At 60.6% G+C, this 114,994-nt stretch carries 113 protein-coding genes, 5 tRNA genes and 1 riboswitch (1 of these 119 cut by a window edge); of the genes, 94 read left to right on the top strand and 24 right to left on the bottom strand.

Annotated features, from left to right (window positions below; genetic code table 11):
• Nucleotides 1–259, bottom strand: the beginning of a protein-coding gene (locus VVR12_RS04880; protein WP_368550051.1) for a DUF6882 domain-containing protein. The gene continues 1,184 nt to the left of window position 1, outside the view; the window shows 259 of its 1,443 coding nt (coding positions 1–259); the start codon lies at nucleotides 257–259; the stop codon falls past the left edge of the window.
• Nucleotides 260–494: 235 nt separating this feature from the next.
• On the opposite strand from VVR12_RS04880, the gene VVR12_RS04875 reads away from it, so the two are divergent.
• On the top strand, nucleotides 495–1,838 hold the full coding sequence (locus tag VVR12_RS04875; protein WP_368550050.1) for an SseB family protein: 1,344 nt from the start codon (nucleotides 495–497) through the stop codon (nucleotides 1,836–1,838).
• Nucleotides 1,839–1,956: 118 nt separating this feature from the next.
• On the opposite strand, the gene VVR12_RS04870 is transcribed toward VVR12_RS04875, so the two are convergent.
• Entirely contained in the window at nucleotides 1,957–3,441 is a 1,485-nt protein-coding gene (locus VVR12_RS04870; RefSeq protein WP_368550049.1) for a catalase, read from the bottom strand.
• A 56-nt stretch (nucleotides 3,442–3,497) separates the two neighbouring features.
• Entirely contained in the window at nucleotides 3,498–4,040 is a 543-nt protein-coding gene (locus VVR12_RS04865; protein WP_368550048.1) for a Fur family transcriptional regulator, read from the bottom strand.
• Here VVR12_RS04865 and VVR12_RS04860 point away from each other — a divergent pair.
• The 4 genes from VVR12_RS04860 to htpX all read left to right on the top strand — a co-directional run bounded on the left by VVR12_RS04860 (nucleotide 4,039) and on the right by htpX (nucleotide 8,084).
• Nucleotides 4,039–4,335 carry a hypothetical protein gene (locus tag VVR12_RS04860; protein WP_368550047.1) on the top strand — a complete coding sequence of 99 codons (297 nt, stop codon included), beginning with the start codon at nucleotides 4,039–4,041 and terminating at the stop codon, nucleotides 4,333–4,335. The genes VVR12_RS04865 and VVR12_RS04860 overlap by 2 nt on opposite strands.
• A 555-nt stretch (nucleotides 4,336–4,890) precedes the next feature.
• Nucleotides 4,891–6,903, top strand: a complete 2,013-nt coding sequence (locus VVR12_RS04855; RefSeq protein ID WP_368550046.1) for a sigma-70 family RNA polymerase sigma factor — start codon at nucleotides 4,891–4,893, stop codon at nucleotides 6,901–6,903.
• Nucleotides 6,904–6,986: 83 nt separating this feature from the next.
• Entirely contained in the window at nucleotides 6,987–7,190 is a 204-nt protein-coding gene (locus tag VVR12_RS04850; RefSeq protein WP_368550045.1) for a hypothetical protein, read from the top strand.
• Between the two features lie 12 nt (nucleotides 7,191–7,202).
• The gene (htpX, locus tag VVR12_RS04845) at nucleotides 7,203–8,084 is read left to right on the top strand and encodes a zinc metalloprotease HtpX (protein ID WP_368550044.1); all 882 of its coding nucleotides are present in this window, start codon (nucleotides 7,203–7,205) and stop codon (nucleotides 8,082–8,084) included.
• A 48-nt stretch (nucleotides 8,085–8,132) separates the two neighbouring features.
• On the opposite strand, the gene VVR12_RS04840 is transcribed toward htpX, so the two are convergent.
• Nucleotides 8,133–8,624 carry a YajQ family cyclic di-GMP-binding protein gene (locus VVR12_RS04840; RefSeq protein WP_368550043.1) on the bottom strand — a complete coding sequence of 164 codons (492 nt, stop codon included), beginning with the start codon at nucleotides 8,622–8,624 and terminating at the stop codon, nucleotides 8,133–8,135.
• Nucleotides 8,625–8,760: 136 nt separating this feature from the next.
• On the opposite strand from VVR12_RS04840, the gene VVR12_RS04835 reads away from it, so the two are divergent.
• From VVR12_RS04835 to trxA, 3 genes are all read left to right on the top strand, one after another.
• Entirely contained in the window at nucleotides 8,761–9,021 is a 261-nt protein-coding gene (locus tag VVR12_RS04835) for a hypothetical protein (RefSeq protein ID WP_368550042.1), read from the top strand.
• Nucleotides 9,022–9,124: 103 nt separating this feature from the next.
• A tRNA-Tyr gene (locus VVR12_RS04830) sits at nucleotides 9,125–9,209 on the top strand.
• A 115-nt stretch (nucleotides 9,210–9,324) separates the two neighbouring features.
• Nucleotides 9,325–9,726 (top strand): thioredoxin, encoded by a 402-nt coding sequence (gene trxA, locus VVR12_RS04825; RefSeq protein ID WP_368550041.1) that lies wholly within the window; start codon nucleotides 9,325–9,327, stop codon nucleotides 9,724–9,726.
• 98 nt (nucleotides 9,727–9,824) lie between these two features.
• Here the strand turns inward: trxA and VVR12_RS04820 are convergent, their stop codons facing one another.
• Nucleotides 9,825–10,823, bottom strand: a complete 999-nt coding sequence (locus VVR12_RS04820) for a DNA-3-methyladenine glycosylase (RefSeq protein WP_368550040.1) — start codon at nucleotides 10,821–10,823, stop codon at nucleotides 9,825–9,827.
• A 124-nt stretch (nucleotides 10,824–10,947) separates the two neighbouring features.
• Between VVR12_RS04820 and VVR12_RS04815 the strand changes: the two genes are divergently transcribed.
• From VVR12_RS04815 to VVR12_RS04795, 5 genes are all read left to right on the top strand, one after another.
• Nucleotides 10,948–12,552, top strand: coding sequence for a DUF2079 domain-containing protein (locus VVR12_RS04815; RefSeq protein WP_368550039.1), 1,605 nt, complete (start codon nucleotides 10,948–10,950; stop codon nucleotides 12,550–12,552).
• 398 nt (nucleotides 12,553–12,950) lie between these two features.
• Nucleotides 12,951–14,858 carry a DEAD/DEAH box helicase gene (locus VVR12_RS04810; protein ID WP_409349881.1) on the top strand — a complete coding sequence of 636 codons (1,908 nt, stop codon included), beginning with the start codon at nucleotides 12,951–12,953 and terminating at the stop codon, nucleotides 14,856–14,858.
• Nucleotides 14,859–15,038: 180 nt separating this feature from the next.
• Nucleotides 15,039–15,110 (top strand) — tRNA-Thr (locus VVR12_RS04805).
• 31 nt (nucleotides 15,111–15,141) lie between these two features.
• Nucleotides 15,142–15,215 (top strand) — tRNA-Met (locus VVR12_RS04800).
• Between the two features lies 1 nt (nucleotide 15,216).
• A tRNA-Thr gene (locus tag VVR12_RS04795) sits at nucleotides 15,217–15,288 on the top strand.
• A 65-nt stretch (nucleotides 15,289–15,353) separates the two neighbouring features.
• Here VVR12_RS04795 and VVR12_RS04790 read toward each other — a convergent pair.
• The gene (locus VVR12_RS04790; protein WP_368550038.1) at nucleotides 15,354–16,652 is read right to left on the bottom strand and encodes an Nramp family divalent metal transporter; all 1,299 of its coding nucleotides are present in this window, start codon (nucleotides 16,650–16,652) and stop codon (nucleotides 15,354–15,356) included.
• A 177-nt stretch (nucleotides 16,653–16,829) separates the two neighbouring features.
• Between VVR12_RS04790 and VVR12_RS04785 the strand changes: the two genes are divergently transcribed.
• The 5 genes from VVR12_RS04785 to VVR12_RS04765 are packed head-to-tail and all read left to right on the top strand — an operon-like array spanning nucleotide 16,830 to nucleotide 20,669.
• Nucleotides 16,830–17,288, top strand: coding sequence for a MaoC family dehydratase N-terminal domain-containing protein (locus VVR12_RS04785; RefSeq protein WP_368550037.1), 459 nt, complete (start codon nucleotides 16,830–16,832; stop codon nucleotides 17,286–17,288).
• 2 nt (nucleotides 17,289–17,290) lie between these two features.
• On the top strand, nucleotides 17,291–17,755 hold the full coding sequence (locus VVR12_RS04780) for a MaoC family dehydratase (RefSeq protein ID WP_368550036.1): 465 nt from the start codon (nucleotides 17,291–17,293) through the stop codon (nucleotides 17,753–17,755).
• 32 nt (nucleotides 17,756–17,787) lie between these two features.
• Nucleotides 17,788–19,149 (top strand): MFS transporter, encoded by a 1,362-nt coding sequence (locus VVR12_RS04775; protein WP_368550035.1) that lies wholly within the window; start codon nucleotides 17,788–17,790, stop codon nucleotides 19,147–19,149.
• A 10-nt stretch (nucleotides 19,150–19,159) separates the two neighbouring features.
• Nucleotides 19,160–20,251 carry a UDP-N-acetylmuramate dehydrogenase gene (locus VVR12_RS04770; RefSeq protein ID WP_368550034.1) on the top strand — a complete coding sequence of 364 codons (1,092 nt, stop codon included), beginning with the start codon at nucleotides 19,160–19,162 and terminating at the stop codon, nucleotides 20,249–20,251.
• 19 nt (nucleotides 20,252–20,270) lie between these two features.
• A complete protein-coding gene (locus VVR12_RS04765; protein WP_368550033.1) occupies nucleotides 20,271–20,669 on the top strand; it encodes a TIGR02611 family protein in 399 nt (132 codons plus the stop codon).
• Nucleotides 20,670–20,693: 24 nt separating this feature from the next.
• Here VVR12_RS04765 and VVR12_RS04760 read toward each other — a convergent pair whose 3' ends face one another.
• From VVR12_RS04760 to VVR12_RS04725, 8 genes are all read right to left on the bottom strand, one after another.
• Nucleotides 20,694–21,128, bottom strand: a complete 435-nt coding sequence (locus tag VVR12_RS04760) for a GntR family transcriptional regulator (protein WP_368550032.1) — start codon at nucleotides 21,126–21,128, stop codon at nucleotides 20,694–20,696.
• A gap of 33 nt (nucleotides 21,129–21,161) precedes the next feature.
• Nucleotides 21,162–22,301 carry an aspartate-semialdehyde dehydrogenase gene (asd, locus tag VVR12_RS04755; protein WP_368550031.1) on the bottom strand — a complete coding sequence of 380 codons (1,140 nt, stop codon included), beginning with the start codon at nucleotides 22,299–22,301 and terminating at the stop codon, nucleotides 21,162–21,164.
• 87 nt (nucleotides 22,302–22,388) lie between these two features.
• Nucleotides 22,389–22,985 (bottom strand): dihydrofolate reductase, encoded by a 597-nt coding sequence (locus VVR12_RS04750; RefSeq protein WP_368550030.1) that lies wholly within the window; start codon nucleotides 22,983–22,985, stop codon nucleotides 22,389–22,391.
• A 54-nt stretch (nucleotides 22,986–23,039) separates the two neighbouring features.
• A complete protein-coding gene (locus VVR12_RS04745) occupies nucleotides 23,040–23,867 on the bottom strand; it encodes a thymidylate synthase (protein WP_368550029.1) in 828 nt (275 codons plus the stop codon).
• A gap of 19 nt (nucleotides 23,868–23,886) precedes the next feature.
• Nucleotides 23,887–24,882, bottom strand: coding sequence for an NUDIX domain-containing protein (locus VVR12_RS04740; RefSeq protein ID WP_368550028.1), 996 nt, complete (start codon nucleotides 24,880–24,882; stop codon nucleotides 23,887–23,889).
• A gap of 120 nt (nucleotides 24,883–25,002) precedes the next feature.
• Complete coding sequence (locus VVR12_RS04735; protein ID WP_409349880.1) at nucleotides 25,003–27,246, bottom strand: RNA degradosome polyphosphate kinase; 2,244 nt, start codon at nucleotides 27,244–27,246, stop codon at nucleotides 25,003–25,005.
• Nucleotides 27,247–27,292: 46 nt separating this feature from the next.
• Complete coding sequence (mshD, locus tag VVR12_RS04730) at nucleotides 27,293–28,318, bottom strand: mycothiol synthase (RefSeq protein ID WP_368550026.1); 1,026 nt, start codon at nucleotides 28,316–28,318, stop codon at nucleotides 27,293–27,295.
• Nucleotides 28,319–28,476: 158 nt separating this feature from the next.
• Nucleotides 28,477–29,148, bottom strand: coding sequence for a winged-helix domain-containing protein (locus VVR12_RS04725; protein ID WP_368550025.1), 672 nt, complete (start codon nucleotides 29,146–29,148; stop codon nucleotides 28,477–28,479).
• Between the two features lie 190 nt (nucleotides 29,149–29,338).
• On the opposite strand from VVR12_RS04725, the gene VVR12_RS04720 reads away from it, so the two are divergent.
• The 3 genes from VVR12_RS04720 to VVR12_RS04710 all read left to right on the top strand — a co-directional run bounded on the left by VVR12_RS04720 (nucleotide 29,339) and on the right by VVR12_RS04710 (nucleotide 32,143).
• Complete coding sequence (locus VVR12_RS04720; RefSeq protein ID WP_368550024.1) at nucleotides 29,339–30,085, top strand: hypothetical protein; 747 nt, start codon at nucleotides 29,339–29,341, stop codon at nucleotides 30,083–30,085.
• 218 nt (nucleotides 30,086–30,303) lie between these two features.
• On the top strand, nucleotides 30,304–30,999 hold the full coding sequence (locus tag VVR12_RS04715) for an FABP family protein (RefSeq protein ID WP_368550023.1): 696 nt from the start codon (nucleotides 30,304–30,306) through the stop codon (nucleotides 30,997–30,999).
• A 1-nt stretch (nucleotide 31,000) separates the two neighbouring features.
• Complete coding sequence (locus VVR12_RS04710) at nucleotides 31,001–32,143, top strand: folate-binding protein YgfZ (RefSeq protein ID WP_368550022.1); 1,143 nt, start codon at nucleotides 31,001–31,003, stop codon at nucleotides 32,141–32,143.
• A 78-nt stretch (nucleotides 32,144–32,221) separates the two neighbouring features.
• Here the strand turns inward: VVR12_RS04710 and VVR12_RS04705 are convergent, their stop codons facing one another.
• Both VVR12_RS04705 and VVR12_RS04700 read right to left on the bottom strand, forming a co-directional pair.
• Complete coding sequence (locus tag VVR12_RS04705) at nucleotides 32,222–33,253, bottom strand: 6-phosphofructokinase (protein ID WP_368550021.1); 1,032 nt, start codon at nucleotides 33,251–33,253, stop codon at nucleotides 32,222–32,224.
• A gap of 296 nt (nucleotides 33,254–33,549) precedes the next feature.
• Complete coding sequence (locus VVR12_RS04700; RefSeq protein ID WP_368550020.1) at nucleotides 33,550–34,755, bottom strand: pyridoxal phosphate-dependent aminotransferase; 1,206 nt, start codon at nucleotides 34,753–34,755, stop codon at nucleotides 33,550–33,552.
• 243 nt (nucleotides 34,756–34,998) lie between these two features.
• Here VVR12_RS04700 and VVR12_RS04695 point away from each other — a divergent pair.
• The 11 genes from VVR12_RS04695 to VVR12_RS04645 all read left to right on the top strand — a co-directional run bounded on the left by VVR12_RS04695 (nucleotide 34,999) and on the right by VVR12_RS04645 (nucleotide 43,087).
• Nucleotides 34,999–35,071 (top strand) — tRNA-Trp (locus tag VVR12_RS04695).
• Nucleotides 35,072–35,153: 82 nt separating this feature from the next.
• Nucleotides 35,154–35,432: a preprotein translocase subunit SecE gene (secE, locus tag VVR12_RS04690; RefSeq protein WP_368550019.1), complete on the top strand. Its 279-nt coding sequence runs from the start codon at nucleotides 35,154–35,156 to the stop codon at nucleotides 35,430–35,432.
• A gap of 67 nt (nucleotides 35,433–35,499) precedes the next feature.
• Entirely contained in the window at nucleotides 35,500–36,306 is an 807-nt protein-coding gene (gene nusG / locus VVR12_RS04685; protein WP_368550018.1) for a transcription termination/antitermination protein NusG, read from the top strand.
• Nucleotides 36,307–36,550: 244 nt separating this feature from the next.
• Nucleotides 36,551–36,979: a 50S ribosomal protein L11 gene (gene rplK / locus VVR12_RS04680; protein ID WP_368550473.1), complete on the top strand. Its 429-nt coding sequence runs from the start codon at nucleotides 36,551–36,553 to the stop codon at nucleotides 36,977–36,979.
• Nucleotides 36,980–37,104: 125 nt separating this feature from the next.
• A complete protein-coding gene (gene rplA / locus VVR12_RS04675) occupies nucleotides 37,105–37,803 on the top strand; it encodes a 50S ribosomal protein L1 (RefSeq protein WP_368550017.1) in 699 nt (232 codons plus the stop codon).
• 177 nt (nucleotides 37,804–37,980) lie between these two features.
• Nucleotides 37,981–39,054 (top strand): ABC transporter ATP-binding protein, encoded by a 1,074-nt coding sequence (locus tag VVR12_RS04670; RefSeq protein WP_368550016.1) that lies wholly within the window; start codon nucleotides 37,981–37,983, stop codon nucleotides 39,052–39,054.
• Nucleotides 39,055–39,316: 262 nt separating this feature from the next.
• Nucleotides 39,317–39,856 carry a 50S ribosomal protein L10 gene (rplJ, locus tag VVR12_RS04665; protein WP_368550015.1) on the top strand — a complete coding sequence of 180 codons (540 nt, stop codon included), beginning with the start codon at nucleotides 39,317–39,319 and terminating at the stop codon, nucleotides 39,854–39,856.
• A gap of 123 nt (nucleotides 39,857–39,979) precedes the next feature.
• Nucleotides 39,980–40,357 (top strand): 50S ribosomal protein L7/L12, encoded by a 378-nt coding sequence (gene rplL / locus VVR12_RS04660; RefSeq protein ID WP_368550014.1) that lies wholly within the window; start codon nucleotides 39,980–39,982, stop codon nucleotides 40,355–40,357.
• Between the two features lie 189 nt (nucleotides 40,358–40,546).
• Complete coding sequence (locus VVR12_RS04655) at nucleotides 40,547–42,061, top strand: glycoside hydrolase family 32 protein (protein ID WP_368550013.1); 1,515 nt, start codon at nucleotides 40,547–40,549, stop codon at nucleotides 42,059–42,061.
• Between the two features lie 42 nt (nucleotides 42,062–42,103).
• A complete protein-coding gene (locus VVR12_RS04650) occupies nucleotides 42,104–42,376 on the top strand; it encodes a glucose PTS transporter subunit EIIB (RefSeq protein ID WP_368550012.1) in 273 nt (90 codons plus the stop codon).
• Nucleotides 42,377–42,421: 45 nt separating this feature from the next.
• Entirely contained in the window at nucleotides 42,422–43,087 is a 666-nt protein-coding gene (locus tag VVR12_RS04645; protein WP_368550472.1) for a PTS transporter subunit EIIC, read from the top strand.
• On the opposite strand, the gene VVR12_RS04640 is transcribed toward VVR12_RS04645, so the two are convergent.
• Nucleotides 43,084–44,085, bottom strand: coding sequence for a LacI family DNA-binding transcriptional regulator (locus VVR12_RS04640; protein WP_368550011.1), 1,002 nt, complete (start codon nucleotides 44,083–44,085; stop codon nucleotides 43,084–43,086). The two genes, VVR12_RS04645 and VVR12_RS04640, sit on opposite strands and share 4 nt — an antisense overlap.
• 271 nt (nucleotides 44,086–44,356) lie before the next feature.
• Here VVR12_RS04640 and VVR12_RS04635 point away from each other — a divergent pair, with 271 nt between their 5' ends.
• Nucleotides 44,357–44,983 (top strand): GNAT family N-acetyltransferase, encoded by a 627-nt coding sequence (locus VVR12_RS04635; protein ID WP_368550010.1) that lies wholly within the window; start codon nucleotides 44,357–44,359, stop codon nucleotides 44,981–44,983.
• Here the strand turns inward: VVR12_RS04635 and VVR12_RS04630 are convergent.
• The 3 genes from VVR12_RS04630 to moaA are packed head-to-tail and all read right to left on the bottom strand — an operon-like array spanning nucleotide 44,980 to nucleotide 48,235.
• Entirely contained in the window at nucleotides 44,980–46,800 is a 1,821-nt protein-coding gene (locus VVR12_RS04630; protein ID WP_368550009.1) for an NTP transferase domain-containing protein, read from the bottom strand. The two genes, VVR12_RS04635 and VVR12_RS04630, sit on opposite strands and share 4 nt — an antisense overlap.
• A 3-nt stretch (nucleotides 46,801–46,803) precedes the next feature.
• The gene (locus VVR12_RS04625) at nucleotides 46,804–47,085 is read right to left on the bottom strand and encodes a MoaD/ThiS family protein (protein WP_368550008.1); all 282 of its coding nucleotides are present in this window, start codon (nucleotides 47,083–47,085) and stop codon (nucleotides 46,804–46,806) included.
• Nucleotides 47,086–47,092: 7 nt separating this feature from the next.
• Nucleotides 47,093–48,235 (bottom strand): GTP 3',8-cyclase MoaA, encoded by a 1,143-nt coding sequence (moaA, locus tag VVR12_RS04620; RefSeq protein ID WP_409349879.1) that lies wholly within the window; start codon nucleotides 48,233–48,235, stop codon nucleotides 47,093–47,095.
• Nucleotides 48,236–48,339: 104 nt separating this feature from the next.
• Between moaA and modA the strand changes: the two genes are divergently transcribed.
• From modA to VVR12_RS04535, 17 genes are all read left to right on the top strand, one after another.
• Entirely contained in the window at nucleotides 48,340–49,212 is an 873-nt protein-coding gene (gene modA, locus VVR12_RS04615) for a molybdate ABC transporter substrate-binding protein (protein WP_368550007.1), read from the top strand.
• Entirely contained in the window at nucleotides 49,209–50,045 is an 837-nt protein-coding gene (locus tag VVR12_RS04610; RefSeq protein WP_368550006.1) for an ABC transporter permease, read from the top strand. Before modA ends, VVR12_RS04610 begins: the two co-directional genes overlap by 4 nt.
• On the top strand, nucleotides 50,042–51,385 hold the full coding sequence (locus VVR12_RS04605) for a molybdopterin molybdotransferase MoeA (RefSeq protein ID WP_368550005.1): 1,344 nt from the start codon (nucleotides 50,042–50,044) through the stop codon (nucleotides 51,383–51,385). Before VVR12_RS04610 ends, VVR12_RS04605 begins: the two co-directional genes overlap by 4 nt.
• Nucleotides 51,386–51,454: 69 nt before the next feature.
• Nucleotides 51,455–51,964: a cyclic pyranopterin monophosphate synthase MoaC gene (moaC, locus tag VVR12_RS04600; protein ID WP_368550004.1), complete on the top strand. Its 510-nt coding sequence runs from the start codon at nucleotides 51,455–51,457 to the stop codon at nucleotides 51,962–51,964.
• Nucleotides 51,957–52,463: a molybdenum cofactor biosynthesis protein B gene (locus VVR12_RS04595; RefSeq protein WP_368550003.1), complete on the top strand. Its 507-nt coding sequence runs from the start codon at nucleotides 51,957–51,959 to the stop codon at nucleotides 52,461–52,463. The genes moaC and VVR12_RS04595 overlap by 8 nt, the downstream gene beginning before the upstream one ends.
• Nucleotides 52,453–52,956: a molybdenum cofactor biosynthesis protein MoaE gene (locus VVR12_RS04590; RefSeq protein WP_368550002.1), complete on the top strand. Its 504-nt coding sequence runs from the start codon at nucleotides 52,453–52,455 to the stop codon at nucleotides 52,954–52,956. The genes VVR12_RS04595 and VVR12_RS04590 overlap by 11 nt, the downstream gene beginning before the upstream one ends.
• 37 nt (nucleotides 52,957–52,993) lie before the next feature.
• The gene (locus VVR12_RS04585) at nucleotides 52,994–54,166 is read left to right on the top strand and encodes a ThiF family adenylyltransferase (RefSeq protein ID WP_368550001.1); all 1,173 of its coding nucleotides are present in this window, start codon (nucleotides 52,994–52,996) and stop codon (nucleotides 54,164–54,166) included.
• A 65-nt stretch (nucleotides 54,167–54,231) separates the two neighbouring features.
• Nucleotides 54,232–57,990, top strand: a complete 3,759-nt coding sequence (locus VVR12_RS04580; RefSeq protein WP_368550000.1) for a nitrate reductase subunit alpha — start codon at nucleotides 54,232–54,234, stop codon at nucleotides 57,988–57,990.
• Nucleotides 57,990–59,627 (top strand): nitrate reductase subunit beta, encoded by a 1,638-nt coding sequence (gene narH / locus VVR12_RS04575; protein ID WP_368549999.1) that lies wholly within the window; start codon nucleotides 57,990–57,992, stop codon nucleotides 59,625–59,627. The genes VVR12_RS04580 and narH overlap by 1 nt, the downstream gene beginning before the upstream one ends.
• On the top strand, nucleotides 59,627–60,367 hold the full coding sequence (narJ, locus tag VVR12_RS04570) for a nitrate reductase molybdenum cofactor assembly chaperone (RefSeq protein ID WP_368549998.1): 741 nt from the start codon (nucleotides 59,627–59,629) through the stop codon (nucleotides 60,365–60,367). Before narH ends, narJ begins: the two co-directional genes overlap by 1 nt.
• The gene (narI, locus tag VVR12_RS04565; RefSeq protein ID WP_368549997.1) at nucleotides 60,364–61,122 is read left to right on the top strand and encodes a respiratory nitrate reductase subunit gamma; all 759 of its coding nucleotides are present in this window, start codon (nucleotides 60,364–60,366) and stop codon (nucleotides 61,120–61,122) included. The genes narJ and narI overlap by 4 nt, the downstream gene beginning before the upstream one ends.
• A gap of 41 nt (nucleotides 61,123–61,163) precedes the next feature.
• Complete coding sequence (locus VVR12_RS04560) at nucleotides 61,164–62,384, top strand: nitrate/nitrite transporter (RefSeq protein WP_368549996.1); 1,221 nt, start codon at nucleotides 61,164–61,166, stop codon at nucleotides 62,382–62,384.
• 159 nt (nucleotides 62,385–62,543) lie between these two features.
• Nucleotides 62,544–62,652, top strand: a riboswitch (glycine riboswitch).
• Between the two features lie 166 nt (nucleotides 62,653–62,818).
• Nucleotides 62,819–65,656, top strand: a complete 2,838-nt coding sequence (gene gcvP, locus VVR12_RS04555; protein ID WP_368549995.1) for an aminomethyl-transferring glycine dehydrogenase — start codon at nucleotides 62,819–62,821, stop codon at nucleotides 65,654–65,656.
• A 72-nt stretch (nucleotides 65,657–65,728) separates the two neighbouring features.
• Nucleotides 65,729–66,844, top strand: coding sequence for a glycine cleavage system aminomethyltransferase GcvT (gene gcvT / locus VVR12_RS04550; protein ID WP_368549994.1), 1,116 nt, complete (start codon nucleotides 65,729–65,731; stop codon nucleotides 66,842–66,844).
• Between the two features lie 97 nt (nucleotides 66,845–66,941).
• On the top strand, nucleotides 66,942–68,423 hold the full coding sequence (locus tag VVR12_RS04545; RefSeq protein ID WP_368549993.1) for an L-serine ammonia-lyase: 1,482 nt from the start codon (nucleotides 66,942–66,944) through the stop codon (nucleotides 68,421–68,423).
• A 336-nt stretch (nucleotides 68,424–68,759) separates the two neighbouring features.
• Entirely contained in the window at nucleotides 68,760–72,272 is a 3,513-nt protein-coding gene (gene rpoB, locus VVR12_RS04540) for a DNA-directed RNA polymerase subunit beta (protein ID WP_368550470.1), read from the top strand.
• 77 nt (nucleotides 72,273–72,349) lie between these two features.
• Entirely contained in the window at nucleotides 72,350–76,249 is a 3,900-nt protein-coding gene (locus VVR12_RS04535; RefSeq protein WP_368549992.1) for a DNA-directed RNA polymerase subunit beta', read from the top strand.
• Between the two features lie 108 nt (nucleotides 76,250–76,357).
• On the opposite strand, the gene VVR12_RS04530 is transcribed toward VVR12_RS04535, so the two are convergent.
• Entirely contained in the window at nucleotides 76,358–77,242 is an 885-nt protein-coding gene (locus VVR12_RS04530) for a shikimate dehydrogenase (RefSeq protein ID WP_368549991.1), read from the bottom strand.
• A gap of 219 nt (nucleotides 77,243–77,461) precedes the next feature.
• On the opposite strand from VVR12_RS04530, the gene VVR12_RS04525 reads away from it, so the two are divergent.
• From VVR12_RS04525 to glmM, 41 genes are all read left to right on the top strand, one after another.
• Entirely contained in the window at nucleotides 77,462–79,588 is a 2,127-nt protein-coding gene (locus tag VVR12_RS04525) for a neutral/alkaline ceramidase (protein WP_368549990.1), read from the top strand.
• 408 nt (nucleotides 79,589–79,996) lie between these two features.
• Nucleotides 79,997–80,371, top strand: a complete 375-nt coding sequence (gene rpsL / locus VVR12_RS04520; protein ID WP_168614562.1) for a 30S ribosomal protein S12 — start codon at nucleotides 79,997–79,999, stop codon at nucleotides 80,369–80,371.
• Nucleotides 80,371–80,841: a 30S ribosomal protein S7 gene (rpsG, locus tag VVR12_RS04515; protein WP_368549989.1), complete on the top strand. Its 471-nt coding sequence runs from the start codon at nucleotides 80,371–80,373 to the stop codon at nucleotides 80,839–80,841. The genes rpsL and rpsG overlap by 1 nt, the downstream gene beginning before the upstream one ends.
• A 75-nt stretch (nucleotides 80,842–80,916) precedes the next feature.
• The gene (fusA, locus tag VVR12_RS04510) at nucleotides 80,917–83,031 is read left to right on the top strand and encodes an elongation factor G (protein ID WP_368549988.1); all 2,115 of its coding nucleotides are present in this window, start codon (nucleotides 80,917–80,919) and stop codon (nucleotides 83,029–83,031) included.
• 189 nt (nucleotides 83,032–83,220) lie between these two features.
• Nucleotides 83,221–84,411: an elongation factor Tu gene (gene tuf / locus VVR12_RS04505; RefSeq protein ID WP_368549987.1), complete on the top strand. Its 1,191-nt coding sequence runs from the start codon at nucleotides 83,221–83,223 to the stop codon at nucleotides 84,409–84,411.
• A gap of 192 nt (nucleotides 84,412–84,603) precedes the next feature.
• On the top strand, nucleotides 84,604–85,977 hold the full coding sequence (gene brnQ / locus VVR12_RS04500) for a branched-chain amino acid transport system II carrier protein (RefSeq protein ID WP_368549986.1): 1,374 nt from the start codon (nucleotides 84,604–84,606) through the stop codon (nucleotides 85,975–85,977).
• A 400-nt stretch (nucleotides 85,978–86,377) separates the two neighbouring features.
• Nucleotides 86,378–86,686, top strand: coding sequence for a 30S ribosomal protein S10 (rpsJ, locus tag VVR12_RS04495; RefSeq protein ID WP_068169589.1), 309 nt, complete (start codon nucleotides 86,378–86,380; stop codon nucleotides 86,684–86,686).
• Between the two features lie 14 nt (nucleotides 86,687–86,700).
• Nucleotides 86,701–87,357, top strand: a complete 657-nt coding sequence (gene rplC, locus VVR12_RS04490) for a 50S ribosomal protein L3 (RefSeq protein WP_368549985.1) — start codon at nucleotides 86,701–86,703, stop codon at nucleotides 87,355–87,357.
• A 5-nt stretch (nucleotides 87,358–87,362) separates the two neighbouring features.
• On the top strand, nucleotides 87,363–87,986 hold the full coding sequence (rplD, locus tag VVR12_RS04485) for a 50S ribosomal protein L4 (RefSeq protein ID WP_368549984.1): 624 nt from the start codon (nucleotides 87,363–87,365) through the stop codon (nucleotides 87,984–87,986).
• Nucleotides 87,986–88,291: a 50S ribosomal protein L23 gene (gene rplW, locus VVR12_RS04480; protein WP_368549983.1), complete on the top strand. Its 306-nt coding sequence runs from the start codon at nucleotides 87,986–87,988 to the stop codon at nucleotides 88,289–88,291. Before rplD ends, rplW begins: the two co-directional genes overlap by 1 nt.
• Nucleotides 88,292–88,330: 39 nt before the next feature.
• Nucleotides 88,331–89,167 carry a 50S ribosomal protein L2 gene (gene rplB / locus VVR12_RS04475; protein ID WP_368549982.1) on the top strand — a complete coding sequence of 279 codons (837 nt, stop codon included), beginning with the start codon at nucleotides 88,331–88,333 and terminating at the stop codon, nucleotides 89,165–89,167.
• Nucleotides 89,168–89,179: 12 nt separating this feature from the next.
• On the top strand, nucleotides 89,180–89,461 hold the full coding sequence (gene rpsS / locus VVR12_RS04470) for a 30S ribosomal protein S19 (RefSeq protein ID WP_168614572.1): 282 nt from the start codon (nucleotides 89,180–89,182) through the stop codon (nucleotides 89,459–89,461).
• A gap of 63 nt (nucleotides 89,462–89,524) precedes the next feature.
• Nucleotides 89,525–89,890 (top strand): 50S ribosomal protein L22, encoded by a 366-nt coding sequence (rplV, locus tag VVR12_RS04465; RefSeq protein WP_368549981.1) that lies wholly within the window; start codon nucleotides 89,525–89,527, stop codon nucleotides 89,888–89,890.
• Nucleotides 89,891–90,697 (top strand): 30S ribosomal protein S3, encoded by an 807-nt coding sequence (gene rpsC, locus VVR12_RS04460; protein ID WP_368549980.1) that lies wholly within the window; start codon nucleotides 89,891–89,893, stop codon nucleotides 90,695–90,697.
• Nucleotides 90,698–91,114 carry a 50S ribosomal protein L16 gene (gene rplP / locus VVR12_RS04455; protein ID WP_368549979.1) on the top strand — a complete coding sequence of 139 codons (417 nt, stop codon included), beginning with the start codon at nucleotides 90,698–90,700 and terminating at the stop codon, nucleotides 91,112–91,114.
• A gap of 5 nt (nucleotides 91,115–91,119) precedes the next feature.
• A complete protein-coding gene (gene rpmC / locus VVR12_RS04450; protein ID WP_368549978.1) occupies nucleotides 91,120–91,362 on the top strand; it encodes a 50S ribosomal protein L29 in 243 nt (80 codons plus the stop codon).
• Complete coding sequence (gene rpsQ / locus VVR12_RS04445; protein WP_368549977.1) at nucleotides 91,359–91,631, top strand: 30S ribosomal protein S17; 273 nt, start codon at nucleotides 91,359–91,361, stop codon at nucleotides 91,629–91,631. The genes rpmC and rpsQ overlap by 4 nt, the downstream gene beginning before the upstream one ends.
• A 367-nt stretch (nucleotides 91,632–91,998) precedes the next feature.
• Nucleotides 91,999–92,370: a 50S ribosomal protein L14 gene (rplN, locus tag VVR12_RS04440; RefSeq protein WP_368549976.1), complete on the top strand. Its 372-nt coding sequence runs from the start codon at nucleotides 91,999–92,001 to the stop codon at nucleotides 92,368–92,370.
• Between the two features lie 3 nt (nucleotides 92,371–92,373).
• Nucleotides 92,374–92,709, top strand: coding sequence for a 50S ribosomal protein L24 (gene rplX / locus VVR12_RS04435; RefSeq protein ID WP_368549975.1), 336 nt, complete (start codon nucleotides 92,374–92,376; stop codon nucleotides 92,707–92,709).
• Entirely contained in the window at nucleotides 92,709–93,269 is a 561-nt protein-coding gene (rplE, locus tag VVR12_RS04430; RefSeq protein ID WP_368549974.1) for a 50S ribosomal protein L5, read from the top strand. Before rplX ends, rplE begins: the two co-directional genes overlap by 1 nt.
• Before the next feature lie 74 nt (nucleotides 93,270–93,343).
• Nucleotides 93,344–93,742: a 30S ribosomal protein S8 gene (rpsH, locus tag VVR12_RS04425; RefSeq protein WP_368549973.1), complete on the top strand. Its 399-nt coding sequence runs from the start codon at nucleotides 93,344–93,346 to the stop codon at nucleotides 93,740–93,742.
• A 26-nt stretch (nucleotides 93,743–93,768) separates the two neighbouring features.
• Entirely contained in the window at nucleotides 93,769–94,305 is a 537-nt protein-coding gene (rplF, locus tag VVR12_RS04420; protein WP_368549972.1) for a 50S ribosomal protein L6, read from the top strand.
• A 2-nt stretch (nucleotides 94,306–94,307) separates the two neighbouring features.
• On the top strand, nucleotides 94,308–94,667 hold the full coding sequence (gene rplR, locus VVR12_RS04415; RefSeq protein ID WP_368549971.1) for a 50S ribosomal protein L18: 360 nt from the start codon (nucleotides 94,308–94,310) through the stop codon (nucleotides 94,665–94,667).
• A complete protein-coding gene (gene rpsE / locus VVR12_RS04410) occupies nucleotides 94,667–95,365 on the top strand; it encodes a 30S ribosomal protein S5 (protein ID WP_368549970.1) in 699 nt (232 codons plus the stop codon). Before rplR ends, rpsE begins: the two co-directional genes overlap by 1 nt.
• The gene (gene rpmD / locus VVR12_RS04405) at nucleotides 95,365–95,574 is read left to right on the top strand and encodes a 50S ribosomal protein L30 (RefSeq protein ID WP_368549969.1); all 210 of its coding nucleotides are present in this window, start codon (nucleotides 95,365–95,367) and stop codon (nucleotides 95,572–95,574) included. The genes rpsE and rpmD overlap by 1 nt, the downstream gene beginning before the upstream one ends.
• 2 nt (nucleotides 95,575–95,576) lie before the next feature.
• Entirely contained in the window at nucleotides 95,577–96,032 is a 456-nt protein-coding gene (rplO, locus tag VVR12_RS04400) for a 50S ribosomal protein L15 (protein ID WP_368549968.1), read from the top strand.
• Nucleotides 96,033–96,268: 236 nt separating this feature from the next.
• The gene (gene secY, locus VVR12_RS04395) at nucleotides 96,269–97,579 is read left to right on the top strand and encodes a preprotein translocase subunit SecY (RefSeq protein WP_368549967.1); all 1,311 of its coding nucleotides are present in this window, start codon (nucleotides 96,269–96,271) and stop codon (nucleotides 97,577–97,579) included.
• A complete protein-coding gene (locus VVR12_RS04390; RefSeq protein ID WP_368549966.1) occupies nucleotides 97,576–98,139 on the top strand; it encodes an adenylate kinase in 564 nt (187 codons plus the stop codon). Before secY ends, VVR12_RS04390 begins: the two co-directional genes overlap by 4 nt.
• A 104-nt stretch (nucleotides 98,140–98,243) precedes the next feature.
• Nucleotides 98,244–99,080: a type I methionyl aminopeptidase gene (map, locus tag VVR12_RS04385; RefSeq protein ID WP_368549965.1), complete on the top strand. Its 837-nt coding sequence runs from the start codon at nucleotides 98,244–98,246 to the stop codon at nucleotides 99,078–99,080.
• A 41-nt stretch (nucleotides 99,081–99,121) separates the two neighbouring features.
• Nucleotides 99,122–100,309, top strand: a complete 1,188-nt coding sequence (rlmN, locus tag VVR12_RS04380; protein WP_368549964.1) for a 23S rRNA (adenine(2503)-C(2))-methyltransferase RlmN — start codon at nucleotides 99,122–99,124, stop codon at nucleotides 100,307–100,309.
• Nucleotides 100,310–100,616: 307 nt separating this feature from the next.
• On the top strand, nucleotides 100,617–100,838 hold the full coding sequence (gene infA, locus VVR12_RS04375; protein ID WP_005505018.1) for a translation initiation factor IF-1: 222 nt from the start codon (nucleotides 100,617–100,619) through the stop codon (nucleotides 100,836–100,838).
• Nucleotides 100,839–100,972: 134 nt separating this feature from the next.
• Nucleotides 100,973–101,086 carry a 50S ribosomal protein L36 gene (rpmJ, locus tag VVR12_RS04370; protein WP_368549963.1) on the top strand — a complete coding sequence of 38 codons (114 nt, stop codon included), beginning with the start codon at nucleotides 100,973–100,975 and terminating at the stop codon, nucleotides 101,084–101,086.
• A 171-nt stretch (nucleotides 101,087–101,257) separates the two neighbouring features.
• Nucleotides 101,258–101,626, top strand: coding sequence for a 30S ribosomal protein S13 (gene rpsM / locus VVR12_RS04365; protein ID WP_368549962.1), 369 nt, complete (start codon nucleotides 101,258–101,260; stop codon nucleotides 101,624–101,626).
• A 72-nt stretch (nucleotides 101,627–101,698) separates the two neighbouring features.
• Nucleotides 101,699–102,103 carry a 30S ribosomal protein S11 gene (rpsK, locus tag VVR12_RS04360; protein WP_368549961.1) on the top strand — a complete coding sequence of 135 codons (405 nt, stop codon included), beginning with the start codon at nucleotides 101,699–101,701 and terminating at the stop codon, nucleotides 102,101–102,103.
• Between the two features lie 146 nt (nucleotides 102,104–102,249).
• A complete protein-coding gene (locus VVR12_RS04355; RefSeq protein ID WP_368549960.1) occupies nucleotides 102,250–103,245 on the top strand; it encodes a DNA-directed RNA polymerase subunit alpha in 996 nt (331 codons plus the stop codon).
• 106 nt (nucleotides 103,246–103,351) lie between these two features.
• Entirely contained in the window at nucleotides 103,352–104,062 is a 711-nt protein-coding gene (rplQ, locus tag VVR12_RS04350) for a 50S ribosomal protein L17 (protein ID WP_368549959.1), read from the top strand.
• 95 nt (nucleotides 104,063–104,157) lie between these two features.
• Entirely contained in the window at nucleotides 104,158–105,096 is a 939-nt protein-coding gene (truA, locus tag VVR12_RS04345) for a tRNA pseudouridine(38-40) synthase TruA (RefSeq protein ID WP_368549958.1), read from the top strand.
• Nucleotides 105,097–105,386: 290 nt separating this feature from the next.
• Nucleotides 105,387–105,830 (top strand): 50S ribosomal protein L13, encoded by a 444-nt coding sequence (gene rplM / locus VVR12_RS04340; RefSeq protein WP_368549957.1) that lies wholly within the window; start codon nucleotides 105,387–105,389, stop codon nucleotides 105,828–105,830.
• Nucleotides 105,831–105,862: 32 nt separating this feature from the next.
• Complete coding sequence (rpsI, locus tag VVR12_RS04335) at nucleotides 105,863–106,363, top strand: 30S ribosomal protein S9 (protein ID WP_368549956.1); 501 nt, start codon at nucleotides 105,863–105,865, stop codon at nucleotides 106,361–106,363.
• A 153-nt stretch (nucleotides 106,364–106,516) separates the two neighbouring features.
• Entirely contained in the window at nucleotides 106,517–107,554 is a 1,038-nt protein-coding gene (ppk2, locus tag VVR12_RS04330; protein ID WP_368549955.1) for a polyphosphate kinase 2, read from the top strand.
• A 25-nt stretch (nucleotides 107,555–107,579) separates the two neighbouring features.
• Entirely contained in the window at nucleotides 107,580–108,938 is a 1,359-nt protein-coding gene (glmM, locus tag VVR12_RS04325) for a phosphoglucosamine mutase (RefSeq protein ID WP_368549954.1), read from the top strand.
• 75 nt (nucleotides 108,939–109,013) lie between these two features.
• On the opposite strand, the gene mscL is transcribed toward glmM, so the two are convergent.
• The 3 genes from mscL to coaA all read right to left on the bottom strand — a co-directional run bounded on the left by mscL (nucleotide 109,014) and on the right by coaA (nucleotide 111,324).
• The gene (gene mscL / locus VVR12_RS04320; protein ID WP_368549953.1) at nucleotides 109,014–109,394 is read right to left on the bottom strand and encodes a large conductance mechanosensitive channel protein MscL; all 381 of its coding nucleotides are present in this window, start codon (nucleotides 109,392–109,394) and stop codon (nucleotides 109,014–109,016) included.
• A 142-nt stretch (nucleotides 109,395–109,536) separates the two neighbouring features.
• Nucleotides 109,537–110,268, bottom strand: a complete 732-nt coding sequence (locus tag VVR12_RS04315) for a M15 family metallopeptidase (RefSeq protein WP_368549952.1) — start codon at nucleotides 110,266–110,268, stop codon at nucleotides 109,537–109,539.
• Between the two features lie 99 nt (nucleotides 110,269–110,367).
• Nucleotides 110,368–111,324 (bottom strand): type I pantothenate kinase, encoded by a 957-nt coding sequence (gene coaA / locus VVR12_RS04310; protein WP_368549951.1) that lies wholly within the window; start codon nucleotides 111,322–111,324, stop codon nucleotides 110,368–110,370.
• A gap of 164 nt (nucleotides 111,325–111,488) precedes the next feature.
• Between coaA and glmS the strand changes: the two genes are divergently transcribed.
• The 3 genes from glmS (at nucleotide 111,489) to VVR12_RS04295 (ending at nucleotide 114,902) form a co-directional block, all read left to right on the top strand.
• Nucleotides 111,489–113,372, top strand: a complete 1,884-nt coding sequence (gene glmS, locus VVR12_RS04305) for a glutamine--fructose-6-phosphate transaminase (isomerizing) (protein WP_368549950.1) — start codon at nucleotides 111,489–111,491, stop codon at nucleotides 113,370–113,372.
• A gap of 137 nt (nucleotides 113,373–113,509) precedes the next feature.
• Nucleotides 113,510–113,950, top strand: coding sequence for a holo-ACP synthase (locus VVR12_RS04300; protein ID WP_368549949.1), 441 nt, complete (start codon nucleotides 113,510–113,512; stop codon nucleotides 113,948–113,950).
• A 4-nt stretch (nucleotides 113,951–113,954) separates the two neighbouring features.
• Entirely contained in the window at nucleotides 113,955–114,902 is a 948-nt protein-coding gene (locus tag VVR12_RS04295; RefSeq protein WP_368549948.1) for an NAD(P)H-hydrate dehydratase, read from the top strand.
• The last annotated feature ends 92 nt before the right edge of the window (nucleotides 114,903–114,994 follow it).

Genomic DNA, 114,994 nt, shown 5'->3' with positions numbered 1-114,994 from the left:
CCTGAACGGCGGCGGAGACAACGGCATCGGGGAAGTGACCCAGCTCTTGCCAGGACCAGATCCACGAGCCGCGGTTCTTCGACTCGGTACCCAGCAGATACGGAGTCAGTTTCACGGAGCTGTCGGAGGCCAGCGTAAACGAGGGCGCGGAGAAGTCTACCGACCACTCGGAGTTACCCGAAAGCTCGGCCAGGCGCGCCTGGTATTCGGTGGAGAGAAAGATTGATTCGTCAATCAAATCCTGCAGAGTTTTAGTCATACTCTTTAGGCTAGCAATTTTTGGGCACCCACAGGGCATATTTCGCGCAGAATATAACCCTCGCTGGTTATAACGTTCCGAGTGCCTGCAGACGGTCTGTGCGCTGAGAGAGCAATCCGGTGAACTCCACGAGAAATCTTGTTTTAATAGGGGCACACCCGCCGGGTCCCGCGTCGCACGGGAGAGCAACTCCGGTGGCGTGGTTCGTGCCGATCATTCTTCGAGGGGAACATACGTGAGCTACACACCGCGCTATACACCGGAACAGCGCCCGGCCATGATCGCCGAGGCGCTGAATAACATCGGTAGCTGGTTGCTGGGTACCGTCAAGGCTGAAGATGGCTGGAACGAGCTCGTCCTCGACATCAAACCGTTGACGGACGCGGTCTTCATCCGTATCACCGAAAGCCGCGACGAGAGCGACTACGTCGGTTCCACCGGTCCGCTGCGATCCGAGTCGGCTGTGATCCCCGAGATTGAAAAGTTACAGCACGCTGCCTACGACGAGCAGGAGGGTACCTGGTTCACCGCCACCGTTGTCATCGCCGCGAAGAACTGGCCTCACCCCGAATTTCAAATCGGCGCCGGGTATAACCGCCTGGACGAGCCCGAAGACTGGGAGGGCGAAGGCCGGCTAACCGCCCGCGAACTGCGGGTTCACCTCGAGCAGTTCCCCCGCGATGAAGCGCACATCCCCGCCTGGGCGCAACAACGCCTCAGCGGCCGACGCCGCGCCGGTGAGCCGGACGCTGCCGCCCAGTCACCGGAATTTCGCGACCCCGGTGAGGCCTCCAACTCCTACCTGAAGGCCGCGCTCGACGCGGTGACCTCGGGGCAGCGCATCGACGCCGAGGTCGTCAACGTGCTACGCGCCTCCCTCGGCGGGGAAATCTTGCTAGATATCACCGATTCCGAACGCGCCGACGACGGCGAAACCATCGTGGAATTGCGCTATAAGGTGCTACGCCTGGTCAACGGCCTGCGCGCCCTGTGCGTTTACTCGGCGGCAGAACACGCCGAGGCGCACTTCGAGGAGCATGAGGGGTACGCCGGGCCCGAGCTGCTCAGCGAGCTGACGATGAAGGTCTACCTCGACTTCATGAACGACGAGTCGTGCGACCTGATCGTGATCGACCCCGGCACCGCACACGAGACGTTCCTCGAAAAGGCTCAGGTGCAGTGGGTGCTTTCCACCCCGATGAACGACGCCGCCAAGCGGGCGTTGCTTGCCGGAAACATGCAGTTGCTTCTGGCCGCCCTGGCCGCACCGGGGGCCACGCTTCTGATGGGAGTGCGCCCGGGCACCGACGCCCCCGTCTTCGTTCCCGCACCGGCAGGTGCCGAACCCGAGACGATGTTGGTCTTCACCTCCGCCGCCGAGGTGGCCACGCTGGATTCGAACCTGCACGTTCGTTCCGCCCCCGCGCTCGACATCTTGAAGTTCGCCGATCAGCTGGGAGCCACCGGGGTGCGCATCAATTCCGCAAGCCCCTCCGCGACTCTGCCGATCGCGCAGATCCGCGAACTCGTGGCGCTCATTGAGTCTGCCCAGCGTAGCGACTCAACTCAGGCGAACTAGACCGTCCTTTCCTCCGCGGACTGGCTGAGAAGTACATACAGTTTCGCCCCGGGCGTTCCCTGGTGTGGGAACGCCCGGGGCGAAACTTTTGACCTGCCCGGCCTCCGCCGGGGAGGGGTTACTGGCCCGCGTCCTGCTCAGCTACGGCTGCACGCACGCGCTGGCCCAGTTCGGGGTGTACCTGATCCCAGTATCCGAAGGCGCGTTCGCGAATCTCGGGCGTCTGGACGTCGCCGACGTGACCGGCGATGTTGTTCACCAGGCGCTGACGGGCGGCGTCGTCCATCACCTCGGTGTAGAGCGTGCGGGCCTGGCCAAAGTCGTCGTCCTCGGCGTGCAGGGTTGCCGCCGCGCGGACCAGCGCGCCGTCTGCCTCCCACGAGACCTCTGCCGCGCGTTGCGGGTCGGCCTCGGGATACCCGAGGTGGTTCGGCGCGTAAGTGGGGATCTCGGGGGCGTTGAAGTCGTAGCGCATGGCACCGTCAATGCTGTAGTTGTTGACCGGTGCGTGGTGCGCGCGGTTCACCGGCAACTGGTGGAAGTTCGCGCCGATGCGGTAGCGGTGCGCATCGGGGTACGAGAAAATACGGCCCAACAACATCTTGTCGGGAGACGGACCGATGCCGGGCACGGTATTGGCCGGCGAGAATGCCGCCTGCTCGATCTCGGCGAAGAAGTTATTCGGGTTTTCGTTGAGCACCATCTTGCCCACCTTGATCAGCGGGTAGTCACCGTGCGGCCACACCTTCGTCAGGTCAAAGGGGTTGAAGCGGTAGGTCTTTGCCTCTTCGAAGGGCATGATCTGCACGTAGAGGGTCCACGAGGGGAAGTTGCCCTCGTCGATAGCGGTGAAGAGATCCTCGCGGTGGTAATCGGGATCAGAGCCCGCCAGCTTCTCCGCTTCGGCGTCAGTCAGGAAATCGTTGCCCTGATCGGTCTTGAAGTGATACTTGACCCAGAAACGCTCGCCTGCGGCATTGGTCCACATGTAGGTGTGCGAACCGAAGCCGTCCATATGACGCCAGGTCTTCGGGATGCCGCGGTCGCCCATCAACCAAGTTACCTGGTGGGCGGACTCGGTGCGCTGGCTCCAGAAATCCCACTGCATGTCGTGCGAGCGCAAACCGGTTTGCGGATGGCGCTTCTGCGAGTGGATGAAGTCGGGGAACTTGATGGTGTCGCGGATGAAGAACACCGGGGTGTTGTTACCCACCAGGTCGTAGTTGCCTTCGGTGGTGTAGAACTTCAGCGCGAAGCCGCGGGGGTCACGCCAGGTATCGGGGGCTCCCTGCTCACCTGCAACCGTCGAGAAACGGGCGAGCATGTCGGTCTTCACACCCGGCTGGAACAGTGCGGCCTTGGTGTACTGGCTGACATCCTCAGTGGTCTCGAAGTAGCCGAAAGCGCCGGAGCCCTTGGCGTGGACGACGCGTTCGGGTACGCGCTCGCGGTTGAACTGGGCCAGTTTCTCCACGGCGTAGACATCGTGCAGGACGATGGGTCCGTCGTTGCCCACGGTCAGAGAGTCGTGATCCGAGGCGGCGGGGTTGCCCGCGACGGTGGTGGTGAACTTGTCTGGGTGGCGGGGTTCATGTGCAACCATGAGGGGCTCCTTTGGAATGAGGTGATGTCTTGAGTAGGTATAAATAAAGTTACGTCTTAAGTGGAGCTGACCTGCGGTTTTGCCTGTTCTTCAACGGCATGTTCCTGTTGAATCTTCGCCAGTTCGGACTCCTCGGGTGTCTGACAATCGGCGCAGATTCCCTGATAGAGAACGTCGGCCGACAGGATCGCCATAGAGTGAAAGTTGCTCGGGGTCAGGCAGGGCATTGCACCTACCGCGCAGTCGACGTCCTCCACCTTGCCGCACTTGATGCAGAAGGCGTGGTGGTGGTTGTCGCCGAGGCGGGTTTCGTACAGGGCGGGGGTGCCCGGCGGTTCGAAGCGCTGCACCATGCGGATGTCTACCAGGTCGGTAAGGATGACGTAGACGGACTGCACGGTGATAGTGGCGAGCTCTTCGCGCACCTGCTGCACGATCTGGTCGGCGGTGGAGTGCGGATGATGGTGTACCGCTTTAAGAACGGCCAAACGTTGTTTGGTGACTCGTCGTCCCTTATCTCTTAGCGCCTGAGTCCAGGTTTGCTCGAGGTGCTCAGGGGAAACGCGCCTAAAAGGCGTTGCCGGAGTCTGCGGGATCATGGTTGCACCTCTTTTCGGTCATGGTTATCGAGAGCCTCTAGTTTATTTTGATTTACTCATAATAACAAGGACGTCTGCGGTACGTGCCTGCCGCGAGGCGGGTAAAAGCCCTGGTCAAGGGCGTATTGCATTGGCTCTCAAAAAAATATTTAAGAAAATTATTTTTTCGCGTCACGATTCTGCCTTTCCTCGCTCTTATCTAGTGACGGACCAAAACCGTCAACCGACAGCGATAGCCGTTGAAGACCACCCAGGAATGATCCTGATCGCACCGGTGGTGCTTGTGGCGGCATGAACCATCGGCAAAGGCGCCGAGTTCACATCGCATGGGGAAGGTTGTGAGATTGGGGAATCTCGCGGCCAGGGCGACCGTTAGTGCATGACGGAGCGCCTCGCCGGGTGGTTAGGGAACCCGGTGATAGAAAAATAGGGGATGTCGAATCGGTTTATTAGGGAGCCGACATCGACAGAGAAGATCTCCCTGCCCCGGGCCGGTAGCATTCGCACGCTACTGGCCCGGGTGCGGTGGAGGCAAGAGAGGGGTTCTGATGTTTTTAGGGGCAGAACCTGGCTTTCCGATAAGGCAGTGGCGCACCACCGAGGCGTCATAGAAACGGGTTCGGCCTGCTTCGCAAGCAGGCCGGATCCGTGTCGGTGTGGTGCATCTATCCATTCAATATTTACTGTCTGTCATGTAATATTAATCTAAGAAACACCTGGCCAGGCAGTTTCTGTCATAGATGCAGAGCGCAACAAAACACTCCATCGCACCGAGCCACACCTTATTTAAATTTAGCCTCCCTCGCACAACTTTATGGAGGCTTCGCAACTCTACCTTGGGAAAGTAATCATGCACACGCAACATACGCTAGCCGGTTCCGAACGGACCGACGAAGCTCTGTTGCTCGCCGTACGGGAGGGCAATTTAGAGGCCTTCGGTGAGCTATACGAACGCTACCTCGGTATGGCTCGCGCAATTGCTTACAAGCACACTTCTCAATCTTCGCGCGTCGATGACATCGTCTCTGAGGCGTTCGCCCGCATCTTGCACGCGCTTAAAAACGGTAAGGGTCCGCACTCTTACATGGGTGGCTACCTGGCCACCACCATCGCCCATTTGGCCGGTGAATTCGGAATGTTGGCCACCCGCGAGGTGCCGAGCGAACAGGAACACCTGGAATCGATGGGGTCGCTCGACGACACCGTCTTGAAACTGCACGATTCGGACGACGTTATTTCGGCGTTCACCTCGTTGCCCGAGCGCTGGCAGACCGTGCTGTGGCTGACAGAAGTCGAGGCAAAGAAGCCCCGCGAAGTCGCAGCCGCTATGGATCTCTCCTCCAACGCAGTCTCGGCGCTGGCTATTCGCGCCAAGGAAAGCCTCAAGGAGGGCTTCCTTCGTGCTCATCAAAATGCGCCGGCCACCAAGGATTGCAACCGCTTTCACGCTCATATCAGCCCCTATGTGCGGGGTTCCCTCAGCCAAAAGCGTTCCGATGCCCTGCGTTCGCATATGGAGAGCTGTAACTACTGCACCTCTGAATACCTTTCATTGGTCGGCATCAATAAGTCGATGCGTAGCTGGATCTTCCCCGTGTTGGCTGGTCTGACCATTTGGGGAACGGACGGCGCAGCGATCCTCTCGCCCGCGTCCATCGCCGCTGCCGGCTCTTCCGGTGGGGCAGGCGCTATGGAGGCAACAAATAAGCTGTCTTCTACCTCTTCTTCATCGTCGTCTTCTGCTACCGGTTCTCACTCTCTGCTCGGCCTGAGCAACGGTGGGCAGCTTCTAGCCGGTGCGGCAGCGCTGACCGCCGCCACCGTGGCCGTGGCCGGTGGAGCGGTGTTGAGCCACCCCACTCAGGGATCGGCCACCAAAATTACCGCCGAGGGTCACACCATCACCATCCCGGGCCCGAATGGTATGAGTGCCGGCTCAGATTCGCAGAAAGCCGAGGTGCTGGGTGCCCAGTTCAGCGAAAAGGCACTCACCACTTCTGACTCCAATTCACCCGCGCGTGGTCAATCGAATTCTGCAGGTGCGCCGGGCAGTGCCCTGGCTCAGGCAGTTGCATCAACTGGCTCTACTACTGACTCCAGCGATGACCACACCACCGGTGTGCTCGCCGATGCGGAACATTCCGACTCTGCCCCCTCCGATCGAGAAAGCTCGGTGTCTGAGAAAACAGCTCAGCCCGTAGCGTCCGCCGACAACTCGGCGGGGAAGCCCACCGATACCCGAGCAGATCGACCTCAGTCGGAGCAACAGGTTGCTGGCTCGGCGCAACCCCAAGGGGAGAAGCCGGCTGGTTCCGCCTCGGTCCCCGGCGCTACTGCGCCCGTGGCACCTGCGGATTCTGCCGCGGTGGAATCCCCGGCACCTGTACGCGACCAGTCCCAGCCTCGCACTGATCGTCTACAGCGGCAAGCCAAAGTCGTCAACTCTGAAGCTACCGCTCCCTCCGCCGTCGATGAGGGTGTTGAGAAGGTTCCAGGGGTGCCTCGCGTGGACCCGGTTGCCCCGCAACCCGGACCGACACAACTGTTCTCAGCTCCCCGTGAACTAGTTGAGAGTGAACCGCAGAACACTCAAGGCGTGGCACCAAACAATAGTGGCGTTCAGGCTCCATCGACGCCGCCCGAGAAGCCTGTCGATGGGCAGTCGAACCCTCCATCCGGGAATCCCCATGACACCGGTTTACGAGACGCACCGGAACAGCCTCAACCTGCTCCCATGCCGTCGTCTGCGCAACCTACCCCGTACAGCCATCACCTGCCCCGTCTCCGGAACACTCAACGCCGGTGCCTGCAGTTCCAGAAGATCCGACACCCTCACCTTCGGAACCTCAGCCCGCAGATGTGATCCCGGGTAACTATACGCCTTCGAACCCCAATGTGGTGCCGGGGTGGTACGGTAGCGTAGATTATCTCGCATGGTTCGCCTCGGTGGACTGGTCTATTTTGATTAATCCCGCGCCGGATCCTTCCCAGGCGCAACAGTGCACGGTCACGTACCAGTCCGCCTCCGGGCGTCGGGATCAGATGTCAGACGTTTGGATCCCGAACGCTGCCCTGAACTCTCCCTACACCAACTACACGTTGGCCGGTTGGTTCGGCGTGTATAAGGTCAACAACATTACGTGCCAATAGGAGGCCGCACTGATGCACGGGCACAACAACGGACTTAAAACCGCCCTGTTGATGGGCACCATGGTCGGTGTGCTGGCGCTTATCGGATATGCGGTGGCCCTGTTCTTCAACAATGCCTTCTTCATCTGGGTCTTCGCATTCATTGGGGTAGCCACCGTCGCCTATACCTATTGGAACTCCGATAAAATCGCGATTCGATCCATGAACGCGTACCCGGTCACGCCGCAACAGGTTCCTGGTTTGTACCGAATCGTGGAGGAGCTATCGTCCTCGGCAGGTCAACCGATGCCGCGTCTCTACGTGGCCCCAACCATGACGCCGAACGCCTTCGCAACCGGGCGCAACCCGCGCAATGCGGCGGTGTGTTGCACCGAGGGCATCTTGCAATTATTGGACGAGCGGGAGATGCGCGGAGTGCTGGGGCACGAGCTCATGCATGTGTACAACCGCGACATCCTCACCGGTTCCATCGCCGCGGCGTTGGCCTCGGTGATCTCATCCATTGGGCAGTACCTGAGCTTCGCCGGCCTCTTCGGAGGCAACCGAGAAAACTCCAACGCCGCTGGTGGCCTGTTGATCGCGTTGTTGGCCCCCATGGCCTCTGGCATCATCCAGATGGCGATTAGCCGAACCCGCGAGTTCGATGCCGACGAAGACAGCGCACGCCTCACGGGCGACCCGCTGGCCCTGGCCTCGGCGCTACAGAAGCTTCATCACGGCAACAACGCCCGGCCGCTGAACCCCGATGACCGTCGCGTGGCGTCCACCGCGTCGATGATGATCGCCAACCCGTTCCGCGGAGGGGGACTGGGGAACCTATTCTCTACGCACCCGCCGATGGAGCAGCGTATTGCCCGTTTGGAGCAACAAGCAAGGGGCATGAACCGTTTCTAGGTTCACACCCCTTGACGAGCGTTGCCTCGTAGAACGAGACGAGCGGGTTTAGCGGTAGTTGACGAACTGCAGGTCAACCTCGAGATCCGAAGACTTCAGGAGCGCAATAACCTCTTGCAGATCGTCGCGGGATTTCGAGGTCACCCGGAGCTCATCGCCCTGAATCTGTGCCTTGACGCCCTTGGGCCCTTCGTCGCGAATGATCTTCGAGATCTTCTTCGCCTCATCCTGGGCAATGCCCTCCTTGATCGATGACTCGATGCGGTACTCCTTACCGGAGGCAAAGGGCTCGCCCGAATCCAGCGACTTCAACGAGATGCCTCGCTTGACCAGCTTCGACTGGAAGACGTCCAAAACTGCCAACGCGCGCTCCTCGGAGTTCGCCTTGATCAAGATCTTCTCGCCCGAAAAGTCGATGGACGCACCGACCCCGCGGAAGTCGTAGCGCTGGGAGACTTCCTTGGACGCTTGATTCAGAGCGTTGGAAACCTCCTGCTTGTCGACTTTGGAGACGATGTCGAATGATGAATCGTTTGCCATGAATGCTCCTTGCAGTGATGTGGTGGGTCGAATGTATCAGCACATCTCAACCGCCGTTGCAGACGGCGTTGGCCCGCGCAAATCGTTATCAACACGTGACCTGATTCTCAGGTGCTGTTAATAATAAGAGTACAGAATGGAGACTATGAAGGAACAACTACAACCTCGTCAGCCCCACCCCCTGGAAGAGGAGCTGACCCCGTTGTATCTGCTCGGTGCAACACTTCAGACCGCGGATGCCCGCCGCCGATTCGAGGGCGTGCTGGGTAACATCGTCCGTGAGATCAAAAGTGGAATGTGCACGGTAGAACAGGGTTACGCCTACCTGGAGAATTTTGAATTGCACATGATGGCAGAACAGGTCAAAGCCGAGGCCTCAATTACCGCCGGCTCTTAGTTGCGTTTGTCACAAAGACCGGTGTCGGTTTTTATTTCCCCGAGATATTCGGTAGTGTAGACACGTTCGTTCAGAGAGCGGACTAAAAACCACATATGGTCTCGGCAGATTACCCGAGCGGCCAAAGGGGGCTGACTGTAAATCAGCTGGCACTGCCTACGGGGGTTCGAATCCCTCATCTGCCACCATTGTTCAAGATCCCGACCTGTTTCAGGTCGGGATCTTGTTTTTTTAACAACGGTGCAGGTTCATTCACAGAGAAAACGGTTGGGCGTCATCGGCCGTCAACGGTAGGGTGAAGCTATGGCTACTCTTGAAATTACCCAGCAAAACCTTACGGAAACCGTACAGAACAATGACATCCTCCTGCTCGATTTTTGGGCAGAGTGGTGCGGCCCCTGTAAGCAGTTTGGCCCCGTCTTCGAAGAAGCTTCGGAGAAGAACACCGACATCGCCTTCGGCAAGGTAGATACCGAGGCGCAGCAGGAGCTCGCCGCAGCAGCCGGTATCTCCTCCATCCCCACCCTCATGGCGTTCCGCGAGGGCATCCTCGTCTTCTCTCAGCCCGGCGCCCTGAACAACTCTCAGCTGGATCAGGTCATCCAGGCTGTGCGAGACCTCGACATGGACGACGTCCGTAAGCAGGTTGCCGAGGCCGAAGCCGCCCAGAATCAGAACGGCGAACAGGGCCAGCAGCAAGCATAACCGCCCGCGCCCGAGAATCTTCCGTTTTCACCTCACCCCGCGTCGCACCTCGTGACGCGGGGTGAAGCGTTGTGAGGGAGACCTGTGCTCGGTGTTGCTCAATGCCAGCGATGGTCTTGCGGGGCGTACTTGGCACCTCGGCGCGGGGCGCCCGCCCCCGCCGCGCGGATCAGCGCGATCACGCGGTTGCGGTGGCCGGCGAAAGGTGCCAGGAGCTCGAGCATGCGCTGGTCGTCGGCGCGACGTCCTTCAAAGGCCCAGCCCACGTGATGCGCCAGGTGATAATCGCCGACGCTCACGGCATCTGGGTGCCCGTGGGTGCGTTGCAGTACCTCCGCGATCGTCCACGGCCCAATGCCCGCCACGCTGTTCAGCGCGCGGGCTAGCTCGCCCGGACCACCTTGATCGGCGATGCGCTGGAGGGAGGGCGCCGCGGCGGCGAATCGCAGTACCGCTTCGCTGCGAGAGCGGTCGTACCCGGCCTGGTGCCAGGTCCACGCGGGCATCTGCCGTAGCCGCTGAGGCGACGGCGGGAAGAACATCCCCGGCGGCTGGTCGGCTAACCCCGTGTTCATGACGGGCGTGCCACATGTTCGCAACACGCGGCGGATCGCGGCGAAGGCTTCGAGGCTGGTTACCCGTTGTTCGGTGATAGATGAAACGGTGTGCCACCAGAGTTGGCCGGAGGCCGGCAGACGGATGCCGGGGTTTTCCCGATACGCCCGCTGCAGTCTGGGCGGTAGGTCGCCGTACGGGCCGTCGACAAAGGCACCCCAGTCGTCGTGAACACCGACCCAATCGGGTAACCGCGCGCTGAGGCTGTTCATGGCCGCCGCGGTACGCTCGCCGGACTCCGCCCACAGCCGCACGTCGATGGGAGAGCTGAACCGATCGGCAAGGGTCGCAGAGCGGGGTGGGCGTTGCTCGAAACGCACCAGGACGTCCGTGTCCAGCTCCCGGGCGACGGCCCAGAAGGACCGGGAATTGCCGATGCCGGCACGGGCGGTAGGGTCTTCTCTGCCGCGCGCCAAACCCGCCAACACGCGGCGCATGTGCGTCGGGTGCGGGGGAGTGATGGTCAGTGCGGCGGTAAACACTCCTCCATTTTCTCACCGCTCAACCGGTTTGGGCAGGTATCGCGGGGAGCAAGATGTGTATCCTCGACTGGAGAGTTTGCGTTTTTATACCCCCCCCCGTGCACGCCAACCCACAAGGAGCCCCATGCCCGCGCAGAGAACCCAGCTACCGCGCGCTTTCTCTTTCGAGCGCTTGCCCGCCCTGGTGGTGGCTGCGTTGAGCATGGCGGTGTACTGCGCCTTCTCCTACTTTCAGTATCGGCATTTTCTGACTCCCTCGTGGGATCTGGGTATTTTCGCGCAACTCCTGCAGGCCTATTCACAGGGACAGCTGCCGCCGGTCGTGCCGATCAAGGGGGCGGGTTTTAACCTATGGGGTGACCATTTCCACCCCATCCTCCTCTTGCTCACGCCCTTCTATTGGATGCGCCCGCAGCCCGACACCCTGCTCTACGTACAAAACGGATTGGTGGCCCTCTCGGCCTACCTCTTGTGCCGTTTCGCTCAACGCGTTCTGCCGACGGCGGGCGCGGTGTTGCTGGCGGGGGCGTACGCTTTCAGCTTCGGCATCTCGCAGGCGGTGGCCGCGCAGTTTCACGAGGTGGCCTGCGCCCTGCCGCTGCTGGTGATGAGTCTCGGCCACATGGTGCTGGCGCGGGGTCAAGACCGCTCGGAACACCTAATCCGCGCTGGGCTGTGGGCCCTGCCGCTGGCCTGGGTCAAAGAAGACCTGGGTTTCACGGTGGCGGTCATGGGTCTGCTGATCATGGCCCGTTCGGGTCGCCTGAGCGCAGCCGGTGCCGCCGTGGCGCCCCGACGCGGGGCGAACCCGGTGTCTTGGCGCGTGCGTTCCCGTCAGGCGGTGGACTCCTTGGCGGCGTCCACGTCTGCGGTGACCGGCCTGGCCGTGATGACCTGGGGGCTGGCGTGGACGCTGCTGGCCGTCGAGGTGATCTTGCCGCACTTCAATACCAACGGCGTGTTCGACTACGCCGACAAGATCGACCTACCCGCAGCGGTGGGGGATCCGCTGCAGTCGGCCGCCTTGATGTTCTATCCCTGGCAGAAATCCCTGACGCTGGGAACTTTGCTGCTCGTGGGTGTGCTGTGCTGGGTGTCCTCGCCGCTGGCATTGGTCACCGTTCCCACGCTGGCCTGGCGGTTCCTATCCGATAACGAGGGGTACTGGGACACCACCTGGCACTACTCGATGGTGCTCATGCCGATGGTCTTCTGCGCACTTTTGGACGCGCTGGCACGCTTTTCGTACACTGCACGGACGCTGGTGCGCCCCGCCTCGCAACACGGGATGGTTGCCCGGTGGCGTGAGGCAACCGACGCCTTCCGCACTCCCTCGAGAATCGTGGTGCCAGTTCTGGCCGCGCTGGTCGCCGCCATCATGCTCTTCCAGTCGCCGCTGACCCAGTTGGGCAACCCTCACTTTGCCACCGGCCAACTCTCAGCCGAGGACCTCATGAAGCAGTCGGTGGTGGACGCGATACCGCGCGGCTCGGTGGTGGCCAGTGACCTGTCGGTGTTGACCTACCTTGTGCCGGATCGAGAGGTCTATTGGATTGGGCATCGCGGCGCACCCGCCCCCGAATACGTGGTGATCGATAGAGCCAACTCGGCCTGGGGCGGGCAACCGCCGGAAGACCCGGTGGCATACGGGCGGGAGCATTTTGGGGTCTCCTACCAGGTGTTTCGGCAAATCGGCACCGTGACGGTGTTACAACGCACCGTGCGGTAACGCCCGGTTGTCGGTTGCATCACCTGCGGGTCTCGCAACGATATTTGTGGGGTAGAGTGGAACCTGTACAGACCGGATTCCCCGAATACCGATGTTTTAGCGCATACCGATCGATTCTCTTGATCGGCTTTCCGCGCAGATTAGCCTGGCGCCTGAAACGGCGCCGAGCCAACGGTTTATGAGATACCGCTCGCTCGAAGCGCGTACCCCCACCTCAGCATTGTCCAGCCAGGGCCTTAGGATGCCCAGCCTCGGTGATGCGACTGTGCCTGGCGCAGTTGATGAGGGTTGGTGCGTCCACCGTTAGGTGAACAGCCTGTTGCGAGCATTTTGTAGGGGGTGACCGGTACGGCGTAGGGGCCTACCCTGCGCCGCCGAACCCACTCGATGAGGAAAATTTGACGAACGAAACCTCTGCCCAGCAGGCAGCCACCGAGTCCACCGAGAACACCGCAGCAACCACCGCCGAAGATCAAGGCATCAAGTTCACCGACCTGGGCATCGACGGCCGCGTGCTTTCGGCGCTGACCGACGTTGGATACGAGACTCCCTCGCCCATTCAGTCGCAGACCATTCCGCTGTTGCTGGAAGGTAAGGACGTCGTCGGTCTGGCACAGACCGGTACCGGCAAGACCGCCGCCTTCGCGATTCCCGCCCTCTCCCGTTTGGCCGAGCTGGCCGATCTGAACGGCGTCAACAAAGACACCCAGGTGCTGGTCCTGGCACCTACCCGCGAACTGGCACTGCAGGTGGCCGAGGCTTTCAGCTCCTACGCCACCTACATGGATAACTTCACCGTGCTACCCGTCTACGGCGGTTCGCCGTACGGCCCCCAGCTCAACGGCCTGCGCCGCGGCGCCCAGGTGGTCGTCGGCACCCCCGGTCGCGTGATCGACCACCTGAAGAAGGGTTCGCTGGACCTGTCGAACCTGCAGTACCTGGTCCTGGACGAGGCCGACGAGATGCTGCGCATGGGCTTCCAGGAGGCCGTCGAGGAAATCCTCGCCGAGACCCCCGAAACCAAGCAGGTGGCGCTGTTCTCGGCAACCATGCCGAAGTCGATCCGTAAGATCGCTGAGCAGTACCTCAACGACCCCACCGAGATTCAGGTGAAGGCGAAGACCTCCACCGCCACCAACATCCGCCAGCGCTACATGCAGGTCAACCACGCCCACAAGCTGGACGCGATGACCCGCGTGTTGGAGGTCGGCAACTACGACGGCGTGATCGCCTTTGTCCGTACCAAGAAAGAGACCGAGGAGCTGGCCGATAAGCTCAAAGCCCGCGGTTACCAGGCGGCGGCCATCAACGGCGACATCCCGCAGCAATTACGCGAGCGCACCGTCGAGTCGTTGCGTGAGGGCCGTATCGATATCTTGATCGCCACCGACGTTGCGGCCCGTGGCCTGGATGTCGAGCGCATCTCGCTGGTCGTCAACTTCGACATCCCGCACGACACCGAGTCGTACGTGCACCGCATCGGCCGTACCGGCCGCGCCGGCCGCGAGGGTGAGGCTATCCTCTTCATGACCCCGCGCGAGAAGTACATGCTGCGTCAGATCGAGAAGGCTACCCGCCAGAAGGTCGAGCTCATGCACATGCCCTCGGTGAACGACGTGAACGAGAATCGTAAGTCTCGTTTCGCTCAGCAGATCACCGACACCATCGAGACGGAAGATCTCAGCATCTTCCGCGAGATCATCACCAACTACGAGAACGAAAACGATGTTGACCCGCTGGATATCGCAGCCGCCATCGCCGTGATCGCCCAGGAGGGTCGTCCCTTCTTCGTTGAAGACATCCCCGAGCCCAAGGGCCGCCGCGAACGCGACGATTTTGGCGACCGTGGAGATCGCGGTGACCGTGGGGAGCGTCGTGGACGCCGCCAGGAAGAGGGCATGGTCAACTACAAGTTGCAGGTGGGCCACGTGAACCGCGTGAACCCGGGCATGATCGTGGGCGCTTTGACCAACGAGGGCGGCATCAAGGGCAACCAGGTGGGCTCGATCGACATCCGCAAGCACTTCACTATCGTGGGTCTGCCGGAGGATCTGCCGCGCGACTTCTTCGATCGCCTGCAGGATACCGAGCTCAACGGCCAGCCCCTGGATATCTCCAAGGACAACGGCCCGAAGAAGTCCGGCGGTTTCAAGAAACGTTTCAACCGTGACGGTGATGATCGCCGCGGCGGTGGCGGTTTCAAGAAGCGCTACGATCGCGATGACCGTGGCGACCGCGGTGGCTTCAAGAAGCGCTTCGACCGCGACGATCGCCGCGGCGGTTTCAAGGGTCGCAAGAGCTACTAGGCCCATCAGGTGACCTGCGCCGGGGCGTTATGACCGCGTTATGAGCGGTCAGGACGCCGCCGGGGCAGGCGGGTCTCGCGACGGGGTGCTACTTGCGGGTTTGGGTGGTGCAGAACACCCGAAAAACTCCGCTTTCAAATTTGCACCCCGCCGCGCGGCTACTGTAGAGTATTCTCTGTTGCCCCGATAGCTCAGTGGTAGAGCGCCATCTTGGTAAGATGGAGGTCCCGGGATCGATTCCCGGTCGGGGCTCTGGTATGAGTCCTTCTAAAGACGCATACATGGCGGTGTAGCTCAGCTGGTTAGAGCGCACGACTCATAATCGTGAGGTCGACGGATCGAGCCCGTCCACCGCTACGCCCCGATAGCTCAGTGGTAGAGCGCCATCTTGGTAAGATGGAGGTCCCGGGATCGATTCCCGGTCGGGGCTCAGATAAAGCTCATTCAGGTTTTCCTGAATGGGCTTTTTTCATGCCCCGAACCGGGGATCATCGCTTACCCCAAGACTTTGGCCAGCACCTCGTAGGTTTGAATGGCACCCAGGGTCACGAAGAGCACGGTGCAGATGCCGAGCACCAGGTTCGTCAACCATCCGTTGCGCCAACAGGTCGGAGTGCGGTCGGTGTTGAGGATCCACAACAGGGTCACGGCGAGGAAGGGCATAAACAGCGCCCCGAGCACACCGTAGAGCAAGATCAGGAAGATCGGCCGATCCAGTAGCAGGAGGATCATCGGCGGGAAGGTGATCCACAGCAGGTAGAACTTGAAGTATTTACCGCCGGTGCGGGTGTCGGGGTGTCCGGCGGGCTTGCCGCGGGTGACGCCCCAGTAGTCGGCGAACATCAGCGCTACACCCGACCAGACCCCGATGACCGAGGAGAAGGACGCCGCCCAGAAGCCTACGAGGAAGAGGTTGCCGATGACGCCGCCGTAGCGGCTGTGCAGTACCTCCGAGAGGTCGAGCAGCCCCTTGTCGCCGGAGGAGACGGCCAGACCTGCCGAGTAGAGAACCTCTACGCCCAGCACGAAGGTCGCCGCCACAAACAACCCGGAACAGACATAGGCAACCACGTTGTCCAACTGCATGACTCGCATGAAGCGCGGTGAAGCCCAGCCCTTTTCACGGAGCCAGTAACCGTAGGCGGCCAGGGTGATGGTGCCACCCACCGACCCTGCCAACGCCAGAGTGTAGGTGACGCTACCCGAGGGGAGCATCGGGATGAGTCCACGGAAGAGCTCGGGCAGGTTCGGCAGAGTATAGATGGCCAGGCCCACGATGAGCAGGAACATCAGTCCGACCAGCACGGCGGTGAACTTTTCGATGAGGGCGTACCTGCCCAACCATACGATGCCGAAACCGACCAGGCCCATGATGATGGCCCAGCCCCACAGAGGTAAAACGGGAAACAGCACGGCCAGGGGCATGGCGGCTGAGCTCATCCCCGTCGCATCATATACAAACCCCCAGATGAGGATGTAGGGCCCAAAATACCAGGAGGTCCACCCGCCCAGACTGCGCCAGCCTTCGAAAATGGTGCGGCCAGTGGCCAGGGAGTAGCGTCCGGCGCCTTCGACGAGCACGATCTTCATGATCACGCCGACGACCACGGCCCAGAGGAGCGTGTAGCCGTATTTGGAGCCGGCGATGAGGGTGGCGACGAGGTCGGGGGCGCCTATCCCGGTGGCTGCCACCACCAGGCCGGGGCCGATGATCTTGTATCTCGAGATTTTGTCGACCGGTTCGTCCGGATCGACGAGGTAGGACGGGTGGTGGTCAAAGCGGTGTGATTTCATGGTGTGGCCTCGCATGTGACGTGATGTGATGAACAGAGGTCGGTGTGAGATAGCTAACCACAGGTGAAGGAGGTGGGGCAATCGCACCCCGTGCGGGGTGTAACACGGCGCCGTCCTGCACAGATGTCAGCTCGTCCTGCCTTCGGCAACCCGGGGCAACCCCGATAGACTAAACCCATGTCCACTACCACAAGCATTAATCCTGAGATCGTCGGCCGGGTGTACCCCGCCGACGAAACCTTCCAGGTCGGGCGCGAGCACATTCGCTCCTTCGCCGCCGCGGTGAAAGCTACCAGCCCCCTCCACTTCGACCCCCAGGCCGCTCAAGAGGCCGGGTACAGCGACGTCGTCGCCCCGCCCACCTTCGCCATCGTCCTCGCACAGCGTGCGGACGCCGCACTCATCGAAGACCCCACCGCCGGGATCGACTTCTCCCGCGTCGTCCACGCCGACCAGCGATTCACCCACCACCGACCCATCGTCGCCGGTGACGAGCTGAAGACCGAGGTCCACGTAGACAACGTGCGCGTGATGGGTGCCGGCGCGATGCTGACCACCCGCGAAGAAATCACCACCGTATCCGGTGAGGCCGTGACCACCTGCGTCTCGTCCCTGCTGGTACGAGGCGAGGAGTAACCATGGCGAACGTGAACTTTGCAGACCTGACCAAGGGCCAAGAAATCGGCTCCACTACTGTGGCCGTGACCCGCGCAGACCTCGTCAAATACGCCGGGGCCTCCGGAGACTTCAACCCCATTCACTGGAACGAGCGCTTTGCGACCGCCGTCGGCCTGCCCGGCGTCATCGCCCACGGCATGTTCACCATGGGCGCCTCGGTGCAGCTGGTGACCGACTGGGTCGGTGACCCCGGCGCGATCATCGACTATCAGACCCGCTTCACCAAGCCCGTGCTAGTGCCGGACGCCGAGGGCGAGCAGGGTCCCGGCGAGGGCGGCAACATCCTGAGCATCTCGGGCAAGATCGCAGCGCTCGACGATGAGGCACGGACGGCCCGTATCGACCTGACCGTCACCGCCCCCGACGCCGACGGCGCCGACCAGAAGGTGCTCGTCAAGGCGCAGGCGCTGGTCCAACTCAGCTAAACACCCACACCCTCAAGCGCGGAAGGTTCCTTGTGACGGCATCCACTCGTCTTTCCCCAGCCGACATCAAACGGTGGTACCGGGCGGTACTCGGCATCTTCTTCGCCTCGGGCCTGCTGATCTCGGCGCTGCTGGCCCGTCTGCCCGACGTCGCGGCGGGCCTGCATCTGAGCCCGGGACCGATGGGCGCGCTCCTGCTGGCGATGACGATCGGGTCTTTCGCCGCCGTCACCGCCTCCGGGTCGCTGGTGAGCAAGTTCGGATCCCGAACCTGTCTCGTCGCCGGATACGTGGCCGCCTGCCTGGGGTTGATCGTCGTCGGGGTCGCCGTCTCCTTCGGGCTGATCCCCGTGGCCGCGTGCGGGTTGGTCATGCAGGGCGCGGGGACGGCCGTGGCGAACGTCGCCGCGAACGTCCAGGGCGTCTCCGCAGAACGCGCGCTGGGGCGCTTCGTCACCCCCATCATGCACGGATTCTTCTCCATCGGCACCGTGCTCGGGGCGGGAATCGGCGCCCTCGATACCATCCTCGGGGTGCCCTTCATGGTGCACATGATGTATTTCTCGGCGGCCATCATCGCCATCGTCCTGTTCAGCCTTACCCGGTGCCACAGCGAGAACTACGGGCAAGATGACACCCAGGCGCTCGCGCAGGTGGGCAACTACCGCGTGCGCGACGCCTGGCGAGACAAACGAACCGTGCTGATCGGCCTCTTTGTGCTGGGAATGGCGCTGGCCGAAGGCTCGGCCAACGACTGGGTGGCGCTCGCGCTGACGCGAGACTACGGCACCGACGCCGCCGTGGGCTCGCTGGGTTACACGATGTTTGTGGTGGCGATGATGATCGGTCGTCTCTCCGGCACGTGGTTCCTCAACCGTCACGGGCGGGTGAAGGTGCTCCGCGTGACCTGCACCTGCGCAGTGGTGGGCATCACCGTCTTCATCTTCGCACCCTCGGTGCCCCTGGGTTTCGTCGGGTTGTTCATCTGGGGCATCGGAGCCTCCCTCGGTTTCCCCACGGGAATGTCTGCGGCCTCGGACGATCCGCTAAAGTCTGCCGTGCGTGTCTCGGTCGTCTCAACCATCGGTTACGGTGCCTTCCTCGGCGGCCCGCCGCTGCTGGGTCTGCTGGGTGAGCACCTCGGTATTCGGTACGCGTTGCTCTTCGTGCTGATCTTCGTGCTCATCTCGCTGGCGCTGACGCGCGTGCTGGCCCCCGAGATGGGGCAGCGCGAGCACGAGTCGACCTACACCGAGACGATCCCGCAGATCTTCCCGAGTACCGGCGAACTACCTCGGATCACCGCCCACCAGTCCAGGCAGGAAACCGGCCAGCCGGGCACATCGGGGGAGAAAAACACCGCGAATTATCCCCTCACACGAGAAACAGAATAGGCTTATACCCGTGAGCACAACAGACTTGAGTGAACTGACCACCGCCGCCGTGGGCGGCCCCGCGACGACCTACGTTCGCGTGATCGATGAGCAGGGCATTATCGATGCCGTTTCCGCAGCCGACGAGGCCGGCGAGAAGGTACTTATCGTCGGCGGCGGTTCCAACATCTTGGTGGCCGACGAAGGCTTCGACGGCACCGTGATTCACGTGGCCTCCACCGGATACGAGAAGCTGGACGTCCCCGCGTGCGGTGGCGCCAACGTCCGCGTTCAGGCGGGCCACAACTGGGACGACTTCGTCGCCGCCACCATCGAGAACGAGTGGGTGGGTGTCGAGGCGCTCTCCGGTATTCCCGGCGTGGTGGGCGCGACTCCGGTGCAGAACGTGGGTGCCTACGGCGCCGAGGTCTCGCAGACTATCTCGCGGGTGAGCACCTGGGACCGCCAGACGAAGCAGCGTAAGACCTTTGCCGCGGCGGATCTGAAGTTCGCCTACCGTGATTCGATCCTCAAGCAGTCCATCGTCGACGGTTCGCCCCGCTATGTGGTGCTCAGCGTTGACTTTCAATTTGAGTTCGGGTCGCTCTCGGCGCCGATCCGCTATGCCGAGCTCGCCCGTCAGCTAGGCGTTGAGGTAGGGGAGCGCGCCGAGTCTGCCGCCGTGCGCGAGACCGTCTTGCGGTTGCGCGCGGGCAAGGGCATGGTCTGGGACCCCGCCGACCGCGATACCTACTCCACCGGCTCCTTCTTCACCAACCCCATTGTGGACGACGCAGTGGCGGCCAAGATGCCCGAGAACGCCCCGCGTTACCCGGTCACGGACGCCTCCGGTCAGGTGGTCGAGGGAAAGACCAAGTTCAGCGCCGCCTGGCTGATTCAGCAGGCCGGTTTCGAGAAAGGCTTCGGTTTGGAGGGCGACTCCCGTGAGATCGCCGGCGGTCGCGCCTCCCTGTCGACCAAGCACACCCTGGCGATTACCAACCGCGGTGAGGCGTCCTGCGCTGACCTGTTGGCTATCGCCGCGGCCGTGCGTGACGGTGTGGCCGAGAAGTTTGGCGTCACTCTGGTTCCCGAGCCCGTGCTCGTAGGCGCTACTCTGTAACCGAAAGCGACGGCGGCAGGTGTCTGTTCACGACGAGCTCCCCGAGGCACACCGTTCGCGGTTGCACCGGGGGATGAGCAAGATCCGTGGCTTCATGGCCCGGCATTATCTTCTCTTGCAGGTCTACCGTGTACTGGTTTTCGTGGTGGGCCTGGTCTGCGTAGTCGCCGGCATCATCATGCTCGTGACCCCGGGGCCGGGGTGGCTCGCGATCTTCCTGGGGTTCGGCCTCTGGGGGACCGAATTCTCCGCCGCGCACCGTTTGAACGTGTGGGGCAGAAGGCAGTTCGTCAAGGCCTGGCACCGGATCGAACACCACCGTCACGAACGCCACCGTCGTCAGACGCGGGCGCGGTGGCAGGGCAGAACCAACAAAGAACACTTCTGCCCCTCGGGCGTGCACTACCACGGCGGCTAGTTTCAGCCCCGCTGTAGAGGGACGCTAGCGTTCGTCGGGGTCGGTGAGCCCCAGCCGATGTTTGCACACGAGCAGGATCTCTTCGTCGTCGATTCCCAGCTTTCGCATGCCCGCCACGTAGCGGGTGGTCAGCGCCTGGATCTTGGCGCCGGTGGAGTCGAGCGCGGTGATGAAGCTACCGGCGCGTCCACGGGTTTCGATCGCGCCGGCGGCTTCGAGCTCTTTGTACGCCTTCGCCACGGTATTGACGGCCAAACCCAGCGACTGCGCCAGGGAACGCATGGGTGGCAGGCGGTCGCCGGCCACCAGCGTTCCCTCGGCGCGCAGGGCGATGATAGCCCGCCGCAATTGCGAGTACGGCGGCACGTCGGAATCTTTCTTCACTTCAAAGTTCAGTAACACAGCTTCGGTGTTGTTGTGTGCTGCGTCGACTGCCGTGAAGCTATCCACATCTTTCACTCAAACACCATCCCCCTTGATGTTGCTAGGCGATTAGATCGCGCCGGTGGCGATGGCGAGCATACGGCGCACGGGCTCGGCCGCACCCCAGAGCAGCTGGTCGCCGACGGTGAACGCGCTGATGTACTGCGGCCCCATGTTCAGCTTGCGGATGCGACCGACCGGGATCTCCAAAGTGCCGGACGCCGCCACGGGGGTGAGCTGCTGCATGGTGGCTTCCCGCTCGTTGGGCACCACCTTGGCCCACTCGTTGTCTTCATCGATGAGCTTTTCGATCTCGGCCACCGAGAGGTCTTCGGTGAGTTTGATGGTCAGGGCCTGAGAGTGTGAACGCATGGTGGCGATTCGCACGCAGAGGCCGTCGAGGACCACGCGGTCGTCACCGGTCAACCCCAGAATCTTGTTGGATTCGGCCTCGGCCTTCCACTCCTCGCGAGACTGGCCGTTGCCCAGGTCGGTATCGATCCAGGGGATCAACGAACCAGACAGAGGCACGCCGAACTGGTCGGTATTCAGCTCACCGGAGCGCTGCTTGGCCAGCACCTTCCGGTCGATCTCAAGGATCGCCGAGGCGGGATCGGCCAGTTCCTGCGCTACGGAACCGTTGATATCGCCGAACTGCTGCAGAACCTCGCGCATGTGGCGGGCACCGCCGCCGGATGCGGCCTGATAAGTCATCGAGGTGGCCCATTCGACCAGGCCGTTCTTCCACAGGCCACCCAGGCCCATCAGCAAGCAGGAAACGGTGCAGTTACCACCGATGAAGTCCTTCACACCGGATTCAAGCCCGCGGTCGATGACATCGCGGTTGATCGGGTCGAGAACGATCACCGAGTCGTCGTTCATGCGCAGGGTCGAGGCGGCGTCGATCCAGAGGCCGTCCCAGCCGCGTTCGCGTAGCTTCGGGTGCACGGCCTTGGTGTAGTCGCCACCCTGTGCGGTGACAATAATCGGCAACTTGGCCAGCGCGTCCAGATCGTGTGCGTCGAGCAGGGTCGATTCGGGCAACAGGCCGTCGAAGGTGGGGGCCGGCTTGCCCGCCTGCGAAGTGGAGAAGAAGACGGGAGTTATCCGCTTAAAATCACCCTCTTCGATTATGCGCTGCATGAGCACGGAGCCCACCATGCCGCGGTAGCCTACGAAACCAACTGAGTCACCGGAAGTAAAAGTCATGGGTTTAGTCTATAGCGACTCTGGTGGACACGGCCGGATAGCGAAACTTTCGGTAACGCTTTTCAGAAAATGAGACACCCGCGGTGCTCAGTCCTGATGGTCTGCCAGCACCCAGGTCTCGAAGCGGTACTCGAGCGGTTTCTTCTCGCCCCCGGCCACCGGTTGCACCCAGCCTTTGGCACTGGTCGCCCACTCGCTGGCGTCCTGCAACACCCAGTCCGCCCCGAGTTCGGGGGCGGTGGATTCACCCTCCGCCACCGTTGCGAAAACGGTGCGTTGCACCTCGGTGACCCGGGACCCGGCCACGTGCGGCAGGTCGTCACGCTCAAACACTGCGTGGTACAGGCTCGACCCGCCGATGAGCCACAGCGTGTCGCCGGCCGAAGAGGCCAGCTCGAGAGCGGCGTCCATCGAGGGCACCCACAGCGCGCCCGCGCCGGGTTGCGGGGTGTTCACCCGGGAGGAAATCACAAAATTATCGCGACCGGGTAAAGGCCGATACGCGGGAGGGAACGACTCCCAAGTTTTGCGACCCATAATCACCGGTGCACCGAGGGTCTGATTCTTGAAGTGCGTCAGGTCTTCGGGAGCGTACCAGGGCATGGCCCCATCGCGGCCGATTACCGCGTTGAGGGACTGCGCCCAGATAGCCTTCAGTGCCGGCTGACCGGATGTGGTGCTCATGAAAATGTTCCTCCCGTGGCGGGGTTAGGCGTGGTCTGGATGCGTCTGGGGGGGCTAGACCGCGATGGGGGCCTGAATGGTCGGGTGGTGGCGGTAGTCGACCAGCTCGAAGTCTTCGTACTCGTAGTCGGCCAGCGAGGGCTTGTGGTTCTTAATGATCAACCGTGGGTAGGGGTAGGGCTCGCGGGAAAGCTGTTCCTTGACTTGGTCGAAGTGGTTCGAGTAGATGTGGCAGTCACCACCGGTCCATACGAACTCGCCGGGAACCATCCCCACTTCATGGGCCACCAGCTGGGTAAGCAAAGCATAGGACGCGATGTTGAAGGGCACGCCCAAGAACATATCGGCGCTGCGCTGATAGAGCTGACACGAGAGCTCGTCGGGGCCGTCCTGCACGTGGGTGACGTAGAACTGGAAGAGCGCGTGGCAGGGCGGTAGCGCCATGTTGTCGACCTCGGCGGGGTTCCACGCCGAGACGATGTGACGTCGTGAGTCGGGATTGTTCTTCAGTGAGTCCACCACGCGCGCGATCTGGTCGATGGTTTCCCCGTGGCCGGCGGGCCAGGAGCGCCACTGTACGCCGTAGACGGGGCCGAGTTCCCCGTTCTCGTCGGCCCACTCGTCCCAGATGCTCACGCCGCGCTCTTGAAGCCAGCGGACGTTGGACTCACCGCGCAAGAACCACAGCAGCTCGATGGCGACCGACTTGAAATGCACGCGCTTGGTGGTGATGAGCGGGAACGATTCCTTCAGATCGAAGCGAATCTGACGGCCAAACACCGAACGGGTGCCGGTGCCGGTACGGTCGGATTTATCCTGGCCGGTCTCCATGATCTCGGCGAGGAGGTCTTCGTAGGGGGTGGCGATGTGGGGCTTAGACATAGTTTCAGTCTAACCCTGCTTAGTCACCGAAGGGCTTGATCTGCTCCAGCGAGACCACCCGATCGGAATGCCGACGCGATACCTGTAGCACCAGGATTTCACCGGGCACCAGATAGGGATCGGCGTCCGGCAGGCAGGAGGCCAGGTGTTTGTTCGAGTTTTTGGCCAACACCTCTAACACGGTGGGCAACACCGGGCGGTGGGTGCAGAGCGCCACGGGGTAATCCTTATCGAATACCGATTGCACGACCTTGGCGGCTCGCTTGGGTCGGCGCTTATGCGCGGCCTCGGTGATCGCCGATTTCGTCTTGATCGGAACCCCGGTGCGCCTGTTGTAGTGCGCGATGGTCTGCATGCAACGGGTCCAGGGTGAGCTGTAGAGCTTCTGCGGGCCCCAGGCCTCGAGCAGGCGGCATACCGCCATGGCCTGTCGTTTACCGGTCGCCGCCAGCGGGCGCTCGCCCTCCGCGGCGGACCAGGTCGAACGGGGTTTGGCCTTGGCGTGACGGACGATGATCACCGGCCGGGTCGCCAGGTCGCGCTCTTTATGTAGCTTCTCGAGCTCATCCAGGGGGAGAACGTCGGAAGAGTTGGTCAACAGTTTGCGGGCCTGTGCGGTAGTGACCCAGCGCAACTCGTCCACTTCGTTCTTATCCGCCTTAGCCTCGGCACCGGCGGGCAGCTGCGCGGCCCAGTAATAAACGTGTTTGGTACCCTGTTTGACCTTGTACTCGGTTACGGCCAGCGGGGCCCCCAGAGTGACTTTGAGGTTGACTTCTTCGCGAACCTCGCGCACCGCAGTTTCGGGTATGGTTTCTCCCTCGTCGAGCTTGCCCTTAGGCCACGACCAGTCGTCGTAGTTGGGGCGGTGAATGATCAGAACCTGTAGTTCGTCTTGCTTCATCCGCCAGATCAGGCAACCTGCCGCAGTGACCGCCGGTGCCTGCCCATAAAACCGCTCGAAGGACGGGCGTCCGTCACGGTGGTGGGCGAGGTAAACCGAGGTTTTGGACATGAAGCTCTCCTCAAGCACAACAACAAAGAATGGCTGTGGAAGCACCTGCTCCCACAGCCATTCTACGGCCAAGCCCACGCGCGCCTAAACGCGGGGCTGTCACCTATTTTGTTAGGTTACCTACTTCCGCTTTTTGCCTTCGCGGCTCGCCAGGTAGAAGGACTGCACGTCCATCAGGCGCTTGCCCGCCTCATCCTTGAAGTGGCGGGTCCACTCACCGTCGGAACCGAGGTGCCAGCTGGCGGTTTTCTCCGACATGTAATTGTCGAACATATCCAGCAGGTACTTTTTGTTCTGCTCCGACTTGATCACCGTCAGCGCCTCCACACGGCGGTCCAGGTTGCGGTGCATCATGTCGGCCGAGCCGATGAAGATCTTCGGCTTGCCCGCGTTCGCGAAGGTAAACACGCGCGAGTGTTCGAGGAATCGACCGAGCACCGAACGCACCTTGATGTTCTCCGACAGCCCCGGCACCCCCGGACGCAGCGCGCAGATTCCGCGGACCACCACGTTGACCTCGACGCCAGCCTGCGAGGCGCGGTAGAGCGAATCGATGATGGCTTCGTCCACCATCGAGTTGCACTTGATTTGGATCTTCGCCTCGTGCCCGGCCAACTTGTGCTCGATCTCGCGGTTGACGTTGTCGATGAGGCCCGACCGGATGGAACGCGGGGCCACCAGCAGCGACTTGTAGGTCGACTTCGGTGCGTACCCGGAGAGCTGGTTGAACAGACGCGAGACGTCCTCGGTGATCTGCGGATCACAGGTCAACAGGCCAAGGTCCTCGTAGAAACGGGCCGTCGAGGGGTGATAGTTACCGGTTCCGATATGGCAGTAACGACGCAGGCCGTCGCTCTCCTTGCGGACCACCAGTGAAAGCTTACAGTGGGTCTTCAGACCCACGATGCCGTAGACCACGTGCACGCCGGCGCGCTCGAGCTTGCGAGCCCACTTGATGTTGGCTTCCTCGTCGAAGCGGGCCTTGATCTCGACGAGAGCGAGCACCTGTTTGCCGGCCTCGGCGGCCTCGATAAGGGCGTCCACAATCGGGGAGTCACCCGAGGTGCGGTACAGGGTTTGCTTGATCGCCATGACCTTGGGGTCGGCGGCGGCCTGTTCGAGGAAGGCCTGGACGCTGGTGGCGAAGGAATCGTAGGGGTGGTGTAGCAGAACGTCGTGTGAGCGGGTGGCGGCAAAGACGTTCGCGGCCTTCGAGGTCTCGTTTTCGTTGAGCCAGCGCGAGGTATGCGCGATGTGCTTGGGGTAGTGCAGCGCCGGGCGGTTGGCCTTGACGATGGCACCCATGCCACGCAGATCCAGCGGAGCCGGTAGCTTGTAGACCTCTGACTCCTCGATGCGCAGTTCCGAGATCAACAGCTCGAGCACGTTCGGGTTGATCGTGTCCTCGACCTCCAAACGCACCGGAGGGCCGAAACGACGGCGCAACAATTCCTTCTCCAGGGCTTGCAAGAGGTTCTCTGCGTCGTCCTCTTCAACCTCGAGATCCTCGTTGCGGGTCACGCGGAACGCGTGCTGTTCGACAACCTCCATACCGGGGAACAGCACGTCAAGGTGCTTAGCAATGACATCTTCCAGGGCGATGAAGCGGGCCTCGCGGGAGGGCGAGTTGACGGCGCGGGAACCGTCGATCGAGATCATGCGATCCAGAGTATCGGGCACCTTCAGACGGGCGAAGAGCTCCTTGCCGGACTTGGGGTTGCGCACCACGACGGCCAGGTTCAGCGAGAGACCCGAGATGTAGGGGAAGGGATGCGCCGGATCCACCGCCAGCGGGGTGAGGATTGGGAAGAGCTCCTCATCGAAGTACTTGTGCAGGCGATCGCGGGCTTCACGCTCGAGATCATCCCACTTCACGATGCGGATCTGCTCTTTCTCCAGCGCCGGCACAACCTCCTCGTGGAAGCAACGGTGCTGCCGCTCCATGAGCTCGTGGGCGGATTCTGCGATGTCTTCCATCTGCTCTTCGGGGGTGATACCCGCGGCGGAGGGCACGGCGATGCCGGTGGCGATGCGACGACGCAGACCCGCCACGCGAACCATGAAGAACTCATCAAGGTTCGAACCGACGATGGAGAGGAAATTCAACCGCTCCAACAAGTAGAGATCGGGATCTTCGGCCAACTCCAACACGCGGGTGTTGAACTCCAACCACGAGGTTTCGCGGTCCAAGAAACGGTCCGCGCCGAACTCACCGGCCAGATGAGGGAGCTTGATCTTCTCCACCCGGTCGATGCGATCACCCTGGGTTTCGGCGCGATCGATCTTGTTGATGTCACCGCCGATGTGGTGCACCAGCGGTCGAGGTTCCTGCTGATTAGCAGCTGAGGTAGGGCCTGTCATCATGAGCTCTTTCTCTGAGATACGGTGAAAAATGAAAAACGAAGAGGGGTTAGAGGACGCCGGTGTACATGACGTCGACGGTGGCGGTGGCGAAACCGAGCGAGTCGTAGAGCTTGACCGCGGGAAGGTTATCGGCATCGACATAGAGCACGATGTTTTCCAACGGCTCGCCCTCGACCGTGGTGGCGTGGGCAAGGTAATCCATCCCGGCAAGTGTCAACGCGCGTCCTAATTTCTTGCCCTGCCACTGCGGAGCGATGCCGATCGCGTAGACCTCCCCCTCGGCGTGCTGGCCCGCGGGAATCTTGGTCCAGTGGTAACCGGCCAACTGATCCTCGGCGCGGGCCAAGAAGAACCCCTCTGCGCGGAACCACTCCGAGTTCATGCGCTCGTCCAGGTCAGCCAGCGTGAGCTTGCCTTGCTCGGGGTGATCGGCGAACGCGGCGGCATTCAGCTCAACCCAGGCCTCGTCGTCAGTGCCCGGGACGAAAGTATCTATCGTGATCTCGGCCGGCCCGGTGTGCTCCCGAGCCTGAGCGGAGATAGTCTCCCGCGATTGCTCGGTCAGCGGCAGGCGTAGCTTGCGAAGCTCACGCACCGGGGAGAGCCCCACTTCGTCGGCCAGGTGCGCCGAACGTGCCGAGGTCTGGTCTGAACCGGGGGAGCGAACCTGGTGCGCCCAGAGGTCGTAGCAACCCGGCGCCTGTTCCCGCACATAATCGACCAGCGCACGCAAGGAGCGGGAACCTATTGATTGACCGCGAAATTCGGGGTGCACGGCGCCCTCGATCGTGCCGTGCTGGGAGTCTTCGGCCAAGACAGCGCAGAATACCGCCACTGGACGCTCGGGTTCGGTAAACCAGAGCACCAGCGCCACGGGGGCCTGCGCCGAGGAAATCTCACCGGAATCCACGCGACGGGCGACCTTGCTCAGCTCGACGAGGGTCTGCTCAGACAGCGGCGAGGTGCCGTCGAGAGCGGTGATCTCTTCGACCAGCCGATGTGCGGATTCAGCGACGTCCACGGAAAGATCTACCACCACAGGCTCGGCTGCAGGGTATTTGGTCTCGCTCATAGATTCTCCTGTGGGCTCGGTGTCGCGGCGCGGTGGTTCTCTCTTAACTCTACCCATAACCGACCGCCTCTGGCTGGCCCTTATTTCCACAGAAGAGATCCGCATCACGGCCCACACGGGAAAATTAACCCGGTGTTTACCTCCCCAGCGGGTTCGACTTAACGCTCGCCCTTGGCGGAGTTGAAACTATAACCGACGTTGCGCACCGTGGAGATGAGGTTCTCATGCTCGTTGCCCAGTTTGGCTCGTAGACGCCGCACGTGCACGTCGACTGTTCGGGTTCCGCCGTAGTAGTCATATCCCCACACCTCGGAAAGTAACTGGGCGCGGGTGAAGACCCGGCCGGGATGTTGCGCCAGAAACTTCAGGAGTTCGAATTCCTTATAGGTCAGGTTCAGCGGGGAGCCGTCTAGGCGCGCGGTGTAGGACGCCTCGTCCACCGTTACCGCCCCTGAGCGGATGACGGACTCCGCCTCCTGCACGGTGGGCACCGCTGCCAGGCGTATGCGCGCGTCGATCTCTACCGGGGCGGCGGTGTTGAGCACGACGTCGTCCATGAGCCAGTTCGCCGAAACGGTGGCCATGCCGCCCTCGGTCAAGACCAAGAGCAACGGGGTCTGCACGCCCGTGTTCTTGAGCAGCTGGGCGGTGTTGCGGGCGGCTACCAGGTTGACGGTGGCGTCGAGGACGATGATCGTAGGCGTTACCGCGTCGAGGTCTGCGAGGGTGGCACCCAACGGCAGAACGGTCACGTGATGGGGGAGGAGTTCGAGGGCGGGGAGCGCCTGCTCGACGCTCTCGGCGTCAGTCAGGAGGGCGAGGTCGGTCATGGCTCATCCTCCTGATCTGTCGAGAAGCGCCGGCGTGCCGCGAGAAGGCTTCGCGGCGCTGACACCACTATAGGCGGCACGGCGACCTTTGGATAACTTATAGTCATTTGCAAAGATAGATGCATGCCGCACCCCGCGTGTTCGGGCCGTGTTCGGTTAAGACAGATCCCTCGGTGAAAGAGACAAGACCGTGAGCAATCAGCGCCACGAGGCCACCAGCCTGCGAGCACGCACCTTCGTGCCGCAGCTCAAGCAACGCCGCGACCGCCTGGTCTACGAGGGGCGCATTGGGGCGATCGGGGCCACCGCTCATTCGCGTTATCGGTTGGTTGCCGTAGCTGCCTTGGGCGCGCTGGTGTTGCTCGTGGTCACCGCGCTGATCAGCCCCGTCCTGAACGCGTTGGCTGCTGCGGGCATCGTGGCCCTGGTCGCCGGTGGCTGGCCGGCCGCAACGGGCGTGGCCGAACTGCGGTGCGTGCACCGCATCTATTCGCACTCGGTGATCATTCTCTTGGCGGGGCTCAGCTCCGTGGCACTGAGCTACTTTGACCACAGCACCGAGCGCTTGAACCTATTGCCCGCGGTGGCCGCGGTGGGGGTGTTGGCTAGCTTCATCGTGGAGCTGTGGCGCGGTGAGGGTGCCGAAGGACGCCTGGAGTCGGTGATCTCGTGCATCTCGGGGGTGCTCGCATCGGTGTCGGTGGCCGGTTGGATCGGCATCGCCGGTTTGTACCACGTATCCCGCGATACCTCGTCGGTGTTAATCGTGGGCCTGAGTTTTGCGGTGGTCCTGGCGATCTTCGGTATCCGCCTGATCTCCGCCGGCCCGAAGGAGGGCCCGCGTCGCGGCGCGGTGACGCTGGGCGTTACTCCGGTGGCGTTTGTGGGAGTCATCGGTTATGTAACTGCGATCTTCCTTACACCCGTGATAGGCTGAAAAGCATGTTAGCTCTCGAAATTTTCTTCTTGTGCCTGCTAGGTCTGGCGTTCTTGGTCATCTTTGGTGTCTCGGCCGCTGTTCTCGTGGGCCTTTTCAAGGGTCAGAAGTAACCCTCAAAACCTGTTATTAACAGTCTCGGGAGTGAGACGTTGCGGGAGATTATGCCGAGAGGCTAAGGGCTTTCTCGGCTGAAGATACGCCTCTAAGATGAGGGTATGCCTATTGAAATTCCCAGCAACCTCACTCCCGAACTTGTACCCTTTTCCTGGCTGTTAGGCCAGTGGGAGGGCACCGGCTCGCTGTGGTACGAAGGCCACGAGGGCACCCCGTTCGGCCAGATCATCACCTTCAGCCAAGATGGTTTACCCTTCATCGAATATCGCGCCGAGTCGTTCTTGCTTGACGACAATGGCCAGAAATTGCGCCCCCTGACTGTCGAAACCGGTTTTTGGCAGCTTGACCGCGCCCAGGTCGACGGTGACCTGGGCCCGGGATTGGTCGCGGCGGACGTCGTGCCCGTGCACCCCGATGCCGAGTCCGTCGAGAAACTGCGCAATGGCGACGACGGTTTCAACATCCTTGCCTCGATTTCCCACCCCGGTGGCATCAGTGAAAACTACTCCGGCATGATCAAGGGCCCGGTCGTTCGGATGCAGACGGCTAACCTCATGCGCGACGACATCTCCAAGGAATACGCCGGTTCGGTGCGCCTCTGGGGCCTGGTCAACGGCAATCTCATGTGGGATTGGGAGATCGCCGATGAGGCAGGCAAGCTCCATAAGCACGCTTCGGCTGAACTGCGTAAGACCGGTTCGATGAGCGGTCTTGACATGGGCGGCCACGTTTTCGATACCGCCACCGGAGCCTCGGAATCGGGTGAAGAACCCGAGGCCGGTCAGGAGGAGAACTAACATGACGAAGACCCCCGCCTACACCAGTCCCTGGCTCACCTCGCACGGTGTATTCCCCGCTGAAGGCATCGATGCCGGGGTAGCAGCCCACTACGGCGAACCCCTGAAAGAGCAACGCCGATTGGCGATGGGTGCCGAGAAATTCGTGGTGGCCGACTACTCCCACCTGGGAGTAGTGACGGTGGCGGGACCGGATCGTCATTCGTGGCTGACCACCATCTCTTCTCAGGTGCTCACCGGCATGTCCGCCGGTGACAGCCGCGAGTTCCTCTTGCTGTCACCGCAGGGGCGCATCGAGTACGCGCCGCTGGCGGTGGACGACGGTGAGCGGCTCTGGCTGATCGTCGAACCCGGGCAAGCCCCGCTGCTGGTTGACTATCTCAACTCGATGAAGTTCATGCTGCGCGTGGAGATCGAAGACGTCTCCGATCGCTACGCCGTGCTGTGCTCCGTCGAAGACCCGCGCACCGCCGATAAGGCACCGGTCGAGCTGGCCTCGGCCGTCGTGTGGGAAGACCCCTGGCGGGATATTTGCCCCGGTGGACTGTCCTATGCCGCAGACGCCGACGATCATCCCGGTCGAGACTTCCGGCGTTTTTTCTCGATCGTTGACCGTGCTGTGATGCCGGCCCTTGCCGACCAGGTCTCCCTGGCCGGCATCTGGGCCGCCGAGGCGCTTCGCGTAGAGGCCTGGCGCCCTCGATTCGGTCGGGAAGTCGACGAGAAGTCGATTCCGCACGAGTTGGATTTGATGCGCACCGCGGTGCATCTGAATAAGGGTTGCTACAAGGGCCAAGAGACGATCGCGCGAGTGCACAACCTGGGCCACCCGCCGCGCCGTCTCGTGTTTTTGGACCTCGACGGCTCCGAGCACACCTTGCCCCCGGCGGGTTCGCTCGTGTACGCGGGAACCAAGAAAGTGGGTGCGGTGACCTCCTCCGCGCAGCACTGGGAGGCCGGCCCGATTGCCCTGGCCGTGATCAAGCGTAGCGTGGATCCGCAGGCGCAGCTTCGGGTGGTTGAGCCCTCACAGAGCGACGACTCCCAGCCGGCCGAATACGCCGCCGCACAGACCGTCATCGTCTCGCCCGAGGCCGGCCAGGTTGCCGGACGCCGCACGATGGGTGATTTCCTGCGCCGCTAGGCTCAACATTTAATGTGGGATAACAAAAACCGCCGCCAGCCCCGAGAGGGGCCGGCGGCGGTTTTTACGTCTTTCGGTTTAGCGGCCGAAGAGAACCTTGGCTTCGTCCCAGCGGTCCTGCGGAACCTTCTTCAGACCGTCCAGGGCGACCGAGAGGTCGACTCTGTTGATGTCGGTACCCTGGAGGGCGACCATCTTACCCCATTCTTTGTCCGTGACCATGTCGACCACGGCCATGCCCAGACGGGTGGCCAGCACGCGGTCGAAACCGGTGGGAGCGCCACCGCGCTGGATGTGGCCCAGGGTGGTGTTGCGGGTTTCGATGCCGGTGATGCGTTCGATCTCGCGGGTGACGTACTCGCCGATTCCGCCGAGGCGGGGGCGGCCGTCCTTCTCAACGCCCTTCTCGTGCATGACATCGTCGAAGCCCTCGGGGATGAATCCCTCGGCCACAACGATCAACGGGGAGCGGCCACGTTCGTGAACTTCGGAGACCCACTTGGCAACCTGCTCCATGGAGACCTTCTGCTCGGGGATCAACACGGCGTGCGCGCCGGCGGACATACCCGAGTGCAACGCGATCCAGCCGACGTGGCGGCCCATCACCTCGGCGACCATCGCGCGGTGGTGCGATTCACCGGTGGTGCGCAGGCGGTCCATCGCGTCGGTTGCGATGGAGACAGCGGTGTCGAAACCGAAGGTGTAGTCGGTGGCCTGGAGGTCGTTGTCGATGGTCTTGGGAACGCCGACTACCGGCAGACCGGCGTCTGCCAGGCGCTTCGCACCCGCGAGGGTACCCTCGCCACCGATGGCGACGATCGCGTCGATTTCGTTGCGTTCCATCATGATTTCGATGTTCTCGGGGCCACCGTTGGGGCCATCGAACGGATTCGTCCGTGAGGTACCGAGAATGGTGCCGCCCTGGCGTGCGAGGCCGCGCACCTTGGTGCGGGGGAGGTCCATGTAATCTCCGTCGACCACACCGCGCCAGCCGTCGCGGAAACCTACGAACTCGTGATCGTAAGTCTTGATGCCATTGAGTACGGCACCGCGGATCACGGCGTTGAGTCCGGGGCAGTCGCCACCCGATGTCAAGAGACCGATCTTCATGTCTATTGCGCTCCTAGTTCCGAAGACGATTTGAGATGTGATGTGTCACGAACAAATGTGTTGGTTTATGTGTTTTTCATGTCGGGTTATTGCCGTTTTACGAGGCGGAATAACTCGACGTTCCTGATGTCTCCAGTCTACTCAATTTGGCCTTATGTGGGTAGGTGTGGTTTGTGTTGCGGGAAAATTAATGTGTTCGGCGTCTCCGAGCCGCGCTGGCAACCCCGCTGATAAAAGAAACGCCCAGCACCCCGCGGCGAGATTCGCACGGGAGGCTGGGCGCGCTGGGTGAGGCGCTACTGAGCGGTCGCCAGCAATTCCTGAATGCGGCGGACACCCTCGGCCAGGTCGTCGTCACCCAGTGCATACGACAGACGCAGGTAACCCGAGGGGCCGAAAGCCTCACCCGGCACGACGGCGACCTCGGCCTTTTCCAGGATGAGGGTGGCCAGTTCTTCGGAGGTCTGCGGGGTAACACCGTCGATGGTCTTGCCCAGCAGTCCGGTGACGTCCGGGTAGGCGTAGAAGGCGCCCTTAGGGGTGGGGCAGGTGATGCCTTCGATGGCGTTGAGGCCCTCTACGATGGCCTTGCGGCGGCGGTCGAAGGCGCTACGCATCTGCTCGACGGCGTCCAGCGAACCAGACACGGCGGCGATGGCCGCGTGCTGCGCGATGTTGTTGACGTTGGAGGTGAGGTGCGACTGCAGGTTGCCGGCCGCCTTGATGACGTCGGCGGGGCCGTACATCCAGCCCACGCGCCAGCCGGTCATGGCGTAGGTCTTGGCCACGCCGTTGAGGATGATCGCGTGATCGGCCAACTCGGGCACGGCCTTGAGGATGGAGGTGAACGGGGTGTCGTCGTAGGTGAGGTGTTCGTAGATCTCGTCGGCGAGAACGAAGATGCCCTTGCTCTTGACCCATTCACCGATCGCACGGGTTTCTTCCGGGGTGTAGACGGCACCGGTGGGGTTCGAGGGCGAGACGAAGATCAGGGCCTTGGTGTTTTCGGTGTAGGCCTCCTCAAGCATCTCCGGGGTGACTTTATACTCCAGCTCCGAACCGGCGAAGACCTCGATCGGGTTACCTCCGGCCAATCGGATGGCCTCGGGGTAGGTGGTCCAGTACGGGGCAGGCAGCAACACATCGTCACCTTCGGCGATCACGGTCGCGAAAGCTTCATAGACGGCCTGCTTGCCGCCGTTGGTCACGATCACCTGTGAGGGGTCGATCTGCACGCCGGAATCGCGAAGCGTCTTCTCGGCGATGGCCTTCTTGAGCGCGGGCAAGCCTGTGGCGGGGCTGTAGCGGTAGTTGGCCGGGTCCCGCAATGCCTCCGCCGCGGCGTCCACAATGTACGAGGGAGTGGGGAAGTCTGGCTCGCCGGCGCCGAAACCGATCACCGGACGTCCGGCCGCCTTCAGCTCTTTCGCCTTGGCATCGACGGCGAGCGTGGCCGACGGCGCGATGGCCGCGATGCGAGGGGAGATACGTGGCGAGTTCATGAAGTTCACGTCCCTTAACTACTGCTAGAAAATGAGTCCTGCTTAGTATCTTAGGCGGTCAAGCCGTCGCTGGGGCTCGGTAAAGCCACGCGTGCCCGCCAGAATTGCCAAACGGTGGCAAATACTTTAGAGTGGTATCTGTTGTTCGCAACCGAACGATAATGGTTCACGCCTAAAAACGTGGACTAAGGTAGTCTCGAGTACGTCTTTCGTTCTCAAGACTGCACCCGAACGAAAGTTCAAAGGGTGGTGGCTCAATTGGTAGAGCAGCGGTCTCCAAAACCGCAGGTTGCAGGTTCGAGTCCTGTCCGCCCTGCAAATAGCCTCCATAACAATTCACCAAAGCACGCAAGAAATTGCGTGCTTTATTGAAAAAACCATGAAAGGGGCGGGCCGACATGGCTAAAACTGCCGCCGACGGAACCGCCACCACTCAGCGTGTCGGTAACGCCGAGGAGAACAAACGTCGTGGATTCTTCGGCCGAATCATCCAGTTTCTCCGCGAAGTCTTCGCGGAGCTGAAGAAGGTCACCACCCCGACGGGGCGAGAGCTGTTCAACTACGTTGTCATCGTGCTCTTCTTCGTGCTGTTCATGATGCTGTTGATCTTTGGCCTTGACTGGCTCTTCGGCCAGGGAGCGTTCTGGCTCTTTGGTAACGGTACTTTCAAACAATAGACTTATATTTGCGATACTCTTAGCGCCCGGCAATGGCGGGTGGATGTAGACAGAAAGTAGGAGAAACGTGTCCGAGCAGGAACTTGCACACGAAGCAGAAGAAGTTGAGAACACTTCTGAGCAGGCTACCGTCTCTGACGCGTCGGTAGCGGAGCAGGGCGAATCGTCCGAGGCTGCCGAGTCCACCCCCGCCACCGATGCACCCGCAGACGATGCCGCCGAAGCGTCGGAGCTCGCAGAGGGCGTTGCTGAAACCCCCGCCGAACCCGAAGTTGACCCGATGGAGGCCTTCAAGTCGAAGTTGCGCCGCCAGGAGGGTGAGTGGTTCGTCATTCACACCTACGCCGGTTACGAAAACCGCGTGAAGACCAACCTGGAATCCCGCGCTCAGACCCTGAACGCTGAAGATGACATCTTCGAGATCCAGGTCCCCATGGAAGAAGTGGTGGAGTACAAGAACACCACCAAGAAGCTCGTACGTCGCGTGCGCATTCCCGGTTACGTCATGGTTCGCATGAACCTCACCGACGAGACCTGGGGCGTTGTGCGCCACACCCCCGGTGTCACCGGCTTCGTGGGTCAGGACGCCTACAACCCCGTGCCGCTTCGCCTCAACGAGGTCGTGGACATGCTGGCTCCGGTCTTCGAGGCCGAGCAGGCAGAGGCCGGCGAGCCCGTTGCCACCGCCGCACCCGTGGTGGAGACCGGTTGGGAAGTCGGCGAGGCTGTTACCGTCAAGGACGGCCCGTTCGAGGGTATGCCCGCCACCATTTCGGAGATCAAGCCCGAGTCGTCTTCGATGGTCGTTTTGATCTCGGTCTTCGAGCGCGAGACCCCCGTGACCTTGAACTTCAACCAGGTCGCCAAGGTCTAATTCACTCTTTGCACAATCCCCGCGGTCCCCTGATCGCGGGGATTTTTGCGTCTGCTATGTGCTTAATCAGACAGCCCTCTCGCGGTCTCCGCTATTGGTGGGGGAGTCTAAACGCGCTAAACTAGACGTTTGTATGTGCACTCCTACGCTTTGGGGTGCGCTACGCGACGGCCGCGCCACGGTCGTCACCTGCCGTCGTACGCTCCTGTGCGTCGGTTCATCAGCTAAGAAAAGGATGCTTACATTGGCTCCCAAGAAGAAGGTCGCAGGCCTCATCAAGCTGCAGATTCAGGCTGGTGCCGCTAACCCGGCTCCTCCGGTTGGTCCCGCGCTCGGTCAGCACGGCGTCAACATCATGGAATTCTGCAAGGCTTACAACGCTGCCACTGAATCCATGCGCGGAAACATCGTTCCGGTTGAAATCACCGTGTACGAAGACCGCTCCTTCACCTTCATCACCAAGACCCCTCCGGCCTCGGGCATGATCAAGAAGGCTGCAGGCGTTCCCAAGGGTTCGGGTGTTCCCCACACCCAGAAGGTTGGCTCCATCACCGAGGCTCAGGTTCGCGAGATCGCTGAGACCAAGATGGCAGACCTCAACGCCAACGACATCGACGCAGCAGCGAAGATCATCGCGGGCACCGCACGCTCCATGGGCATCGAGGTTAAGTAACGTCGTTACGCCCCGCTGAAACCTCAGGTTTCCGAATTTAGAACGTAAATCGCCCGCATCATACGGGCATGTGGCAGAGCCGAGCGCGGTTCATAGAGACCACAACTGCATAAGGAGATAAGCAGATGGCAAAGCGCAGCAAAGCGTACAAGGCAGCTGTAGCCAAGATCGAAGAGGGCAAGTTCTACACCCCCGCCGAGGCAGTTGCCCTGGCGAAGGAAACCTCTTCGGCAAAGACCGACGCAACCGTCGAGGTCGCAATGCGCCTCTCGGTTGACCCCCGCAAGGCAGACCAGATGGTGCGCGGCACCGTCAACCTGCCCAACGGCACCGGTAAGACCGCACGCGTCGTCGTGATCGCCGCTGGTGACAAGGCCGCAGCAGCAGAAGCAGCCGGCGCAGACTTCGTTGGTTCCGACGACCTGATCGCTAAGATCGCAGGCGGCTGGACCGACTTCGACGCAGCCGTTGCAACCCCCGACATGATGGGCAAGGTAGGCCGCCTGGGTAAGATCCTCGGTCCCCGTAACCTCATGCCGAACCCCAAGACCGGTACCGTGACCATGGACGTTGCCAAGGCTGTTGGCGACATCAAGGGCGGTAAGATCGACTTCCGCGTTGACCGCAACTCGAACCTGCACTTCATCATCGGTAAGGCTTCCTTCTCCGCTGAGCAGCTGCAGCAGAACTTCGAGGCAGCTCTCGAGGAAATCAACCGTCTGAAGCCGTCCTCCTCGAAGGGCCGCTACATCACCAAGGTCACCGTGGCCACCACCTTCGGCCCCGGCGTTCCGGTCGATCCCGCACAGGTTTCCGCTAAGTAAGTAACCTGCCCGGGCAGACAAGCCTGAGAACCGGCGTTCACCAGCTATGGTGGGCGCCGGTTTTTGCATATCCGCTCAACGCTCACCGAGGTGAAACCTCATGCAATCGTCTGGCTCTGGGGATTCGCGCCTCGATACAGGGCGAGGTAGATCTGCGGCTGTGCCACAATGGACGTCATGAACCTGCGCCACCCAAGAACCGACAGCACCACCGCCGACCGCGGTGCCGGCCTGGTCGTTGCCGGGGTTTCTCAAGGGTATAACTCGGTTTCCGGTGACGTGCTTAACGGATTGGATCTCCATGTCGAGCGGGGAGAAATGGTGGCGTTGGTGGGCCCCTCCGGTTCGGGCAAGACGACGATCCTGCGCATCATCGCCGGCCTCGAGCGAGCCCGCTCCGGCAAGGTCACCTTCGACGGGCGTCCTCTACGCCGTGGCGATCTCGGCTACGTCTTTCAGCGTCCGATTCTCTTTCCCCATCTTTCGGTGCGGGAGAACATCCTCTTTTCCACCGGTCTGAAACGCCACCGCGCGGTGGACAACGCGCACTATGAAAACCTGTTGCGTCTGCTGGACATCGCGCCCCTGGAGCATCGGCGGGTGCACGAACTGTCGGGAGGGCAGGCGCAGCGGGTCGGTATCGCGCGCGGTCTCATTCGGCAGCCTCCCGTGGTGCTCTTCGATGAACCACTCTCCAGTGTTGACGCCTCCTTGGCCCGAGCCATTCGTCATGACATCGCGGCCCTGCACCGGGAGCTGGGTTTCACCGGGATCTACGTGACGCACCAGCTCAACGAGGCGTTCGAACTGGGCCAGCGCATAGCTTTCTTGGGTTCCGGACGCGTGGCCCAGTTGGGCACCCCGCGGGAGGTTCTCGCCGCTCCTGGCACGGTGGACATCGCTGAGCTCACCTCCGCCCCGATGCTCAACCGTATCGAGGTAGGGGAACAACTGACCCTGGCGGTGCGGGCCACAGCACTTAGTCGCGTGGATCCCTCGCTCGGTGATAACACCGTGCTTCCGGTTGCCGTGCAGCGTGAGCAGATGATGCAGGAGGGTATCCTGATGCGCGGGACCGTCCTGAGGGACACTGAGGTAACCGCTACCAACGGCGAGCGGGTGCGGGTACCCGGTGGCGCCCCGGTGCACTGGTTGACTTGGGAAAAACTTCATTCCGGTGAGGAGATCTCGTTGCGTGCAGAACAGACCGATTGGTTGCTGTATGACCATCGGGGGCGGTTACGTATTTAAGTGATTAAAGACGCTTAAAGGTCGTGGCCGTTGCGGCGGAGGGCCTTCGCGTGATGTAATGGAGTAACCAAAGACCGCTGGTCTATGTCTTGATGCGAGAGCGTCGGGGCAGATAAGAGTTTCGGGAAGAAACCGCCCGCGTAGGTGATAGAAGAAGACATAGTGCGAGCAGTCGCTCGATCTGTGTTCAACCTCGTCGCTTGCGCGCCGGGGTTTTTTTATTGCCGAGACTGACCAGCGACAAAGAATCGGAAGGAATACCATGGCGACACAGGAAAAGATCGCTGCAGTTTCCGAGCTGAAGGAACGCTTCTCCGGCTCGAACGCAGTCGTCCTCACTGAGTATCGTGGTCTCTCCGTGGCTAAGCTCAAGGAGCTGCGCCGCGCACTGGGTGCAGAGACCGAATATGCCGTGGTGAAGAACACCCTTGCAGGTATCGCTGCAAAGGAAGCCGGCATCGACGCATTCGAAGGCCAGCTTGCAGGTCCTAGCGCAATCGCATTCATCAACGGTGAATTCATTGACGCTGCCAAGGCACTGCGTGACTTCGCCAAGGAAAACCCCCAGCTCATCATCAAGAGCGGCTACTACGAAGGTGAAGCTCTCGACGAGGCTGGCGTTAACCGCTTCGCAAACCTCGAATCCCGCGAGGTTCTGCTGGCAAAGGTTGCAGGTGGCGCGAAGGGTGCACTCTCCAAGATTGCACGCACCGTCGACGCTCTGCGCATCAAGCTCGAAGAGTCAGAGGGCGCACCGGCTGCAGCGGAAGAAGCTCCCGCAGCAGAAGAGGCAGCAGAGTAATCTCTGCCTCGACGGCAACCACCCATTACTGATTTTTCAGTAAGCTCGCGCAGGCGGGCACACACCCCATAGATTTCATCTGTAGGTCAAAGCCCTACAACTGATCAAGAAGGAGCCAAACTCATGGCTAAGCTTTCCATCGAAGAACTCATTGAAGCATTCAAGGAACTCTCCCTGGTTGAGGTTTCGGAATTCGTTAAGGCGTTCGAGGAAGAATTCGACGTCACCGCAGCAGCTCCCGTTGCTGTAGCAGGCGCAGCTGGCGGCGACGCTGGCGCAGCTGAAGAGAAGGACGAATTCGACGTCGTTCTCGAGTCGGCTGGCGACAAGAAGATCGCAGTGATCAAGGAAGTTCGTGCCCTGACCTCGCTGGGTCTGAAAGAAGCAAAGGACCTCGTGGACTCCGCACCCAAGGCAGTTCTCGAAGGCGCTTCCAAGGAAGACGCAGAGAAGGCCAAGGAGCAGCTCGAGGGCGCAGGCGCAACCGTTACCCTCAAGTAATTCGATTCTTATCGAAGGTCTTTGTACCGCTGGGCGGCACCGTGAAAACGGTGCCGCCCAGCGGCTTTTTTATACCTGAATGATCTGCGGGTGTCCTTGAGGTGCCGTCGATGATTCTTGCTGACTGGATAAAACGAGGATAAGCTACGATGTGACAAACGTTTGACACATAGTCTTTCTGAGGAACTCATGGGTTTAGAAGAATCCTTTAATGCAGACCTCGTGCAACAGGCGGAAGAGAATATCCAAACGTGGGGCAACCGGGTCAGCGCTGACCCGGATTACCCTGCCCTTCATCTGGCACCCCCGGTGGGGCGTCTCAACGATCCCAATGGATTGGTGTACTCTCGAGGGGTTTATCACGCCTTCTATCAATATTCACCGGTGCATCCTACTCGCGCGGTTTTCTGGCGTCATGCCACTTCCACAGACCTGACCCATTGGCGAGATGAGCAAACTGTTATTTCACCCGTACGGTGGTACGACCGGAATGGATGTTATTCAGGTTCTGGTGTAGCAACCCCCGAGGGCGCGCTGGAATTCTTTTACACCGGCAACGTCAAAGACGACCAGGGCAACCGGGAAACCTACCAGAATCTCTTCATCTCGGAGGACGGCGGGGCGTCTTTCGAAGTCTCACCTCTCAACCCGCTGATCTCCGGGCCGGAGGAGGGGTACACGGCTCACTACCGCGACCCACATGTCTTCTTCCGCAACGGCCAATGGTGGGCCGTGCTGGGTGTCCAGCGCACCGATGAAACCGGAGCTATCGTCTACTACACCTCCGACGACCGGCGAATATGGCGGTTCGGCGGGGAGCTGGAATTCTCAGACCCTAGGATGCAGCACCTCGGGTACATGTTCGAGTGCCCCAACCTCATCCAGCTCAAAGACGAGGAGACCGGTTGCCTCAAGGACGTGTTGATCTTCTGCCCGCAAGGCATGCAACCCGAAGGCGAGCTATACAACAACGTCTTCCAATGCGGATACGTGGTGGGAACGCTCCACGGCAATTTCTTTGATGTAGAAACTACCTTCACCGAGCTCGATGCTGGGTTCGAATTCTATGCACCGCAAGTAATCAGTGGGCTCGACAACGCGACCGAAAGCGCCACGCTCATGGCGTGGATGGGTAACGCCGCAGAGGACGACCAACCCTCCTGGGCGAACCACTGGGTGCATATGTTGACCTATCCCCGGGCGATCACACTGCGGGGAGGAAGAATTTATCAGCGGCCGGTCCCCCAGCTGGAACAGGCGTTGCGGATTGCCCCCTCAACGATCAACTCTGTCGGTGAACTGGACATCCCGGCGGGGCAACGAACCTTTCGTCTGCAGGCCCGGATCTCGGTGTCGGCAGGCCCTGTGTCGATCCAGGTGATAGACGCAGAAGGTGTCAGCTGCACTCTCACGGTGAAGGAATCCGCCGTTGAACTCGACCGGTCGGGAACCCGCTATCTGACTGCGGGCCTCATCCGGCGTCGTACTCTTTCACCCTCCTCCGAGCACACGATAGACCTGCTCTTTGACGCCTCCGCACTAGAGGTCTTCATCGACGACGGCGCCGTCGCACTGACTGGGCGAATCTATCTGCACGGTGAACTGGCCTCGGTGCGTTTCGTCACCGGAAACCAATCATCGGCCGCCCAAGCCGTCACCGAACTGAACCTAAGCCTGCCCGCTGAGGGCAACCCCACCACATAACAGGCACCCCCTGCACCAAACTGCACACACAAAGGAGAAAGCATGGATCACCAATCCGTGGCGCAACAAGTGTTAGCCGACGTCGGCGGCGTGGACAACATTCAAGTGGGCGCACACTGCGCAACCCGCCTACGCCTCGTCCTCAAAGACAAAGAGAAGATCAACCAGCAAGGGCTCGACAACAACGAGAACCTCAAAGGTACTTTCGAGAACTCAGGCCAGTACCAAATCATCGTGGGCCCCGGTGACGTCAACGAGGTCTACAAACACATGGCGGCACCCGGCATGAAAGAGGTCTCCAAAGACGAGCTGTAATCGGTGGCGGCTTCGCAGGGGAATCTGGGAAGCCGATTCCTCAAAATGGTCTCCGATATCTTCTCACCTATCATTCCTGTGTTGGTGGGCGCAGGTATGTTGATGGCTCTCAACAATGTGTTGACCGCGCCCAAGATCTTCCACCCGGAAATGTCTTTCGTTGAGCTCAACCCGGCGTGGGCTGGTTTCGCCGAGATCGTCAACATGCTCTCCGCCGCGGCCTTCGCCTTCCTGCCCATTTTGGTGGGATACTCGGCCACCAACGTCTTCGGCGGAAACCCCTACCTGGGCATGACGATGGGTGCCGCGATGGTATCCCCGGCCCTTGTCAACGGTTATCAGGTTGCCACCTCCTTGCAAGATGGTTCGATGACCTACTGGGATGTCTTCGGGTTACAGGTCGCACAGTCGGGTTACCAGGGGACAGTCCTGCCCATCCTGTTCGTTGCCTTTCTGCTGGCAAAGATCGAAAAGTTCTTCCATAAAGTATTGCGCGGGGAGACCCTAGTGGAGTTCGATATGGAGCAGATCGCCTCTGCCGGCTACCCGTTGACCACTCCATTGGTGATCACCAACGCCAAGAAAACCGTCGAAGGATGCGGGTTCGCTGGTGGTGTTGCCTCGCAGTCGGCGGTGGACGCCGGTGACGAGTTCCTGAACGTCAAGGCTCGAGAGCACACACCCGCTACGGAGTCGACGGTGGCACGCTAACTGACGCTACGAACGGTAGTACCGCGGTGGATGGTGATGGGCAAAACTTCGGAAGAGCCCTCACCATTCACCGTCACTGTCTCGGAGGCGTTGATGAGGTGCAAGAGACGGTCAACCGCGGCCCCAGCCAGATCTTCGATGGGTTGCACCACGGTTGCCAGGTGCGGCAACAAACCCCGCACCGTCGTTGTGCCGTCGAAACCTATAATTTGCAGGGAGTCTGGCACGCAGATGCGTTCTTGTTCGGCCCATTGTAGAGCCATCGCCGCATAGGAATCATTGGATGCAAAGACCGCGTCCACCTCACGATGCCGATCAAGATAGGTAAAAACCCTGGTGCGGTGTTGCTCCGCCGACGCAGCAAAACCCAGCTCTATGATGTCTGGAATTAATTGTGCTTGTTCAATAGCGCGAAGGTACCCCTGCTGACGCAGGTTGTTGGCCGATTGGGTAGAGGTGAAATGCACAATTCGGCGGGCTCCCGACGCGATGAGTAATCGGGTCGCGTCGAAGGCGCCCTGCAGATTATCGCACCGGACGTTGGGGTAACGTCCCCCTTCGGCCCGATCGATGGTCACCAGCGGCGCGGCCAGATATGGTGAGTTGGCGATGACATCGGAATGGGCCCCGGTGATGATTCCATCGACCTGATGAGAGACCAACATATCGAGATAGCGTTGCTCAGCCTCGGGCCGGTCTTGGCTGTTACACAACACCACCTTGTATCCCTCATCGGCCAGGCGCGATTCGATGAGAGAGGCCAGCTCTCCATAGAAGGGATTAGCCACGGTGGGGAAGATGAGTCCCACCAGGTGAGCTTTGGCCCCCTGCAGGGAACGGGCGATGGCATTGGGCTGGTAGTGGATCGAGGCCATGGCTTCGTAGACTTTATCGCGCGTTTGCTGGCTGATATAGCCTCGATTATTGAGAACGCGCGAGACCGTTGTAGGGGAGACTCCCGCCACTCGTGCGACGTCATGTAGCTTGGGCTGAGCCACGTTTTCCTCCTGGTCTCTTCGCGTCTACAAACACTTTATTTTACGGTGCCGCCCAGTGGCTTTTAAGCCCACAAATCACCCACCGTATCCCCGGTGCGACCTGGGGAGATGTGCGACAGTGAAACGGTAACTGTTGCTTAGTAAAGCTGTGTTTCATAACTTTTCCTAAAATTGAAAGATCGTCCAGCTCAATGCCGCAAGGCAGATACTATTCATAGTTGACACATCAGAATGAGTGCATAACGCATCAAACTTTTCGGGGGATAAATTCATGCAGCACCAGCAGGCCGGTTTCACGATTAGAGAAGCTCAACCCGTCGATTATCCGGGTGCCATCGAGGCCCTGACCGACGCCTTCTCTACCGATCCGGTCATGATCGAAGCCTTCGGCGGGGCGATGGATCGCGCCAAGCTGACGGAGCTGCTGAAGTTCCAGGTGAACACCACCTACGCCCCCAAGGGCAAGATCGACGTCGCCGTCGACGACAACAACACCGTGCTGGGTGCCTCGCTCTGGGTTGACCCCCAGGGTCAAAAGGGCGGAATGATCTCTGACGTGATGCGTTTTCCGCGCTTCGCCAAGATTCTAGGTTCCAGCATCGTTTCGGCCTCAAAACTCGAACTGCGGCTCTGGGCGGCGCGTCCTCGCTTCGATCACTGGTATCTCTACACCATCGGCGTGCGCGCCGGGCAACGCTCGCGCGGCATCGGCGCCGGCCTGTTGGATTATCGCCTGAACCGTCTGGGCGGATACCCGGCCTACCTCGAGGCCTCCACGCACCGTAGCGCTGCCCTCTACCGTCGCCACGGTTTCATCGATCTCGGCGAATTCCCCTCGGGCAAGCCCGCCCTGGGCATGTGGTACCCGGTTCCCGACCAGACCTCTCCCGAGGCCTAAGCCACCAGCGGAAGATACTCGATGCCCTCACCGGTCGCTACACCGTGCGGGGGCACAATCATCAGCGCTTCGGCCCGGGCGAAGGCGAAGAGCATATGTGAGTGATGCTTGCCGGCCACCGGTACGATCTGCCCCTCGTCGAAGACCGCCGGGATCAACCGCAGATCTTCCCGCCGGAAAGACGCCACGGGTTCGCCTGCATGAGCGGTGCGCGGTGTCGGTTGAGCCTGGCCCCGGGTGCCGGCGATGATCGCCGGCAGGTAGGAATACAGCGAGGTATGCGCGGCTAAGGGATTTCCGGGCAGACCCAGCACGAGACGGCCATCGGGCAGAACCGCACAGAGACACGGATGGCCGGGGCGCACCCGCACCGATTCGAAGACGTAGCGAGCGCCCAGCTCCCGCAGCACCGTACGCACCATGTCGACCTCGGAGGTCGAGGACCCACCGGTAATCATCACCATCGCGGCATCGAGGTGGGAGCCGAGGAAACGATGCAACTCGGTTGGATCGTCGTGGAGGCGCCCCGTGGCCACCACGGAGCCACCCATCGCTGAGACGATGGCGGGGAATTGCACCGAAAACGCATCGCGCACCTGGCCGGGGCCGGGCACGCCCGAGGTGATGACCTCGTTGCCCGTGTAGGCGACGGCCACCGGCACACGGGGCATCACCGGTACGGTGTCGAACCCACAGACCGCCACGAAGGCCGCCAACCGCGGGGTCAGGGTGTCACCGGCCTGTGCGACCACGGTGCCGGCCGGCATCTCTTCCCCAGCCCGGCGAATATCGGCACCGGGGGCGGGAGGAGCCTGGGCGGGGGACACCGTGCGCTCGCCCGGTGCGTCTTGCACATGGGCGTGTTCCTGCCGCAGGATCGCCTCGCAACCCTGCGGGATCAACCCGCCGGTGATGATTGGAGTGCACTGACCGGGGTTCAGGTCGCGGGCACGACGGTGGATGTTCTCGTGACCTTCGGTCTCTTCACGTTCGAGCAGAACCCAGGGTGGCGCACCGGCCACGGCGTAACCATCCATGGCGGAGGAATCGTAGTGGGGGAGGTCGATGGGGCAGACCAGATCGCTGGCCAGCGTGAGCCCTAGGGCCTCGGCGAGCGGCACCTCCGCAGATTCCATCCACCCCGTCTCGCGCAGACCCTGACCGGCGAGATAGGCCGCGGAGACGGCCTCATACCAGGTGCTGTGCTGCAGGTGGCGTTCGTTGGAGGACGCGTGCTGCGGGTCGGTGGGCCGATCGAAGCCGGTGCGATGCGCGGCGTCCCAGGTATCGACGTCCTGGCAGGCGGCAGCCGACACCCGGACGATCTCGGGGGCGAGCTGTTTCAGATAGCGCCGCACGGAGCTATTGGGGGTGGCCTCAGCGAAGGCTTCCTTCAAGGACGCGGTGCGATAGATACCGACCAGCGGCTGGAAGACACCCTCGGCCTCTGCGGCGAACCCGCGAGTTTCCTGGGTCGCGCGGTGAGCGGCGTCCAGCAACTGGCGTACCGACTCGGCGGCAGCGGGCATGTCGACGGCCAACAGCAGCGTCCACTCCGCGGAGTCGGTGGGGAGAGCGGTAAGGCCGGCGGCTACCGCGGCGGCAGGGCCGGCGAACGGAGGATCTTCGCGGGTGAGAATCGCGGCGGAGGGAATCGGCAGGTCTTCCGGGCCCACAACCACCCGAGCCTGGGCGCCTTCCACCGCGGCGAGGGTGGACTCGAGGAGGGTCTGGTGGCCGTCGCTGAGCAGTGCTTTCGGGGTGCCGCCGAGTCGGCTGGAGCGTCCTCCGGCGACGACGATCGCGTTAAACCGCATGGTTTATCCGCCTGCGAACGGGGGCAGGACGTCCACGCGGGCACCCGAGGGCACCGTCGCGTCTGCCTGGCTGGCCACGCCGTCGATCAGAAACGAGCACTGTTCTAACACTTTGGCGAAACTCATCCCCGAAGGGGTGCGACCGGTATGGCGCTGAGCGAGAAAGGCGGTCAGCGCGTCCAGCGTCAGCTCTTCGTCGTGACGAGCTACAACCTGGCTGGCCTCGATCTCTTCGGTGGGCGTTCCGGCCGCCGCGCGTGCCGCGGCGAAATAGTTAATCTGCACGGGGGTGCTAACCTCCAATGGCGCTCATGGAGCGAGACGGTTGAACGAAATCGTGGGTGTCGAAACCGGCACCGTTCTTGCCGTGGGCGGCCGGTTTAGACCACATGGCCTCACGCCAGGCCGCGGCGATCTCTTCGTCGCTGGCATCGGAACGCAGGATCGACATCAGGTCGGTCTCGGTCTGCGAGAACAGGCACGAGCGAACCTTGCCGTCGGCGGTCAGACGGGTACGGGTACAAGTGGAGCAGAAGGGCTCGGTGACCGAGGCGATGATGCCGACGGTGCCCAGCGCCTCGTGAGTCTTCATATGGTTATCATCGGCACCGTGCGGATAAACCTCCCACAGCGCCGCCGGTGCCGATCCGCGGGGGCCGGGGTAGGGGCGCAGGGTATAGCGCTCGCTCAGCAACTCTCGGATTTCGGCGGCGGTGATCGTCTGTTCGCGCGACCAGCGGTGGTCGGCGTCCAGCGGCATCTGCTCGATAAAGCGCAGCTGGAAGTCGTTGCTCAGAGCCCAGGAGAGCAAATCCGGGGCCTGGTGGTCGTTGATACCGGGCATGAGAACCGCGTTGATCTTCACCGGACGCAGCCCCGCCTGGGCGGCGTACTGTACCCCTTTGAGTACACCCTCGAGGCGGTCTCGGCGGGTGAGCTCGGCGAAGGTCTCGGGGCAGATCGTGTCGAGAGAGACGTTAATGCGGGTGAGGCCGGCTGCAACGAGCTCGTCAGCCTTCTTCTCCAGTCCCAAACCGTTGGTGGTGATCGAGAGCGGAATCTCGGGGTGCGCCCGGTGCACTCCGGCTAGAATCTGGGGCAGTTCCTTACGCAACAGGGGCTCACCGCCGGTGAAGCGGATCTCTTCTACTCCCAGCTGCTCGATACCGATGCGTGCCATGCGCACAATCTCATCGGCGGAGAGCACGCGGTCGTTGGGCAACCAGTCCAACCCCTCGGCAGGCATACAGTACTGGCACCTGAGATTGCACCGGTCGGTCAACGAGATGCGCAGGTCGGTGGCCACACGGCCCCACTGGTCTTCGAGCCCACCCGATACTCTTTTTTCGGCGGGCATGTTTGATTCCGCGGCGGTCACCACCGGCAGGCGGACGCCTGCGATGAGGGTACCGGATGAGGAATCTTGGGGTTGCATGACGACCTTTTCAATAATTGGTATTCAATCGTTATATTTAGGGTAGTCCATGAGTTCTTTGACTTCGAATGACTGCCCTTAGATCTATAACCTCAGGAGCCCCCGTGACATTCCCGCGAATTTCTCATCTGGCCCGGTGCGGCGCGGTGAGTCTGCTCGCAGTGGGTTTGACCGGGTGCGCCATTGACTCATCCTCGGATTCGCGGCAAGCCGAAAATGGCGCGGTGCAGGTGTTTGCCGCGTCCTCCCTGCAACCGATCGGCGGAGAGCTCGAGCGGGCCTTCGAACGCGAGAACCCGGGTGCCGACATCACCTTCAACTACGGCGGTTCTACCGCGCTGGTGCGGCAGCTGGCCAACGGCGCCCACGCCGACCTACTCATCACCGCAGATACCGCCAGCATGGACTCCGCCCGCACCTCGGTACCCGAACTCTCCGACGCGCAACCGCACACGATTGCCACCAACCGGCTCGTGCTGGTGACGGCCGCGAACAATCCCGCTCACATTCATCGGTTGGAGGATCTCGCCAGCGGTGAGGTCACCACCGGCATCTGCGCCGCCCAGGTGCCCTGCGGCGTGATCGCCCACCACGTTCTCGATCAAGCTTACCTGCAGCTGGGCAAGGCGGCCGAAGAAGAGAACGTTGCCGCCGTGGCCACGAAGATCGCTACCTCCGCCGTGGACGCCGGTTTCGTGTACTCCACGGACGCCGCCGCCCTGGCCCGGCAGGGAAAAACCACCGAAATCCCCCTGCCGCAGGCGGAACCGAATCAATACCCCGCCGCGCTGACCGCTTCGGGGTCGCACAACGTCAAAGCCGAGAAATTCCAGCAGTGGTTAGCTTCGGCGGAGGCTCAGAAGATCCTGCGCGATCATGGTTTCGGACCGGCCCCCGAGGGATCCACCACCGCCTCGCCTTCCACCGATCGCCGGACCACGGAGTCTACGGCGTCTGCCGCTGCGGGGCGCGCGTGAATCGTCTCTCCGCCTTTCGCTCGGTGCCGCGTGCCGCCCTCATTCCCGCCCTGATCGGGGTGGGGTTGGTGGTGGGCCCCCTCCTCGCGTTATGCGTGAATATTCCGCTGGCCGACCTGCCCCAGCTCTGGACGGACCCGGCCACGGTGCAATCGGTGCGGCTTTCTCTGACCACATCGCTGATCGCCACTGTTGCCTGCGCCGTGCTCGGGCTGCCCCTGGCCCTCGTGCTGACCAAGGTGCTCACCAAGGTGCCGCGTGGATCGGCGATCTCATCGGTGCTCTCCGCTGCGATCTTTGCCCCCGTGATTCTTTCCCCGGTGGTTTCGGGCCTGGCCCTCATCTTTTTCTGGGGCCGGGCGAGCGCCATCGGTTCGTGGCTGTACTCCGCCGGCTACGCGGTGGCCTTTACCCCCGCGGCGGTGGTGCTCACCCAGATCTTCGTGGGATTGCCGTTTTTCGTGGCGACAGCCGTGACCACCTTGCGCGCGATCCCCGTGGAGTTCGAAGAGATCGCCTACGTGGAGGGTGCCACACCCGCCGAAATCACCGCGAAGGTGCTCTTGCCGTTGGCCGCGCCCGGGTTGGCCACCGGCCTTCTGTTAGCTTTTGCCCGTGCGCTGGGGGAGTACGGGGCGACGGTCACCTTCGCGGGTAACATCGCTGGGGCAACGCGCACCATCCCGTTGAACATCGAATTGCTGTTGGGCTCGAACGATCTCAACGGTGCACTGGGTTCCTCGCTGTTGCTCATTAGTCTCTACCTGCTTATCCTTGGAGCCGCCATCCTCGTGTTGGTTTTCCGCCGTATCAGACAAGGACGCCCCGCATGACAGCCTTCGAGCTTTCCGCCGGCACCCCCACCCCCGAGGAATACGCAGACGCGGTCTTCACCGCCGCGGCCTCGAGCCTCGATCTGAAGGCCGAGACCATACCTTTCACCGAGGCGTTGGGGCGTACCCTGGCTCAGCGACTCACCGCACCGGGCCCCATGCCGCCCTTCGCCAATTCGCAGATGGACGGTTACGCGCTGACCGCCGCGGCCGCGACCCGAGAGTTACGCGAGTTTACGGTGGGCACCGACGTTCCCGCCGGGGGAAGCACAGCGGGTTTGGGCGTCGACGACGATACGGTCTACCCGATCATGACCGGCGCCCCGTTGCCGAGCGGGTACTCGGCAGTCGTTCCCGAAGAGCAAGCACAACCGCTGGGAGCTCGCGAGGGAACCTTCGCCGCCGCCGGGACCCGGGTGCGATTGCCACGCACCGAACCCGGACGTTTCGTCCGCCTCCCCGGGGAAGACGTCGCCGCCGGGCAGACCTTGGCCGAGGCGGGAACGCGCCTCAACGCCGCCCACATCGGCACCCTCGCGGCCCACGGGATTTCCTCCGTAGAAGTCACGCGCGCACCCCGAGTGCTGATCATCACCGGCGGTGAAGAGATCGCCGCGGACCCGGAGCACCTGCGGCACAGCTCGGTGATCCGTGACGCCAACGGCCCGATGCTCGCCGCGATGGTCGAGCGCGCCGGGGCGCACGTGCGTCATCTGCACACCGGCGACGACCCGGCCCGGCTCAGCCAGCTTCTCACTGAGACGTTCGCAGAGTTCACGCCCGATCTCGTGCTCAGCTCGGGAGGTATCAGCCACGGTAAGTTCGAGGTGGTCCGGCTCGCCTGCGAGCGCATGCCCGAGGTCACCCAGGCGTGGTTCGGCCACGTGGGCCAACAACCGGGTGGACCACAGGGGCTCATCTCTCTCCGCTTCTCGACTGCCGCGGGTCGCGAACGTACGGCCACCTGGGTCGCGCTCCCGGGTAACCCGGTGAGCACCCTCGTCTCGTACCGCCTCTTCGTGCACCCCGTGCTCCGGCACGCGGGCAACACCGAGGCCGCATTGGCGCTTTCGGCCCCGGTACGCGCCGGAGCCCGCACCGGCGTCCTCAACGAACCAGACGAGCTGACCGGCCTGGCCGACAAGGTGCAGTTTCGCCGCGGCACCGCCGCCGCTCTACCATGGAAAGACGGCACCTTGACAACCGAACTCAGCGTAGACCCCGCCACCGGCTCCCATCAGTTGCATCGCGCCTCGAACGCCAACGCGCTGATCGCCATTCCCGCCGGTGCCCGGTTATCTGCCGGGGCGCAGCTCACATGGTATTCGCTGACAGAATGATTCATCCACGCCCTCCGCGCGGGTAGGCCGCCCCGGCCACCCCGCCTCCCACGAGTAAGGAATCCCATCATGGACAACCCAGAGAAGCTCAGCCACGTTCGTGCAGACGGCTCCGCCCATATGGTCGATGTCACCGAGAAGGCGGTGACCACTCGCACCGCGCTCGCCGAGGGCTTCGTGTCCACTCGCCCCGAGGTCGTAGAGATGATTTTCGATGCTGACCTGCCCAAGGGTGACGCGCTACCGGTGGCCCGCGTGGCTGGCATTATGGGCGCCAAGCGCACCCCGGAGATCATCCCGTTGTGCCACCCCCTGCCGCTGGGCAAGATTACCGTTGACTTCGAGCGGCAAGAAGCGGGCGTGCGGATCGTGGCCTCGGTCAAGACCCGCGGTGTGACGGGGGTTGAGATGGAGGCACTGACCGCGGTCTCTACCGCCGCGTTGACCGTGGTCGATATGATCAAGGCCGTAGATAAGCGCGCCGTGATTTCGGGCGTGCGCGTCTTGGAGAAGTCCGGTGGGAAGTCCGGTGACTTCCGCGCCGATGCCGAGGCAGTATCGGAGGGAACACATGAGTAAACACTACGAGCGCCCAGAGAACCTGACGGGCCTGGTGATTGTCGCCTCGACCCGCGCCGCCCGCGGCGTCTACCCAGACGCCTCGGGTCCGATCGCCGTGCAGTGGCTGCGCGAACAGGGTTTCGATACCCCCGATGCCGTGGTGATCGCCGACGCAGATGTCCCCGCGTATTTCGCTCAGCTGGTGGAATCCGAGGAGCCCCTGCCGACCGTGGTGCTGACGTCCGGGGGAACCGGACTGAACTCGGACGACCGCACCGTGGAGGCCGTGCGTCCGTACCTCGATAAAGAGATCCCCGGTATTATGCATGCCTTTTGGGCGCGCGGGGTACAGTCCACCCCGGCGGCGGTGCTCTCCCGCGGGGTGGCCGGGGTGATCGGTACCTCGTTCGTGATGACCCTGCCTGGGTCGACCGGGGGAGTCAAGGACGGATGCGCCGTGCTGGAGCCGCTGTTAGACCACATCTGCCGCCAATTGGAGGATTACCATGACCATTAATTCCGCCGCTCAGGGCGACTTGGAACCCACCGAGTCGACGGTGGTGTTTACCGACATCACCGAAGTACCTTTGGAGCCCATGCTGGCCCAGGCCCGAAGCGCGGTCATGACCGACACGATGGGCGCGTTGGTAGTCTTCGACGGCGTGGTGCGTAATCACGACCACGGTGCTGCGGTGGCCGGTCTTTCGTACACCGCTCACCCCCAGGCTCAGCAGTTCATCGCCGAGACCGTGGCGAGTGTGACGGAGGAGATCGCCGGTGTGCGGTTATGGGCCGTGCACCGCGTGGGGCCCATCCCGATCGGGGAGTCGGCGCTGACCGTGTTAGCCGCGGCGGCGCACCGCGGTACGGCGTTCCAGGCGTGTCAGGCAGCAGCCGATCGTATCAAGGCGCAGGTGCCGATCTGGAAGGAACAGGAGTTGGCGGACGGGTCGATCGAGTGGGTCGGCATCGACACCGTGACCCCGGAGCAGGCTCAAGCTCAGAAGTAATTGCGGGTTATCCCGGCAACGAGGCAGGAGGGTACAGATGAGCGGGGAATTCACCGCTAGCGAGTACCAGCTCTATGGGCGGCAGATGATCCTGCCCGAGCTGGGCATGGCCGGGCAGCAGAAGTTGAAGAACTCCACGGCCGTGGTGGTGGGAGCGGGCGGATTGGGCGCTCCCGCTTTGCTCTATCTGGCCGGGGCCGGCGTGGGGCGCGTGGTGATCGTCGACGACGACGTGGTGGAGCTGTCTAACCTGCATCGTCAAGTGATCCACACGGCGGCGTCCGTCGGGAACTCGAAGGCCGAATCGGCGGCGGCTGCGCTGCGTTCGCTGAACCCGTTGATCGAGGTGCGGGCCCTTCGCGAGCGCCTGAGTGAGCAGAACATCGATGCGGTGTTGGCCGAGGCCGATGTGGTGTTGGACGGCAGCGATAACTTTCCCACGCGGTATCTGGTTTCTGCCGGGGCGGCGCGCGCCGGCATCGCGCACGTGTGGGCTGCGATTCTCGGGTTCGATGCGCAGCTGAGTGTGTTTCATGCCGGCCATGGTCCGGTGTATGAGGATCTTTATCCGCAGGCTCCCAGCGAGGGCGCGGTTCCCAATTGTGCGACCGCGGGGGTTATTGGCGCGATGGCCGGTGTGGTGGGTTCGGCCATGGCGATGGAGGCCATCAAGGTGTTGACCGGGGTGGGGCGCCCTCTGTGCGGTGAGGTGGGGTATTACTCAGCTTTGGAGGGCCGCTGGGACTATATTCCGCTTCAAGCGTGTCGGAAAAATACCACCCCCTCTAAAGGTCACAAAATCATTAACGTAATAAAAAGAAATATTTCCTCGCCTCCGGTCGACGCTGATACAAGCTCCTCTCGCACGACGTGTTCCGTGGCTGACTATCTCAAGCTGAAAGCGGCTGAAGATGTGGTCTTGATTGATGTGCGGGAGGTGGGGGAGTCAGCCGCCCTTGCAATTCCCGGGGCGCACCACATTTCGGTGAACACCTTCGAGAGTTATGAAAAATTCGAAGACTTACCCGGTTATCTTCGCGCCGAAAAAAACGTGAACGGTAAAGCAATTGTGGTGTACTGTTCGGGCGGTCCGCGATCCGGCTTCATCGCCGAACGCCTGAGGGGCTTCGGATTCCAGCGGGTCTTCGACCTGTCGGGCGGGGTGGGTGCCTGGATTGATCACGGGGGAGCGACGCAAAATCCCCGCTGAGAGGGTAATTAGGTCATATAAATATTTGGTATTTATCATGCCGGATAATCGGTAGCATCGAAGCTATGACTCAAACATCTTCATCCCGGGGGTCGGTGACCGCCGGTCAGCAGGCCAAGATCGACGGACCTTTCAGCGACCAGCTGATCAAGTTCGGCAAATTCTTTTCGAAATGGGACGAAACCGACGACGGTCGCGCGGTATTCCGCGAAGGCGGCCGCAAGGGAGACGTGTTCTACCGCGACCGTTGGAGCTACGACAAGGTCGTTCGCTCCACGCACGGTGTGAACTGCACGGGTTCCTGCTCCTGGCAGGTCTTCGTGAAAGACGGAGTCATCACCTGGGAGGCTCAGGCCACCGACTATCCCACCGTCGGCCCTGACCGCCCCGAATACGAGCCGCGCGGCTGCCCCCGCGGCGCGTCCTTCTCGTGGTACACCTACTCGCCCTCGCGCGTAAAGTACCCCTACATTCGCGGCCCGCTGTTGGAGATGTTCCGCGAAGCCAAGGCCATCCACGGTGGCGACCCGGTGCTGGCCTGGAAATCCATCGTGACCGACCCGGCCAAGCGCGCCCGCTACGTGACCGCCCGCGGTAAGGGCGGGCTGGTGCGCGGCACTTGGACTGAGGCGCTGGAAATCGTTGCCGCCGCACAGATCCACACCATCCAGGAATACGGTCCCGACCGCAACATCGGTTTCTCGCCGATCCCGGCTAAGTCAATGACCTCGCACGCCTCCGGTGCCCGCTACATCGAGCTACTCGGCGGCGTCATGACCTCCTTCTACGACTGGTACGCCGACCTGCCGGTGGCCTCGCCGCACGTCTTCGGTGACCAGACAGACGTGCGTGAATCTGGCGACTGGTGGGACGCCTCGTACCTGTTGATGTGGGGCTCGAACATCCCCGTGACCCGTACACCCGACGCCCACTGGGTGGCCGAAGTTCGCTACCGCGGCACCAAGGTCGTCACGGTCTCGCCCGACTACGCTGACAACACCAAGTTCGCCGACGAATGGCTCCCCGCCCAGCCCGGCACCGACGCCGCTTTGGCGATGGCCATGGGGCATGTGATCCTCAAGGAAAACTTCGTGGATCAGCGCGTGGAGTTCTTCGAGGACTACACCACCACCTTCACCGACTTCCCCTTCCTGGTCACCCTGGAGACCCGCGAAGACGGCATTAAGGTGCCCGGCAAGTTCGTCAAGGCCGCCGACCTCACCATGGGGCGCGACATGGCCGACAACTCTTTCAAGACCGCGCTGTTGGATCGCGCCAACGGCCAGGTAGTGATCCCCAACGGTCAGATGGGTCACCGCTACAACGACCAAGACATGGGCAAGTGGAACCTGGACCTCGAGGGCGTCAAGCCCGCGCTGTCCGTGGCCGACATCCCCGGCGGCGCCACCGGCGTGGCCGAGATCAAGATGCCCGCCTTCGATACCCCCAACGGCTCCGGCCTGGTGGTTTCCCGCGGCGTGCCCACCATCCACGTCGAGGGCATGGAAGTCTGCACCGTCTTCGACCTGATGCTGGCGCAATACGGCGTGGCTCGTCCCGACCTGCACCTGCCCGGTGATTTCGCCACCGGTTTCGACGACCTCACCACCCAGTACACCCCGGCGTGGCAGGAAGAGATCACCTCCGTACCGGCCGAGGCTGTGATCCGTGTGGCCCGCGAGTTCGCCAAGAACTCCATCGATTCGCACGGGCGTACCATGATCATCATGGGTGCTGGCATCTGCCAGTGGTACCACGGCGACGCCACCTACCGTTCGATCCTCGCGCTGCTGCAGATGTGCGGTTGCGAAGGTCGCAACGGCGGTGGCTGGGCCCACTACGTGGGTCAGGAGAAGGCCCGCCCGATCACCGGTTGGGCGCACATGGCCAACGCGCTGGACTGGGTTCGCCCGCCGCGCACCCAGGCAGGTACTTCTTTCTGGTACATGCACACCGACCAGTGGCGTCAGGACGGCTACTCCACCGACTACATTCAGTCGCCCCTGGCTAAGGGTGAGCTGAAGGGCGTACACACCGCCGATATCGTGGCTCGTACCGCGCGCATGGGCTGGATGCCGATGTACCCGCAGTTCAACGAGAATTCCACCGTGTTGGCCGAAGAGGCCGAGGCCGCAGTGGCGGCCGGTACCGCGGCGTCCCCGGCAGACTACGTGGCGCAGAAGCTGAACAACAACGAGATGCAGTTCTCGGTCGAAGACATCGACAACCCGGTGAACTGGCCGCGTACGCTCATGCTGTGGCGTAACAACCTGCTGGGCTCCTCGGCGAAGGGCGAAGAGTACTTCCTCAAGCACCTGCTGGGTACCCACAACTCGGTGATGGGCGAAGACAACGTGGCCTCCAAGCCCCGCGAAGTCGCCTGGCACGAGAAGGCTCCCGAAGGCAAGCTGGATCTGCTAGTCACCGCCGACTTCCGCATGACCTCCTCGACCCTGACCTCTGATGTGGTGTTCCCGGCTGCTACCTGGTACGAGAAGTACGACATCTCCTCGACCGACATGCACCCCTACATCCACGCGTTCACTCCGGCCATCGACCCGCCGTGGGAGACCAAGACCGATTACCAGACCTTCAAGGAACTGGCCTGGATCTTCTCGCGCTTGGCCGCCAAGCACCTGCCTGCCCGCAAAGACATCGTCTCGGTGCCGTTGCAGCACGACACCCCCGGACAGATCGCCCAGCCAGGCGGTCACGCACCCGACTGGAAGAACCAGGGCGTGCCCGGTGTGCCCGGCAAGAACATGCCGATCTTCGCGATGGTGGAGCGTGACTACCCGGCCCTGTACGACATGTACACCTCGATCGGCCCGCTGTTGTCGAAGTTGGGCACCACCGTCAAGGGCGTGACCGTGGACGTCAACGACGAGCTGGCCACCCTGGCCGGTGAGAACGGCGTCATGAACAGCGGCAAGGGTGCGGGTATGCCCGCCATCGACACCGACTGGAAGCTGGCCGACGCCATTCTGGCGCTCTCGGGAACCTCCAACGGCCCGGTGGCCGTCAAGGGCTTCAAGCAGCTGGAAAAGCGAGTGGGCAAGAAGTTCCTGCACCTGGCCGAAGGCAACGAAGAGAAGCGCATTAACTTCCGCGATACCCAGGATCGCCCCTGCCCGGTGTTCACCTCGCACGAGTGGTCGGGTTCGGAAACGGGAGGACGCCGCTACGCGCCCTTCACGCTGAACATCGAGCAGCTCAAGCCGTTCCACACCCTGACCGGTCGCATGCACTTCTTCCTCGACCACGACTGGATGTCGGAGATGGGCGAACAGCTGCCCACCTACCGTCCGCCGTTGGACATGAACCAGCTCTTCGGCGCGCCGAAGCTGGGGGAGCAGACCGACGAGGTCACCATCGCGGTGCGTTACATGACCCCGCACAACAAGTGGTCGATCCACTCCTCGTACCACGACAACCTCTACATGCTCGCGCTCTCTCGCGGCGGCTCCCACGCCTGGATGTCGCCGGAAGACGCTGCAAAGATCGGTGTCAAAGACAACGACTGGATCGAGTGCGTCAACAACAACGGTGTATTCGTTGGACGCGCGGTGGTCTCGCACCGCATGCCCTCCGGTGTGGTCTACGTGCACCACGCACAGGAGCGCCTGGTGGACATCCCGAAGTCGGAAGCCACCGGCAAGCGCGGAGGCATTCACAACTCCGTGACGCGCATCTTGGTCAAGCCCACCCACCTCATCGGTGGTTACGCTCACCAGGCATACGCCTTCAACTATCTCGGACCAACCGGTAACCAGCGAGATATCGTCTCCGTCATCCGCCGCCGCAAGCAGGAGGTCACCTACTAATGCGAGTAATGGCTCAAGTTTCCATGATTATGGCACTGGACAAGTGCCTGGGTTGCCACACTTGTTCGGTGACCTGCAAGCAGGCGTGGACCAACCGCGCCGGCACCGAATACGTATGGTTCAACAACGTCGAGACCCGCCCGGGTCTGGGCTACCCCAAGCGCTACGAAGACCAGGAGCACTGGAAGGGCGGTTGGACGCTGAACAAGCGCGGCCGCCTGGAGCTGAAGGCCGGTAACCGCTTCAAGAAGCTGTTCACCATCTTCGCCTCGCCCATCCAGCCGCAGCTGACCGACTACTACGAGCCCTGGACCTACGATTACCAGAACCTGATCAACGCGCCCCTGGGCGACGACTTCCCCGTGGCCAAGCCGAAGTCGCTGATCACCGGTGAAGACACCGCCATCGACTGGTCCGCGAACTGGGACGACGACCTCGGTGGCACCTTCGCCACCGGTGATCAAGACCCGATCGTGCAGAAGATCCGCCAGGAATCTGAAGAGAAGATCAAATTCGAATTTGAGAAAACCTTCATGTTCTACCTGCCGCGCATCTGCGAGCACTGCCTGAACCCCTCGTGCATGGCGTCCTGCCCCTCCGGTGCAATTTACAAGCGCACCGAAGACGGCATCGTGCTGGTGGACCAGGACCGTTGCCGCGGCTGGCGCCAGTGCATCACCGGTTGCCCGTACAAGAAGATCTACTTCAACCACAAGTCGGGCAAGGCAGAGAAATGTACTTTCTGCTACCCCCGCGTGGAACACGGTATTCCCACCGTGTGCGCCGAGACCTGTGTGGGTCGTATGCGCTACATCGGCATCTTCCTCTACGACGCCGACCGCGTGAGCGAGGCAGCGGCGACCGCCAACGAAAAGGATCTCTACCAGGCCCAGCTGGATATCATGCTGGACCCGTTCGATCCCGAGGTGATTCGCGCTGCCAAGCAGGAAGGCATTCCGCAGTCCTGGCTCGAGGCCGCCCAGAAGTCGCCGGTGTACAAGCTGGCCAAGGAATGGAAGATCGCTCTGCCGTTGCACCCCGAGTACCGCACCATGCCCATGGTCTGGTACGTGCCGCCGCTGTCGCCGATCATCGACCTGCTCAAGGACCAGGGCCACGACGGTGAATCGAAGGACAACCTCTTCGGCGCCATCGACACCCTGCGTATCCCGATCGAGTACCTGGCCGAGTTGTTTACCGCCGGTGACACCGCGATTGTCACCAACGTCCTGAAGAAGCTCGCCGCGATGCGTGCCTACATGCGCGATATCACCCTTGGCAACGTCGGCGACGAGTCGATCGCCGAATCGGTGGGCATGACCGGTGACGAAATCTACGAGATGTACCGTCTGATGGCGATCTCGAAGTACAACGAGCGCTACGTGATCCCCAAGGCTCACATGGAAGACGCTCACAACCTCGAAGAGATCGGATGCTCCCTGGACACCGACGGCGGACCGGGCATGCTCTACAACGATGCGTTCTCGGGAACCGGCGAGCGGCCCACTCCGGTATCTGCAGGCTCCTTCGCCAACTCGGCCCGCGCCGACGGCAAGGTGGACATCTTCATGTGGGACGGTAAGACCCGCCCCTCGGCGATGTTCCCCGACACCTCCGGTTCGACGAGGGCGCACTAGTGGCTGGATTCTTCTCCAAGCTGCTCGGGCACTCAGGTTCCACGGAGCCTGAGCGCCCGGCCAGCGGCGATCCCTTCGATATCGACTGGGGCGCTGGCCGCGACGAGGACTCCGTCATCTACCAGGTTTCTTCGGTGCTGATGCGCTATCCGACCGAGGAAATCGTCGCGGCTCTGCCCGAGCTGCAGGCTCTCGCCGGGCAGATCGGCAACCCCGCCTTCGAACGGGCCGTCGCGGACGTCGCTGACTGGTACGCGTCGGCCTCGCTGGCTGAGATCGCCGGGCAGTATACGCAGGAATACGACCTCTCGCGGCGGCACGCCTTTCACCTCTCCTACTGGACGGAGGGGGACACCCGCCGTCGCGGCGAGGCCTTGGCGCGGTTCAAGAAGATGTACCGGGACTCCGGCATGGTAACCGATCTGGCCGGGGAACTACCCGACTACCTGCCGCTGGTACTCGAATTCGCCGCCCTCGTCGATCGCCGTGTCGGACGCGCGGCGCTGCAGGCCTACCGCCCCTCGCTAGAGATGCTGCGGCTGGCCTTACGCGACGACCGATTGGCGTTTTATGGGCTGGTTCAGTGTATCTGTGACACCCTGCCGGGCGAATCCCCCGAGGACGCCCGTCAGATCCAGCAATTGGCAGGCTTTGGCCCGCCCACCGAGCAGGTGGGGTTAGGCGCGGGCGACCCAAGACTTCTTCCCCTTCTCAACACATCAACCAGGAGCAACCGATGAGTATCCTCGATATCTTCCTCTGGGGTGTCCTACCGTATGTTGTCGTCGTGATCCTCGTCGGCGGCACGATCTGGCGCTACAAATACGACCAGTTCGGCTGGACCACCCGCTCTTCGCAGCTGTACGAGTCCAAGATCCTGAAGATCGCCTCACCGCTGTTCCACTACGGCCTGGTGGGCGTGTTCGCCGGTCACGTGGTGGGCTTGCTCATTCCCGCCAGCTGGACGGCGGCTATGGGTATCTCGAATGACGCCTACCACCTCGGCGCACTGGTCATGGGCATCCCCTTCGGCATCGCCGTGGTGATTGGCCTGGCCGTGATGATCTTCCGCCGCCGCACCAACAAGTCGGTCTTTGCCGCCACCACTTGGAACGACAAACTGATGTACGTGGCACTGATGGTGGTGATCGTCCTCGGTATCGCGGTGACGATCATCTCTGCGATACAGGGCCACCATGGCCACAACTACCGCGCAGACGTCTCCCCGTGGTTCCGCTCGCTGTTCATCTTCCAACCCCAGGTCGAACTCATGCGCGACATCCCGTGGGAGTTCAAGGCCCACATCCTGCTGGCGTTGGCGTTGTTTGCGCTGTGGCCGTTTACCCGCCTGGTGCACGCCTTCACCGCACCCTTCCACTACCTGTTCCGCCCCTACATCGTCTACCGTTCTCGCGGTGGCGAGCGTCCCGGTTCCCGCCGCGGTTGGGACCCGGTGGGTACCCAAGACCGTAGCCACATCGGTTACTACAAGTAGTTTTCCCACTCACTGAAACTCACAGGAAAGACCAACAGATAATGAGTACCACTGCTGTTGAGCGTGACCCGCGGCTTGCGGGTCAGATGAAAAACGTCATCATGGCGACGCTGGCCTCAACCATCGGCTTCTGGGGCTGGACCATGATCGGCCCGTTGGCGAAGTCTTACTACAAAGAGGCCTTCCACCTCACTCCCGGTCAGCTCTCCGCCCTGATCGCCATGCCGGTGATCGTGGGTTCTGTGGCTCGTATTCCGGTCGGTGCTTTGACCGATAAGCTCGGCGGTCGCATCATGTTCACCGCGATGCTGGTCTTGACCTCCATCATGGTGCTCGTGACCTCGCTGGTGGGCCAGACCGGTAACTACGCCTTGTTGCTGATCTCCGCCTTCTTCTTGGGCATCGGTGGTTCGATCTTCGCGGTGGGTATCCCGTTCTCCGCGGCCTGGTTCGAACCGCACCGTAAGGGCCTGGCCACCGGCATCTTCGGTATGGGCATGATCGGTACCGCCGTGGCAGCCTTCTTCAACCCGCGCATGGTGAAGATCTTCGGTTACTTCGAGACTCACCTCATCATCGCCGGTGTTGCTCTAGTGTACGCGATTATCGTCTGGTTCTTCATGAAGGATTCTCCGGTGATGAAGGGCAAGAAGGCTGAGCCCCTGATGCCCAAGATCAAGCACGCCCTGAAGGATATCGCCACCTGGCAGTTGTGCTTCATCTACGGTGTGGTCTTCGGTGCCTTCGTGGCGTTCTCGAACTACCTGCCCACCTACATGTCGAACGTCTACAACTTCGACCCGGTGCAGGCCGGTACCTTCGCCGCTCTCTTCGCGGCATGCGCAGTGATCGCGCGTCCTTTCGGTGGTGTGGCCGCCGATAAGCTGGGCCCGCGTTCGGTGACCCTGATGGCCTTCATCGCCATCGTGGTGATCTCGATCCTCATCGCGCAGCAGTTCGCTTCACCAGCTGTTTACTACGCCCTGTTCATCGTGATGGCCATTTTCATCGGGTTCGGCACCGGTACCGTCTTCGGCTGGGTTGGCCGTGCGGCACGTCCCGAAGACACCGGTACCGTCGGCGGTCTGGTCTCCGCGGCCGGTGGCCTGGGCGGTTACTTCCCGCCGCTGGTCATGGGTGCGGTGTACGGTGCTAACGCCCACTACTTCTGGGCTCAGATCGCGCTCGCTGTCACCGCGGCCGTGGCGCTGGCGATCTCGCTGTTCATCAAGAACGGTGGAAAGCCCACTCACCGCAAGTAGTCGGTGTGAGTTGACGCTTGGTGACCGCGGCCGGTGTTCCTCTCGAGGAGGGACGCCGGCCGCGGTTTTTCGTACCTCGTAGCTTCTTCAGGAGCGAACGAGAGGTGTGTGGCGCATCTCGATGTGATGTGGCAGACTTAAGGTCAATAAACACGCCGTCATAGCCAAGCGGGAGAGATCGGAACAGGACAGTTGAGGGACTGCCCCCGGCGCCGAAGGAGCAAATCCTCTCCAAGAAACTCTCAGGCACATGTACCGCTTAGCCTAGGCAACTCTGAAGAGGGTCGCGTCGCGATCCACCGAAGGGGCAAACTCGAGTTGTTCCCCTACCGAGCGTGAACGGTAGTCGAAAATCCCGAGCAAAACTCTCAGGTCAAGAACAGAGCGGGGAGGTCCTACCACCGTGAGTTGGATCAATCCAGGAGTTATAACGGATGTCATTTATAGATCGTCACCTTGGCCCGCGTGAAGTTGAAACTTCCCACATGCTCGAGACCCTCGGCTACTCTTCGCTGTCAGATCTGGTGGACGCCGTCGTCCCCTCCTCGATCCGTCTCGAAGACGAGTTGGATCTGCCCGAGGCCCTGACCGAGACCGAGGCTCTTGCCAAGCTAGAGAGCTACGCCCAGCAGAACACCGTGATGGCGCAGATGATCGGCGCCGGTTACTACGACTGCATCACCCCGGCTGTGTTGCGCCGCAACATCCTCGAAAACCCGGGTTGGTATACCTCCTACACCCCGTACCAGCCTGAGATTTCTCAGGGCCGCCTCGAGGCGCTGCTGAACTTCCAGAACGTCGTGATGGAGCTGACGGGCCTCCCCGTGGCCAATGCATCGTTGCTGGACGAAGCCACCGCGGTAGCCGAGGCCGCCGTGATGATGCTGCGCGCTAACCGCAAGGTCAAGAACGGCTTCTTCGCTATCGACTCACGCTGCCTGCCGCAGACCCTGTCGGTGGTTCGCGGTCGTGCCGAGGCGCTGGGCATCGACTTCAAGGTCACCGATTTCTCCGACGGCCTGCCCGAGGGCGACCTCTACGGCGTGATCCTGGCCTACCCGGCTCACGACGGCGAAGTCCGCGATATTAAGGACCTCATCGACGCCGCCCACGAGCGCAACGCCCTGGTGACTGTCACCGCAGACCTGCTCGCACTGACCCTGCTGAAGTCCCCGGGTGAAATGGGTGCCGATGTGGTGGTCGGCAACACCCAGCGCTTCGGTCTGCCGCTGTTCTTCGGCGGCCCGCACGCCGCCTACATGGCCGTGCAGTCGGGCATGCAGCGTAACCTCCCCGGCCGCCTGGTGGGTGTCTCGAAGGACGCCACCGGTAAACCTGGTTACCGCCTGGCCCTGCAGACTCGCGAACAGCACATCCGCCGCGAAAAAGCCACCTCCAACATCTGTACCGCACAGGCGCTATTGGCGATCGTCGCCGGCGCCTACGCCGTTTACCACGGCCCCGAGGGTCTGCGCGAGATCGCGAACACCCTGCACACCAACGCCGCCCGCGTGGCCGATGCACTGGTCGATGCCGGCCTCAAGCTGGTCCACGAGAACTTCTTCGACACCGTATGCTTCGAAGCCAAGGGCCGCGCGAAGGAGCTGGTCGCCGCAGCAGCCAAGGCCGGAATCAACATTCGTGGCATCGGTGAAGACCGCATCTCGATCTCCGTGGGTGAGTCCCACGGTGAAAAGACCCTCGCCGCACTGGTGGAGGCCCTGGGCGGCAAGCTGGGTGAGAAGACCGAGCGCGAGATTCCCTCCGAGCTGTTGCGCACCGACGAATACATGCAGCACCCGGTCTTCCACCTGCATCGTTCCGAGACCGCGATGATGCGCTACCTGCGTCAGCTCTCCGATAAGGACCTCGCGCTGGACCGCACCATGATCCCGCTGGGCTCCTGCACCATGAAGCTCAACGCAGCCTCGGAGATGGAACCCATCTCCTGGCCTGAGTTCGCCACCATCCACCCGCTGGCTCCCGAGGAGCAGACCAAGGGTTGGCGCCTGCTCATCGACGAGCTGTCCCAGTGGCTGGTCGCCATCACCGGTTACGACGCCATCTCCCTGCAGCCCAACTCCGGTGCCTCCGGTGAGTACGCTGGCCTGCGCGCCATCCGCGCCTACCACGAGTCCAACGGAGACACCGAGCGCGATATCGTGCTCATCCCGATGTCGGCTCACGGCACCAACGCAGCTTCCGCCGCCCTGGCAGGCCTGTCGGTGGCCGGCGTTGCCACCGCGAAAGACGGTGCCGTCGACGTCGACGACCTCAAGGCCAAGATCGAGAAGTACGGCAACCGCATCGCCGGCATCATGATCACCTACCCCTCGACCCACGGCGTCTTCGAAGACAAGGTGCGCGAGGTCTGCACGCTGGTCCACGAGGCCGGCGGCCAGGTATACGTGGACGGCGCAAACCTCAACGCTCAGATGGGTCTGGCTCAGCCCGGCAAGTTCGGCGGAGACGTCTCCCACCTGAACCTGCACAAGACCTTCGCTATCCCGCACGGTGGCGGCGGCCCCGGCGTCGGCCCGGTTGCGGTAGGAAAGCACCTCGAGAAGTTCCTGCCCGGTGACGGTTACACCGCCGACCCCGAAGGACGTCTGGCCGGTGCACCCCTGCCGATCTCGCAGGCCATGTTCGGCTCGGCCGGAGTATTGCCGATCTCCTGGATGTACATCGCGATGTCCGGCGCTCGCGGCCTCCGTTCCGCTTCGGAGTACGCGATCCTCAACGCAAACTACATCGCTCGCAAGCTGGGCGAGAAGTACCCGGTGCTGTACACCGGCCCCGACGGCCTGGTTGCCCACGAGTGCATCTTGGACCTGCGCAAGCTCACCGACGAATCCGGTGTCACCGCCGAGGACGTCTGCAAGCGCCTGATGGACTACGGCTTCCACGCACCGACCCTGGCCTTCCCCGTACCCGGCACCCTGATGGTGGAGCCGACCGAGTCGGAGAACCTGGCCGAGTTGGATCGCTTCATCGAGGCCATGAGCACCATTTACGACGAGATCAAGCACGTAGCATCCGGTGCGGTATCCGTCGAGGATTCGGTACTGCGCAACGCGCCGCACACCGCAGATGTGGTCTCGGCTGATACCTGGGAGCGCGCCTACAGCCGTAGCGAGGCCGCCTACCCGGTGTCGTCCCTGCGAGCTAACAAGTACTTCCCCTCGGTGGGACGTATCGACGGCGCTGGCGGCGACCGCAATTTTGTGTGCGAGTGCCCGCCCATGGAAGCCTTCGACATCGAAGTAAAGTAACCACCCACCTCAATGAGCGGGTCGCGGTACAACGTAGTGCCGCGACTCGCCACCTGAAGAAAGCGAGTTTCAATGACGGGCAAGAAAACCTCTCTCCACGCTCAGCACGAGGCGGCAGGAGCCTCCTTCACCGACTTCGGCGGCTGGGACATGCCGCTGAAGTACGACAACGACGTTGCCGAGCACCACGCGGTGCGCAACTCGGCGGGTATCTTCGACCTTTCCCACATGGGCGAGTTCCGCGTGACCGGGCCGGACGCCGCGGCGTTCCTGGACTACACCCTGGTCTCTAACATGGGCATCCTCAAGGTCGGCAAAGCTAAGTACTCGATCCTGGTCAATGAGGACGGCGGCGTGATCGACGATCTTATCACCTACCGCCTGGGCGACGAGGAGTTCCTGGTCGTTCCCAACGCAGCGAACGTCGACGTTGATTTCGAGGCATTCACCGCCCGCACCGACGGTTTCGACGTCAAGGTGGTCAACGAGTCCGACGAGACCTCGCTGGTAGCGGTGCAGGGCCCCGAATCCGAGAATATCCTCTTGGGCATGGATCCCTCCGATGCAGATGCCATCAAGGAACTGCGCTACTACGCCGCCGTGCCGCTGACTCTCGCCGGCGTTGACGTGCTCCTGGCGCGTACCGGTTACACCGGTGAAGACGGTTTCGAGATTTACGTGCCGAACGAGAACGCCGTGAAGATCTGGGATGCAGCTCGCGCAGCCGGCGAAGCCTACGACCTCAAGCCCGCCGGCCTGGCCGCCCGTGACTCGCTGCGCCTGGAAGCGGGCATGCCGCTCTACGGCCACGAGCTCGGTCTCGACATCACCCCCTTCGAATCGGGTCTGGGTCGCTTGGTCGAGATCGCCCTCGAGAAGAAGAAGGCCGACTTTGTGGGACGCGCCGCGCTGGATAAGCTCTCGCAGTCTGCCCCTGAGCGTTCGCTGGTGGGCCTGAAGGCGCAGGCGAAGCGCCCCGCACGAGCCGGTTCGAAGATCGTCGATGGGGACAAGGAAATCGGTGAGATCACCTCCGGTATTCCTTCCCCGACTCTGGGATACCCGGTGGCGATGGCTCTGGTGGCCTCCGATCGGGCAAAGGTTGGCGAGACCCTAGACGTCGATATTCGCGGTAAGGTAGCGTCGTTCGACGTCGTGGAACTACCGTTCTATCAGCGCGAGAAGTAAACCGAGCTGGTTTCTCAATTTCATATGCAAGGCCGCGGATGACTATTGTGATCCGTGGCCTTGTGCCACTTACAGATCAACGAACGAGGAGAATGTAATGGATATCAGTCATGAACAAATCGAAGCAGAGAAACTGGAATACGATATCTCCGTTTTCGATCTCTTTTCGATCGGCGTAGGTCCTTCGTCATCACACACGGTGGGCCCGATGCGGGCCACCAACCGGTTCGTTACCGAGCTCATCGAACAGGGAGTGTTGGATCGCGTCACGAACGTCCACATCGACCTTTATGGATCTTTGGCGGCCACCGGTGCGGGCCACGGCACCATGAGTGCAGCGCTGAAGGGCCTGGCCGGGTTCGTGCCGGAGACGATCGACATCGAGGCCGCCGACCAGTTCATTACGAAGAACGAGGCCGACGGGACGCTGCCGTTGGCGGGATACGCCGCTCAAGATTTCGTCGGTGGACCGCCGGAGTCGAAGACCCGTTTGATTTCGGGACCGACCGTGAACTACCGCGAGGCGGATATGACCCTGCGCCCGCTGACTGTCTTGGAGCGTCATACCAACGGCATCAAGGTTGCCGCCTGGGCGGGAGAGGAACTGCTAGCGGAGCGCACCTACTTCTCGATCGGTGGCGGTTTTATCGTCGAGGAGAACGAAGAGGGCGGCAATAATTCTGGTCTCTACGATGCACCGTATCCTTTTGGTTCGGGTGCCGAGCTGGTCTCGATGGCCAATGAAGCGGGATTGTCTATCGCGCAGTTGAAGATGCAGAACGAACTTTCCGCCCGCACCGAGGAACAGATTCGCGAAGGTATCATCGGCATCCGTTCGGTGATGACGATGTGCGTGGGTTCCTCGCTGTCTCGCGTGGGATATTTGCCCGGGGCCTTGAAGGTCCGTTGTCGAGCGGGGGAGTGGCACCGCAACCTGTTGTCCGAGGATCCCAACAAGTCTTTGGACTACTGGATGGACTGGGTCAATCTCATCGCTTTGGCGGTTAACGAAGAAAACGCGTTCGGCGGCCGCATCGTGACGGCGCCGACGAACGGTGCAGCGGGCATCATCCCCGCGGTGTTGCACTATGCCCTGAACTATCTCCCGGGTATCCGTCACTGCGGTCGTGAGAAGCGCGAGCAGACCATTGTGGACTTCTTCTTGGCTGCATCGGCGGTGGGCGCCCTCTACAAGAAGCGCGCCTCCATCTCCGGCGCCGAGGTGGGGTGCCAGGGCGAGGTGGGAACCGCGTCCTCCATGGCGGCCGCCGGTTTGACCCAGGTGATGGGTGGCACCAACGAGCAGATCGAGAATGCGGCCGAGATCGCGATGGAACACAACCTGGGCCTGACGTGCGACCCGGTGGGCGGTCTGGTGCAGATTCCCTGCATCGAGCGCAACGCGATGGCCGCGGCTAAGGCCATCAACGCCTCCAAGATGGCAATGCGAGGCGACGGTGAACACCGGGTCTCCCTCGACCAGGTCATCGAAACGATGCGTCAGACGGGCGCCGATATGAGCGAACGCTACAAGGAGACCTCGATGGGCGGGTTGGCCGTCAACGTCGTCGAGTGCTAACCGTCTCACCGCTCCCGGCCGATTGTGGCAAGCATGAGTTGCCAAAATTGGCCGGAGGCGGTATAGACAAAAAACTGCATTAGGTGTAATGTGAATATTTGCGCTATTCCTAACCTCAGTGCCTTCATATAGCGGTGGGCATGGGTGATACAGAGCCAGAGACTGACCAGTTCCCGTAAGATCCCAGCAACATCCCTAAGCATCACACCCGGTTCGAGATAGTGAGCCCCTTCCTGATGTAGCCGGCATTGTGTGTTGAGATCTTCTTCTACTGTTCAGCTTGATGCGTTTCTGCGGAATAGTAGGTACGAATAAAGGTCTGTGGAAGGATCCAACTTGGTCGCCTCGAGCACCTCCAACAACGAAGCCGCTAACGGCGTGCAGAACCCCGAGGGTTCCGCCAGCCGTATCTCATTCGCAAAAATTTCTGAACCGCTGAACGTTCCCAACCTGCTTGCTCTGCAGACGGATAGCTTTGACCGCCTCGTAGGTAACGAGCGCTGGGCTGAGCGCGTGGCCCAGGCTACCGAAACCGGTGACACCTCGGTTCAGACCGTATCCGGTCTGGCTGAAATTTTTGAAGAAATTTCTCCCATTGAAGACTTCCAGGGAACCATGTCCCTGTCGTTCTCGGACCCTGAGTTCGCCGACCCGAAGTACAGCATGGAAGAGTGCAAGGATCGCGACGCGACCTACGCAGCTCCGCTGTATGTCAAGGCCGAGTTCATGAACAACAATACCGGCGAAATCAAGCAACAGACCGTGTTCATGGGCGACTTCCCGCTCATGACCTCCTCCGGTACCTTCGTGATCAACGGTACCGAGCGTGTGGTTGTCTCCCAGCTGGTTCGCTCTCCCGGTGCGTACTTCGAAAAGGCCGCCGATCGCACCTCCGACAAAGACATTTACTCGGCGAAGATCATCCCCTCCCGCGGTGCATGGTTCGAGCTGGAAATCGACAAGCGCGATCAGGTGGGCGTGCGTCTGGACCGCAAGCGTAAGCAGTCCGCGACCGTTCTGCTGAAGGCGCTCGGCTGGACCGAAGCAAAGATCCTCGAAGAGTTCGGCGAATTCGATTCGATTCGTGCAACTCTTGAGAAGGACACCGTCCACACTCGCGACGAAGCTCTGCTGGACATCTACCGCAAGTTGCGTCCGGGCGAGCCCCCGACGGTCGATGCGGCTCAGAACCTGCTCGACAACATGTACTTCACCCCCAAGCGCTACGACCTGGCCAAGGTTGGCCGCTACAAAGTCAACCGCAAGCTGGGCATCGACATGCCGCTGAACGACCCCTCGGCCATGGTGCTCTCGCAGGATGACATCGCCGCCATGATTCGCTACCTGGTGACCCTGCACGCAGGCGGAACCACCATCAAGGGTATTCGCGACGGTGAAGAAACCGAGATCCGCGTTGACACCGACGACATCGACCACTTCGGTAACCGCCGCATCCGCGCGGTGGGCGAGCTGATCGAAAACCAGATCCGTACCGGTCTGTCCCGTATGGAGCGTGTGGTTCGTGAACGCATGACCACCCAGGATGTCGAAGCCATTACCCCGCAGACCCTGATCAACATCCGCCCCGTGGTGGCTTCGATCAAGGAATTCTTCGGCACCTCGCAGCTCTCGCAGTTCATGGACCAGAACAACCCGCTGGCTGGTCTGACCCACAAGCGTCGTCTCTCGGCGCTGGGCCCCGGCGGTCTGTCCCGTGACCGCGCAGGCATGGAAGTTCGAGACGTCCACCCCTCGCACTACGGCCGTATGTGCCCCATTGAAACCCCTGAAGGCCCCAACATTGGTCTGATCGGTTCGTTGGCAACCTACGCCCGCATCAACCCCTTCGGTTTCATTGAGACCCCGTACCGTCGCGTTGAAAACGGCAAGGTGACCGACAAGGTCGTGTATCTGACCGCGGACGATGAAAAGGGCGCGATCATCGCGCAGGCCAACGCGCCGCTCTCCGACGACATGCGATTCTCCGAAGAGTCCGTCCTCTGCCGCGCCGGCGACGGCTCCGGTGAGGCCGTGTTGGTCGACGCCGCAGACGTGCAGTTCATGGACGTCTCCCCGCGCCAGATGGTGTCGGTGGCAACCGCCCTCATCCCGTACCTGGAACACGACGACGCCAACCGCGCACTGATGGGTGCCAACATGCAGCGTCAGGCTGTGCCGTTGCTGCAGTCCGAGGCTCCCGTGGTCGGTACCGGTATGGAGCGTTACGCCGCAGCAGACTCCGGCGACTCTGTGCTGGCTCAGAAGGCCGGTGTGGTCTCCGAGGTGTCTGCTGATCTCGTCATTATCCGCAACGACGACGGCACCACCTCGTCCTACCCGATCGCTAAATTCCAGCGTTCCAACCCGGGCAACTGCTACAACCACCGCGTCGTGGTTAAGGTGGGCGACCGCGTCGAGGCTCAGGGTCTCATCGCAGACGGCCCCTCGACCGACAACGGTGAGCTGGCTCTGGGTAAGAACCTGCTGGTTGCCTACATGTCCTGGGAAGGCTTCAACTTCGAGGATGGCATCATCCTCTCCCAGCGCATGATCTCCGACGACGTGCTCACCTCCATTCACATCGAAGAGCACGAGATCGACGCCCGCGACACCAAGCTCGGTGCCGAGGAGATCACCCGTGACATCCCGAACGTTTCCGAGGACGTCCTCTCCGCACTTGACGAGCGCGGCATCATCCACATCGGTGCCGAGGTCGAATCCGGCGACATCCTGGTCGGTAAGGTCACCCCGAAGGGTGAGACCGAGCTGACCCCCGAGGAGCGCTTGCTACGTGCCATCTTCGGTGAGAAGTCGCGCGAGGTTCGCGATACCTCCCTGAAGGTGCCCCACGGCGAGTCGGGTACCGTGATCGGCGTGCGCATCTTCGATCGTGAAAACGATGAGGAAGACCTGCCCTCGGGTGTGAACCAGCTGGTGCGCGTCTACGTTGCGCAGAAGCGTAAGATCACCGTCGGCGATAAGCTGGCTGGTCGCCACGGTAACAAGGGTGTTATCACCAAGATCTTGCCCGTGGAAGACATGCCCTTCATGGAGGACGGTACCCCCGTCGACATCATCCTCAACCCGCTGGGTGTGCCCGGTCGTATGAACATCGGCCAGGTGCTCGAGGTTCACACCGGTTGGTTGGCCAAGCAGGGTTGGAAGATCGAAGGTAACCCCGCATGGCTGGAGAAGCTGCCGAACTTCCCGAAGGAAACCGGTCCCACCAACGTGGCAACCCCGGTCTTCGACGGCGCCGGTGAAGACGAGCTCTTCGACCTGCTCGACCACGCCAACCCCAACCGCGACGGTGATCGTCTGATCAACCGTTCGGGTAAGGCACGCCTGCTGGACGGCCGCTCCGGTGAGCCGTTCCCCGAGCCAGTTTCGGTGGGTTACCAGTACATCTTGAAGCTGCACCACCTGGTGGACGACAAGATCCACGCACGCTCAACCGGCCCCTACTCGATGATTACCCAGCAGCCGTTGGGTGGTAAGGCTCAGTTCGGTGGCCAGCGCTTCGGTGAGATGGAGGTGTGGGCACTGGAGGCTTACGGTGCCGCCTACACCCTGCAGGAAATCCTGACCATTAAGTCCGATGACGTTCACGGTCGTGTGAAGGTCTACGAGGCTATCGTCAAGGGCGAGAACATCCCCGAGCCGGGCGTTCCCGAGTCCTTCAAGGTGCTCATCAAGGAAATGCAGTCCCTGTGCCTGAACGTTGAGGTTCTCTCGACCGAGGGTAAGACCATCGAGATGCGCGATGCTGAAGATGAAGGCTTCCGTGCAGCTGATGATTTGGGAATCGATCTCTCCCACGCAGAGCCCAGCTCTGTTGAAGAGGTCTAAGTCTCTGACGTCGAGACCCCCAATCATCCCTTTCTACGAACAAGTCTTCACAACTACTGAAAAGAGATAAGGACCAAATGTCCAACGAATCTTCACTCGGTTTGATGCGTATTGGCCTGGCCACCGCTGAGGATATCCGCAGCTGGTCGTACGGCGAGGTCAAGAAGCCGGAAACCATTAACTACCGTACTCTGAAGCCGGAGAAGGAAGGCCTCTTCGACGAGCGCATCTTCGGCCCCACCCGCGACTGGGAATGCTACTGCGGTAAGTACAAGCGCGTACGATTCAAGGGAATCATCTGTGAGCGCTGTGGCGTTGAGGTGACCCGTGCGAAGGTACGCCGTGAGCGCATGGGCCACATCGAGCTGGCTGCTCCCGTGACCCACATCTGGTACTTCAAGGGCGTACCCTCGCGCCTGGGTTACCTGCTGGATCTGGCGCCGAAGGATCTCGAGAAGATCATCTACTTCGCCGCGTACATGATCACCTCGGTGGATGAAGAGGCACGTCACGATGACCTGCCCAACCTCGAGGCTGCCTACCAGCGCGATCGGAAAGCCCTGGAAGATCAGCTCGCCGCTGACATCAACCTCATCGCTCGTGAGACTGAAGAGGAACTGGCTCGTATTGAGGCAGAAGGCGGCAAGGCTTCCGAGAAGCGCAAGCTACGCGAGAGCTCCGAGCGTCAGATGGCTTCGGTCCGTAAGTCCATCGAGCGCGAGCTGGCTTTTGAGGAGAAGGTTTGGGAGCGCTTCAAGAACCTCAAGGTGGCAGACCTTGAGGGCGACGAGGCTCTCTACCGCGCGATGGTCGACAAGTACGGTATGTACTTCGAAGGCTCCATGGGTGCCGAATCCATCAAGAAGCGCCTGGAGAACTTCGACATGGAGGCAGAGGCCGAGGCCCTGCGCGAGATCATCCAGACCGGCAAGGGCCAGCGCAAGACCCGCGCCCTGAAGCGTCTGAAGGTCGTCAACTCCTTCCTGACCACTACCAACTCGCCGCTGGGTATGGTGCTCGAGGCCGTGCCGGTGATCCCGCCGGAACTGCGCCCCATGGTACAGCTGGACGGTGGACGCTTTGCGACCTCCGACCTCAACGACCTCTACCGCCGCGTCATCAACCGCAACAACCGCCTGAAGCGTCTGCTGGATCTCGGCGCCCCTGAGATCATCGTGAACAACGAAAAGCGCATGCTGCAGGAGGCCGTGGACTCGCTGTTCGATAACGGCCGCCGCGGACGTCCGGTGACCGGCCCGGGCAACCGTCCGCTGAAGTCGCTGTCCGACATGCTCAAGGGTAAGCAGGGCCGCTTCCGTCAGAACCTGCTCGGTAAGCGCGTTGACTACTCGGGTCGTTCGGTGATCGTCGGCGGTCCGCAGTTGCAGATGCACCAGTGTGGTCTGCCCAAGCAGATGGCTCTGGAGCTCTTCAAGCCCTTCGTCATGAAGCGCCTGGTTGACCTCAACCACGCTCAGAACATCAAGTCGGCCAAGCGCATGGTAGAGCGTTCGCGTTCGCAGGTGTGGGACGTTCTCGAGGAGATCATCACCGAGCACCCCGTACTGCTGAACCGCGCACCCACCCTGCACCGCCTGGGTATTCAGGCCTTCGAGCCGCAGCTGGTTGAGGGTAAGGCTATCCAGCTGCACCCGCTGGTGTGCTCGGCGTTCAACGCCGACTTCGACGGTGACCAGATGGCAGTTCACCTGCCGCTGTCTCCCGAGGCACAGGCCGAGGCACGCATCTTGATGCTGTCCTCGAACAACATCCTCAAGCCCTCCGACGGTCGTCCCGTCGCCGTGCCTGACCAGGATATGATCATCGGTCTGTTCCACCTGACCACCCCGCGTGAAGACGCTCCGGGTGAGGGTCGCACTTTCTCATCCCTGGCCGAGGCCATCATGGCTCTCGACCTGCACGAGATCGAGCTGTACTCCAAAGTGAAGATCCGCTTCAGCGCTGACGAGTTCGTTCCGCCGGCTGGCTTCGAGTACCCCGAGGGGCACAAGGAAGGCGACGACGTCCTCTTCGAGTGCACCCTGGGCCAGGTCATCTTCAACCAGGCACTGCCCGAGGACTACCCCTGGTACTCCAAGGTCGCAGACAAGAAGACCCTGGGCGCATTGATCAACGATCTGGCTGAGCGCTACCCGATGCACATCGTGGCACGCTCGCTGGACAACCTGAAGAACACCGGTTTCTACTACGCATCGCGCTCCGGCGTGACCGTGGCTGTCTCCGATATCGCGGCACCTCCGACCAAGCCCGCGATCATGGAGAACTACGAGAAGCAGGCTGCCGATATCCAGAGCCAGTTCGACATGGGTCTGATCGACGACAACGAGCGTCGTACCGAGCTCATCGACATCTGGACCAAGGCAACCGACGAGGTTGCCGACGCCATGAAGGCTAACCTCGCCGACCTGAACACCACCATTAACCGCATGGTGACTTCGGGTGCACGTGGTAACTGGATGCAGGTTCGTCAGATCGCCGGTATCCGTGGTCTGGTGGCCAACCCGAAGGGTGAAATTATGCCTCGCCCGATCAAGTCTTCCTACCGTGAAGGCTTGACTGTGTTGGAGTACTTCATCGCGACCCACGGTGCTCGTAAGGGTCTGGCTGATACCGCGCTCCGTACCGCTAACTCGGGTTACCTGACCCGTCGTCTGGTGGACGTCTCGCAGGACGTCATCGTTCGCGAGGACGACTGCGGAACCCGCCGTGGCCTGAACCTGCCCCTGGTCGAGGTGGAGGAAGAGACCGGTGCAGTGTCGCTGCACGAGAACGTCGAAAGCTCCATCCACGGTCGTACTCTGGCCGTTGACGTCAAGGCTGAAGATGGAACCCTCATTGCCGAGGCCGGTGCGGATGTTTCCGACATCGTCATCGACAAGATGTTCCAGGCCGGCGTCCAGGAGGTCAAGGTACGTTCGGTGCTGACCTGTGAGTCGGCAGTGGGCGTGTGCGCCCGTTGCTACGGCCGTTCGATGGCTTCGGGTAACCTCGTCGACATCGGTGAAGCCGTGGGTATTATCGCGGCTCAGTCGATTGGTGAGCCCGGTACCCAGCTGACCATGCGTACCTTCCACACCGGTGGTGTCGCATCGGCAGACGATATTACTCAGGGTCTGCCCCGTATTCAGGAGCTCTTCGAGGCTCGCACCCCCAAGGGTGTCGCCCCGATCTCCGAGGTGGCAGGTCGTGTGACGATCGAAGACACCGAGAAGTCTCTGAAGGTCATCATCACCCCGGACAACGGTGACGAGCCCATGGCATACCAGGTGCTTCGCCGTGCACGCCTGAACGTCAGCGAAGGTGACCACGTCGAGGTCGGCGATCAGCTGGTCTCGGGTGCGGTTGATCCCAAGGAAGTACTGCGTATCCGCGGCCCCCGTGAGGCTCAGAAGCACCTGGTGGACGAGGTCCAGGGCGTGTACCGCTCGCAGGGTGTGGGTATCCACGACAAGCACGTCGAGGTTATCGTGCGTCAGATGCTGCGCCGCGTGACCGTCATCGACTCCGGCGATACCGAGCTGTTGCCCGGTGAGCTGGTCGAGAACGTCGTCTTCCAGTCCGCTAACCGCGCGGCCATGGCCGAGGGCAAGCGTCCCGCCGCGGGCCGTCCCGAGATGATGGGTATCACCAAGGCGTCGCTGGCTACCGAGTCCTGGCTGTCGGCGGCCTCCTTCCAGGAGACCACCCGCGTCCTCACCCAGGCCGCTATGGAGCGTAAGTCTGATCCGTTGATCGGTCTCAAGGAGAACGTAATCATCGGTAAGCTGATCCCCGCCGGTACCGGTCTGAGCCGCTACAACGATATCGAGGTCGAACCCACCGAAGAGGCCCGCGAACAGCTGTTCCAGGCTTCGGCAGGCGGATTCAACGATTTCAGCTACGCGGCTGAGAACGAGGGAGCCATCTCGGCTGAGTTCCAGGCAATTCCGCTGGATGACTACGACTTCGGCAAGTAAGCCACGCTAGTCGTCTAACGAGTAGAAAAGGCGCCGTTACCTGTAAAGGTAGCGGCGCCTTTTTTGTGCGCGTGAATAAGGATTGTGAAAGAGGAAGATTCTCCCGGGCTAGGGGCGAGCCAACAATTCCCGAAAACAGTCGAGCATGGCAGTCGCATCTGGCCGCTGACCGGTGAAGAGTTCAAAGGCGGCGACCGCTTGGCCCACGGCCATCTCCCCACCGGGCACGACGGTCGCACCCTGCGCTCGAGCGGTGGTTATCAAAGGGGTCTCCATGGGGAGGTAGATGACGTCAGCGACCCAGTGGTGGGAACCGATGAGACCGGTCGGGATAGGGGAGCCGGGGTGGTGATGCATCCCGATCGGGGTAGCATTGACGATTCCCTGAGCGGTGAGAACTTGGGATTCGACGTCCTGCGGGGCGAGCTTGCGGACGTTCCCGGCGGGGAATGCGCGCGCGATCCGATTGACCGCCTCGTCGGCTTTGGCTTGGTCGGGGTCAAAGATGAGCAGTTCCTCGGCCCCGCAGGTCATCAGCGCGTGAGCCGTGGCGGCACCTGCCCCGCCCGCGCCGAGCTGCACCACGCGTCCGAGGGGACGCCCCGCCAAGCCCGACTTAAGGCCCGCCCGAAACCCGATGTGGTCGGTGTTGTAACCGTGAATGACGCCGTCACGTAACACGACGGTGTTCACCGCTCCCAGGCTCAGGGCGTCCTCACTCACCACGTCGAGGTAATCCATGACGAGCTGCTTGCAGGGATGCGTGACATTGAAGCCGTTGAACCCGAGCTCAAATCCACGCTCCAGCAGCTCCCCGCATTCCTCGGCTGTGTAGGCCGAGTGGTTGGGGCCCAAGCTGTCGATGTCGAGGGGCCGGTAGAGCAACCGTATCCCCAGAAGTTCAGCGGCCCGTTCGTGCATCGGCGGGGTGAATGAACCGGTGATACCGCTCCCGATGAGCCCTAACAGGAACGATTCGGATACCAATGACAAGAGAACCTCCTAGTCGGCTCAAAGTATGCGAGCGAGAAAGCATTTTTCGTGTTCTCGTCTGATCGCGAAAGCTGGAAATCGTGACAACGAAGAGAAGCAATATACGAGTGTATAAATGTGGACAACCCCTTCCTCGTAGATGCAAGGCCCCCTGGTTAAAGTATTGCTGGGGCAGAGCAGAGCCCCTTTTCGCACACCTTAATCTTTGGGGGATTCTACATGGCCTCGCATCGGAGTGCCTCTCGTGCTCGCCACGCGGCAGACCGTTCCACACGATCCGATTTCTGGGGATCTTTGAAGACCAAACGCGCGCTGTCTATCTCGGCCGCCGCTTTGCTCTCCTGTTCGTTGGCGGTGGGTATCGGCAACCAAGCAACCGGTTCACTGGTAGAAGGAACTGCCGCAGCAGCAGAACCCCAAGAACCCTATCTGGTGGGCGCCGGTGTCGGCGATATCACCGGGGAACCCGCTGAAGTGGGTTTCATGGGGTACGGTGACTCGAGCCAAAAGGGCTCTGGCCTTATGAACCGCCAGTACGCTCGTGCGTTCGAGATCCAGGATCGTGCCACCGGAAAATCAAACTTGATTGTGGTGCTCGATCAGCTCACCGGCACGGAGAGTGTGCGCGAAGAAATCCTGAAGCAGGTGCGGGCAAAGTACGGCGATGCGTACGGCGAGTCGAATATTATGATCACCGCCAACCATACCCACGCTACTCCGGGTGGAGTGACCCGTTATTCCCTGTATAACGTCACCACCCTCGGCTGGCATAAAGACACGTTCAACGCCACGGTCAACGGCGCGATGAAAGCAATCGACGCCGCACATGCCGACCTCGCTCCTGGGTCGTTGAAGATCTCGCAGTCGAAGGTCACCAACGTGGGTGTCAACCGCTCGATGACCGCATTGAACAATGATCCGGCCGAGCTGAAGAATGAACTGGTCGACGGCGTTGACCCGACTAACGTGACCCTGCGGTTGGAGCGCGGGGGGAAGACGCACGCGCTTATCAACTGGTACGCGATTCACCCGACCTCCCTACCGACGACGAACACTCTGGTTTCTTCCGATAACAAGGGTTACGCGCAATGGCTGTTGGAGCACGAGGACCACGGGATCGACCGGAACCAGGGCACCGGTGATGGTTTTGTGGCGGCTTTCGCCAACTCTAATACCGGCGACGTCAGCCCCAACACCGCTCTGAAACCCGGCACCGGCCCCACCAACGACCCCTTCACCAATATGAAGATCCAGGGTACGAAGCAGGCCGATGCCGTCCGCGACCACCTGGCGACTTCCGGTGAGGCGGTTTCCGGTGGTCTGGACTCTGCCATCCAGTACAACGATTTTTCGCGTATTTCCGTATCCCCGGAGTTCTCCGGCACTGGGCAATGGGAGCGCACCTGCGATGCTTCCTTGGGCCAGTCCTTCGCTGCGGGATCGGTTGAGGACGGCGGTGGCGGTTTGCCCACCTTTGGTGAGGGTGTAGGCGCCGACCCGTTCTTCAACGCCTTAGCGACGGCGTCCTATAACGTATCGCCGTCCTTGAAGGCCTGCCAGTACCCCAAGGACAACCTGTTGGCCGTAGGTGCTTTCGACGCTGTGCAAGAGAAGTTGCCGGTGCAGATTATGCGTTTTGGCGATTACTACATTCTGGGTATGCCCGGTGAGATGACCGGTGCCGCGGGCGTGCAATACCGCAAAGACGCCGCCAAGCTCTTCGGTGTAGATGAATCCCACATTATCCTCCAGGGATACAGCAATGCCTACGCGCACTATGTGACGACTCCCGAGGAATACGACTCCCAACAGTATGAAGGTGGTGCTACGCCGTTCGGTCGGTACACTCACCCTGCCTTCCGTCAGGTTCTGAAGACGGTCGGCACCAGCATGCGAGATGGCAAAGATCTGCCGCTAGGGGAGAAGGCCCCGTTGCAATCGGTCGTCAACAGCGCGCAGGGTAAGGTGCTCTATGATCTCCCCGGTGTGGGCCGATCCTATGGCGACCAGGTAACCGCTCCGGTAAACACCGCCCGTGGTGGCACGGTGAATGCCGAGTTCGTGGGTGCTCACCCCAACAACAACATGCATCACGAGGGCACGTACCTGGAGGTTCAGCGGCAAACCGATCAGGGGTGGGAATATGTCACCGGTGATAACGATCCGGAGACCAGTTTTAACTGGAAGCGCCGTTTGGCCGCACAGTCTCGGGTGACGTTGAAGTGGAACGTCCCTCAGGACGCTCCTGCCGGCACCTATCGTTTTGTCTACCACGGGAACGCTAAGGATGGTTCGGGACGTATCACCCCCTTCACGGGTTACAGCTCATCGTTTACCGTTCAGTAGGCTTAAGTGAGTGATATCTCCACCGCACCCGCCCTTTTCCGCCAGAATAGGGGCGGGTGCGGGTAGATTAAGGCTCAGGTAACCGATATAGTTCTATACGAAGTACTTAGCTTCAGTGCATGAATGCATCGGTGAATGCATTTTTAGTCGGCGCAATCCAGCGTTGAACGGCAAGGCTAAGGGGCTTCGAATCAATGGCAGTATGGATACAGTCCTTTGGTGTTGATCAATTTTGATCTGACTCCTAAATGCCATTTTTACGCATGCCCAGAACCTTTTCCCTCCCAGCGCTGTCTAAGAACGCGATATATCGCAGACTTCGCCGCACAGATGCATCATCTACATATCTGTAGCTGAGGCATGAAGACGTAGGGTCGAAAACCTTCGGCCCGATGATCAGGAGAAATAGTGCCTACAATTCAGCAGTTGGTCCGTAAGGGCCGTACTCCTAAGGTCGTAAAGACCAAGGCGCCCGCTCTTAAGGGCAGCCCCATGAAGCGTGGCGTGTGCACCCGTGTGTACACCACCACCCCGAAGAAGCCGAACTCGGCGTTGCGTAAGGTAGCTCGTGTAAAGCTCAACGGTGGCGTGGAAGTTACCGCTTACATTCCCGGTGAAGGTCACAACCTTCAGGAACACTCCATCGTGCTGGTGCGCGGTGGTCGTGTGAAGGACCTCCCCGGTGTCCGTTACAAGATCGTTCGTGGTGCTCTGGATACCCAGGGTGTTAAGGGACGCGGCCAGGCTCGCTCCCGCTACGGCGCTAAGAAGGAGAAGAAGTAATGCCTCGTAAGGGTCCCGCACCCAAGCGCCCCCTCGTTAACGATCCCGTTTACGGTTCGGCGCTGGTAACTCAGCTCATCAACAAGGTTCTCCAGGACGGCAAGAAGTCCACCGCAGAGCGCATCGTTTACGGTGCACTCGAAGGTGTGGCTCAGAAGACCGGTTCGGAGCCCGTAGCAACCCTCAAAAAGGCGATGGAAAACGTCAAGCCTTCCCTCGAGGTTCGCTCACGTCGCGTCGGTGGCGCAACCTACCAGGTTCCTGTTGAGGTTCGTTCCGGCCGTGCAACCGCTCTGGCTCTTCGCTGGCTCGTTGGCTTCTCGAAGCTACGCCGCGAAAAGACCATGACTGAGCGTCTGATGAACGAGATCTTGGATGCCTCCAATGGTCTCGGTGCCGCTGTGAAGCGTCGCGAAGACACTCACAAAATGGCAGAATCCAACAAGGCTTTTGCTCACTACCGCTGGTAATTCTTCGAAGAGCCTGTCAGGCATGTTTCTCACTGCCTGGCAGGCTTTCGGAGTATCTCACAAAGGGAGACTCTCGTGGCACAAGACGTGCTGACTAACCTCAAGCAGGTTCGCAACATTGGCATTATGGCGCACATCGACGCCGGCAAGACCACCACTACCGAACGTATTCTGTTCTACACCGGTATCAATCACAAGATCGGTGAGACTCACGACGGCGCATCCACCATGGACTGGATGGCTCAGGAGCAGGAACGCGGCATCACCATTACCTCCGCTGCAACCACCTGCTTCTGGAAGAACAACCAGATCAACATCATCGACACCCCGGGCCACGTTGACTTCACCGTTGAGGTTGAGCGTTCGCTGCGCGTCCTCGACGGCGCAGTTGCCGTCTTCGACGGTAAGGAAGGCGTTGAGCCTCAGTCTGAGACCGTGTGGCGCCAGGCTGACAAGTACGAAGTTCCCCGCATCTGCTTCGTCAACAAGATGGACAAGCTGGGTGCAGACTTCTACTACACCGTCGACACTATCGTGAAGCGTCTTGGTGCAACCCCTCTCGTGATGCAGCTCCCCATCGGTGCTGAGAGCGACTTCGTGGGTGTTGTTGACCTGTTGACCATGCAGGCATTCGTCTGGCCTGGCGACGCCAAAGGCGACGTGACCATGGGTGCCTCCTACGAGACCCGTGAGATCCCTGCTGAGCTTCAGGAAAAGGCTGAGCAGTACCGCGCAGAGCTCGTGGAGGCCGTTGCAGAGTCTTCTGAGGAACTCATGGAGAAGTACCTCGAAGGCGAAGAACTGACCATCGAGGAACTGCAGGCCGGCATCCGCAAGCTCACCGTGAACAACGAGGCCTACCCGGTCTTCTGTGGTTCTGCATTCAAGAACCGCGGTGTGCAGCCCATGCTGGACGCTGTGATCTCTTACCTGCCTTCTCCGCTGGACGTGCCCCCGATGATCGGTCACGACCCCAAGGACGAAGAGAAGGAACTGACCCGCAAGCCTTCCTCGGACGAGCCTTTCTCCGCTCTCGCGTTCAAGGTTGCAGCTCACCCGTTCTACGGCCAGCTGACCTACATCCGCGTGTACTCCGGTAAGGCCAAGCAAGGCGAGCAGGTCCAGAACTCGACCAAGGGCAAGAAGGAGCGCATCGGTAAGCTGTTCCAGATGCACTCCAACAAGGAGAACCCGGTTGAAGAGATTCAGGCTGGTCACATCTACGCGGCTATCGGTCTGAAGGACACCACCACCGGTGACACCCTGTGCGATGCCGCTAACCCCATCGTGCTGGAATCGATGACCTTCCCGGCTCCCGTGATCTTCGTGGCTATTGAGCCCAAGACCAAAGGTGACCAGGAGAAGATGTCGACCGCTATCCAGAAGCTCTCCGCTGAGGACCCGACCTTCACCGTTTCGCTGAACGAAGAAACCGGTCAGACCGAAATCGGTGGTATGGGCGAGTTGCACCTCGACATCATCGTTGACCGCATGAAGCGCGAATTCAAGGTTGAGGCTAACGTTGGTAAGCCCCAGGTTGCTTACCGCGAGACCATCAAGAAGACCGTGGAGAAGGTCGACTACACCCACAAGAAGCAGACCGGTGGTTCCGGCCAGTTCGCAAAGGTGCAGGTCACTTTCGAGCCGATCTCGCTGGATTCGGAAGAGCTCTACGAGTTCGACAACGCCGTGACCGGTGGTCGCGTGCCCCGCGAGTACATCCCCTCCGTGGATGCTGGTATCCAGGACGCTATGCAGCTGGGTATCCTCGCCGGTTACCCGGTCGTGGGTGTTAAGGCAACCCTGATCGACGGTGCTTACCACGATGTTGACTCGTCTGAAATGGCGTTCAAGATCGCCGGTTCGATGGTCTTCCGTGAGGGTGCAAAGCGCGCTAACCCCGTGCTGCTTGAACCGCTTATGGCGGTTGAGGTTCGTACCCCCGAGGAGTACATGGGCGACGTCATCGGTGATCTGAACTCTCGCCGTGGTCAGATCCAGTCGATGGAAGACGCAGCTGGTGTGAAGATCGTTCACGCAAGCGTGCCTCTGTCGGAGATGTTCGGTTACATCGGTGACCTGCGTTCGAAGACCCAGGGTCGCGCAGTATACTCGATGACCTTCGATAGCTACTCTGAGGTCCCGAAGGCTGTTGCCGATGAGATCATCCAGAAGAGCCGCGGCGAGTAATTTCGCCTCAGCGCCTCACCTTGGGTGAGGCGCGTCTCACCACTCTAAAAATTAATCCGCGAAATCATGCATTGGTTTCAACTCGCCGGTGTAATCCGCTAATGTAGACGCTAGACCGTTTTCTAACGGATTGCGCCGGCGAGGAATCGCTGAGTGCATGCTTTCAAATTCGTTCTAGGAGGAACACCCTTGGCTAAGGCTAAGTTCGAGCGCTCCAAGCCTCACGTAAACGTTGGTACCATCGGTCACGTTGACCACGGTAAGACCACTCTGACCGCTGCAATCTCCAAGGTTCTGGCAGACAAGTACCCCGAACTCAACGAGCAGCGTGACTTCGGTATGATCGACTCCGCTCCCGAGGAGCGCCAGCGCGGTATTACCATTAACATTGCTCACATTGAGTACCAGACCGAGAAGCGTCACTACGCACACGTTGACGCTCCCGGCCACGCCGACTACGTCAAGAACATGATCACCGGTGCGGCTCAGATGGACGGTGCAATCCTCGTGGTTGCAGCTACCGACGGCCCCATGGCTCAGACCCGTGAGCACGTTCTGCTGGCTCGCCAGGTTGGCGTTCCCACCCTGCTCGTGGCTCTGAACAAGTCCGACATGGTTGAGGACGAAGAGCTCCTCGACCTGGTTGAGATGGAAGTTCGCGACCTGCTCTCCTCGCAGGAGTTCGACGGTGACGAGGCTCCCGTGATCCGCGTTTCCGCTCTGAAGGCTCTGGAAGGCGACGCTGAATGGGTTGCTAAGATCGAAGAGCTCATGGAAGCTGTCGACACCTACATCCCGGATCCGGTTCGCGAAACCGACAAGCCCTTCCTCATGCCCATCGAGGACGTCTTCACCATCACCGGTCGCGGTACCGTTGTGACCGGTCGTGCAGAGCGCGGTACCCTCGCTATCAACTCTGAGGTTGAGATCGTTGGTATCCGTCCCATCCAGAAGACCACCGTTACCGGTATCGAGATGTTCCACAAGCAGCTCGACGAAGCATGGGCAGGCGAGAACTGTGGTCTGCTGCTTCGCGGTCTGAAGCGCGACGACGTTGAGCGTGGTCAGGTTGTTGTGGCTCCCGGCTCCATCACCCCCCACACCGACTTCGAGGCTAACGTCTACATCCTTTCCAAGGATGAGGGCGGCCGCCACAACCCCTTCTACTCGAACTACCGTCCTCAGTTCTACTTCCGTACCACTGACGTGACCGGTGTTATTACCCTTCCCGAGGGCACCGAAATGGTTATGCCCGGCGACAACACTGAGATGACCGTTGAGCTCATCCAGCCCATCGCAATGGAAGAGGGCCTCGGCTTCGCAATCCGCGAAGGTGGCCGCACCGTTGGTTCGGGTCGCGTTACCAAGATCATCAAGTAGTAACTTGGTGAGGGTATAACTACCCGGTAACCTGCACTAGCAGAAATCTTCAGAAGATCCCCGCAACTGAAGTTGCGGGGATCTTCTGTATGGGGGTTTTATCCCCCAGGAGATGGGCATGAGCGCAAGACTCAGGCACCTTTCCGCACCCTGTGCGTAAGACAGCACGTTCATAAAAAAGGATCCACTCTTATGGCACGATCTCTAGCCACTCCTAAGCAAGCATCTTTCAGCGTTATCGCGGTGACTTCAATGATGCTCTTCTCCATGTTTTTTGGAGCCGGAAACCTAATCTTCCCCCCGATGCTTGGAGTTCAAGCAGGCGAGAACTTTATACCCGCAATCGCCGGTTTCATCACTACCGGCGTCCTGTTGCCTGCCTTGGCCGTTATCGCTATCGCTCTATCCGGCAATGATATGCGGGCACTGACCATGCGAGGCGGAAAAATTTTCGGATTGATCTTCCCCGTCCTTGTTTACCTGTCGATCGGTGTGTTTTACGCTCTGCCGCGAACTGCTGCCGTCAGCTTTTCCACCATCATCACCCCCAATTTTGGATGGGATGGCATCGGAGCACGCATTCTCTTCTCGTTGGCGTTCTTCGTCATTGCGTTGGCGCTCTCCTTCGAACCCTCCGGAATTGTCGACAAACTGGGTAAGTACCTGACCCCCTTGCTCCTCATTCTTTTGGTCTTGCTGATTGCCATTGCCGCCTTCAACTTCGAGCCCGGTGCCAACCACGCACAGAAGACCTATGTGGATTCTCCCTTTGTGACCGGATTCGTTGAGGGCTACCTGACCATGGACTCGCTGGCTGGATTGGCCTTCGGCATCATGTGTGTTAATGCCGTTCGTGAAAAGGGGATTATGGGCAAGACTGAGGTAGTCAAAGCAATCATTCTCTCCGCCGTCGCCGCGTGTATGATTCTCGGTGGTATCTATCTTGGTTTAGGTGTTTTGGGCAACGGCACCGTGAACGGCGCAGGTTTTGCAGATGGTGCGATCTTGTTGGCTACCGTGTCTGGCCAGCTGATGGGACCTGCCGGCGCCGTCGTCTTCGGACTCATCGTATTTCTGGCATGTATGTCGACTGCAGTGGGTCTCATGGGTTCGGCCGCGGAATACTTTAACGCCACCGTTCCGAAGATTTCCTACAAGGTATGGCTCGTGATCATTTCATTCGTCGGGTTCCTCGTGTCGATTAGTAGCCTGGAAACTATTCTGGCTATTGCCGGCCCGATCATCGGTTTGTTATACCCCTCGGCCATTACCCTGATCTTCCTGGCGATTCTGCAAAACTTTGTGGCTCGCCGTTTGGATATGACCTTTAAGCTTGCGCTCATCGTGTCTATGATCTGGGCGTTGTTGATGTGCTTGGATTCTTTGGGGTGGGGGAGCGCTGTCATCGCCCCGATGATTTCTTGGGCCCCCGGTTACCAGGAGCAACTGAGCTGGACTCTGCCCACCCTGGTTGCGGCGGGAATTGGCGCCGCCATCGATTTTTCCCACAAGGTGCCGCTGGCAAAAAATGAAAATCACGATGAGGTACTAGCTTCAACTAACTAAGAGTTAGCAGCCATCATGAGGGGGGCCGGTTATTCAACCGGCCCCCAAACGTGTCTCTTACCACGACCGAGAAAATTCTCTTGCGTAGGTATCTGCGACATGGCAAGATAGAACACGTTGTTCAAGCGCATATCGCTTTAAGTTCACGAAATCGTTGAAGTGAAAACAGCTGATATGCCCAAATATGACCCGGTTCCGACAGATCAAGGGTGTTGTGCGCTCAGCATTGCGACACGCCCGAGTTCGGGGGTCGGTGCCTAGGCAGGTTGAGGAACCCTGAATACTCAGGATTCAGCTTGCACTGGGCGGCGCGAAAAAACGCAAGTTTTTTACCTTAAGCGCCATATAAGGGGCATCCGCCCCGTTACAGGGAAGTACTTCTAGAAAGAGAGTCCGACAGATGGCGGGACAGAAAATCCGCATCCGTCTGAAGTCTTACGACCACGAGGTCATTGATTCTTCAGCTCGGAAAATCGTTGAGACAGTAACGCGCGCCGGTGCGACCGTAGTCGGTCCCGTGCCGCTGCCTACTGAAAAGAACGTTTACTGCGTTATCCGTTCACCTCACAAGTACAAGGACAGCCGCGAGCACTTCGAAATGCGCACGCACAAGCGTCTGATCGACGTCGTTGATCCGACCCCTAAGGCTGTTGATGCCCTCATGCGTCTCGACCTTCCGGCAGACGTGAACATCGAAATCAAGCTGTAGAGGATCGCATCTAAATGACTAACAAATTCGAGCGCCAGGTGAAGGGCCTGCTGGGCACCAAGCTTGGCATGACCCAGGTCTGGGACGAGAACGGCAAGTTCGTGCCCGTTACCGTTGTCAAGGCCGATTCCAACGTCGTCACCCAGCTGCGCACCAATGAAACTGATGGCTACCAGGCCGTTCAGATCGGTTTCGGTTCCATCGATTCTCGCAAGGTAACCAAGCCCCTGGCTGGCCACTTCGAGAAGGCAGGCGTTACCCCTCGCCGTCACCTCGTCGAAATCCGCACCTCTGACGCTGCAGAGTACTCCCTGGGACAGGAACTGTCCGTAGAGCTCTTCGAAGCAGGTCAGAAGGTTGACGTAGTCGGCAAGACCAAGGGTAAGGGCTTCGCAGGCGTCATGAAGCGTCACGGCTTTGCCGGCGTTGGCGCATCGCACGGTGCACACAAGAATCACCGTAAGCCCGGTTCCATCGGTGGCGCATCCTACCCCGCACGTGTGTTCAAGGGTATGCGTATGGCTGGCCGTATGGGCAACAACCGTCACACCACCATGAACCTGACTATCCAGGGTGTAGACACCGAAAACAACGTTCTGCTGATCAAGGGTGCAATCCCCGGTCCTAAGGGCGGCGTTGTTCTGGTTCGCACCGCTGTGAAGGGAGCCTAACTCTAATGGCTGTCAAGACTGTCCAGGTAGACCTGCCTGCTGAACTGTTCGACGCTCAGGCTTCGGTGCCGCTGTTGCACCAGGTCGTCGTCGCTCAGCTTGCTGCAGCACGTCAGGGTACCCACAAGACCAAGAACCGCGGCGAAGTTTCCGGTGCAGGTCGCAAGCCCTTCAAGCAGAAGGGAACCGGTCGCGCCCGTCAGGGTTCGATCCGTGCGCCTCACATGACCGGTGGTGGCGTTGTACACGGCCCCACCCCGCGTAACTACGCTCAGCGCACCCCCAAGAAGATGATCGCAGCTGCGCTGCGCGGTGCTCTTTCTGACCGTGCACGCCACGGCCGCATCCACGTTGTTGAGAACCTGGTTGAAGGCACCAAGCCCTCCACCAAGGCTTTCAAGGAATCGCTTGCAACCATCACCGAGCGCAAGAACGTGCTCGTAGTGATCGACCGCAAGGAAGACACCGTGGCGCTGTCGGCTCGCAACCTGCAGAACGTCCACGTCCTCTACGCTGACCAGCTGAACACCTACGATGTTCTGGTCTCTGACGACGTAGTCTTCACCCAGGATGCATACGACGTTTTCGTCGCAGTTGCTTCTAAGGCTAAGAAGGAGGCCGCTAAGTAATGAGCGTCTCTATCAACAAGGATCCCCGCGACGTGATCATTGCTCCCGTCGTGTCGGAAAAGAGCTACGGTCAGCTCGACGAAGGTAAGTACACCTTCATCGTTGCTCCTAACTCGAACAAGCTGGAAATCAAGCAGGCAGTCGAAGCAATCTTCGACGTCAAGGTTGCTTCCGTCAACACCGCTAACCGTCAGGGCAAGCGCAAGCGCACTCGCTTTGGCTGGGGTGCTCGCAAGAACACCAAGCGCGCGATCGTGACCCTCAAAGAAGGCACCATCGACCTCTTCGGCGGTCCGCAGGCATAATCCTGCGGAGACCACTTTAGCGAAGGAAAGAAATACTAAATGGGTATTCGTAAGCACAAGCCGACGACCCCGGGTCGCCGCGGTTCGAGCGTTTCCGACTTCACCGAAGTCACCCGCTCGACCCCGGAGAAGTCCCTGGTTCGTCCGCTTCCCAAGAAGGGTGGCCGTAACAACACCGGCCGCATTACCACTCGCCACAAGGGTGGTGGACACAAGCGTCAGTACCGTCTGATCGACTTCCGTCGTCACGACAAGGACGGCGTGGACGCACGCGTTGCGCACATCGAGTACGACCCGAACCGTACCGCACGCATCGCACTGCTTCACTACGTAGACGGCACCAAGCGTTACATCGTTGCTCCCAACAAGCTCAAGCAGGGCGACATCGTGGAGTCCGGTCCCTCGGCGGATATCAAGCCCGGCAACAACCTGCCGTTGCGCAACATCCCCGTCGGTACCATCATCCACGCAGTCGAGCTGCGCCCCGGTGGCGGAGCAAAGATGGGCCGCTCCGCAGGCGCATCCATCCAGCTCGTTGCAAAGGAAGGCAAGTACGCCCAGCTGCGTCTGCCCTCCGGCGAAATCCGCAACGTTGACGTTCGTTGCCGCGCAACCATCGGTTCCGTTGGTAACGCTGAGCAGTCGAACATCAACTGGGGCAAGGCAGGCCGTAACCGTTGGAAGGGCATTCGCCCGACCGTTCGTGGTGTTGTGATGAACCCTGTTGATCACCCCCACGGTGGTGGTGAGGGTAAGACCTCCGGTGGTCGTCACCCCGTCAACCCCAACGGCAAGCCCGAAGGACGCACCCGTCGTCCGAACAAGGAAAGCGACAAGCTCATCGTTCGTCGCCGTCGTACTGGCAAGAAGCGCTAAGGAGCCTGACACATGCCTCGTAGTTTGAAGAAGGGCCCTTTCGTTGATCAGCACCTTTTCCTGAAGGTTGCAGCTCAGAACGAGAAGGGTACCAAGAACGTAATCAAGACTTGGTCCCGCCGCTCGATGATTATCCCCGACATGCTGGGACACACCATCGCAGTGCACGACGGACGCAAGCACGTACCCGTGTTCATCACTGAGTCGATGGTCGGCCACAAGCTCGGCGAGTTTGCACCGACCCGCACTTTCCGTGGCCACGTGAAGGACGACCGTAAGGGCAAGCGTCGCTAATTTCGGTTTTCCCGAACTTAGAACGTTTCTCCTTTCGGCTACAAGACGAAAGAAAGATAGGCAATGGAAGCTAAGGCATCAGCGCGCTATGTACGCGTCACGCCTATGAAGGCACGCCGAGTCGTCAACCTGATCCGTGGTAAGCAGGCGGAAGAGGCTCTGGCAATCCTGAAGTTCGCCCCGCAGGCAGCTTCGGAACCGGTTTACAAGATCGTTGCATCTGCTGTTGCAAACGCTCGCCAGAAGGCAAGCACCTCCGGTGTTTCCTTCAAGGAAGAAGAGCTTTTCATCAGCGAAGCATATGTGGATGAAGGACCCACCATGAAGCGTTTCCAGCCTCGTGCACAGGGTCGCGCATTCCGCATCAACAAGCGCACCAGCCACATCACCGTGGCAGTGGCTACCCCGGAGAAGGAGGAGGACCGCTAAATGGGTCAGAAAATTAACCCCAACGGTTTCCGACTTGGCATCACCACCGGACACGTTTCAAAGTGGTTCGCAGATTCCAACAAGGAAGGCGAACGCTACAAGGACTTCGTCCGCGAAGACGTCAAGATCCGCGAGCTCCTCTCTCAGGGCATGGAGCGCGCAGGCATCGCCAAGGTAGAGATCGAGCGTACCCGCGATCGCGTTCGTGTGGACATCCACACCGCGCGTCCCGGTATCGTGATCGGCCGCCGCGGCGCCGAAGCTGACCGCATCCGCGGTGAGCTCGAGAAGCTGACCAACAAGCAGATCCAGCTGAACATCCTTGAGGTTGCTCAGCCCGACCTGTCCGCTCAGCTCGTGGCACAGGGCATTGCCGAGCAGCTCGCTTCGCGCGTTGCTTTCCGCCGCGCCATGAAGAAGGCAATTCAGTCTGCACAGCGTGCCGGCGCAAAGGGTATCCGTATCCAGTGCTCCGGTCGTTTGGGCGGCGCTGAAATGTCCCGTTCCGAGTTCTACCGCGAAGGCCGTGTGCCCCTGCACACCCTGCGTGCGAACATCGACTACGGTTTCTTCGAAGCAAAGACCACTTTCGGCCGTATCGGCGTGAAGGTCTGGATCTACAAGGGTGACCTCACCGACAAGGAGCTTGCTGCTCAGCAGGCTGCTCAGGGTAACCGTCGTGGCGGCCGTGGTGGCCGTGACGGTGACCGCCGTCGTGGAGGCAACCGTGGTCCTCGCCGCGAACGCCGCAACGAGAACGCTTCGGCAAACACCGAAGCCAAGACTGCAGAAAACGGTGAGGCATAAATGCTTATTCCCCGTCGAGTAAAGTACCGCAAGCAGCACCACCCCAAGCGCACCGGTTACGCCAAGGGCGGCACCGAGGTTAGCTTCGGCGAGTGGGGTGTGCAGGCTCTTTCGCCCGCATACGTAACCAACCGCCAGATTGAGGCTGCACGTATTGCAATGACCCGTCACATCAAGCGTGGCGGTAAGGTTTGGATCAACATTTATCCGGACCGCCCGCTGACCAAGAAGCCTGCTGAAACCCGTATGGGTTCCGGTAAGGGTTCGCCCGAGTGGTGGGTCGCAAACGTCAAGCCCGGCCGAGTCATGTTTGAACTCTCCGGCGTATCCGAGGAAGTGGCTCGCGAGGCATTGCGTCTGGCGATCCACAAGCTCCCGATGAAGGCACGCATTGTGCGCCGTGAAGGTGGTGAGTAAGCGAAATGGCAGTTGGATCAAAGGATCTGAGCATCGACAAGCTCGTTGAGCTGAACGATGAGGCTCTGGCAGAAGAGCTGCGTAAGTCGAAGGAGGAGCTTTTCAACCTCCGCTTCCAGGCAGCCACCGGTCAGCTTGAAAATCCCGGACGTATCCGCTCCGTCAAGCGCGATATTGCACGTATTTACACCGTGCTTCGTGAACGTGAGCTCGGTATTCGTCCCGCAACCGAAGGTGAAGCCAAGTGAGTGAAGTAAAGACTGAAGAGCGCGGCTACCGCAAGACTCGCCGCGGTTACGTTGTTTCCGACAAGATGGACAAGACCGTAACCGTTGAGGTCGAGGATCGCGTCAAGCACGCACTGTACGGCAAGGTGATGCGTCGCAGCTCCAAGATCAAGGCACACGACGAGCAGAACACTGCTGGCGTTGGCGACTTGGTTTTGTTGGCTGAGACCCGCCCGCTGTCCGCTTCTAAGCGGTGGCGCGTAGTGGAGATCATCGAGAAGGCTAAGTAAGTCTTTCGAGTCTCGACTCATCACAGAGCACCGGCCCCTTTCCCGATCATCGGGAGAGGGGCCGGTGTGTTATTAGCCATAAAGACCGTTTAACTGGGTAAATAACTGGTAAAGTTGTGGTTCTGTGCATGCATAGCGTGCACACAAACCACGGACACTTCGTGCCAAAGCATAATGCCGCGCATAGCGGGGATTCCCGCGCCCACGCGGGTCAAATGTTCCTGGCATGCAGTTAGTCCTAGGCGTATCCGCCAACCCGCTGTCCATTAGACGGTGGGACCGGTGCGTCAACATCCCGTAAAAATGTTCCGCAAGGCTGGCCCACAACATACCGTGCGGTCGGAACCGGCGAGACGACAGGAGAAATATGATTCAGCAGGAGTCTCGACTCAAGGTCGCTGACAACACCGGTGCGAAGGAAATCCTGACCATCCGTGTTCTCGGTGGATCTTCACGTCGTTACGCAGGCATTGGCGACATCATCGTCGCAACCGTCAAGGATGCAATTCCCGGCGGTACCGTCAAGAAGGGCGACGTCGTTAAGGCCGTTGTCGTTCGCACTAAGAAGGAAACCCGTCGTCCGGACGGCTCCTACATCAAGTTTGATGAGAACTCTGCAGTGATCATCAAAAACACCGATGGTGACCCCCGCGGCACCCGTATCTTCGGACCCGTTGGTCGTGAACTTCGCGACAAGCGCTTCATGAAGATCATTTCACTTGCTCCGGAGGTGCTCTAACTCATGGCTAAGATCAAGTCAGGTGACCTGGTTCAGGTTATTTCGGGTGCAGATAAGGGCAAGCAGGGCAAGGTTCTGCGTGTCTTCCCGAAGACCAACCGCGTGCTGGTAGAAGGCGTCAAGATCGTCACCAAGCACACCAAGGCAAACCCGATGACCGGCGCAGGCGGAGGCATTCAGAAGGTTGAGGCCCCGATCCACATCTCGAACGTGGCAATCGTCGACCCTGAGACCAAGAAGCCCACTCGCGTTGGCTACCGCCTCGAGACTGTAGAGCGCAATGGCAAGACCCGCACTGTGCGTGTTCGCTTTGCCAAGAGCTCGGGTAAGGACATCTAATGACCGAGACCAAGATTACCCCTCGTTTCAAGACCAAGTTCAACGAAGAGGTTGCCCCGGCGCTGCAGGAGCAGTTCAACTACTCCAACAAGATGCAGGCTCCGAAGATCGTCAAGGTTGTTGTCAACATGGGTGTCGGCGAAGCAGCTCGCGATGCCAAGCTCATGGACGGCGCTATCCGCGACCTCACCGCAATCACCGGTCAGAAGCCCGTTGTGAACCGCGCTAAAAAGTCCATCGCACAGTTCAAGTTGCGCGAAGGTCAGCCCATCGGTGCACACGTAACCCTGCGCGGTGACCGTATGTGGGAGTTCCTGGATCGTCTGATCACCCTGGCGCTGCCCCGTATCCGCGACTTCCGCGGACTTTCGGACCGCCAGTTCGACGGCAACGGTAACTACACCTTCGGTTTGACAGAGCAGTCCATGTTCCACGAAATCGATCAGGACTCGATCGACCGCGTGCGTGGTATGGACATCACCGTGGTAACCACCGCTTCTACCGACGATGAAGGCCGCGCGCTGCTCAAGGCACTCGGCTTCCCGTTCAAGACTAAGTAACGACTACGTTGCAGGTCCCTCCCGCTGAACTAGCAGGGTGAGGAAACCGCAACGAGGAAGGGCAAGAGCCCACCATGACTATGACAGATCCTGTCGCAGATATGCTGACCCGTTTGCGTAACGCAAACTCGGCACATCACGACACCGTGTCTATGCCTTACTCCAAGCTCAAGGGACGCATCGCTGAGATCCTGAAGGCTGAAGGTTACATCGCCGATTTCAAAGAAGAGGACGCCAAGGTCGGTAAGACCCTGACCCTCGAACTGAAGTTCGGTCCCCAGCGTGAGCGCTCCATCGTTGGCGTTCGCCGTATTTCCAAGCCGGGTCTGCGTGTATACGCAAAGTCCACCAACCTGCCCCTCGTGCACGGTGGCCTCGGTATCGCAATCCTGTCCACCTCTTCAGGTCTGCTCACCAACAAGCAGGCTGCGAAGAAGGGTGTGGGCGGCGAAGTCGTCGCTTACATCTGGTAGTCGGTAAGAAGAGAAAGGAAGAGCAAATGTCACGTATTGGACGTCTCCCCATCTCGGTTCCTGCCGGCGTTGAGGTAAAGATTGACGGCAACGTCGTTTCCGTGAAGGGTCCCAAGGGCGAACTGTCCCGCGAGATCTCTCCCGTGATCACCGTTGCACAGGAAGACGGAGTTATCACCGTTTCCCGCCCGAACGATGAGCGCGAATCCCGCTCGTTGCATGGCCTGACCCGCACCTTGATCAACAACATGATCATTGGTGTCACCGAGGGCTACACCAAGAAGCTCGAAATCGTTGGTACCGGTTACCGCGTGATGGCAAAGGGCTCCGACCTCGAGTTTGCTCTGGGTTACTCCCACCCGGTTTCGGTGAAGGCTCCCGAGGGAATCACCTTCACCGTTGAGGGCGCCAACAAGGTGTCTGTCTCCGGTATCAGCAAGCAGCAGGTTGGCCAGGTTGCCGCAAACATCCGTGGTCTCCGCAAGCCCGATCCCTACAAGGGCAAGGGTGTTCGTTACGAAGGCGAGCATATCCGCCGCAAGGTCGGAAAGGCTGGTAAGTAATAATGGCTATCAAGTCCAAGTCCGCGGCACGCGCACGCCGTCACGCACGCGTCCGCAAGTACGTCTCTGGCACCGCTGCACGTCCGCGTCTGAGCGTTACCCGCTCTACCCGCCACATGTTCGTACAGGTTATCGACGATGTTCAGGGCAAGACTCTGGCATCGGCTTCCACCATGGAAGCTGACCTGCGCAATGCCGAGATGGATAAGACCGCGAAGGCTAAGCGTGTTGGCGAGCTCGTAGCAGAGCGCGCCAAGGCAGCTGGCATCGAGTCTGTTGTCTTCGACCGCGGTGGTAACAAGTACCACGGCCGTGTCGCAGCAGTGGCAGACGGCGCACGCGAAGGAGGTCTGGCACTCTAATGAGCGAGCAGGCAGTAAACGAAAAGGAAACTCAGGTGACTGAAGCAACCGCAGAAGCAGTTGAAACCACCGAGAACTCCTCCGCACGCGAAGACCGCCGCAACAACCGCGGTGAGCGTGGCGAGCGTCGCGGTAACCGCGGTGACCGTCGCAACAACCGCGGTCGCGATGAGGAGAAAGACAAGTACATCGAGCGCGTTGTGACCATCAACCGCGTCTCCAAGGTCGTCAAGGGTGGTCGTCGCTTCAGCTTCACCGCACTCGTCGTCGTCGGTGACGGTCAGGGTATGGTCGGCGTCGGTTACGGTAAGGCCAAGGAAGTTCCCGCGGCTATCTCCAAGGGCGTCGAGGAAGCAAAGAAGAACTTCTTCCGCGTTCCCCGCGTTGAAGAGCGCACCATCCCGCACCGTGTGCAGGGTGAGGACGCTGCCGGTGTTGTGATGCTCCGTCCTGCTACCGCAGGTACCGGTGTGATCGCAGGCGGCCCCGTCCGCGCGGTCCTGGAAGCAGCTGGCATTCACGACGTGCTCTCCAAGTCGCTCGGTTCGTCCAACCAGATCAACATCGTGCACGCAACCATCGCAGCTCTCAAGGAGCTCGAGGAGCCCCAGGCTGTTGCAGCACGCCGCGGTCTGCCCCAGGACGAGGTCATCCCGAGCTACTTGCTCAAGTCCAAGTCTGAAAAGGCAGGTGCGTAATGACCGGTAAGCGAATTCAGCCCAGCGACGCTCAGCTTGAGATCACTCAGCTCAAGTCGTACGTCGGCCAGAAGCAGAACATGCGCGACACCTTGCGTTCCCTGGGTCTCAAGCGCCCCGGCAACAAGGTTGTTCGCACTGCAGACCCCGTCACCGTTGGCATGGTTAACACCGTTGCTCACCTGGTGAAGGTTGAGGAGGTCAAGTAAAGATGGCAGAGCACAACGACGCTATCAAGATCCACGATCTGCGCCCGGCACCGGGTGCCCACAAGGCTAAGACCCGCGTTGGCCGCGGTGAGGCTTCTAAGGGTAAGACTGCAGGTCGCGGTACCAAGGGCCAGAAGGCTCGTTACCAGGTCAAGGCCGGTTTCGAGGGTGGTCAGTTGCCGCTGCACATGCGTTTGCCTAAGCTGCGCGGCTTCCACAACCCCTTCCGCACCGAGTACCAGGTAGTTAACCTGAACCGTATTGCTGAGCTCTTCCCCGAAGGCGGCGACGTGACCGTTGAGGCACTTGTAGCCAAGGGCGCAGTTCGCAAGAACGAACTGGTGAAGGTTCTCGGCGAAGGCGAAATCAATGTCAAGGTCAACGTCACCGTTGATAAGGCATCGAAGTCGGCTATCGAAAAGATCGAGGCTGCTGGCGGTTCTGTAACCGTAAAGTAGTTTGATCACCGTGCGGTGACGCTAGAGCGTCATCGCTCAGTGACTCAGTGCCCCGGTTCCCCTGCGGAGCCGGGGCACTGTGCTTTTAGGCATACACTCAGCCTTAGTCCATTGCTATAAATGACTCCTCAGTGCGCAACAGGCTAGACTAGACAAGACTTTGAATTCTCCCCTCCCGGTTTCTCTTAAATCTCTGTGGTGGTGGGGGAGAGCAATCAATATATTCAGGAGGACATGTGCTCAGCGCGTTCGGACGGGCGTTTAAGACCCCCGATTTGCGGCGGAAGCTGCTGTTCACCGTGAGCATCATCGTGATTTATCGGGTGGGTGTGTTCATTCCTGCCCCTGGTGTTTCATTTGGCAACGTGCAGCAATGTCTGGCACTGGGCAACACTACTGGCGGCATCTATGACATGGTGAATCTGTTCAGCGGTGGAGCCCTGTTACAGCTTTCTATTTTCGCCCTCGGAGTGATGCCATACATCACCGCTTCGATTATTGTGCAGCTTCTGCGCGTGGTCATCCCGCGTTTCCAAGAGCTTCACGAGGAAGGGGCGCAGGGCCAGACGAAGCTTACGCAGTACACCCGTTACTTGACCATCGCACTGGCGCTGTTGAACTCCACCACCGTGGTGACCATGGCTCGTTCGGGAGCTTTGCTGGGTAACTGCCCGTTGCCCATCATTCCCGACGACAGCCTCGTCAATATCTTGCTGATCATCATCGCGTTGACCGCGGGTACCGGCATCATCATGTGGCTGGGTGAGCAGATCACTGAAAAGGGTGTCGGCAACGGCATGTCGCTACTTATTTTCACCTCGATCGCAGCGTCATTCCCCACTGCCATGGGAGAAATCGGCCGCACGCAGGGCTGGGGTATCTTCGCCGCAGTCTGCGCCGTTGGACTGCTGGTAATTATCGCCGTGGTCTATGTGGAGCAGTCACAGCGTCGCATCCCGGTGCAGTATGCAAAGCGCATGATCGGTCGCCGCACTATCGGAGGAACTTCGACTTACATTCCGCTGAAGGTCAACATGGCAGGCGTGATCCCGCTGATCTTCGCCTCGTCCATGTTGATGGTCCCCGGCCTCATCGCGAACTTCAATACCCCGAACGATGGCACCCCTCCGCCCGAGTGGGTTAACTGGATCAACACGACCCTGGTTCGCGGTGATCATCCCCTCTACATCATCCTGTACTTCCTCCTCATCCTCGGCTTCGCCTACTTCTATGTTTCGATTACCTTCAACACTGAAGAAGTCGCAGGCAACATGAAGAAGTACGGCGGGTTTATACCCGGTGTGCGAGCAGGCCGTCCCACCGAGGACTACCTGACCTATGTACTCAACCGCATCACCTTGCCGGGTGCGCTCTACCTGGCTGTGATCGCAATGATTCCGTTGATCGCGCTGATCGCCTTCAACGCGAATCAGAACTTCCCGTTCGGTGGCGCTTCGCTGCTGATCGTGGTCGGCGTCGGTCTTGACACCGTCAAGCAAATCGACGCTCAGCTCCAACAACGTAACTACGAAGGATTGCTGCGATGAACCGTTTGCTCATCATTGGTCCTCCCGGTGCCGGTAAAGGCACCCAGGCCGTAAAGATCGCCGAAAAGCTCTCAATTCCTGCTATTTCTACCGGTGACATCTTCCGTCAAAACATCAAGGAAGAGACCGAATTGGGCCGCGAGGCGAAAAGCTACATCGACGCCGGTAACCTGGTTCCGGATTCGGTAACCAACAAGATGGTTCGTGCCCGCCTGGCGGAACAGGACGCTCAGAACGGCTTCCTGCTCGACGGCTACCCCCGCAATCCTGCGCAGGTACACGAACTCGATGACATCCTCTCCGAGTCCTCGCAGAAGATCGATCGGGTCTTGTTGCTGGTCGCCGATAACGACGAGCTGGTACAGCGCCTGTTGGGACGCGCCGCAGAGCAGGGACGTACCGACGACACTGAAGACGTCATCCGTCACCGTCTGAAGGTCTACGAAGAAGAGACCGCTCCGTTGCTGTCGATCTACCGTGACCGCGGTTTGATCAAGGAAGTAAACGGACTCGGTGAAATCGACGAGGTCACCGAGCGCATTCTAGACGCGCTGAAGTAAACACTCGCTGGCTGGTGTGCCCCCGATCATTGCGGGGGCACCGGCTTTTAACAAAGAATAAGACTGCCCGCAGAGCGGCATCACCTAGTGAATAAAGGACACTCTTGAGACGCATCGAATATAAGACCGACGCCCAGCTTGCGTGGATGGCTCGTGCGGGGGTTATCACCTCCCGAGCGTTAGATGCGGCTGTGGAAGCTGCCATGCCCGGTACGACCACCGCTCAGATTGATCAAGCATTCCGTGGTGTCTTAGCCGAGAACAACGCGCGCTCCAACTTCTTGGGGTATTACGATTACCCCGCAACGGTCTGCACCTCGGTCAACGACGTGGTGGTTCACGGAATACCCGGTGAGCAGGTCGTGAACGCCGGTGACATGATTTCCATCGACGGCGGTGCCATCGTCACCGACCCCGCGACGAATAAGCAGTGGCATGGCGACTCGGCGCGAACCGCTCTGGTGGGAGAGGTCTCGGAGGCTCGTCGTGAGCTGTCTGAGATCACCCGGGCTGCACTGTGGCACGGTATCGCCGCCCTGGCCACCGCACGAAAGGTGGGGGAGATTGGTGTAGCCATCGAAGATTTCGTCCGCTCTGAAACCGGGGACAAGTACGGGATCATTGAAGACTTTGTGGGCCACGGCATCGGCACCTCCATGCATATGGCCCCGGACGTCCTGAATTACGCCGCGCGAGATCTCGGTCCGCGCGTCAAAAAGGGAATGGCGTTGGCGATCGAACCCATGTTGGTGACCGGCTCCATCGAAACCCATGTTCTCGCGGACGACTGGACGATTAAAACCAATGACGGCTCGGACGCCTGCCAGTGGGAGCATTCCGTTGCCGTGCATTCGGAGGGGATTTGGGTGCTTACCGCCGAGGACGGCGGCGCCTCCGAACTCGCGAAGCTCGGCGTGACCGTCAAGCCCATTCCCGCCTAGACTATCGACGCTCCGCCCACCTTTCGACGAAAGGAAAACCCATGACCGAGACAAACACCAAGGTTCCGGTTGAGATCTCCGCGATCCGCCCTGAACCGGGCAAAATCGCACTGAAAGCTCCCCGCCGGGAACAGCCTCCGAAGCATATCGCTGACTTCGATATGGCCGGCCGGAGAGAGTTCCTCGCCGAGTTGGGGTATAAACCTTTCCGCGCGTCTCAGCTCTCCAAGCACTATTTCGAGCGCCTCGTCACCGACCCCAAAGAGATGACCGATCTCCCCGCTGCTGAACGGGAGGAGATGGTTTCGCGTGCGATGCCGCAACTATTGACACCGGTGCGAACTTTGGAAGCAGATGGCGGAGATACCCTCAAGATTGTTCATCGTCTGTGGGACGGCGCACTTATCGAATCGGTCATCATGCGGTATGAAAACCGCGTGACGATGTGCATCTCGTCCCAGGCCGGGTGCGGAATGAACTGCCCGTTCTGCGCCACCGGTCAGGCCGGTCTAACCCGTAACCTGTCGACGGCGGAGATCGTCGAACAGGTAGTGGCCGGCGCTCGTCAGCTCAAGCGCATGAAGAACCTGGAGCAAGCTGAAGGGGGCCCTGAAGACACTCGTCCCTTGCGCGTTTCGAACATCGTCTTTATGGGAATGGGGGAGGCCCTGGCCAACTACAAGCGAACCATGGGCGCGGTGCATCGGTTGATCGACCCGGCACCTGAGGGTCTAGGTATCTCGGCTCGAGGATTGACGATGTCTACCGTGGGCCTGGTGCCCGGTATCCGCAAGTTCGAGATGGAGGGTCTGCCCATCACCCTCGCGCTGTCGTTGCACGCCCCGGACGACGAACTACGCGACGAGCTCATCCCGATTAATACGCACTGGAAGGTTGACGAAACGCTCGACGCGGCATACTCCTACTACCGCGCGACTGGACGCCGGGTCTCCATCGAGTACGCCCTCATCCGCGATATGAACGATCAGGGTTGGCGCGCTGACCTCTTAGGTAAAAAGCTCGCTCAGCGAGGACGGGGCTGGGTGCACGTCAACCCCATCCCGCTCAACCCGACCCCCGGTTCGAAATGGACAGCTTCTCGCAAGGGCGTGGAACAAAACTTTGTGGAGCGGTTGCGCGCGCATGGGATTCCGACGACCGTGCGCGATACTCGCGGTTCTGACATCGACGGTGCCTGTGGTCAGCTGGCCGCCCAGGACGGTGAGTAGGCGAGTATCGCATTGCGCACGATTTGTGTTTCCTCGCTCGCTCGGCACATCGTGCTTCATCTCGCGGATCTGACATCGACGGTGGCTGTGGTCAGCTGGCCGCACAGGACGAATCGCTCTAAGTTGCAGAGAATGTGACACATAACCTGTTAACTTTTGATGTGCCATCGCGTACACTTTATTGTTGGTTGTCTTTGCCGTGCCCTGTTCCTGGCACTGCGTACATGATCCAGCGTGATCTGATGGCAATCATTTTTAGTTCATTGCGAGGTGCATTCAGCATCGCGCACCGACGTTAGCGGAGGATATGGCCAAGAAAGACGGCGTCATTGAGATCGAAGGATCTGTGGTAGAAGCTTTGCCCAACGCGATGTTCCGTGTTGAGCTCGACAACGGTCACAAGGTTCTTGCACATATCTCGGGCAAGATGCGTCAGCACTACATCCGAATCCTGCCTGAGGACCGAGTTGTAGTGGAGTTGTCTCCGTACGACCTTTCCCGCGGTCGTATCGTCTACCGCTACAAGTAAACACAACGCAAACGTCGCACCTGTTGCGGCGTTTACGCCGTGTAAAGGGGATAACGTGCTCTCACCCTGCGTGGGAAACCTCTTATCTCGCCCATTGTCAATGCAAATAATTGCAATCAACGCAAAGGAATGCGATGAAGGTCAAGCCGAGCGTTAAGCCGATCTGCGATAAGTGCAAAGTGATTCGCCGTAAGGGCCGAGTCATGGTGATCTGCGAAAACCCGCGCCACAAGCAGCGTCAGGGCTAATAACCCCGCACACGCTTGCTGAACCGTGACTTCACGGTAATTGATATATAGGCACCGCTCCTAACCGTTTCAGACGGGAGGGATACCTCCGGATACAGAGGCCGGGGACCGAGCAACATAACTCGGGCAGTGATGCCACAGACCTCTGCGACATAAAGGAGAACAGCCACTATGGCACGTCTCGCTGGAGTGGATCTTCCTCGCGAAAAGCGCGTGGAAGTAGCTCTTACTTACATTTACGGCGTGGGCAAGACCCGTGCACACGAAGCTCTCGAGGCTACCGGTGTTAGCCCCGACATCCGCGTGAAGGATCTCGACGACACCCAGCTCGTTGCTCTTCGTGACTTCATCGAAGGTAACTACAAGGTTGAAGGTGACCTCCGCCGCGAGGTTGCAGCCGACATCCGCCGCAAAGTGGAAATCGGTAGCTACCAGGGTCTGCGTCACCGCCGCGGTCTGCCCGTTCACGGTCAGCGCACCAAGACCAACGCACGTACCCGTAAGGGTCCCAAGCGTACCGTCGCTGGTAAGAAGAAGTAATAACGCGTTGCTTCAGTTCAGCATTTCTTGCCGAACCAACGCTTCTCATCAACCTTTGTAGGAGAATCAATAATGCCTCCCAAGACTCGCGCAGCGGCACGCAAGACCAGCCGCCGCAAGGTAAGCAAAAATATTGTTGCCGGTCAGGCACACATCAAGTCCACCTTCAACAACACCATCGTTTCGATCACCGATCCGACCGGTGCTGTAATCTCCTGGTCCTCGGCCGGCGAAATGGGTTTCAAGGGCTCCCGTAAGTCCACCCCTTACGCTGCGCAGATGGCCGCTGAGACCGCTGCGAAGCGCGCTCAGGAACACGGTGTACGCAAGGTAGACGTTTTCGTTAAGGGCCCGGGTTCGGGTCGCGAAACCGCTATCCGCTCGCTTCAGGCTACCGGCCTTGAGGTCGGTTCGATCCAGGACGTCACCCCCGTTGCTCACAACGGTTGCCGTCCTCCGAAGCGTCGCCGCGTCTAAGTGATGCCGTCTCCCGGTGTACTCCGGGCGGTTACCCAGCCCTGCGGCTAGGTGATCATTGGACAGACAGCTTCGTCTAGTTCCTTATCCCTTGTTTTCCCCAACCTGTGAGCTCATATAGCGGATGCTCACTGAAAGGAAACACCGTGCTCATTGCACAGCGCCCCACTTTGAGTGAAGAGGTCGTAGCGGATAACCGCTCGCGCTTCACCATCGAACCCCTTGAACCGGGATTCGGATACACCCTGGGTAACTCGCTTCGTCGTACCCTGCTCTCATCTATCCCCGGTGCGGCTGTAACCAGCATCCGCATCGATGGAGTGTTGCATGAATTCAGCACCATTGAGGGCGTGGCAGAAGACGTTACCGAGATCATCTTGAACATCAAGAAGCTCTCCATTTCTTCTGAAAACGACGAGCCCGTAGTTGCCTATCTGCGTAAGCAGGGCGAAGGCGAACTCACTGCAGGCGACATCGAGGTGCCGGCCGGTGTTGAGATCCACAACCAGGATCTGCACATCGCGACCCTGAACTCGCGTGCGAACTTCGACGCTGAGCTCATCATCGAGCGCGGCCGCGGTTACGTCTCGGCGGCTCAGAACAAGGCAGGCGACGGTGAGATCGGCCGTATTCCGGTTGACTCCATCTACTCGCCGGTTTTGAAGGTGAGCTTCCGCGTGAGCGCAACCCGTGTCGAGCAGCGCACTGACTTCGACTCGCTCACCTTGGACGTCGAAACCAAGGAAGCTATTGCCCCGCGCGACGCCGTCGCATCGGCTGGTAGCACTTTGGTTGAACTCTTCGGTCTGGCCCGCGAACTGAACACCGCGGCAGAGGGCATCGAGGTTGGTCCCTCACCCGCCGACGAGTCGATGGCCGCTGATCTGGCTCTGCCGATCGAAGATCTGGAGATGTCGGTACGTTCGTACAACTGCCTCAAGCGTGAGGGCATCCACACCGTGGGCGAACTCGTTGCTCGTAGCGAGGCTGATCTGATGGACATCCGCAACTTCGGTGCGAAGTCCATCGACGAGGTCAAGGCAAAGCTCACCGAGCTCGGCCTTGCTCTGAAGGATTCGCCTCCCGGTTTCGAGCTGGGTAATCGCCTGCAGGACGACGAAGACGGTTACGGCGAGATCTAATCGCCTCCACTGAATCTTTAGCGGTTCATCCCTTTACGTCACAAGCTTAGGTTCCAGCACTCTCCGGGTGGAGAGCCAGGAACTGTAATTCCATGGAGAAATAACTATGCCTACTCCCACTAAGGGTCCCCGCCTCGGCGGTAGCCCGACCCACGAGCGCCTGATGCTGAACAACCTGTCTCAGCAGCTGTTCCAGCACAAGCGCATCACCACCACCGTTACCAAGGCTAAGCGCATGCGTCCCGTCGCTGAGCGTCTGATCACCTTCGCTAAGAAGGGCGACCTGGCTGCTCGTCGACGCGTACTGCGTTCCTTGACCGACAAGTCTGTGGTGCACGAACTGTTCACCGTGATTGCTCCGGCTATGGCTGAGCGTCCCGGCGGATACACCCGTATCACCAAGATCGGCAACCGCAAGGGCGACAACGCTCCCATGGCTGTCATCGAACTGGTCATGGAGCCCGTCGGTTCCGCCGCTACCGTTGCTGAAGCAACCTCGGTTGCACAGCAGAACGCTCCGGCAGAGACTGCAGCTCCCGCAGCAACAGAGGCACCCGTAGCAGAAGCTGCTGAGGCTCCCTCTGTTGACACTCCGGCTTCGGAACTGCCTGCTGGTGCACACGCACCCACCGAGTCCGGTGAGGCTCCCGAGGGCTTCGAGGTCAAGGGTAACGCCGGTTCGATGAAGTACCACGTGCCGGGTTCGCGCTGGTACTCCTCGACCAAGGCTGAGATCTGGTTCGACTCCGCTGAGAGCGCGAAGGCCGCAGGCTACGCTCCCGCCGGTGGCGAAGCAGCACAGAAGGTTTCCGAGTAATCTCGAAACTCTTTAGCTAAATTCTGCCGCTCACAGTACTACTGTGGGCGGCAGAATACTTTAAGAACATTCGCCAGCTACGGAGGGCCAAGGCTGTGTCAGAGCATGTACATGAGAACGAGCTGTTGCGGGTGCGCATCGATCTCGCCTACGACGGAACCGCATTCGCGGGTTGGGCTAAACAACCGGGGCTGATTACGGTTCAGTCGGTGGTGGAGGATGCTCTGCACATGATTTTCCGCCAACCAGTCTTTGCCACCGTCGCAGGGCGAACCGACGCCGGCGTCCACGCACTACACCAGGTGATCCACGTGGACGTGCCCCGCCAGCGCTGGGAGTCCGTCCCGGGGCACAGCGATGACGAACCAGCCGTGGCTTTTCCCCGAAAATTTCGCGGCGCTCTCAGCAGGAGTCTGGCCCAGGCGGAGCGAGACCTGAAACTCCCCAAGCGTCTCGGGGGGTATCTACAGAAGGCAATTACCGTGCAGAGCGCGCAGGAGGTCCCCGCGACTTTCGACGCCCGATTTTCTGCCTTGGAGCGCAGTTACCGCTACCTCATCGAAGATAACTTTCTGACCACCGGTTCGAATCCGTTGCTCAGGCACCTCGCCTGGCAGGTCGACCGGCCCCTGGATATCGAATTGATGAACGCCTGCGCCGAAGAGCTCACAGGCTTGCATGATTTTCTCTCCTTCTGCAAGCCGCGGGAGGGTGCCACGACCATCCGGGACCTGCGTGAGATCTCCTTTACGCGGCGGACGGACGGTTTGGTGGAGGCGAACATTCGCGCCGACGCTTTTTGCCACCATATGGTCCGCACGTTGATTGCCTCCCTGGTGATGGTGGGGGAGGGCACCAAAGATCGCGAGTGGCTGCACGGACGCATCGCCCAACCTGTGCGGGATTCGCAAGTTCGCCTCGCCCCGCCCCGAGGGTTAGCGCTGGCGCACATTAGCTACCCTGACCCCGAATTATTCGACGTGCAAGCGCGGCAGGCGCGTGCTATGCGATCCCTGGAGAGCGATGCTTCGTGACCGGGTGAGCCATGTGGTGCCGATAACCCGTTTATAGGCGTGATTAAGACTGCATTCATCTGGATTAAAGGATGACGACCCTGTATAGTTTCATTCGTTGTGCGTGTTCCACCCTGGTTCACACGCGCCTTCATGTAGCTCAGTTGCAGAGCATATACACATGTGAGACGCGCAGGGGATGCGAACGGGCAGATGTGTTTGGCCCTCACCCAAACCCTGCTAATCGCACGTTGAAATAGGCGTGATACCCAACTAAGCGCCGCATGTACATACGAGACAAAGGCGAAATTTTGCGCACTTACACTCCCAAGCCCGGCGAAGTAGAGCGCCAGTGGCACGTCATTGACGCTACTGACGTCGTCCTGGGCCGTCTTGCCAGCCAGACCGCAACACTGCTGCGCGGTAAGCACAAGCCCACCTTCGCGGCACACGTTGATACCGGTGACTCCGTCATCATCATCAACGCTGAGAAGGTAGCCCTGACCGGTGCAAAGCTTCAGCAGAAGCGTGCATACCGTCACTCGGGCTACCCGGGTGGTCTGAAGTCTGTGAACTACGCAGAACTTCTGGAAACCAACCCGGTTCGCGCGGTGGAGAAGGCTGTTAAGGGCATGTTGCCCAAGAACAAGCTGGCCGCACAGCAGCTGAAGAACCTCAAGGTTTACGCAGGTCCCGAGCACCCGCACGCTGCTCAGCAGCCGAAGACCTTCGAATTCACCCAGGTCGCCCAGTAATTCGGGCCAACGAAAGAACTTTAGGAGAAATCGTGGCTCAGAACGAAGAGCAGAACAACGTAGTAGAAGAAGAGCTGACCAGCTACACCTCGGAATCCTCGGCCTCTGCGGCTGAAGAGACCCGCGCGGCTCGTCCTGCACTGACCGTTTCCGGTCAGGCTGTTGGACGCCGCAAGGAGGCTATTGCCCGCGTTCGCGTGGTTCCCGGTACCGGTCAGTGGTCCGTGAACGGCCGTGCGCTGGACAACTACTTCCCCAACAAGCTGCACCAGCAGGAAGTCAACGAGCCCTTCAAGATTCTTGAACTCGAAGGCGCTTACGACGTGATCGCACGTATCGTCGGCGGTGGCCCCTCGGGTCAGGCTGGCGCACTGCGTCTGGGCATCTCTCGCGCGCTGAATGAAATCGACGTTGAGAACAACCGCCCGACCCTGAAGAAGGCAGGCTTCTTGACTCGCGACGCACGCGTCACCGAGCGCAAGAAGGCTGGTCTGAAGAAGGCACGCAAGGCTTCGCAGTTCTCGAAGCGCTAAAGCCTACTTCAAGCCCTTGCGGTTTACGAAAAGCCCCTCTGCGGAGGGGCTTTTCGCTGTTAATAAGGTGCCTCAGGCTGTAACAGTTCCGCGTCTTCCCGCTCTTTTATAGAATGAATCGTACGTATTGTCGATCACATATTTGGGGGAATAATGGCCACCTCTCAGGGTAAAGCAGGGGCTGCCGCTAATAAGGGCGAAAAGGGGAAGGACGTCGACCAGACGCAACAGCACAGCGACGCTGTCCGTACGGCCCTGAAGAAAGAGGCTCGACGGGTCTCTGTGGTCGAGGATTATGCGGCGGAGCTGGATGAAATCTCGTCGCTCACCAAGAAACTCAACCACACTCACAGCACCTCGGAAGCCTGGAAGAAGGGCTACCCCTACGACAAGAAGATGTCCCGCAAGGAGTACGAACGGGAAAAGCGAGCTCTTCAGATCGAACTGCTGAAACTGCAGCTGTGGATCAAAGAGACGGGCCAGAAGATCCTCATTATTTTCGAGGGCCGCGACGCCGCGGGCAAGGGCGGGTCTATCAAGCGGTTTATGGAACATCTGAACCCGCGCGGTTCCCGTGTGGTAGCACTGGAAAAACCCACGGAGATTGAACAGACCCAGTGGTATTTCCAGCGCTACATTCAGCACCTGCCTGCCGGCGGCGAAATAGTGATGATGGACCGCTCGTGGTACAACCGCGCGGGCGTGGAGCGGGTGATGGGCTATTGCACCTCGCAGCAGTATTACGAGTTTATGCGTGAGGCCCCCGAGCTGGAGCGCATGCTGGTCAACTCGGGAATCAAACTCATCAAGTTCTGGTTCTCGGTGACCCGCGCGGAGCAGCTGGCTCGTTTCAACGCTCGCCGCACCGACCCGGTGCGTCAGTGGAAACTCTCGCCCACCGACTTGGCTTCGCTAGATAAGTGGGATGACTACACTGAGGCGAAGGAAGCTATGTTCTTCTACACCGATACGGGGGATGCGCCGTGGACCGTAGTGAAATCCAACGACAAGAAGCGCGCCCGCCTGGAGGCCATGCGTTACGTGCTTTCCCAGTTTGAATACACGAACAAAGACCACGACGTCGTGGGCACCGTCGATCCTAAGATCGTAGGTTCCGGTTCGGATGTCTTCGAAGAGGACGTCCCCGAGAATCCAGAAGGTTTCCCCGTGCTCAAAGGCGAGAACCAATAGTCAAGTGGGCGTAGAATGACTTGTGATGTCACAAAGATTATTCGGAACCGACGGTGTGCGTGGCCTAGCCAATGAGCTCATCACCCCCAGCCTTGCGCTGGAGCTCGCCCAGGCCGCGTCCATTGTTCTAGGGTTCAATACGGTTGAAAATGGTGTTCGTCCGAAGGCGATTATCGCCCATGACTCCCGTATTAGCGGTGAGTTCATCGGCTCGGCGATGATGGCTGGTTTCGCGGCCTCGGGTGTGGACGTGTGGGATGCCGGTCTCGTGCCGACTCCCGCGGCGGCCTACCTGGTCGCAGCTACGGACGCAGACTTCGGCGTGATGATCTCCGCTTCGCATAACCCCGCCAAAGATAACGGCATTAAGTTCCTCGCGCGTGGCGGTAAAAAACTCGATGACGCCATTGAGGACGAGATCGAGAAGCTCTATCGCGCTAAGAAGTTCCGTCAGCCTGTAGGCGGCGACGTCGGACGCATCCAGGTGCTTGCCGATGGCGAGGACCGCTACGTTTCGCACCTGCTCTCGACGATGCCGGAGCACCGCCGCCTCAATGGCCTGAAGGTCGTTCTGGACTGCGCCAATGGTGCCGCTTCGGGCGTCTCTCCGGACGCCTTCCGCACCCTCGGCGCGGAGGTCGTGGTACTTGCGGCTGAGCCCAACGGTACGAACATCAACGATGGTGTGGGGTCGACTCACCCTGAGAAGTTGCAGGAAGCCGTGGTCAAGCACGGTGCTGACCTCGGTATCGCCCACGACGGCGACGCTGACCGTTGCATGGCGGTTGATGAACAGGGCAACCTGGTCGACGGTGACAAGATCATGTCGATCCTCGCCGTGGCGATGAAGGAAGCCGGTCATCTCAAGGACAACACGCTCGTGGCCACGGTCATGAGTTCGCTCGGACTGGAGCTGTACCTCAAAGAGCAGGGCATTAGGCTCGAGCGCACCGGTGTGGGTGATCGCTACGTGTTGGAGTCGATGAACGCCAACGGTTTCAACCTCGGTGGCGAACAGTCGGGCCATGTGATCATGAGCGACTACGCGACCACCGGTGACGGTGTGCTCACCGGCTTGCATTTGGCCTCTGAGGTGGCTCATACCGGTTTGCCGTTGTCGGAACTGGCATCGCGTATGCAACCGACTCCGCAAAAACTCATCAACGTTCCCGGCGTAGACCGCTACGGAATCAAGGACTGCGCACCGTTGCAACAGGCTATTTCTGAGGCCGAAGAGCAACTGGGGGAGTCCGGCCGCGTTCTACTGCGTGCCTCCGGTACCGAACCCCTCGTACGTGTGATGGTGGAGGCCGCCGAGCAGTCTACCGCCGATGAGGTGGCTCAGCGCCTGGCTCGCGTGGTTTCTGAGGAATTGGCTCTTTAGCAGTGTTCCTCAACTGAGAAAGGCCCCGGCTTCGTGATGAAGCCGGGGCCTTTTGGGGTGACGGGGGATAAAAAATTAGCGGTTGCGGGCCTGCAGGGCGTCGCGGATTTCCTTCAGCAGGACGACCTGAGGATCTTCCTCCTCGATCTCCTCGGTACCCAGGCGGCGTGCACGACGCTCGTTCATCTTGTTGATGGGGAGCACGATGCAGAAGTATAGTGCAGCTGCAACCAGCAGGAAGTTGACGACGGCGGTAATGAACATACCGATCTTGATGTCGCCGAAGGCGAGCCAGTTGTCGAAGTTCGGTGCGCCGAAGACGGCTGCGATGGCCGGCATGAGGATGTTCTCGACGAGGGCGTTCACGACTGCGGTGAAGGCACTGCCGACGATCAGACCTACGGCGAGGTCGATAACGTTGCCACGAGTGATAAATTCTTTGAATCCTTGAATCATGTACCTAAGAATAGCGGCGTACGACTTCGGTCGGTAGCATCGCGTGAAACAATTTACCGGTAAAGTAAGTGGAATTCCTCACACCTGTCTAAATCGGGCCTCATCAGGATAAATGTTCTTTAAATATTAAAGAACCGGTTGTTTAATCGGCATAGGTAGCGGCGGTTGGGTAACCCCAAAAGTCTTCGAGAGAACGCGCCTTCGCTTTTCGATAAGCGTCCGCTTGATCTGTCCCGATGAAGCGGAAATGCCATGATTCAAACCAGTACCCGGTGGTCTCGTGTTGCTGCCAGGGGTACCGCAAGACAAATCCAAATCGCGTGCAATGCTCGGCCAGCCACTGCGCGGCGTCCGTCTCACGAAAACACACCTGGAGGTCGCACCCGGCCCCGGTGCCTACGTCCAGCGCAAAACCGGTTTGATGCTCTGAGTAACCGGGGCGAGCCGAGGCCACATCGGCCTGTTCTTTTCCATAGGTATTCACCCAGTGCTGGTACGTCCCTACCTGTTCGGCGTAGGAGCGATAACCGCTCAACGCGATTAAGGACAGGCCGGCTTGTCGTGCGGCATCGAACATCTGCTGGGCGGCCTGCGCCGCCGCACTGCGTAGCTGAACTGAACCGAAAGCTTGAAGATCTGAGGGCGCGTAATCGCGGGGCGAGAGCGGGTTGCGCTTGTTTACGAGTACCTGCAGGGAATCGGGTGAGACGTGATCACCGGGCGAATCGGCGGGGGCCGCCGAGGCCTTCAGCGAGGCATCGCTCGACGCGGATGTCCGGGGCCCGCCGGAAAGGACATCAGTAGGGGCTGGGCTGGTGTCAGGTGCGCCACCGCCCTGGTGAGAACAGGCGGCTAGGGCCAGCCCACCGGTCACCACGCTCACCCCTGCGGTGAGTACCGTGCGACGTGAAAACTCAGAGAGGTGACGAGACGATCCGGTGGATTCTTCACGACGGCGTACGATGAAATTCCCCTAACTCTTGCGGAGCAAAACCCGCGAAATCTTATGGTCGGTGTCTTTCGACAGGATGAGCTTGGCGCGACCGCGAGTGGGGCGCACGTTTTCCAAAAGATTGGGTTCGTTGATGTTCTTCCAAATCGAACGGGCCAATTTCACCGCGTCTTCATCGGAGAGTTCTGCATAGCGCGTGAAATAAGACTGCGGGTTCTGAAAGGCCGAATCCCGCAAGGAGAGAAAACGTTCGACGTACCAGCGCTCGATATCAGTGGTGCGGGCGTCCACATAAATAGAGAAGTCGAAGAAATCGCTGAGCGAAAGGGCCGCGCGATCATCTTTACCGACTCGCGCGGGAGCCAGCACATTCAACCCCTCGACGATCAACACATCGGGAGAGGTCACCTCGACCCGCTCGTCGGGGAGGATGTCGTACGTCAGGTGTGAATACCGCGGGGCGGTGACCAACGGCGAGCCCGACTTGATATCGGAGACGAACCGCAGCAGCGCTCGCCGATTATACGATTCGGGAAAGCCCTTACGATCCATAATCCCGCGCCGTTGCAACTCGGCATTGGGGTACAGGAATCCGTCGGTGGTCACCAGTTGCACGTTTGGGGTAGAGGGCCAGCGCCGCAGAAGCGCCTCGAGAATACGCGCGGTGGTGGATTTACCGGCCGCGACCGAGCCCGCCACGCCGATGATAAACGGGACGCGTCGCTCAGAAACCTCGAGAAAGTCGTTGGTCATGTGATTGAGCGAGCTGGTGGCATTGACGTAGAGGTTCAACAACCGGGAAAGAGGCAGATACACCTGCTGCACTTCGTCCACGTCCAGCTTGTCGCCGATACCGCGGAGATCGTCGATCTCCTGCGCGGTCAGCGGGACTTCGATGGTGGACGCCAACCGCGACCACGTGGTGCGGTCGAGTTCAATAAAAGGCGAATGCTTTGCGAGCAGGTGTTCGGGGCTCATTTGAACTATTTTAGGCAGATGAGACGGGCGGGGCTAACTCCGCCACAGTGCCATCGGGCCGGTTGTCCGGCTACCTGTGGAGGTCTTCATTACATCTGTCTACAGGCTTGCGACATTCCCGTGTGGTGAGGGTGGTTTTGACGCTCTCGGGTATCATTACAGCTATGTGTGGAATTGTTGGATATATAGGTCTGGGCCACGACTCAGACGGTAATTCGTTTAATCACAGCGCCTACGACGTACTGCTCGAAGGCCTGCGCCGTCAGGAATACCGCGGTTATGATTCGGCCGGCGTGGCCGTGATCGGCGACTCCGGTGTGGAGTACCGCAAGAAGGCCGGCAAGCTGATTAACCTGGCTAACGAAGTTGAGGCCAACCCGTTGCCGACCTCGAACATCGGTATCGGCCATACCCGCTGGGCTACCCACGGCGGACCCACCGACGCCAACGCACACCCCCACGTGGTTGATAACGGCCGCCTGGCTGTTGTGCACAACGGCATCATCGAGAACTTCGCCGAGATTCGTAGTGAACTGCTTGAAGAAGGCGTGGAGTTCATCTCCGAGACCGATACCGAAGTCGCCGCAAACCTCATTGCTAGCATCTACAACAAGCTGGACACCAAGGATCTCACCGAGGCCGTGCGCGTAGCTTCCAACCGTATGGAAGGCGCCTTCACCATCCTCGCGATCCACGAAGATGCCAAGGACCGCGTGGTGGCAACTCGCCGTAACTCCCCGCTGGTGATCGGTCTGGGCAATAACGAGAACTTCCTCGGCTCCGACGTCTCCGGCTTTATCGACTACACCAAGTCGGCCGTGGAGATGGGCCAGGACCAGATCGTGACCATCACTGCCACCGATTACTCCATCATCGACTTCGACGGCAACCCCGCAGAGGGCAAGCCCTACACCATCGAGTGGGACGCCGCCGCAGCCGAAAAGGGTGGTTACCCCTCCTTCATGGAGAAGGAAATCCATGAGCAGCCCGCCGCCGTACGCGACACCCTGATGGGTCGTTTCGACGAGAATGGCAACCTCACCCTCGACGAGCTCAAGATCGACGACTCAACCCTGCGGTCGATCGACAAGATCATCGTGGTAGCGTGCGGCACCGCCGCCTACGCGGGCCACGTAGCTCGCTACGCTATCGAGCACTGGTGCCGTATCCCCACCGAGGTGGAGCTGGCTCACGAGTTCCGGTACCGCGACCCGATCGTCAACGAGAAGACCCTCGTCGTTTCCCTCTCGCAGTCCGGCGAGACCATGGACACCCTCATGGCCGTCCGCCACGCACAGGAACAGGGCGCGAAGGTTGTCTCGATCTGTAACACCACCGGTTCGACTCTGCCGCGTGAATCCGACGCCGCGCTGTACACCCACGCCGGCCCCGAGATCGCCGTGGCATCGACCAAGGCCTTCCTCTCGCAGATTGCAGCCGCTTACCTGTTGGGCCTGTACCTGGCTCAGCTGCGCGGCAACATGTACAAGGACGAGATCCAGCAGGTTCTCTCCGAACTGCAGGCGATGCCTGAGAAGATCCAGGAACTGCTGGACAACGAGCAGCAGATCAAGGATCTCGGTGCCTCGATGAAGGACGCCCCCTCGGTGCTCTTCCTCGGCCGTCACGTGGGATACCCCGTGGCTCTCGAGGGCGCACTGAAGCTCAAGGAAATCGCTTACCTACACGCAGAGGGCTTCGCAGCCGGCGAGCTCAAGCACGGCCCGATCGCACTGATCGAAGAGGGCCAGCCTGTGTTCGTCATCGTGCCCTCCCCGCGCGGTCGCGACTCCCTGCACTCCAAGGTCGTCTCGAACATTCAGGAAATCCGTGCCCGCGGCGCAGTGACCCTGGTGATCGCCGAAGAGGGCGACGAAGCCGTCAAGCCCTACGCTGATCACCTGATCACCACCCCGCAGTGTCCGACCCTCTTGCAGCCCCTGCTGGCCACCGTGCCCCTGCAGATCTTCGCCTGCTCGTTGGCAGGCGCCAAGGGCCTGGACGTCGACCAGCCGCGTAACCTGGCAAAGTCGGTGACCGTGGAGTAATCCGCTCTTCGGTCAAAGACCGTGTGATGCCGTCTTCATCGGCTACCCACCGTGGGGTGGGTAAGCTGATGGGGGCGGCATCGGTCGTTTAATATCAGTTATACGATGCCGCATTCTCAGTACAGTGGGGGAGGCCCATGATCATTGGCACCGGTGTAGACGTGGTCAACATCGACCGATTCCGTGACATCATCGCTCGCAACCCCGGGTTCGTCCAACGGGTTTTCGTCGCCCACGAACAGACTCGGCCACTGCGCTCGCTGGCTGCGCGCTTCGCGGTCAAAGAAGCCGTGGCCAAGGCCCTGGGCGCACCCGATGGTATGGTCTGGCAACACTGCTGGGTGACCAACGGCATTCACGGCGCCCCGGAGATCACCTGCACCGGAACGGTTGCCGCCCGCGCCGCAGCCCTGGGCATTAACCGGTGGCACGTGAGCATCACCCACGACGACCCGGTCGCCATGGCGACCGTCATCGCCGAACACCTCAGCCCCGCGGAATTCAGCCTGCTATACAAACTGGATCCCCAACCACGAGGCCTGGTGCAAGACGAGAGCGATGAACAGCACGCAGAATAGATTTATGGAACCTACCGAATTCACCGAAACACGTTTACGGGTCGCGCTCTGCCCACCGCAAGCCGCCGACCACAAGTACACCCGGGGAGTACTCGGTGTGGTTTGCGGAAGCACAACCTACCCGGGGGCGGCCATGCTCGCCACGCGAGCCGCCATCGAAACCGGCTGTGGGATGGTGCGATCGGTGGGGCCGGAGGAGCTGAGCTTCTATGTGCGTCTACACGCACCCGAAGCAGTCTGTAGCGACGAACCGTTGGAACACCTCCACGTGCAGGCGTGGGCGGCGGGTTCGGGTGCCGTCGGCGAAAATCGAGAGGCCCATCTGGCGCACGTGGTAGCGGCGCGGGAACCGGCCGTGCTCGACGCTGCCGCCCTCGACATCGCCGCCCGCTCGGTAGGTCTCAATGGCCCGTTGGGCGCCCACAAAATCCTCACACCCCACGCGGGGGAACTGCAGACCGTGCTGCAGTGGTTGCACGCCTTGTTGCCAGATAGATTCGCCTCGAGCGCTGAGCGTTGGGGCGTGGAAGAGGGCGCGCAAGATTCCCCAACCCGTCAACTCATCGAAGAGAACCCGACCGCGTGGGCAGGTGTGGCTGCCGAACTGACTGGGGCGACCGTCCTTCTCAAGGGTGGCACTACCGTGGTGGCCTCCGCCGAAGGTGAGCTTCTGTCCGTTGCCGGACGCACCGGTTGGCTGGCCACGGCGGGCAGCGGCGACACCCTCACGGGGATCATGGGATCGCTCCTGGCTCAGAGGGCGGCCCGCGCAGAGGCGGAAGAAGAACGGCTGTCTCCCCGCGATGTCGCGGAGATCGCCGCGGCGGCCGCCGAGCTTCATCAGCGTGCGGCGCTCGCCGTGCACGGGGGCTGCCCCACCGGCCCGGTTCCCGGCACCGCCGTGGCCCGACACATCGCACCCACGATCGCCAAGTTGCTCAACAACGAATAAACCTCATGGAACGCACCGGGGGGGGGGGGGGGGGGGGGGGGGGGCGCGGGGGGGGGGGGGGGGGGGGGGGGGGGGGGGGGGGGGGGGGGGGG

This window comes from Rothia sp. LK2588, assembly GCF_040946465.1.
GTDB lineage: Bacteria > Actinomycetota > Actinomycetes > Actinomycetales > Micrococcaceae > Rothia.
This window is presented reverse-complemented; position numbering and strand designations above follow the sequence as displayed.

Coding starts and splice junctions, on each gene's coding strand:
- ppk2 (WP_368549955.1), top strand. CDS start 106,517: ATGGCCACCTCTCAGGGTAAAGCAGGGGCTGCCGCTAATAAGGGCGAA.
- gcvP (WP_368549995.1), top strand. CDS start 62,819: ATGTCATTTATAGATCGTCACCTTGGCCCGCGTGAAGTTGAAACTTCC.
- VVR12_RS04745 (WP_368550029.1), bottom strand. CDS start 23,867: ATGTCTAAGCCCCACATCGCCACCCCCTACGAAGACCTCCTCGCCGAG.
- VVR12_RS04630 (WP_368550009.1), bottom strand. CDS start 46,800: ATGCGGTTTAACGCGATCGTCGTCGCCGGAGGACGCTCCAGCCGACTC.
- VVR12_RS04740 (WP_368550028.1), bottom strand. CDS start 24,882: ATGTCCAAAACCTCGGTTTACCTCGCCCACCACCGTGACGGACGCCCG.
- rpsS (WP_168614572.1), top strand. CDS start 89,180: ATGCCTCGTAGTTTGAAGAAGGGCCCTTTCGTTGATCAGCACCTTTTC.
- VVR12_RS04590 (WP_368550002.1), top strand. CDS start 52,453: ATGACCATTAATTCCGCCGCTCAGGGCGACTTGGAACCCACCGAGTCG.
- rplL (WP_368550014.1), top strand. CDS start 39,980: ATGGCTAAGCTTTCCATCGAAGAACTCATTGAAGCATTCAAGGAACTC.
- rlmN (WP_368549964.1), top strand. CDS start 99,122: ATGACCGAGACAAACACCAAGGTTCCGGTTGAGATCTCCGCGATCCGC.
- rplO (WP_368549968.1), top strand. CDS start 95,577: ATGGCAGAGCACAACGACGCTATCAAGATCCACGATCTGCGCCCGGCA.
- mshD (WP_368550026.1), bottom strand. CDS start 28,318: ATGAGCGAGACCAAATACCCTGCAGCCGAGCCTGTGGTGGTAGATCTT.
- rpsG (WP_368549989.1), top strand. CDS start 80,371: ATGCCTCGTAAGGGTCCCGCACCCAAGCGCCCCCTCGTTAACGATCCC.
- rpsM (WP_368549962.1), top strand. CDS start 101,258: ATGGCACGTCTCGCTGGAGTGGATCTTCCTCGCGAAAAGCGCGTGGAA.
- VVR12_RS04700 (WP_368550020.1), bottom strand. CDS start 34,755: ATGAACTCGCCACGTATCTCCCCTCGCATCGCGGCCATCGCGCCGTCG.
- htpX (WP_368550044.1), top strand. CDS start 7,203: ATGCACGGGCACAACAACGGACTTAAAACCGCCCTGTTGATGGGCACC.
- rplQ (WP_368549959.1), top strand. CDS start 103,352: ATGCCTACTCCCACTAAGGGTCCCCGCCTCGGCGGTAGCCCGACCCAC.
- rplW (WP_368549983.1), top strand. CDS start 87,986: ATGAGCGTCTCTATCAACAAGGATCCCCGCGACGTGATCATTGCTCCC.
- VVR12_RS04785 (WP_368550037.1), top strand. CDS start 16,830: ATGTCCACTACCACAAGCATTAATCCTGAGATCGTCGGCCGGGTGTAC.
- VVR12_RS04780 (WP_368550036.1), top strand. CDS start 17,291: ATGGCGAACGTGAACTTTGCAGACCTGACCAAGGGCCAAGAAATCGGC.
- rplD (WP_368549984.1), top strand. CDS start 87,363: ATGGCTGTCAAGACTGTCCAGGTAGACCTGCCTGCTGAACTGTTCGAC.
- rplA (WP_368550017.1), top strand. CDS start 37,105: ATGGCAAAGCGCAGCAAAGCGTACAAGGCAGCTGTAGCCAAGATCGAA.
- narI (WP_368549997.1), top strand. CDS start 60,364: ATGAGTATCCTCGATATCTTCCTCTGGGGTGTCCTACCGTATGTTGTC.
- VVR12_RS04865 (WP_368550048.1), bottom strand. CDS start 4,040: ATGATCCCGCAGACTCCGGCAACGCCTTTTAGGCGCGTTTCCCCTGAG.
- moaA (WP_409349879.1), bottom strand. CDS start 48,235: ATGCAACCCCAAGATTCCTCATCCGGTACCCTCATCGCAGGCGTCCGC.
- mscL (WP_368549953.1), bottom strand. CDS start 109,394: ATGATTCAAGGATTCAAAGAATTTATCACTCGTGGCAACGTTATCGAC.
- VVR12_RS04585 (WP_368550001.1), top strand. CDS start 52,994: ATGAGCGGGGAATTCACCGCTAGCGAGTACCAGCTCTATGGGCGGCAG.
- VVR12_RS04560 (WP_368549996.1), top strand. CDS start 61,164: ATGAGTACCACTGCTGTTGAGCGTGACCCGCGGCTTGCGGGTCAGATG.
- VVR12_RS04595 (WP_368550003.1), top strand. CDS start 51,957: ATGAGTAAACACTACGAGCGCCCAGAGAACCTGACGGGCCTGGTGATT.
- narH (WP_368549999.1), top strand. CDS start 57,990: ATGCGAGTAATGGCTCAAGTTTCCATGATTATGGCACTGGACAAGTGC.
- VVR12_RS04650 (WP_368550012.1), top strand. CDS start 42,104: ATGGATCACCAATCCGTGGCGCAACAAGTGTTAGCCGACGTCGGCGGC.
- VVR12_RS04790 (WP_368550038.1), bottom strand. CDS start 16,652: ATGAAATCACACCGCTTTGACCACCACCCGTCCTACCTCGTCGATCCG.
- VVR12_RS04860 (WP_368550047.1), top strand. CDS start 4,039: ATGGTTGCACCTCTTTTCGGTCATGGTTATCGAGAGCCTCTAGTTTAT.
- rpsK (WP_368549961.1), top strand. CDS start 101,699: ATGCCTCCCAAGACTCGCGCAGCGGCACGCAAGACCAGCCGCCGCAAG.
- VVR12_RS04750 (WP_368550030.1), bottom strand. CDS start 22,985: ATGAGCACCACATCCGGTCAGCCGGCACTGAAGGCTATCTGGGCGCAG.
- secE (WP_368550019.1), top strand. CDS start 35,154: ATGGCTAAAACTGCCGCCGACGGAACCGCCACCACTCAGCGTGTCGGT.
- rpsJ (WP_068169589.1), top strand. CDS start 86,378: ATGGCGGGACAGAAAATCCGCATCCGTCTGAAGTCTTACGACCACGAG.
- VVR12_RS04715 (WP_368550023.1), top strand. CDS start 30,304: ATGCCTATTGAAATTCCCAGCAACCTCACTCCCGAACTTGTACCCTTT.
- VVR12_RS04855 (WP_368550046.1), top strand. CDS start 4,891: ATGCACACGCAACATACGCTAGCCGGTTCCGAACGGACCGACGAAGCT.
- VVR12_RS04705 (WP_368550021.1), bottom strand. CDS start 33,253: ATGAAGATCGGTCTCTTGACATCGGGTGGCGACTGCCCCGGACTCAAC.
- rplC (WP_368549985.1), top strand. CDS start 86,701: ATGACTAACAAATTCGAGCGCCAGGTGAAGGGCCTGCTGGGCACCAAG.
- VVR12_RS04655 (WP_368550013.1), top strand. CDS start 40,547: ATGGGTTTAGAAGAATCCTTTAATGCAGACCTCGTGCAACAGGCGGAA.
- rplV (WP_368549981.1), top strand. CDS start 89,525: ATGGAAGCTAAGGCATCAGCGCGCTATGTACGCGTCACGCCTATGAAG.
- VVR12_RS04710 (WP_368550022.1), top strand. CDS start 31,001: ATGACGAAGACCCCCGCCTACACCAGTCCCTGGCTCACCTCGCACGGT.
- VVR12_RS04300 (WP_368549949.1), top strand. CDS start 113,510: ATGATCATTGGCACCGGTGTAGACGTGGTCAACATCGACCGATTCCGT.
- rpsE (WP_368549970.1), top strand. CDS start 94,667: ATGAGCGAGCAGGCAGTAAACGAAAAGGAAACTCAGGTGACTGAAGCA.
- coaA (WP_368549951.1), bottom strand. CDS start 111,324: ATGAGCCCCGAACACCTGCTCGCAAAGCATTCGCCTTTTATTGAACTC.
- VVR12_RS04835 (WP_368550042.1), top strand. CDS start 8,761: ATGGAGACTATGAAGGAACAACTACAACCTCGTCAGCCCCACCCCCTG.
- glmS (WP_368549950.1), top strand. CDS start 111,489: ATGTGTGGAATTGTTGGATATATAGGTCTGGGCCACGACTCAGACGGT.
- rpsH (WP_368549973.1), top strand. CDS start 93,344: ATGACTATGACAGATCCTGTCGCAGATATGCTGACCCGTTTGCGTAAC.
- VVR12_RS04390 (WP_368549966.1), top strand. CDS start 97,576: ATGAACCGTTTGCTCATCATTGGTCCTCCCGGTGCCGGTAAAGGCACC.
- rplF (WP_368549972.1), top strand. CDS start 93,769: ATGTCACGTATTGGACGTCTCCCCATCTCGGTTCCTGCCGGCGTTGAG.
- VVR12_RS04535 (WP_368549992.1), top strand. CDS start 72,350: ATGTCCAACGAATCTTCACTCGGTTTGATGCGTATTGGCCTGGCCACC.
- rpsC (WP_368549980.1), top strand. CDS start 89,891: ATGGGTCAGAAAATTAACCCCAACGGTTTCCGACTTGGCATCACCACC.
- VVR12_RS04525 (WP_368549990.1), top strand. CDS start 77,462: ATGGCCTCGCATCGGAGTGCCTCTCGTGCTCGCCACGCGGCAGACCGT.
- rpmC (WP_368549978.1), top strand. CDS start 91,120: ATGGCAGTTGGATCAAAGGATCTGAGCATCGACAAGCTCGTTGAGCTG.
- rpmD (WP_368549969.1), top strand. CDS start 95,365: ATGACCGGTAAGCGAATTCAGCCCAGCGACGCTCAGCTTGAGATCACT.
- brnQ (WP_368549986.1), top strand. CDS start 84,604: ATGGCACGATCTCTAGCCACTCCTAAGCAAGCATCTTTCAGCGTTATC.
- VVR12_RS04635 (WP_368550010.1), top strand. CDS start 44,357: ATGCAGCACCAGCAGGCCGGTTTCACGATTAGAGAAGCTCAACCCGTC.
- rplX (WP_368549975.1), top strand. CDS start 92,374: ATGGCTAAGATCAAGTCAGGTGACCTGGTTCAGGTTATTTCGGGTGCA.
- rplR (WP_368549971.1), top strand. CDS start 94,308: ATGGCTATCAAGTCCAAGTCCGCGGCACGCGCACGCCGTCACGCACGC.
- VVR12_RS04295 (WP_368549948.1), top strand. CDS start 113,955: ATGGAACCTACCGAATTCACCGAAACACGTTTACGGGTCGCGCTCTGC.
- rplP (WP_368549979.1), top strand. CDS start 90,698: ATGCTTATTCCCCGTCGAGTAAAGTACCGCAAGCAGCACCACCCCAAG.
- moaC (WP_368550004.1), top strand. CDS start 51,455: ATGGACAACCCAGAGAAGCTCAGCCACGTTCGTGCAGACGGCTCCGCC.
- VVR12_RS04645 (WP_368550472.1), top strand. CDS start 42,422: ATGGTCTCCGATATCTTCTCACCTATCATTCCTGTGTTGGTGGGCGCA.
- rplE (WP_368549974.1), top strand. CDS start 92,709: ATGACCGAGACCAAGATTACCCCTCGTTTCAAGACCAAGTTCAACGAA.
- rplJ (WP_368550015.1), top strand. CDS start 39,317: ATGGCGACACAGGAAAAGATCGCTGCAGTTTCCGAGCTGAAGGAACGC.
- infA (WP_005505018.1), top strand. CDS start 100,617: ATGGCCAAGAAAGACGGCGTCATTGAGATCGAAGGATCTGTGGTAGAA.
- asd (WP_368550031.1), bottom strand. CDS start 22,301: ATGACTTTTACTTCCGGTGACTCAGTTGGTTTCGTAGGCTACCGCGGC.
- VVR12_RS04840 (WP_368550043.1), bottom strand. CDS start 8,624: ATGGCAAACGATTCATCATTCGACATCGTCTCCAAAGTCGACAAGCAG.
- VVR12_RS04605 (WP_368550005.1), top strand. CDS start 50,042: ATGACAGCCTTCGAGCTTTCCGCCGGCACCCCCACCCCCGAGGAATAC.
- trxA (WP_368550041.1), top strand. CDS start 9,325: ATGGCTACTCTTGAAATTACCCAGCAAAACCTTACGGAAACCGTACAG.
- VVR12_RS04815 (WP_368550039.1), top strand. CDS start 10,948: ATGCCCGCGCAGAGAACCCAGCTACCGCGCGCTTTCTCTTTCGAGCGC.
- glmM (WP_368549954.1), top strand. CDS start 107,580: ATGTCACAAAGATTATTCGGAACCGACGGTGTGCGTGGCCTAGCCAAT.
- VVR12_RS04670 (WP_368550016.1), top strand. CDS start 37,981: ATGAACCTGCGCCACCCAAGAACCGACAGCACCACCGCCGACCGCGGT.
- VVR12_RS04545 (WP_368549993.1), top strand. CDS start 66,942: ATGGATATCAGTCATGAACAAATCGAAGCAGAGAAACTGGAATACGAT.
- rplN (WP_368549976.1), top strand. CDS start 91,999: ATGATTCAGCAGGAGTCTCGACTCAAGGTCGCTGACAACACCGGTGCG.
- VVR12_RS04725 (WP_368550025.1), bottom strand. CDS start 29,148: ATGACCGACCTCGCCCTCCTGACTGACGCCGAGAGCGTCGAGCAGGCG.
- rplB (WP_368549982.1), top strand. CDS start 88,331: ATGGGTATTCGTAAGCACAAGCCGACGACCCCGGGTCGCCGCGGTTCG.
- VVR12_RS04735 (WP_409349880.1), bottom strand. CDS start 27,246: ATGATGACAGGCCCTACCTCAGCTGCTAATCAGCAGGAACCTCGACCG.
- VVR12_RS04870 (WP_368550049.1), bottom strand. CDS start 3,441: ATGGTTGCACATGAACCCCGCCACCCAGACAAGTTCACCACCACCGTC.
- VVR12_RS04580 (WP_368550000.1), top strand. CDS start 54,232: ATGACTCAAACATCTTCATCCCGGGGGTCGGTGACCGCCGGTCAGCAG.
- rpmJ (WP_368549963.1), top strand. CDS start 100,973: ATGAAGGTCAAGCCGAGCGTTAAGCCGATCTGCGATAAGTGCAAAGTG.
- gcvT (WP_368549994.1), top strand. CDS start 65,729: ATGACGGGCAAGAAAACCTCTCTCCACGCTCAGCACGAGGCGGCAGGA.